Source organism: Stenotrophomonas sp. GW821-FHT02D01 (assembly GCF_059421765.1).
The window spans coordinates 115343-226870 of record NZ_JBWKVP010000005.1; the positions used below are offsets into that span (position 1 = coordinate 115343).

Sequence of the window (111528 nt, forward strand, 5' to 3'; positions counted from 1 at the left end):
CTGGCTGGCGCTTGCGCTGCAGCAGCAGGGCCAGGCCGAGGCCGCGATGGAGGCGTTGCAGCAGGCGCTGCAGCTGGCCCCCGATGATGCGCAGCTGCACCTGCAGCACGCCGGCCTGCTGCTGGCACTGCGCCAGTTCGACGGGGCCGATGAAGCCCTGCTGCGCACCACCGGGCTCGACCCCAACGCCTTCCCCGCCTACCTGATGCAGGCGCACCTGGCCGTGGGCCGCAACGATTTCGACGAGGCCCAGCGGCTGTCGACCCTGGCATCGCGGCTGGAGCCGGACCATCCGGAACTGCTGACCATCGATGGCATGGTCGCGCTGCGCCGTGGCGATGCCGACCGTGCGCTGGCCCTGTTGTCGGCGGCCAGCCAGGCGCTGCCGGACGATACCCGCGTGCTGTACGCGCTGGGCTTTGCCTATCTGGGCAAGGACATGCTGGCGTTTGCCGAGCAGGCGTTCCGTCGCGTGCTGGCGTTGAACCCGAAGATGTCCTCGCTGCACGGCATGGTGGTGCAGCTGGCCTTGCGCCAGGGCAACGTGGAGGCCGCCGCCGAGGCAATGCAGCAGGCGCTGCAGGAGCCGGAGCTGGACGTGCCGCCGATGCGCCGCCTGGCCGGCGAACTGGCACTGCGCAGTGGCCAGCCGCTGCAGGCGCTGGAGCACCTGCTGCCGCTGCTGGAATCGCTGCAGGGTGATCGCCAGGTGCTGCAGCTGCTGCTGATGTCCTGGCAGCGCCTGGGCCGCGAAGATGAAGCCCGCACACGCCTGGATGACGCTCTGGAAAGCAATGACCAGCTGCATGACCTGTGGCTGGCACGACTGGCCGTGGAAGACGTCGGCAGTGCCGGCGCCGTAGCCGTCGTGGAGCGCTGGATGGCAGCGATGCCCGGCCACCTACCGGCGCTGGAAGCGCGCATGCGCCTGCATGACATGGCCGGCGAGCATGAGCAGGGCGAAGCCATCGCCGAGCGCATCACCACCCTGGAACCGGGCCGCGTCAGCGGTGAAAGCCGTCGCGTCGAGGGGCTGCTGCAGCGTGACCCGGCCGCCGCCGTGGAGCGCGTGCAGGCCCTGATCGCACAGGCACCGGAGGGACACCGCGCTGATCTGCGGACCTGGCTGGGCGAGATCCAGGATCGCGCCGGGCAGCCGGAAGAAGCGCTGCGTACGTGGATGGCGCTGCAGACCGACCAGGCTTCGCAGCGGCTGCCATTGCCGCCGCAGGCCAAGGCACCGCCGAGCTGGCCGGAGATGGCCAGCATCGACGAAGCGACGCGCGACAGCGGCTCGGCGCCGATCTTCCTGTGGGGCGCCCCGGGTTCGGGCGTGGAGCGGGTGGCAACCGGCCTGGCCGCTGCCAGCCCGGTGCTGCGCAGTGATCGTTACACCGCCACGCCACCGGACGATGCCTTCCAGAACTACAACACGCTGCAGGACCTGGCGTCGGGCGTGCTGAGCCCGGAACGCCTGGTCGAGCGTTGGCGCGAGCACCTGCCCGCCCGCGGCTTGGAAAGTGACACCGTGATCGACTGGCTGCTGTGGTGGGACAACGCGCTGTTGTGGGCATTGCGCCCGCAGCTGCCGCAGGGCCGCCTGCTGCTGGTGCTGCGCGACCCGCGCGACATGCTGCTGGACTGGATCGCCTACGGCGCCGCCGCACCGCTGGCGATGACCTCGATGGCCGAAGCCAGCCAGTGGCTGGTGCGTTCGCTGACGCAGATCGCCGCGCTGCACGAGGAAGACCTGTATCCGCACGTGCTGCTGCGCATCGACGACATCGGCAACGATGCGCACGCGATGGCCGACCTGCTGGGCCGCGTGTTCGGGCGTCCGATGCCGCCGGCCGCACAGCTGGGCGCACCGCGCCTGCCTGCCGGCCACTGGCGCAGGTATCGCGACGTGATGGGCGCCGCGTTCGCCCAGCTCACCCCGGTCGCGGTGCGGCTGGGTTACCCGGAAGAGTGAGGAGCATCTGATGCAACTGAGCAGTCACAGCCTGGTCAACGGTGCGCCGATCGACCGTGAGTTCGCCGCCGGCGATGCCGCCGGCTTTGCCCCCGACCGCAACCCGCACCTGGCCTGGAGCAGCGTGCCCGATGGCACCCGCTCGTTCCTGCTGGTGTGCGTGGACCCGGACGTGCCAACGGTACCGGAGACGGTCGGCCGCGATGACATGAGCGTGCCGCGCGATCAGCCGCGCTGCGATTTCGTGCACTGGGTGATGGCCGACATTCCGGCCTCGGTGCAGGAGATCGCCGCTGGCAGCTGCAGCGATGGTTTCGTGGTGAAGGGCAAGACCGCGCCGGCCGGCCCGGCCGGCAGCCGCCAGGGCCTGAATGATTTCACCGGCTGGTTCGCCGGCAATCCGGACATGGCCGGTGATTACCTCGGCTACGACGGCCCGTACCCGCCGTTCAACGACGAGCGCGTGCACCGCTACTTCTTCCGCGTGTTTGCGCTGGATGTGGCCACGCTGTCGTTGCCGGAACGCTTCACCGCCGCCGATGCGTACCGTGCAATGCACGGCCACGTACTGGCCGAAGCGGCGCTGCACGGCACCTATACATTGAATCCTGCGCTGGGTTGAGCGCGTCTGCAGGGCCGGGCCAAACCCGACTTTGCCTTCTGTAGCCATGCTCGCCTGCTTTTCGCCCAGTCGAGCATGGCTGGACTCTACAAAGGCCCGATCGAGCTGGCTCGACCCTGCCAGCTGCCCTTCTCATCTGTTTTTCAGTGGCAACGGCGCGAACACCAGCGTGTCGCCACGTGCGGTATACAGGGTCAACGGCCCCGCGCTACCCATGACCAGTGTGGAGGTCCCCAGAATCCTGCGCTTGGCTTCGGTTTCCTGTTCGCCTTTGGCACCGAAGCATCCCTTCAGGTTCTGTTCCATGCTGCCCAACGTGAGCTGGCTGTCTTTCAACGTGTATGGGCCGCTCATGCCGTTGCACAGGTTCAGCATGTTGGCACTGGTGCCGCGGAACAACAGACCGACGGGCGGATCACTGGCGATGAATAGTGCATCCAGGCGCTTGCCGTTGCCGTCGACTGCGTGGGTGAGATGCCACTCGTGTGCCTGCAGGCGTTGCAGATCGCTGGCATCACTGGCTGCCGCGAGGCCGGCAGGCGTTGTGGCCAGCAGGAGCGCGAAAATGCGGGAAAGAATCATGCCTGTCTCCTTGGCGGTTGGGTATGTAGAGTCGAGCCATGCTGGACTGCCTTCTGCCCAGCCGAGCATGACTCGACTTCAAGGTGTCCCATGGAAGAAGGGCGACCTCGCGGCCGCCCTTCTGCATTACTTCTTCTCGATCGCCGACTCGACCACCATGTCCAGCACGTACGCCTGCGACGGCGCATCGGCCGGCGGGTTCTTCACTTCGTAGCGCTTCACACGCACCACGTTGCGCACGCCGTCTTCGTGGGTGTAACCCTCGATGTTGCCGTAGAAGTTCTCGAACTTGCCCGGCTCGCCCTGCTTCAGGCCCTTGTCGTCGAACTTCACTTCGCGCACCTGCAGGCACTGGTAATCCGGGATCAGCGGGTGCGAGCACTTCTCGGTCTTCGCAGCCACTTCCAGGAACACGGTTTCGCCGGCGCCGCCATAGCGGGTTTCAGCGGTCGGTTCCGGGTTGAACACCAGCACGTCGCCCTTGGCGGTGGTCAGGGTCAGCACACCGTTGGCGTCCTGTTCGGCCTTCAGTTCGCCCTGCAGACGGCTGGAGACGGCTTCGTCCAGCGCCATCAGCGCCTTGTCGGTGCAGGCCATCATGGTCGAGGCCATCGCGCTCACGCTCAGCTTGCCATCGGCCAGGGTGTAACCGCCACCCATGCGGTTGCAGGTGTTGCTGACCGACAGGCGGCCATCAACGAAGTCCAGGGTGACCGGCTTGTCTTCGCGGGCGAACAGCGCATCGATGCGCTTGCCATCGGCCGCGGTGGCCTGCTGCAGCAGCCAGTGCTGGCTCTGCAGGCGCTGCGCATCCAGGTGTGCCAGCGCCTTCTGGTCGCCGGCCTTGGCCGCAGCCGGGGCCAGGTCGTCACCACCGGTACCGGCCGGGGCAGGGGTCTGGCTGCAGGCGGCCAGCAGGGCCAGCGGGAGGAGCAGGGTGAGCTTGCGGTTCATGGTGATTCTCCTTGGGGAACCGAGGGGGAAACGGACCGGGACCGGCAACGGGGTTCCCGTGCCCCGGAGCTGTTCAGCTGCCGGATGGCAACCACAGCAGCAATGCAGCGCCCAGGGCGATGCGGTAAATCGCGAAGGCCGTGAAGCGATGCGACTTGATGTAGCCCATCAGCCACTTCACTACGACGAAGCCGGTGATGGCTGCGGCAAGGAAGGCCACGCCAACGTCGGTCCAGTTCTCGCTGCCCAGGTTCCCTTCCTTGGCCAGTTCCAGGAAGGTGTAGGCGCTGGCAGCGAACATGGTGGGAATGCCGACCAGGAACACGAACTCGGCAGCGGCCGCGCGGCGGCTCAGGCCCAGCAGCATGGCCAGGAAGATCGCCGAGGCCGAGCGCGAGGTACCGGGGAACACGCCGGCCAGCACCTGCGCCAGGCCAACACCGATGGCCACCGTCCAGGTCACCTGGTCGCGATCGGGCAGGCGCGCGGTATAAGCCTCCACCAGCAGCATCCAGATGCCGCCGATGATCAGCGCCCAGGCCACCGGGCTGACGGTTTCCGGCAGCGACCAGCCGGCCTTGCGCACCACCAGGCCGACCACGGCGGTTACCAGGAAGGCCGCGCCGAGCTTGAACACGTACTCGCGGTTCTCGCGCTGGCCGAAGCCGGTGGCCAGCTGCAGCAGGCGCTGGCGGAACACCAGCACCACGGCCAGGATCGCACCGGCCTGGATGATGATGTTGAAGAAGTCCGATCGCGCGCCCAGCCAGTGCTGGGCGATCAGCAGGTGGCCGGTGCTGGAGATCGGCAGGAATTCGGTCAAGCCTTCGAGGATGCCCAGCAGCAGGGCGGAGAGCAGGTCGGACATGGACGGTGCGGGCGCGGGCGGCGGAAGAAGCCCGAGAGAATAGACGATCCATGCCGCACCAAACGGGTGCGTGCAGTAATCCGCGCACCCGTTTGGTGCATGTGCTTCTGCACCGCCCTGGGGCAGGCGCTTTGAAATCAACAACTTGTGAAGGCCGAAAAGTTGGCACGGTCGTTGCTGTACCTCAGCAGGCATTCATTCCCATCCGAGGTCGTACCGATGTCAGTGGAAAACGTTGAGAAGCTGATCAAGGACAACCAGATCGAGTTCGTCGATCTGCGTTTCGTCGACATGCGTGGCGTCGAGCAGCACGTCACCTTCCCGGTCAGCATCATCGAGCCGTCGCTGTTCGAAGAAGGCAAGATGTTCGATGGCAGCTCGATCGCCGGCTGGAAGGGCATCAACGAATCGGACATGGTGCTGCTGCCCGATACCGCCAGCGCCTACGTCGACCCGTTCTATGCCGATCCGACCATCGTGATCAGCTGCGACATCCTCGACCCGGCCACCATGCAGCCGTACGGCCGCTGCCCGCGCGGCATCGCCAAGCGCGCCGAAGCCTACCTGAAGTCCTCGGGCATCGCCGAAACCGCGTTCTTCGGCCCGGAGCCGGAATTCTTCATCTTCGATTCGGTCCGTTTCGCCAATGAAATGGGCAACACCTTCTTCAAGGTCGACTCGGAAGAAGCCGCCTGGAACAGCGGCGCCAAGTACGACGGCGCCAACAGCGGCTACCGTCCGGGCGTGAAGGGCGGTTACTTCCCCGTTCCGCCGACCGACACCCTGCACGACCTGCGTGCGGAGATGTGCAAGACCCTGGAACAGGTCGGCATCGAAGTGGAAGTGCAGCACCACGAAGTGGCCACCGCCGGCCAGTGCGAGATCGGCACCAAGTTCAGCACCCTGGTGCAGAAGGCCGACGAACTGCTGCGGATGAAGTACGTCATCAAGAACGTCGCCCACCGCAACGGCAAGACCGTCACCTTCATGCCCAAGCCGATCGTCGGCGACAACGGCAGCGGCATGCACGTGCACCAGTCGCTGTCCAAGGGCGGCACCAACCTGTTCTCCGGTGACGGCTACGGCGGCCTGAGCCAGCTGGCGCTGTGGTACATCGGCGGCATCTTCAAGCATGCCAAGGCGATCAACGCCTTCGCCAACTCGGGCACCAACAGCTACAAGCGCCTGGTGCCGGGCTACGAAGCCCCGGTGATGCTGGCCTATTCGGCGCGCAACCGTTCGGCCTCGTGCCGCATTCCGTGGGTGTCCAACCCGAAGGCGCGCCGCATTGAAATGCGCTTCCCCGATCCGATCCAGTCGGGCTACCTGACCTTCACCGCGCTGATGATGGCCGGCCTGGACGGCATCAAGAACCAGATCGACCCGGGCGCACCGAGCGACAAGGATCTGTACGACCTGCCGCCGGAAGAAGAGAAGCTGATCCCGCAGGTCTGCTCCTCGCTGGACCAGGCGCTGGAAGCGCTGGACAAGGACCGCGAGTTCCTCAAGGCCGGTGGCGTGATGAGCGATGACTTCATCGACGGTTACATCGCGCTGAAGATGCAGGAAGTGACCAAGTTCCGCGCGGCGACCCACCCGCTGGAATACCAGCTGTACTACGCCAGCTGACCGGCTGCGATGGCGGTGGGTACCCCCTCCCACCCGCCGCCATCGCATCCGTCTTTGCGGCTGGGGAGCCGCAGGGCGGGCTCCGGCCCGCCGTGGTAGAGCGGGCCGTTGGTCCGCTGCATTGGAAACGCGGGCCCTTGGCCCGCAGATCCAGGGGCAAGAGAGAGACCGGACACGCGACATGGGCCGCCCTCCCTCCCGCGTCGGCCGTGCAAGGAGAGAGGCACGGCTGTCCCGGCCCGTTTCGTGTCCGGTGCAACAGCCACGGCCATCACCACGATGGCCCGTGGTTGCCTGATGCCATCGCGCGTTCGCGCGCTGGCCCCATCCACCATCGGGACATGCGCATGAAACTGATCTCCGCCATCATCCGACCGTTCAAGCTCGACGAGGTCCGAGAGGCCCTGTCCGATGCCGGCGTGTCGGGCATCACCGTGACCGAAGTGAAAGGCTTCGGCCGCCAGAAGGGCCACACCGAGCTGTATCGCGGTGCCGAGTACGTGGTCGACTTCCTGCCCAAGATCAAGATCGAAACCGTGGTCACCGACGAACGTGCCGATGCGGTGATCGAAGCGATCCAGTCGTCTGCAGGCACCGGCAAGATCGGCGACGGCAAGATCTTCGTGACCGCTGTCGAGCAGGTCATCCGCATCCGCACCGGCGAAATCGGCGCCGACGCGCTGTAAGCCCCCTTCCGGAGACTCCCCCATGAAGATGCGCCTTCTCACCGGGTGGCAAGCCCGGTTCCATCTGGTGTGCCTGCTGATGCTGTTCAGTGCGCTGGCCGCCGGTGTCTGGCCAGGCAGTGCACATGCCCAGGCCCAGGTCACGCCGCTGCAGAGCGAGGCCGTGGCCGTCGAGCCCTTGCAGGACCCGACCGCCGCTGCGCCTGCGGCTGCCGAAGCGGTGGCCGCGCCCGCCTATGACCACGGCGACGTCGCCTGGATGCTCACCTCCACCCTGCTGGTGCTGCTGATGGTGGTACCGGGCCTGGCCCTGTTCTATGGCGGCCTGGTGCGTTCAAAAAACGTGCTGTCGGTGCTCAGCCAGATCCTGGTGGTGTTCTCGCTGGTGCTGCTGTTGTGGGTGGCCTATGGCTACAGCGCAGTGTTCAGCGCCGGCAATCCGTTCTTCGGCTCGTTCACCGAATTCGCCTTCCTCAAGGGCTTCACCCCGGAGTCGGTGGGCAACACGCCGATCAAGGGGCTGCCGGACTACCTGTTCGTCGCCTTCCAGTCGACCTTCGCCGGCATCACCACCGCGCTGATCGTCGGTGCCTTCGCCGAGCGCATCAAGTTCCGCGCAGTGCTGCTGTTCTCGGCGCTGTGGTTCACCCTCAGCTACATCCCGATGGCGCACATCGTCTGGGGTGGTGGTTACCTGGGTGAGATGGGCGCGATCGATTTCGCTGGTGGCACCGTGGTGCACATCAACGCCGGCGTGGCCGGTCTGGTGGCTGCATGGTTCGTCGGCAAGCGGCTGGGCTACGGGCAGACCGCATTGAAGCCGCACAACGTGCCGTTCACCTATATCGGCGCGATGCTGCTGTGGGTCGGCTGGTTCGGCTTCAATGCCGGTTCTGCCGCCGCCGCCGACACCGTCGCCTCGCTGGCCTTCCTCAACACTGTGCTGGCCACCGCTGCTGCGGTGCTGGGCTGGACGCTGGTTGAAGCGATCAGCAAGGGCAAGCCGTCGGCACTGGGCGCGGCCTCGGGTGCGGTGGCAGGCCTGGTCGGCATCACCCCGGCGTGCGGTACCGTCGGCCCGCTCGGCGCGATCGTCATCGGCCTGGTTGCCGGCGTGGTCTGCGTGTGGGGCGTGACCGGCCTCAAGCGCCTGCTGAAGGTGGACGACACCGCCGACGTGTTCGGTGTGCATGGCGTGGGCGGCATCGTCGGTGCGATCCTCACCGGTGTGTTCAGCGCGCAGTCGCTGGGCGGCACCAAGGCCGATCTGGATATCGGCCACCAGGTGTGGGTGCAGGTGGTCAGCGTCGGCCTCACCGTGGTCTGGTCGGCCGTGGTGACCGCAGCCATCCTGCTGCTGGTCAAGGTGGTGGTCGGCCTGCGGGTGACCGAGGAGGCCGAGCGTACCGGCCTGGATGTCACCTCGCATGGTGAATCGGCCTACGAGGCCTGATGCATCTACATGGTGGGTGCCGACCGTTGGTCGGCACTGCACCTGCTCTGGTGGGCGCCAAGCTTGCTCGGCACTGCACCTGCTCTGGTAGTTGCCAAGCTTGCTTGGCACTGCACTTGCTCTGGACTGCTCTGCTCTGGTGGGTGCCGACCGTTGGTCGGCACGGTCGGTGGCCCAGCCACGCATGGCGTGGCTCTACTCCTGCTCTGGTGGGTGCCGACCGTTGGTCGGCACGCTCGGTAGCCCAGCCACGCATGGCGTGGCTCTACTGCATCGTCCGGGCTTATCGCGCACAATCGGGGCATGCACCCGATCCGCACTTCCCTGATGCTCTCGGCCTGCCTGCTGCTGGCCGCCTGTGCCTCCACGCCGCAGGAAACCCGCAACCCGCTTGCCACCTGGGTGCCGTCGCCGAACCGGAACGCGCGCACGCCGGTCATCATCGTCATCCACCACACCGAGCAGAAATCGGTGCAGCAGAGCCTGCACACGCTGCGTACCGCCAACAGCGGCGGGCGGGTCAGTGCGCATTATCTGATCGGCGCCGATGGCCATCGCTACCAGCTGGTGGCCGATGAGCGCCGCGCCTGGCACGCCGGTTCCGGGCGCTGGGGCACCATCACCGATCTGAACTCCGCGTCCATCGGCATCGAGCTGGACAATGACGGTCGTACGCCTTTCAGCCCCGCGCAGATCGAATCGCTGATCGTGCTGCTGCGCGACCTCACTGACCGGCTGAACATCCCGCCGCGGCAGGTGATCGGTCACGCCGACCTGGCACCGACGCGAAAGGAAGATCCCAGCCGCTTCTTCCCGTGGCAACAGTTGGCCGAAGCCGGTTTCGGCGTGTGGCCGCGCGCTGCCGATGGTGCTGCGCCGGAAGGCTTCGATGCATGGGCCGCGCTGGCGCGCTTCGGTTATCCGCTCGACAACCGCGAAGCAGCGGTACAGGCGTTCCACCGCCGTTTCCGTGGCAGCGACACCCTGCCGAAAACACTCGACGCCGAAGACGCGCGCATCCTGCATTCGCTGTTGCTGCAGACCCCGTAGCCGGTAGCGCCGGGCCATGCCCGGCGAGCGCACCGCGCGGGATCCGCTTCTCGCCGGGCATGGCCCGGCGCTACCCAAGGTTGCCGCGCCACCATCGGCCCCACTACATTGCGACGATGATCACTGTTACGTCGCCGCGCGCGCTCCTCACTTTCTTGGCCGTTGCCCTGCTTGCCGGCTGCGCCACCACGGGTACCCGGCCTGAAGCGCCGGCCGCTGCCAAGCCCGCTGCCGCCACCTACGCCAAGGTCGACTGGAAGGCTCTCCCGGCCGTATCCGATACCGACCTGCAGGCCGGCTTCGCCGCTTGGCGCAGCGGCTGCACCCGCCTGAAGAACGATGCGACCTGGGCCAAGCCCTGCGCGACCGCCAGCACCGTGTCCGACAAGGACGCTGCTGCGATCCGCGCATTCCTGCAGCGCGATCTCGATGTCTATTCCCTGCGCGCCGGCGGCCATCGCGCCGACGGCCTGATCACCGGCTACTACGAACCCATCTATCCGGGCAGCCTCACCCGTACCGACACCGCCACCGTGCCGGTGTACGGCACACCCGATGATCTGGTGGTGGTGCAGCTGGACAGCGTCTATCCCGAACTGAAGGGCAAGCGCCTGCGCGGTCGCGTGGAGGGCAAGGTGCTCAAGCCCTACGACGATGCCGGCAGCATCGCCAGCAGGGGGGCCAAGGCGCCGGTGCTGGCCTGGCTGACCGATCCGATGGACCTGCAGCTGCTGCAGATCCAAGGTTCGGGGCGGGTGCGCCTGGCCGATGGCAAGCAGGTGCGGCTGGCCTATGCCGAACAGAACGGCCATCCCTATCGCGCGATCGGCCGCTGGCTGGTGGAGCAGGGCGAGCTGAAGAAGGAAGACGTCACCATGGACGCGATCCGCGCGTGGGCGAAGGCACATCCGGCGCGGGTACCGGAACTGCTGCGCAGCAATCCCAGCTACGTGTTCTTCGTGCGCAGCGCGGACAGCCCGGAAGGTCCGCGCGGTTCGTTGAACGTGCCGCTGACCGCCGGCTACAGCGTGGCGGTGGATCGCACCGTGGTGCCGCTGGGCAGCCTGCTGTGGCTGTCGACCACGCGCCCGGACGGCACGCCGGTGGTACGCCCGGTGGCCGCGCAGGACACCGGTGGCGCCATTGCCGGCGAGGTACGTGCCGATCTGTACTGGGGCAGCGGCGATGCCGCCGGCAAGCTGGCCGGCGACATGAAGCAGCAGGGCAACCTGTGGCTGCTGTGGCCGAAGGGTGTGGCGTTGCCGCAGTAGGTCAGCAGGGGGCAGATCCCCCTCCGCAGGAAAGGGATCTGACCCCCATATGCCTGATAATGGCGCCATTCCGAACTTTCCGGTCGCGCATGCGGCCAGGACCCATGCAATGAAATACGCAAAGAACAACGCAAAATCCAACACGAAGAAGTACTACAAGCACTGGGCCGAATCGGGCTTGGGCAAGGGCAACGTGCTGATGGAAGCCCGTGGCGAGAAGATCGTGCGCCAGGTGGAAATCTACGGGGCCAAGGTCGTGTGGGCCGATGAAACCGGCCAGAGCGATGACCGCTTCGTGCTGGCCGACCAGCCGGTGTCGTTCATGGATTTCGACGAAGACGACGAAATCAGCGCGCGCGAGTTTGAAATCGCCTGGAAGAAGGCCCGGGAAGCCACCGGCTACCCCGTCTAAGGTCGAGGGAGCTGCAGTCATCGGATGGCTGGCGGAATCGAAATGTTATAAAGTTTCATTTCCAACCTCCCGCCCGCCCCCTGATGAAGACTCCCACGCTGGTGGCCGCGCTCGCGGCCGCCCCGTTCGCCCCTGAAGCATTCGCCCAGTCCGCCGACGCCGCGCTCACCCTGGGCAAGGTCGATGTGCACCAGCACAGCGAGGGGCAGCTGAGCGCGCACCAGGTGCTGACCTCGGTGGACGTGCTGGGCGCGGACCAGATCGAAAACCGCAACGTGTCGCACAGCTGGGAACTGCTCGGGCAGATGCCCGGCATCCAGCTGACCGAAACCCGGCAGGGTGCAGAGTCGGGCAAGGTCAGCTTCCGCGCCTTCAACGGCGAGGGCTACCTCAATGCCATCAAGACGCTGATCGACGGTATCCCCAGCAACGTCAACAGTGGCAACCAGCGCTTCATCGACATGCTGTTTCCGCTGGAAATCAGCTACATCGAAGTGGTGCGCGGTACCAACGATCCGCGCTACGGCCTGCACAACATCGGCGGCAACGTGAACTTCGGCACGCGCCAGGGCGGCACCTACACCGACGGGCGACTGGCCTATGGCAGCTACAACACCCGCGATGTGCAGCTGGCGGTGGGCCGCGAAGCCGACGGCTTCGCGCAGAACTACTTCGTCGGTACCCAGGCCAGCGACGGCTACCGCGACCACGACAGCTCGAAGAAATACGCGCTGGGTGGCAAGTGGTTCTTCGGCTCGCTGGAGGAGGGGCTGCGCATCGGCCTGACCGCGCGCGCCTACCATCATCAGGCCGACGAGCCCGGTTTCATGACCGCGGAAGAGCTGCATGCGGGCCGCCGCCGCAGCGACCTGCGCAACGCCAATGACGGCGATGACCGCGACATGCGCCAGTTCGCCGCGCACCTGGACATGAAGCTCAGCGACGCGGTTACTTTCGGCACGCGGCTGTACTACAACCGCTATGAAGACGACCGCCGGGTGACCTTCAGCGATCTGCCCAGCGGTAATCTGCCGCGCCAGCGTCGTGTCTGGGACGAGCGCCAGACGGGCCTGCTCGGTACGCTCACCTGGCAGGCCAGCCCCATGCTTACCGTGGAGGGCGGGCTGAACTACGAGCAGCAGGACAACGGCTACCGTCGCGAGCGCTACGCCTACGCCGAGCCCACCGATTTCAGCCAGGCACCGGCACGCGTGCAGAACAACGACCGCCACAGCTTCGACAACTGGGGCGCTTACGTGCAGGCGATCTACCAGCCAGCCGACGCATGGAAGATCGTGCCGGCCTACCGCGTGGACCGTTTCAGCGGCCACACCCGGCTGATGAACGGCGCCACCGGCCGCCTGCAGGACTACGGCAGCATCGGCCAGCCCAAACTGAGTGTCATCCACAGCCTGGGTGAGCACACCCACGTCTACGCCAACTGGGGCCGTACCTTCCAGGTGCTGACCGGTTCCACCGCGCCGGCCTACCTCACCCCGGGGCAGGCACCGATGCGGCCCTCCACCAACACCGGCATGGAGCTGGGCCTGAAATTCCAGCCCTTCGCCGGCAGCCAGGCCCGGCTGGCGGTATGGCAGCAGGACGCGGAAAACGAAGTGTCCAACATGCCGGCCACCGGCACCACGGTCACGCTGGGCAAGACCCGCCGCCGAGGCGTGGATGCGCAGATCAGCGCGCAGCTGGGTGACGCGTGGACGCTGTGGGCCTCGCACGCCTACCAGGAAGCGAAGATCACCCGCGACGACCGCGCCGCCGGCGTGACCCTGCAGGGACGCGAAGTGGCCGCCACCCCGCGCCACATCAGCAACCTCGGCCTGGACTACCAGGCCAGCGATGCGCTGCAGCTGGGCCTGCAGGCACGCGCGCAGGGCGATTACTACCTGGAAGAGCGCAACGTCACCGGCAAGTTCGGCGGCTTCGCCGTGCTCGACCTCAGCGCCAAGTACCAGATCACCCCGGCCTGGAGCGTGGACCTGCAGCTGAAGAACGTCACCGGCCGCGACTATGCCTACGCGTGGTACGACAGCTTCTTCTGGGACAGCGCCCGGCCGATGTTCTCGCCGGCCCCGGGCCGCGCGCTCTTCGTTGGGCTCAACATGAAGCTGTAACCGGCCACGGTAGTGGTCGAGCTTGCTCGACCTGCAGGGGTCAGATCCCTTTTCGCGAGGAAAGGGCTCTGACCCCACACCCACGTTTTGCACTACATTGGTGCAATGTCCGACCCCGCGCCCCCGCCGTCCCTCGATGCCCTCGGCACGCCGCTGGCCTGGGCCGGGCCCGATGGCCGCATCGCCGGCTGCAACCCGGCCTTCGCGCGCTGGCTGGGCGTCAGCGGCCGGCGCCTGCTCGGTCAACCCTTGGCCGCGCTGGAAGTGCAGGGTGAGGCGCTGGCCCATTTCCTGGCCCGCGACGAGCGCGACAGCCTGCGCCTGAACCGGCTGGCGTTGGCGCTGCCGGGCGAAGCCGCGCGTTTTGCCGAAGGCTGGATGAGCCGCCGCGACGATGGCGGCTGGCTGCTGGAGGCGCATCCGGTCGATGAGTTCCCCGGGCTCGACCCGACCCAGGCCCTGCCCAGCGCGCTCAGCGCAGCGCTGAAGGGCCTGGCGCACGAACTGCGCAATCCGCTGGCCGGGTTGAAGGGCGCCGCACAGCTGCTGGCCCGCCGCGCGGCGCAGCGCGATGCCAGCGAACGCGAGCTGATCGACCTGATCGGCTCGGAGATCGAGCGGCTCAATGGCCTGCTGGAGCAGCTCCTGTCACCGGCACCTGCCGCGCCGCATGCGGCGCTGAACATCCACGCCGCATTGGAGCGCGTGCTGCGCCTGGCCGAGAACGAGGCCGGCTGGGCGGTGCGCCTGCAGCGCGACTACGACCCCAGCATCCCCGAATTCGATGGCGACGCCGATCGCCTCACCCAGGCGGTATGGAACCTGGTGCGCAATGCCATCCAGGCCGGTGCCGGCAACATCACCCTGCGCACCCGCGTTGAACACGGTGTGCGCATCGCCGAGCAGCTGCACACCCTGGCGTTGCGGCTGGAAATCGCCGACGACGGCCGTGGCGTGCCCGAAGAACTGGCCGAACACCTGTTCCTACCCCTGGTCAGCGGTCGCGCCGAAGGCACCGGCCTGGGCCTGGCGCTGGCCCAGCAGGTCGCGCGCGAGCATCGCGGCACGCTGACCTACCGGTCGCGCCCGGGCCATACCGTATTTACCTTGCTGCTGCCGATCGGCAACGGCACCGCCGCCGCCGAGGAGGCCCCGCGCGATGTCTGAGTCTTCCGCGTCCCCGCCGTGCATCTGGGTGGTCGACGATGACCGCGCCGTGCGCTTCGTGCTGTGCACCGCGCTGCGCGAGGCCGGCTACCAGGTGGTCGACTTCGACAGCGCCGCTCCCGCATTGCAGGCACTGGCTGATAGCCCGCCGCCTGCGCTGCTGTTCACCGACGTGCGCATGCCCGGCGACGATGGCCTGGTGCTGCTGGACAAGCTAAAAGCCGCGCTGCCGCAGCTGCCGGTGGTGGTGATGTCGGCCTACACCGACGTCGCCAGTACCGCCGGTGCGTTCCGCGGCGGTGCGCACGAGTTCCTGTCCAAGCCGTTCGATCTGGACGACGCGGTGGCACTGGCCCAGCGCGTGCTGCCTGCCGTGGCGCCGGCGATGGCCGCGCCCACGCCTGCTGCAGAAGGCGCCAGCGACCAGCCGCCGCAACTGGTGGGCGATACGCCACCGATGCGCGCGCTGTTCCGCGCCATCGGCCGCCTCGCGCAGGCGCCGTTGGCGGTGCTGATCATCGGCGAAACCGGCACCGGCAAGGAGCTGGTGGCCAATGCGCTGCACCGCGAGTCACCGCGTGCGCAGCATCCGTTCGTCGCGCTGAACACCGCCGCCATTCCCGCCGAGCTGCTGGAAAGCGAGCTGTTCGGCCACGAGGCCGGTGCGTTCACCGGCGCGCAGCGGCGCCACATCGGTCGCTTCGAGCAGGCCAATGGCGGCACCCTGTTCCTCGATGAAATCGGCGACATGCCGTTGCCGTTGCAGACGCGCCTGCTGCGCGTGCTCGCCCAGGGCGAATTCTTCCGCGTGGGCGGACGCGAACTGATCCGCGTCGATGTGCGCGTGGTCGCCGCCACCCACCAGGATCTGGAAGGGCTGGTCGCGCAGGGAAAATTCCGAGCCGACCTGCTGCACCGCCTGGACGTGGTGCGCCTGCAGCTGCCGCCTCTGCGCGAGCGCCGCGAGGACATCGCGCAACTCGCCACCACCTTCCTGGCCGCTGCCGCGCGCAGGCTCGATACGCCGCCCAAGCGGCTGACCGCCGCCGCCCTGCAGGCGCTGCGCGAGCACGACTGGCCGGGCAACGTCCGCGAACTGGAAAACGTGTGCTGGCGCATGGCCGCACTGGCCGCCGCCGATACCATCGGTGTGGCTGATGTTGATACCGCGCTCAACCGCGCCCGCAGCCGGCGCAGCAGCACGGCCGCCGGTGACCCGGGCCAATGGGAAGCGCTGCTGTCCGAATGGGCACGCCGGCAGCTGGCCGAGGGCACCGAGGGCCTGCACGCGCAGGTGCGCGAACGGGTCGACCACGCGCTGTTGGAGGCCGCCCTGCAGATCACCCACGGTCGTCGTGCCGAAGCCGCCGCGCGCCTGGGCCTCGGCCGCAATACGCTTACCCGCAAGCTGGGCGCCGGTCGCCGCCGCGGCGGCCATTGAACGGTGCCTGCACGCGATCCTCGCACCCGCTTGCCGAACTGTTGATCCTCCATGGACGATGCCGTCCGTAGTGTTACCTGCAAGGAGTCCTCGATGCGTTTGTCCTTCGCCCTTCTGCCGCTGTCCGCTGCCGTGCTCCTGTCTGCCTGTGGCAGCGCACCGAAGAAGACGCCGCAGCCCACACCGCCGCCGGTGGTCACCACGCCCGTGGCCCAGCTCGCCGAAGCCAACTTGGCGCCAGCCTCGGCCAGCATCGTCAGCGGCCGTCTGGTGTTGAAGACCGAAAGCGGTGGCGTGCACTTGACCGGCCTGGTCGGCGGCCTGCAGCCGATGCAGCAGGCCGGCTTCCACATCCACGAGCGCGGCGACTGCAGCGCGGTGGACGCCAGCAGCGCCGGCAACCACTTCAATCCCGCCGGTGTCGCGCACGGTCGTGCCGGCAGCGGCAAGCACCACCTGGGTGACATCGACAACCTGCAGGCCGACGCGCAGGGCCGCGCCAACATCGATGTGCATCTGAAGGGCGTTACCCTGGGCGGAGGCGCCGCCACGGATATCGCCGGGCGTGCACTGGTCGTGCATGCCAGGGCCGACGACTATCGCAGCCAGCCCGCCGGCAATGCCGGCGTCCGCATCGCCTGCGGCGTGATCCGGGTAACCCGCTGATCACACCACCGGCATTTCCCAAGGAGAGTTTCCATGCGTCTGATCCACACTTCGCTGTTCGCGGCCATCGCTGCACTGGGCCTTGCCGCCTGCAACCAGCAGCCGGCAGCACCGGCAGCCGAAGCCCCGGCCACCACCCCGGCCGAAGGTTCGGCAGCGCCGGCCGACCCGGCGACTGCACCGGCTACCGCAGCGGCCCCGGCAGCCGATGCCTCGGCCACTGCCGAACTGGCACCGACCCAGGGCAATGAAACCAAGGGCTCGATCACCTTCAAGCTGGTCGACGGCAAGGTGCACGCATCCGGCCAGATCAGTGGCCTGAAGCCGGGCAGCGAGCACGGCTTCCACATCCACGAGAAGGGTGACTGCAGCGCGCCGGACGGCATGAGCGCCGGTGGCCACTTCAATCCGGGCAAGCAGGACCACGGCAACGTGGCCACTGATCCGCACCACGGTGGCGACATGCCCAACATCAAGGCCGACGACAAGGGCGTAGCCACCATTGATGGTCCGGTGTCGAGCAACGTCAACATCGGCAAGGGTGATGATTTCGACATCATCGGCCGCGGCCTGATCGTCCACGCCGACGCGGACGACTACAAGACCCAGCCGACCGGCAACGCCGGCGCGCGACTGGCGTGCGCGGTGATCAGCAAGGCTCCGTAAGGGCGGTTCTTCTGGAAATGGAAAACGCCGGCAAACGCCGGCGTTTTTCTCTGCCCCCTGTAGAGCCGGGCCAGGCTCGGCTGCGCTTCAGGCGGCCTGAGTCGAGCATGGGCTCGGCTCTACAAAAAGATCAGTCAGCGGGACCTCAGGAGCAGTGCATCGCGTCGCTGCCGCAGTTCAGCGCATTCGGCGGGGCCGCTTTCACACAGGATCGAGATGTCGGTCTGCATGTGGGCCTTACCCGTCGTGGCATCGATCACTTCGCGCTTGAATGTGCGCACCACGGCTGGTCCCGTGTGGTGGGGCGGTACCATCACCAGCCAATGGGTCAGGGTCACCGGCTTCAACCGTCCCTTGGTCGTCTCAATTTCCCGCATGATCGCGCCAACACTGGTGTTGTAAAGCGTCACTCCGGGCTGACTGGGCTGATCCGGCGCAAGATCTACGCCCTTCATGTTCGGCAGCTCTTTGACGAAGCCGGCGACGGTGCCGAACTCCAACAGTGCGTCATTTGCGATCACGACATCATCCGGCTCCGGTTCTGACGCCGCCGGGGCCGGCAGCTGGCTCCGCGGTTGGAAGTTGAACGACTGGGTGAAGCTGATCCAAGGGTGCTTCACGGGCGTGTCCCGCGGGCAGGTCAGACGCCAGTTCCGTGCGGCGGTGAGCAGCGTGTCATCGATGCGCGCATCACCACTGCTCCTGCCGATCTTCACCTCCGTTATTGCCGGATCGCCGGCCATCGGGCGCAACCAGACCTCCACCGAGCCGCGCAGACCGCTGGACCGCAGTGCGCTGGAGAACCTGGGCTCGTTGTCCGCCCAGCTCAGGCGGTCCAGCCGGCAGGCCGGCTCCGGAACAGGCACGACCGGTTGCGCGATGCCGCCCTGGCCCTGGCACAGATACTGCCAGCTGAGGGCCGCCTTCCGGGCTGCATCATCCAGCAGCCGGTTGCGGGAGCCGTTCAGCACACGCGCATCGTGGGCGCGGCCCTGCGCATCCACGCTGACCTGCACCTTGACCGTGTTGCTGAAGCTGACATTGCTGTCGTAGACCTCGGGCTCTGCCACGGCAGCAGCGAAGGCCGGCGCAAGTGTGCAGGTGGGTGTCGCGGCAATCGGTGCTGCCGCCTGCGCCATGATGGGAAGGCCACATATGGTGGTGGCAAGCAGGGTCAACCCTGCCGATTGAATCGTATGCAGCATGCAGTTCGTCGTGGTCCGCGCATGAGCGGTCCATGCACAAGCCCGTAATGATCACACATCGAGCCGCCGAACCGGTCGGCGGCGCGTGGTGCGGCTTGATCAGCGCGCCAGCAGCTCGCGCGCGTCCTGGCCGGCTTCGCAATGCACGAACAGCACCGGCACACCGTGCGCTTCCAGCACCGCGGCCATCTGCCGCTGGCGCATCAGGAACTGCTCGTAGATGCCCTGCAGTCGCTCGCAGTCGCCCTTGCCGTGGTTGTAATGCGCGCACCAGCCGGCCGGGTCGAACAGCGCCATGCGCGCTTCGCCCTGCGTATAGCGCAGCAACGGCTCGGGCGCGTCGCTCAGCCACTCGTCCTGGCCCGGGGCCATGATCGCGGTTTCAATCAGCGGCCACAGTGCGGCCAGGCCTTGGTTGTCGTACTGCATCGACATCATCGCGGCCAGGTCGTTCACGGTGAAATAGCGTGCGTGCTCCACGCGCGCACCGAACGTGTTCTGTGCCATCAGCGCGGTATCGGCATGGGCCATGCCATTGGCCAGCAGCACCTCTTCCAGCGCATCGGCCACGGCTGTCGTGGTTGCCACGTCGGTACCGGTCAGCAGGAACGGCACCACCCGCAGGCCACCGCCTCCCAAGGTAGCGTCGGCTTGGAACGGCAGCGGCACATCACCGCTGGCGTCGGCGCCGAAAGCCAGCACGCGCGGGCCCTGGTTGCTACCGGGCGCGCGCATCTGCAGTTCTTCCAGGCGGCGATGGATCGGCCAGCCCGGGCGAAGCACTTCGGCCGGATCGAAATGGGCGGCGGCGAACACCAGGTCCAGCTCGGCCACCTGTGGCACCAGCTTGGACAGGTCGCGGCCGACGCGTTCGGCCAGTTCACCGGCCTGTTCAGCGCTGAGCACCGCCTGGCGGGGGATTTCGCCGCCGGCCAGTTCCAGGGCCAGCACGCCAAGGGCATTCATCGCAGGGTCGGGTTTGCTCATGGTTCCACGGTTGGCCCATCACAGGGCGGCAGCTACACTTGGCCCCATTATGCCTGCTCTGTCGTGCAGGCCATGTTGCAGACACCCTCATCCATGCCAGGTATCTCCATGCCCAACGCTCGTCCCGTCGCCATCCTCGGTGGCGTCCGCATTCCGTTCTGCCGGCAGAACACCGCGTATTCGGATGTCGGCAACCTCGGCATGTCGGTGCGTACGCTGGGAGCGCTGGTCGAGCGCTTCGGCCTGCACGGCCAGCAGCTGGGCGAAGTGGCGATGGGTGCGGTCATCAAGCACTCCAGCGACTGGAACCTGGGCCGCGAAGCCACGCTGTCCTCGGGCCTGTCGCCGTTGACCCCCGGCATCACCCTGCAGCGCGCCTGCGGCACCTCGCTGGACAGCATCATCACCGTTGCCAACAAGATCGCCCTGGGCCAGATCGAGTCCGGCATCGGCGGTGGTTCGGACACCACGTCCGACGTGCCGATCGTGTACGGAAAGAAGCTGCGCGCGCGCCTGCTGGCTGCCAACCGTGCCAAGAGCACCGGCGACAAGATCCGCGCACTGACCTCCGGCTTCAAGTTCGCCGAACTCAAGCCGGAGTTTCCGGGCGTGGCCGAGCCGCGTACCGGCAAGAGCATGGGCGACCACTGCGAGGACATGGCCAAGGAGTGGAACATCTCGCGCGACTCGCAGGACGAGTGGGCGGTGTCCTCGCACAAGAAGCTGGCTGCAGCCTATGAGCGCGGCTTCTTCAATGACCTGATCGCACCGTTCCGCGGCGTCGAGCGCGACAACATCCTGCGTGCCGACACCTCGCTGGAGAAGCTGGCCACGCTGAAGCCGGCCTTCGACAAGGTATCCGGCCGTGGCACCCTGACCGCAGCCAACTCCACCCCGCTGACCGATGGCGCCGCCGCGGTGCTGCTGGCCAGCGAAGAGTGGGCGCGCGCGCATGGCCACGAGCCGCAGGCCTACCTGCGCGACGCACACGTGTCGGCCGTCGATTTCGTGCACGGCGAAGGCCTGTTGATGGCGCCGACCGTGGCCGTGCCGGAGATGCTCAAGCGCAACGGCCTGACCCTGCAGGACTTCGATATCTACGAGATCCACGAAGCCTTCGCCGCACAGGTGCTGTGCACCCTGCGTGCGTGGGAGAGCGAGGATTACTGCCGCAACCGCCTCGGCCTGGATGCGCCGATGGGCCGCATCGACCCGGACAAGATCAACCTGCTGGGTTCGTCGCTGGCCACCGGTCACCCGTTCGCCGCCACCGGTGCACGCGTGATCGCCACGGCGGCCAAGCAGCTGGCCGAGCGCGGCGGTGGCCGTGCGCTGGTGTCGATCTGCACCGCCGGCGGCATGGGCGTGGTGGCGATCGTCGAACGTTGAACGCCACGGTAGTGCCGGCCGCTGGCCGGCAACGTTGGAATTGAAAACGCCGCCCGATGGGCGGCGTTTTCGTTGATTGCATCCCCTGGTGGGTGCCGAGATTGCATCCTCTGGTGGGTGCCGACCGTTGGTCGGCACACCTTCAGCCAGGGTCACGGCATCCGCGGGTTGCCGAACGCGTCGCGCTCCTCATTGGCGTCGTACACCGGCGGCAGCGGTGCAATCGGCTGCTCCTCGAGGGTCGCATGCAGCGGCGGGTCGACCACCGCTGCCGGTGCACGCACCAGCGCCACGCTGTCTTCGCCACGCTGCAGGCGCAGCGCGTTGGCCAGGCACTGCGCGGCCAGCACGTGTTCGCCACGTTGCGCGAAGGCTTCGCCCAGCGCTTCCCACGCAGGGGCGCCGGCACCCGCGGCGATGGCTTCATGCAGGAACGCATCGGCCGCGTCCCACTGTTGCTGCGCCAGCGCGATGCGGCCCTGGGCCAGGCGCAGGGCGGCCGAGTCGTCGTGCACGTTGCGCCAGCGCTGCAGGTTGGCCTGGCGCGTGGCCAGACGTTCGGCCGGCAGACGGCCATACACGGCCACCAGTTCGTCATCCCAGCGGTGGTCCAGCGCCTGCTCAAGCGCCAGCAGTGCCGGTTCGTCCCAGTCCAGTGCAACCGCACGGGTGGCGTAGGCGGCAACCACGTCCGGTGTCGGTCGCAGCGCCTTCGGCGTGGCTTCCCACTGCGCAGCAAGGGCGTTGACGTCGCCCGCTTCCAGCAGCGCCTGTGCGGCCAGGCGTGCTTCCAGCTCGCTGCTGGCCTCGGCCGGCAGCACCTTGGTCTGGCGCAGCGCGCCCAGCTGGCCGTAAGCCTCGTGCGCGCGGCCAGCACGTGCCAGCGCTTCGGTACGCAGCCACAGACCACGCGGCGGCAGCGGCTGGATCGCCGCCACATCCAATGCGTTGATCGCATCCACCGGCAGATCGTTGGCCAGCAGCTGTTCGGCACGCAGCAGTGCCTGCAAGGTCGCATCGCTTTCGCCCAGGCGCTGCAGCAGCGCCTCGGCAGCGGGTGCATCGGCCCGCACCTGCGCGCTGCGCACGGCATTGGCCAGGGCAACCCCGCTCACTTCCGGATCCTTGGCGGCGCCATCCAGCAGCTTCTCGGCGCGCTGCCACTGGCCATGCTCATAGGCCAGCAGACCATCGATCAGGCGCACCCGGCCCTGCTTGCGGCGGTAGCGGCCCCAGGCACGGAACGGTGCGGCGATCAGGCTCCACAGCAGCCACAGCACCAGCACGCCGATCACCGACAGCAGCGCTACCTTCGGCAGGTTGCTGTGGTAGTCGTAGCCGCCATAGCGCAGGGTCACTTCGCCGTAGCGGTTCAGGTCATCGGTGCCGAGCCATTGCGCGGCAACTACGCCAATGGCCACTGCCAGCAACAGCACGACCAGTGATTGCAGGGGTTTCATACGGGCTTACCTCCGGTCGGTCTGGGTACGCAGTTGTTGCAGGGTGCTGCCAAGCACGGTGTCATCGGCCTGCAATGGCAGCGAGCGCAGGGCATGGAGTTCAGCACGTTGCGCGCGCAGGTCCGGTGAATCCGGCCAGCGCCGCTGCGCCCAGAGATCGATTCTGTTCAGCGCGGCATCGCGGCCGCTGCCATCGCCGCGCTCGATCGCTGCGCGGGCCAGGGTCAGTTCCAGCTGCAGTGCCGTGTCGATGGTGGTGCGCTCGGCCGAGGTCAGCGGGCCGTTCAGACGGCTCGGGGTGATGTCCACGAAGGGCGCCAGCGCAGCCTGCCACCACGGTTTTGCGGCGTTGTCGGCCGGCGTCTGCGCGATCTGCGAAGGCAGGCCCTGCAGGGCCTTGCCCAGCGCGTCCAGGCGTTGCAGTGACAGCACGCGCGGGCCAGCGCCCAACGCATCAAGCGCGTTGCGTTCCTGCACCAGTGCCTGGCGCAGGTTCAGGCCATCGCTGTCGGGCAGATCGGCCAAGGCAGTGGCGGCCAAGGCATACAGCCGGCGTGAGCCCTCCACGTCATCGGCGAAGGCCAGCCGCTGTGCGGCCTGGGTCAGCAGCAGTTCGGCCTCATCGCGCTGCACCGCCTGACGGCCCTGGTTGGCGCTGTCGGCCAGCTTGGCCAGATTCTCTTCCAGCAGGGCACTGCGTTGCGACAGGCCCAGCACTTCGTCGCGCAGCACCCGGTTGGTGGTGGCCGCATCCTGCAAGCGCTGGCTGGCAGCGCGCTGGTCGCGGCGCAGGGCCTCGACCGTAGCCTCCAGCCCCTTCAGCTGCACGGCGGTGGTCTGCGCCTGCGCCAGCTGGTCGCTCTGCTGCTTCTGCCAATAATGGTAGCCGGCATAGCCGCCCGCGCCCAGCACCGCCAGCACGGCAAGCGGCAGCAGCCAGCGCAGGGGGCGATGGGGCGATGGGGCAGGCGGCAGAGTGTCGTTCATCGGGCTTCCTTGTCGGCGGCAATGCCGGAACAGATCCGGCAGGCAGCGTTGTGCACAGCATCACTGTTGCCGACGACACCGGCAAGCCGCTGCCGGGTGCCTGTTCAGGTCGCTGCCGGGCCGGTGAGCGCAGTGTGTGCAGCGGCCATCAACTGAACGCTGGTAGGGCCCTCGCTGCGCACCACCCGGGTCAGCCCCAGGGCCTGCGCCTGCGTGCCCAGCCGGTCGCTGGCCACCAGCGCGATCGCGTTCGCCCGCAGCCGCTGCTGCCAGTGCGCAGGCAGCTGCTGCCAGAAACGCTGCAATGCCTCGCCACTGCTGATGGCCAACAGCCAAGGCGTCGGAGAACGGGCCAAACGCGCCAGCATGCGCCGTGACAAGCGCAGCGGCAGCCGTCGGTAGACATCAGCGCGGGTGATCTGCGCGCCAGCGGCCTGCAACTCAGCGGCAATCAGGCCCCGGCCTCCCGGTGCGGTCACCAGCCCGATCTGCATGCCCCGAACATCACCCAGCACCGGCATCGCCAGCAGTCCCTCGCTGTCCATCCGCTGGGGCGCATGGACGTCGGCGACGCCATGGGCCAGCAGGGCACGCGCGGTGCCTTCACCCACCGTCAGCCACGGGCTGCGCTGCGCCGCCGCCAGCGGCAGCAGGCTGGCCGCCGCCGCGACGGCCGCCGGGCTGGTGAACACCACCCGATCGCTGGTCAGCGCCCGTTGTAATTGCTGCAATGCGGCAATGTCCTGCAGACGTTGCAGCCGCCAGGGCGAAAGCGCGACGGTACGGCCTCCCAGCGCTGCTGCGGCGTGGCGCAGCGCCGCCTGCTGACCCTGCGGGCGCAGTGAGATCAGGGTCCAGCCAGTGGGTATCGTATGGTTGGCCATTCCCGTCATTATGCGGGCCCTTTGTTGTCGTGGTTGCTGCTGATGGCTGTTGATGCCCTGACCTCTTCGCTGGCTGCCCTGCAGGACGTGCTGGACTGCATGCCGGCGGTCCGCGCGATGCAGATCCGCCTGGATGGCTATGCCGACGGCGTGCTGCGCATCACCGCGCCGCTGGTGGCCAACGTCAACGACAAGGGCAACGCGTTCGGCGGCAGCCTGGCCTCGGTGCTGACCCTGTCCGGCTGGGCGCTGGTCAGCCTGCGCCTGCGCTTGGCCGGCCACGACGCCGAGGTCTACGTGGCCGACAGCAACCTGCGCTACCTGGCGCCGGTCTATGAAGACCTGCATGCCCACGCCGAAGCCACCGGAAGCGGTGCCTGGGACACCTTCCTGGCCACGTTCCGCCAGCGCGGCAAGGCCCGCATCAGCATTGTCGCCACCCAGCCCGGCGCCGATGGCAAGGCCGCGGCCGAATTCAGTGGTCGTTTCGTTGCCTTCGCCAAAGGGTAGGATGGCAGGCTGACGCCCTGCGGAACCCACCGATGCGCCGCCTCATCCAGATCCTCCTGTGTTCCCTGCTGCTGCTCAGCGCCGCCGCCGGTGCTGCCGCCGACGACCTCAGCCGCAAGCAGCGCAAGCTGCTGGAAGAGACCCAGATCGCCTACGGCGCCACCATCCGCTGGGGCAGCATGGACGACGCCATCGGCTATCTGGACCCGCAGCTGCGCAAGACCAAACCGCCGACCGAGTTCGAACTCAATCGCTATGCGCAGCTGCGCGTGTCGTCCTACCGCGAGCGCAGCACGGCAGCGCTGGAGGGCGGCCTGGTCGAGCGCCGGGTCGAGATCGGGGTGATCAACCAGAACACCCAAGCCGAGCGCACCGTAGTGGTGACCGAGCGCTGGCGCTGGGATCCGGAAGCCAAGCGCTGGTGGCAGAGTGCAGGCCTGCCGGACCTCTGGCAGGGGCAGTGACGGGTCGCGTCCGGCTTGTGCGACAATCGGCGCCCGCTTAATCGACCCGTGACCTGAGTGAATTACGAAGAGTTGCTGGCCTTCGCAGGCCGAAACCCGATGCTGTCCGCGGCCCTGGTCGGCCTGACCGTGGCCCTCATCGTCACCGAAATCCGCCGCCTGTTCCGGGGCTTCAAGGGCATCAAGCCCGCCGAACTGACCCAGCTGATCAACGCGGGCGGCACGGTGGTGGTTGATCTGTCGCCCAGCGCTGATTTCGAAAAGGGCCACATCGCCGGCAGCCGCAGTGCCCAGGCCAGCGCGTTCGGCCCCGAGCACAAGCTGGTGGCCAACGCCAAGCAGGCCCCGGTGGTACTGGTGTGCCGCAGCGGCAACGCGTCCGAGACCGCCGCCAAGGCGCTGAAGAAGGCCGGCTTCGAGAAGGTCTTCGTGCTCGACGGCGGCATCCCCGCGTGGCAGCAGGCAGAACTGCCGCTGGTCAAGGGCCGCAACTGATAGCAGGCGGTGGCGGATGTGGCCTTGTTTGCGCCCTCCGCCGCCCCCATCGCAGTAATTCGACCATCGTTTTCATTGCATTCACTGGAGTTACTGGAAATGTCCGAAGAGACCACCAACGGCGCTGTCGCGCCGGTCGATGCCGCCACCGGCCCCGCGTTCACCGTCGAGAAGATCTACGTCAAGGACGTTTCCTTCGAGTCGCCGAATGCCCCGTCGATCTTCAACGACCAGGTGCAGCCGGAACTGCAGCTCAACCTGAACCAGCAGGTCCAGCGTCTGGGCGAGAATGCCTTTGAAGTCGTGCTGGCCGTGACCCTGACCTGCCAGGCCGGCGAGCGCACCGCGTACGTGGCCGAAGTGAAGCAGGCTGGCGTGTTCGGCCTGGTCGGCCTGGACCCGCAGTCGATCGACGTGCTGCTCGGCACCCAGTGCCCGAACATCCTGTTCCCGTACGTGCGCCAGCTGGTCAGCGACCTGATCCAGGCCGGCGGCTTCCCGCCGTTCTTCCTGCAGCCGATCAACTTCGAAGGCCTGTACGCAGAAACCCTGCGCCAGCGCCAGGAGCAGGGCGACGCACCGTCGCTGGCTGACTCCGAGCCGGCCGGCAACGCCTGATCCCGGCCGCGACGTCACGGATGAGCACTACCGCTGACAAGATTGCCGTACTCGGCGCCGGTTCCTGGGGAACCGCGCTGGCGACGCTGCTCGCCCGCCACGGTCGCCAGACCGTGCTGTGGGGGCGCGATGCCGCCGTGGTCGAGGCCATCGACCAGCGCCACGAGAATCCGCGTTACCTGCCGGGCATTCCGTTGCCGGAATCGCTGCGCGCCACCACCGACCTCGCGTCGGCGGTGGAAGGTGCCGCCTGGATCCTGGTGGTGACCCCGTCGCATGCATTCGGTGAAACCGTGCGCGCGCTGGCACCGTTGCGTCCGGCCGGTGCCGGTGTGGCCTGGGCCACCAAGGGCTTCGAGCCCGGCTCTGGCCGCTTCCTGCATGAAGTGGCGCGCGAAGTGCTGGGCGAGGACGTGCCGCTGGCCGTTGTCACCGGGCCGTCGTTCGCCAAGGAAGTCACCCTGGGCCTGCCGACCGCGATCACCGTGCACGGCGACGTGCCCGAGTTCGCGCAGACGGTGGCCGAGGCGATGCACGGCCCGGCGTTCCGCGCCTATACCGGCGACGACATGGTCGGTGCCGAGCTGGGCGGTGCGATGAAGAACGTGCTGGCCGTGGCCACCGGCGTGGCCGATGGCATGCAGCTGGGCCTGAACGCCCGTGCCGGCCTGATCACCCGTGGCCTCAACGAGATGCTGCGCCTGGCGGCAGCGATCGGCGCCAAGCCGGAAACGCTGATGGGCCTGGCGGGGCTGGGCGACCTGGTGCTGACCTGCACCGGCGACCTGTCGCGTAATCGCCGCCTGGGCTTGGCCCTGGGCCGCGGGCAGACGCTGCAGGACGCCATCCGCGAAATCGGCCAGGTGGTCGAGTCGGTGCAGACCGCCGACGAAGTGATGCGACAGGCGCGCCGTCATGGCATCGACCTGCCCATCTCCGATCGCGTGCGCGCCGTGCTGCATGGCGAGCAGACTCCGGAAGAAGGATTGCGTGCGCTGTTGGCACGCGAACAGAAGCCGGAATATCCGGACACGCTGTTCAAGTGAATCGAAAGCCCCGGCCCAGTGCCGGGGTTTTTTGTGCGTGCGCGAAACCCATCCACGCATGGCGTGGATCTACTGTGGAACCCGCAGCGCCCATCACCGCGACCGCGGCGGCGTGTTGGTGTTGTCCATGTCCGAAAAAATCATCCATGGCCCACCCGCCACGCGCTTCAACGTCAGCGTGAACTTCCCGGTATCACCCACGTTGCTGCCGTAGGTGTAGGCACCAATGATGTAACCGGTGGATTCCTCTGCGGCATAGGCCAGCGCACGCAGCCGCAACGGGCTGCTTCCCTGGCCGGCATACGCTGCCTCGATCGCCGCGCGCCCACGCACGGGCGGCTGGTTGCTCTGCAGGATGAAACCATCCTCGGCGAACAATCCCGCCAACGCCTTCGCATCACCGGTGCGCCACGCCTGTTCGTAATCGCGCAGCACGCGATCCAGCGCGGCGGGCAGGGGGACGTCGGCAAGACGTGCGGCGGGCGAGGATGCGGTGGGCTCCTGCGCAACAACAGGTCCGGCCAGCAACAGGCCACTGATGAGAATCACGGCAAGTCTTGAATGGCACATACGTCTGCATCCTGGCAGTGATGGAAGGCGTGATTGCCAGAGTATCCACCTTGGCTGGCGGGTAGAATCACGCGGTCGCCGGCTGGGCGAATGGACACAGGACAGGGAATGACGTCTCGAATGATGGGAATGGCAGGGCTGGTCGCGTTGCTGGCCGCGTGCACGCAGGCACCGGCACCGGAAGCAGGCACCGCAGCTGCACCCGCCGCTACTGCTGCGCCGACGGAAGCCCCAGCCGCCACGGCCACGGTGGTCGAGAACGCGCCTTCCGTCGAAGACGGCGTGGACCCGTCGGTGTGGGACAACGAAGGCGAGCCGGAAGGTGAGACCCCCGGCGCCGAACTCACCTGCGCGGACAATCCGCTGGCGACTTATTTCTTCACCCTGGTCGGCGGCAACACCGTGGACGACTGCGGCCGCAAGGACCCGAAGGTGCTGGCCGCGTTCGACGCCCTGATGAAGAACACTGCGGCGGCCGAATCGCCCGACAAGAACGTCCCTTCGCTGCGCGAACGCCTGCTGAGCGGTCCCAGCGGGCCTGGCGAACTGATGGTGCTGCAGGGCGAGCCGTGGTGGCTCTACACCGCCTGCCAGGCGCACCAGTGCTCGACCACCGCGCTGGCGATGCTGTATTCGCCGACGCACTCGAAGATGGTCGGCCGCCTTACCGCCCGCTGCAACGTGTGGTGGCTGGGCGAGCCGAACGCGGAGCAGCGCGCCCTCATCGAGCGCGAGCGGCCGGTGGACGAAGCGATGTTGAAGGAAGAAGGCGATTCCTGCGAATGACCGGCGGTAACGCCGGAAGATTCTCCGGCGTTACGCCTCAGGCCGAATCCGCGCGCTGACCTGCGCGGTCAGCGCCAGGCACGCCATCATCAAACCCTCCATCACCCGATCGCCCACGTATTCGTCGTCCGGACCGTTCTGGCGGACGCGCTCGGCCGCCAGCAGCATTTCCAGCGCTATGCGCAGGCCCGCCAGTGCGCAGTCCGCATCGGCCAGCGCCATGCGGCGGCCGGGCATCTGATGACGCTCCGGCCACGGCTGGCCGTCGGCGGCTGCGCCTTTTCCAATCCGCGTCAGCGTGGCGATGAAAGCTCTGGGATCGATCGCAGATGCTTGTTCTGATGACGCATCGCCAGCTGCGCGATAGGGATGGGGACGGGGGAATTCCGGTGCAGTCATGGCTGGTGCTCCGTGCAGGACAGACGGTAGCCGCCACACAAAGGTGGCGGGCGGAGACGTGGCTCGAAAACCGGGAGATCACGCATAAGTCCGGCAGGCGCAAGGCCTCCACGCTCCGCCCGCCATAGCCGGCAGACGGATTGCCAGCCGGCGCCACGCGGGGTGACGCCGGCCGGCAAGCGTAAACAACGTGTGTGATCTCACGGGTTTTCGATGCCCGGCCATCCTTTTTCGATGGCCCGTCATCTGTACCTCTGTGGCTGCGCAACGCCAATCAGACAAATTGCATTCAACGCTTGATGCAAGACGCTTTCGGCATTCTTGCATGCTGTTAAGCCGCCCCAGACGCCGATGGCGCAAGGGGCCTCAGCGATAGAGGAATATGCGACATGGGTCGTGATTGCCAGCGTAGTGGGCTGACACGTCAACGAGGCAATAACGACAGAACTCCGCGATGCGGCGATACAACGTGGTGCTAGTCGAGCTCTATGAGAAAGCGCGTGGCCATGGCAGATGGCACCACAGACGCCCCGACCCGCTTCAGTTCAACCAGCCCATAGCCTTCCATCATCCGAAGGGTACGAGAAAGGCTTGGAACCTTGCGCCCGCAGTGCTCGGACAGTTCGGTGAGCGACCTGGGTTGAAGTTCGCGCAGCAGTCGCAACAGCCGGCGGTTCTCATCGCTCAATACTGCGGCCAGGGAAGACAGGGTGGAGAAGGCTATCGCCCCCTCCGTAACCTGCGGTGGTGCCGATCTGTCCTTTCGTTCTCCACCGATGACACAACGTCGGAAGGTACTTTGGACTGGCGAACTGCACGTATCGGAATCTGTCATCGGTGCGGGATTGCATTGGGACCGATAGATCATGTCTGGCCGAGCACGCGTTGGATTGAACAAACGGCGCATGGATGGTGCATCTGGAGGTCTGTGTGCAGGTGCTGGACCGGGCGGGCGCAACGGAGAAGAATCCAGAAAGTATCATCGGAGCGTTCCACGAGTGAGTGAGAAAAATGGAGCTGGCTCAAGGGCGTTTGGTGGATACAAGACGGATGCTCTGGAGACTGTAATCAACGTTCTTGGCTCAACGACGCGAGACGTATATGACTATTGCCCTCAACCGAGTTGCAGCAACTAGATTCTTTGTATATGTCGTGGCAGCTCTTGGGTCCGGGTGCGTGGATTCGCCCACTTCATATCGTGTCGATGGTGCGAAGACCGACTTTTGCATTCCTGGCGATCTAGATGCGACGCCTTCCCGGCGGGGTCATCAGGAACCTGTGGCCGGCGGCTTTACGCTGCATGGCTGTTACTCCACCCATGGCGAGGCTTGTATCGGCCCCGATAACTTGATCTCGGTAGCGGTGGTAGCCAAATCGTACTTTCCCGGGAGAAGGTTTGGCGATCTTCCCCAGGGATCCCATCTGCGTACTAGCGCTATTGAAGGCTGGCAAGAAGCGAGGATGCTGGAGAAGGGATTGCTTGCCGTTCCCGACGGTGGCGACAAGAGCCACATTTTCGTATGGCGCTCGAGCGCACGTGGCGCCACACGCCCCAGGGATGACGATGAGCTAATGGCATCCTGCGACACGTTGGGCAGTGTTTCCTGCAGTCGTGTGCTCCATGGGGAGGACTTTGGTGTCACTTATTCCTTCTTCACAGAGAAGGAAATTCCGGGCGACTTCGGTTCATTGGACAAGCAAGTCCTGAATGAGATTGAGCGGATGAGGTGTGGAAAATAGCACCCGGGCGCGGCAGGCGTGCCTGATGTCCGCCTTCCAGTTGGCGCCGACGCCGACGACGGGGCCCATGGCCGTCGAGATCGAAACACTCTTCAACCTTTGGAAGTAGATCCATATCTGCTTCTGCCAAGTGCCGCCTCGGGTCGAAAGCGAGCTGTAAGCACTGCTGGCCGATCTGCCCAGCCCGAAGTGCCCGCTTCCCTCGCATCAACCTTCACAACGGTTCCATGGGATGATGCGGTGCCCACCGGACGACCGACCATGCAGAAGCTGACGGACCCCAATCTGCTGGACGACATCGCCGAGATTGGTCGAATCCAGGCCGTGCCGCGAATCCTGGAGACCGTCGCCCACATCACGGGCTCACGATTCACGGCTATTGCCCGCGTGACCCAGACAACCTGGACCGCGTGCGCCACCTTCGACACCCTGGGGTTCGGGCTGGTTCCCGGTGGCCAACTGGTGCTTGAGACCACCATCTGTGACGAGATCAGGCAGTCGGCGACGTCAGTTGTATTTGCGCATGCAAGCGAGCACCCGATTTACTCCCAGCATCACACGCCACGGATCTACGGACTTGAGAGCTACGCGTCCGTTCCCATCCATCGGCCAGACGGCAGCTTCTTCGGCACGCTCTGCGCGATTGATTCGGCACCGGCCAACTTCGACGCAGCCCACGTCCAACGCTCCATGGAACTGCTGGCCGACCTGGTAGGAAGTTACCTCGACAAGGAAGATCGCCTTGTGCGAGCGGAATCTGCGCTTTCCGACGCGCATCGTGTCGCCGACCTGCGCGACCAGTTCATTGCCGTGCTGGGTCATGACCTGCGCAGTCCGCTGCAGGCCATCAGCATCGCCGCAGATTCGCTGGCATGTGAGGCGGGCACTGAGCGCCAGCAACGGATGCTCGCGCACATCACCTCTGGCGTTGCCAGAATGGACGGACTGATCAACGACGTGCTTGATTTCGCCAGGGGACGTCTGGGCGGCGGCATTCCCATCGCGCTGCAGCTGACAAGCACGCTGGAAGAAGACCTGAAGCGGGTTGTGGAAGAGGTGGAAATCGCCACTGGTCGCCAGGACATCAAGGTCCACATACAGATAGACGACGACGTGGTCTGCGACCCGAGCAGATTGGCACAGCTCCTGGCCAACCTGCTCACCAATGCAGCGGTACACGGAGAGCGCTCGTCCCCGATTACGCTGACCGTCCACTCCGAGCCGGAAATGCTCACGCTCGACGTACACAACGAGGGACACATTCCATCAGCGAGGTTGGACGCGATTTTCAGCCCATTCTCACGTGAAAAGAGTGAGCGTCCGCGGCCGGGTCTCGGCCTCGGCATCTACATTGCGTCGGAGATCGCGCGGTCCCATGGCGGCACGTTGGAGGTGGAGTCCAGTGCTGCCGCCGGCACCTTGTTCACGTTCAAGATGCCCCCGCTGGAGCTTCCGTAGCGGTCTGCCGCGACCACATCCGCAGCCTTCAACCGGGTTTCATTTGCGGGCGTGTCGCGCGTCTTTTTCATCCACGTCCTTCGCAGCCGCGCGACTCTGCGCGAACTCCGGGAACGTATCTTCGATCGAGTCCTTGTCCGGAAGCACGTAGAACACGCCGCCTTTCTCGAACGTGGGATGCACGATCTTCTCGTAGAACCCGGGCGAGACATTGATGCAGCCGTGGGTGACACGGTTGTCGTCCGGTGTGGCCGATGCCAGTCGTTCGCTGCGCTTCTCTTTCGGGGTGCCCGGGGGAAGCGGGTGCATCGACACGGCGGAATCGTAGTCCACCCACAGTACGCGTCCGGCGTCCTCGGACGGGCCATAGGCGCCAATGAAACGACCCGCCGGGGTGGTGCGGTCGTGGCCGGGAATCGCGCTCAGTGCGAGCTTGGCGACGCCGGGTGCCGAGTGATCGCCGATGGCCGAACCAAACAGCGCTGGCGCTGCGCCGCGCAGCTTGCCGTCACCGCCGAAGACCAGGACCTGCGCAGCCGCCTTGTCCATGATCGCGAACGGATAGCCCTGGTTGTCCTTGCTGGCCACGACCCAGCCGGCCAGTTCAATCACCGTATCGGACACTTCCTGGCCCTGCGGAAGTTCATCAGCTGCGGTCGCCGTTTCCGCGGGTGCGTCCTTGGCTTCCTTGGCGTTCCTGGCGCTGGCTGCGCCGGTTCCTGCCAGTGCCAGCGCGATGGCCAGCGTGGCCGATACGGCCCGGCGTGCAGGGAGTGAGTACGTACGAATGGGACGGCTCCTTCGGATGACGACCGAGAGGCTGAAAGACACCAGTGGCCGGTGAAGGCCACTGGTGTCTGGTTCAAGCGTTCATCAAAGTGGGTGGGAGAGCGGTTACCCGCGCGGCTTGCGGCCGGGGACCCTTTCGAGCTGCTGCACGCGGCCTTCGATCTGATCCAGACGCTGGTTGGCCTGCTGTGCAGACTGGTTGGCGGATTCGGCGCTCTGCGCCGCGCCCTGCACCTTCACGTCGAGCTGGTCGAGACGCGAGTTGATCGTTGCAAATTCGTCTTTGTAGGTGGCGCAAGCACCGAGGCTTACGGTAGCAACGATGGCTACGGTGACGGCACGTGCCGCGTTGATTTGCTGCTTGGTCAGGAACATTCCACTCCCTCCTTCGTCTGGGGAGACTGGAATATAGCGGCGTTTGTTCCCGCCGCTGCGAAGTGCTTTCAGCTGCAGTTGGAAGACGTGGATGGCCTGTGAAGGTCGCGCAATCAGCAATCCTTAACAAGCGGGAACAAGCGAGCTCTGCTGCATCGGTTGATGTCCTTGTGCCACTTCAATCTCTCCAATTCATCAGCCTGAAGCCGACTCATGTTGTTCCTCTCAATGGCTGCAGATGAGCGTGGCGCACAACATCGACGCGCGCACCGCGCTCCCGTGCGTGCAGTCCTCCCGTGCGATCAATGACCGAAGCGGCTCGGCAGGTCGGCTTGCATCCAGCGAGCTACTACACGGCGCATCGAGAGTTCCCTGAACAGGAATCTCATTCATGTACCGGTCAGTTCAATATTCAGGGCCGATTTCATCAACAAACGGATAATTCACACCTGTCGAACGCGTCTCCTCCCTCCCCTCCCGAGGGGCGTTCGACGAAACCAAAATAATGAAAGGTGTATCCCGATGATCAAGAATTCGCTGCTTGCCCTGGGTCTGTTGGCCGCGCTGCCGTTCGCCGCATCGGCTGCCGATGGCCTGTCGTACAACTACGTTGAAGGCGGCTACGTGAACACCGATGCCAAGGGCGGCGACGCTGATGGCTGGGGCGTGAAGGGCTCGGTTGCCGTGCACCCGAACTTCCACATCTTCGGTGATTACAGCAAGCAGGAAACCGACACCTTCAAGAATGATGTCGACCAGTGGCGCATCGGTGCCGGCTACAACTACGGCATCGCACCGAACACCGACCTGGTGGCTCGTGTTGCGTACCAGAAGTTCGACATGAAGCACGGCCTGGACTTCAACGGCTACTCCACTGAAGTGGGCGTGCGCACCGCGTTCAACCCGTACCTGGAAGGCTATGCGCTGGCCGGTTACGAGGATTACAGCAAGAAGCACGGCATCAACCCGGACGGCGAGTTCTACGGCCGCGTCGGCGCCACCGCCAAGTTCAACCAGAACTGGGGTCTGAGTGGTGAAGTGAAGCTGGCCAAGGCCGGCGACCGCGAGTGGTTCGTGGGCCCGCGCTTCAGCTGGTAACAAACGCCTGTCGTTAGTGCGTGTAACTGGCGTGTGATCTCTCTCCCACACGCCAGCGAAGCCCGGCCTCGTGCCGGGCTTCTCTTTTTCCGGCATCGCTTTGCCACAATGGGGCATGGGCGATCCCTCCACTCCCGCTGGCACCGGCTCGGCCTACCAGGAACACCTGGCGCCTGCGCCGCTGCGTGGCCAGTTCGGCCAGCTCTGGCAGAGCCAGTTGCCTGCTGACGCCAGTGGCAACATCACCGTGCTGCCCGATGGCTGCGTGGACATTCTCTGGCGTGACGGTGCGCTGTTCGTGGTGGGGCCGGACCGTACCGCCGCACACCCGCAACTGGCCCCCGGGGCACAGGTGCTGGGCGCGCGGTTCCGGCCAGGCCAGGCATCGGCTGCGCTCGGCATCGACTTGTCCGGCATCGTCGGCCAAGCCGTGCCCCTGATCGAATTCAACGCCCGCTGGGCGACTCAGGCTGCGACCTGGATCGGTGACGCCGCGCCCGACCAGCGCCTGCAGCGCCTGGCTGACAGCCTGCAGCGGAACATGCCGGCGGCCGTGCTGGACGAACACACACGCCGCGCGCATTCGCTGTTCGCGCACGCTGCCAGAGGCGATGCCAGCATCGACGCACTCGCCGCACATCTGGCGATGAGCCCGCGCACCCTGCGTCGCTTCAGCCAGACGCAGTTCGGTTACGGAGCAAAGTCGCTGGAGCGGATCCTGCGTCTGCAGCGGTTCCTGCGCTGCAGCCAGACCCAACCCGCGCACGGTCTGGCGATGCTGGCCGTGGAGGCGGGCTATGCCGACCAGGCCCACCTCAGCCGCGAAGCCCGCGAGCTTGCCGGCCTGACGGCAAGCGCGCTGCACCAGCAGTGGGGACGTTGATGGCCGTTTCGTTCAAGACCCGGGCCCGACCCTGACCGATGCTGTGCGCTCCAACCACGGAGCCGCACCATGAGCCACGCAGACACCACCGCTGCCGAACGCCGCATCGACAACATCGAATTCAACGTCGCCGACATCGCCCGCAGCAAGCAGTTCTATGGGCAGGTCTTCGGCTGGTCCTTCACCGACTACGGTCCGGCCTATACCGAGTTCGATGACGGCCGCCTCAAAGGTGGATTTGTCGCCGACGAGGCAGTGACGCCCTCAGGCGGCGCGCTGGTCATCGTGTACTGCGTGGACCTTGCCGACGCGCAGCAGCGCATCCTCGCGGCTGGCGGCGAGATCGTGCAGGCGATGTTTGCCTTTCCCGGCGGCCGTCGCTTCCATTTCCGCGATCTGGACGGCTACGTGCTGGCGGTGTGGAGCGACGCCAGCTGATCCGTCTGCCTCTACAATCCGCCAATGGAAACGCACATCGATGCCTATGTGAGGCAGGCCGACGGCAACTGCATCAAGGTGATGCTGTTCAATGGCCGCTCGCGGGCCTCGCTGCAGGCGCTGGGCTTCACCGCTGGCGAGGGAGACACCCTCACCCTGCCGGTCCCCGACGATGCAGCCAAGGCCGCCGTCTTCATCGGCCTGCGTGATCTCGGCGTTGCCTTCTCGGCGGGCAGGGAGTGGTGTCCGGCCGACGTGTTCGAGCATCTCCGCGATGGCGGTGTGCTGGAGGGACGCTACCTGCGGGTTGCGTGGCGCACGCCGCGGCAGTTCACCGTGACCACGGCGTAGCCACAGCATGGACGTGATCGAGATCGCCGGAGCGAATCTGCTGCGCGATGCTGCGGACGGCTGCCAGCTGCAGGCGTCCGTGGTCTCGCAGGACGGCACGCGGCTGGCCTGCATCCTTCGTGTCGGGCAGCGCTTTCGCGTCGAGCGGTTCCTGCGCGGACACATGCGACCGCAGTGGCACGGAGAGTGGTGGGTGCAGCAGCCGCAGCACTCGATCACCGACAGCGGGCAGCAGGCACAGGTGCTTGCCGATGAGTGGCTGGCGCCCGTCGGCTGACCACCGCGAACTGAGAACCGCTCCGTCGTCGGCAAGGTCGTTCCGCTATGATCGCCCGCACATCGCCGCAGGCGATGTGCCCGCCTCAAGCCAGCAGGAACCATCGTGAACGCCCAGCCCGCACCCATCACCGCCCTCAACCACACGCTCGACAACGAGCCGCAGCAGATCACCGCGCCGCTGACCCATTCGGCCGCGTTCCTGGTGCTGACGGTGAAGGACGATGCGGCGTCGCTGGCGAAAGTGCGCGAGGTGCTGGCCAGCACCGATGACCTGATCAAGAACACCGCCATCCGCGAGATCGAGCGCACCTTCACCTGCAACGTGGCCATCGGCCACCGCGTGTGGGCGCCGCTGGTGGGCAGTACGCCGCCGCGCGAGTTGAAGCCGTTCCAGGAAGTGAAGGGTGCGACCCACACGGCGGTCTCCACGCCGGGCGACCTGCTGTACCACATCCGTGCACGCACGATGGATCTGATCGTGGCCTTCGAGCGCAACCTGATGATGGCCTTCGGCGATGCGGTGGACGCGGTGGATGACGTGGCCGGTTTCCGCTACTTCGACGGCCGCGACCTGCTCGATTTCGTCGACGGCACGGCCAACCCCGAAGGCCTGTCACTGCCGGAGGCGACCATCGTCGGCGACGAGGATCCCGACCATGCCGGTGGCAGCTACGTGGTGGTGCAGAAGTACCTGCACAACCTCGATGCCTGGCGTGCGCAGAAGACCGAGGCGCAGGAGGCGATCATCGGCCGCACCAAGCACGACAACATCGAGCTGGACGACGCACCGGCCGACGCGCAGAAGTCGCACAAGACGCTGTGCACCATCGAGGATGCCGACGGCGAGCACGAGATCCTGCGCGACAACATGCCCTTCGCCAATCCGGGGCGCGGCGAGTACGGCACCTACTTCATCGGCTACACGCGCCGGCTGTGGGTGATCGAGAAGATGCTGGAGCGGATGTTCATCGGCAATCCCGCGCCGCTGCATGACCGCATCCTCGATTTCTCCACCGCGACCACCGGCGTCACCTTCTTTGCGCCCTCGCGCAAGGTGCTGGCCGACCTGGGCGACTGATCACGCCGGGTGGGGCAGCCAGATAGATCCACGCCATGCGTGGATGGATCAACCGGTTGCCCGGAACAGCCACGCATGGCCTGGCTCTACTGCGCCGCCATCTGCCTGTCATCTACGGCGCCGACCATGACGCGTTGGGATGGACGTGGAGACGTGGGTGATGGCTTCCGCAGGCAACAAGCGCACCTCGCGCCGTGGCTGGCGCCCGTTGGCATGGTTGCTGGGCCTGTTGGCGCTGGGGAGCGCCAGCGTGTCCGCACAGGACGCGCCTGCGCATTGGATGGCCTATGCCGCCTCCGTCAGCGGCGAGTTGCAGCAGCGTCTGCAGCAGGAGCAGGATCCGCACGCGCAGCGCCTGCTGACCTGGCTGCAGGAACACCCCGATGCGCCGGCGCCGTTGGTGGTGAGCGTGTGGATCGCCGGCGATGGCGCCATCTCGAAACTGGAATTCGACAGCCTGGGTGATGCACAGGTCGATGCCGATCTGCGTGCGGCGCTGCAGGCCACGCCGTTGCCGGCGGCGCCGCCGAAGGACATGCGCCAGCCGCTGCGATTGGGGCTGACCCTTACCCAGTAGAGCCACGCCATGCGTGGATGCCGGGCATCGGTAGACGCCAACCTTGGTTGGCGCTCACCTGCCGACCAAGGTCGGCATCTACCAAACGCAGCCACGCATGGCGTGACTCTACTGCGCAGGTACTGCCTGCGGCTCGCGCGCGGCGGCGCGCCACGCCCGCAGCCCGAACAATGCCAGGCCCAGGAAGAACACGTACAACGCGGCGGTCACGTGCAGCGATTTGAACAGATAGGCGCCCACGTAGACCACGTCCACCACGATCCACACCCACCAGCACGCCGTGTGCCGGCGGGCCTGCCACCATTGCCCGACCAGGCTCAGTGCGGTCAGCATCGCGTCCAGCCACGGCAACGCTGCATCGGTGAAGGTGTGCATGCCGGCGCCAAGCGCCACGCCGCCACACAGGCCGATGGCCAGGTCGCGCAGCAGCTTGCCGCGCGCCAGCGGCACGATGCGGATGCTGCCTTCATCGGCGGCGTGCTGGCGCCAGTTGATCCAGCCGTAGACCAGGAAACCACCAAAGGCGACCTGCAGCAGCGTGTCCGAGTACAGCTTGGCTTCGGCGAACACCGCGCCGTACAGCGCGACCGACAGCAGGCCGACCGGCCACGCGGCCAGCCGTCGCTTTGCCATCAGCCACACGCCGAGGATGCTGAAGAGCGCGGCAGTCCACTCGAGCGCGACGCCGCTCACAGCGCGAACGTCACCGACAGGCGTGCCTGCCGCGGCGCACCCGGGAACAGGTAGTAGTCACCGCCGCTGCTGCCGGTATCGCGCCAGTAGAAACGGTTGAACAGGTTGTCCACCGACAGGTTCCAGCTGACCGCACGGTCGTGCAGGCGGTGCTGGAAGCGCAGGCCGGCGTCGAACACCGAGTAGTCCGGTGCGCGCACACCGCCGTCGGCGCGGGCCACGTTGGAGGAGGCATAGCGCCAGCCACCGGTCACATCCAGGCCTTCAACGAACGGCAGCGCGTAGGCCAGGTGCACGCTGGCGCGCACCTTGGGCACGTTCACCAGCTGATGGCCTTCATAGGCCGGGGTGCCGGTGTCGCGTGCGCGCGCCTGCAGCACGCTGGCGCTGGCGACGATCTGCAGCGCGTCGGTCAGCTGGCCGTTGGCGGTCAGTTCCAGGCCGGTATGGGTCTGCTGGCCTTCTTCGACGAAGGTGTAGCCGACGTCGCTGCCGTCGGGCCTGGCGTACTGGTAGGGCTGGGAGGTGCGGAACACGGCTGCGCCCAGGGTGAGGGCGTCCACCGGCACGTACTTCACGCCCACTTCCAGCTGCCGCGACTGCATCGACGGCAGGAAGGTATCGGCGTTGGACGTCCAGAACGGTGCTTCCTGGCCCAGCGAAATGCCGCGCACGTAGCTGGCGTAGGCGTTGAGCTGGTCGGTGGCCTTCCACACCAGCGCGGTCTGCGGCAGGAAGCGCGACAGGCGGCTGTGGCGCTGCGGCGTGCCGCGCTTGTCGTAGGCGCGCTCGTCCAGGCGCACGAAGCGGCCGCCGGCCAGCCACTGCCAGTCATCGCCGAAGCTCATCCGGTCCAGCGCGAAGAACGCGGTCTGCCGGCTGTCCAGGCGCCGTGCCGATGCACCCGGCATCTTCGGCGAGGGCTCGAACACCGGCACCTGCACGTCGTGGATGTTGCTGGTGCCGACGTACTCGTTGACGCTCGGGCGCTTGTCGATGGTGCGGCGGAAGTAGTCGGCGCCGATGCTCAGCTGGTGGCCGACGCTGCCGGTCTCGAAACTGCCGCGCAGTTCGGCACGGGCCTGCTGGTTGCGGCGGGTGTCATCCGGGCTGCGGTAGTCGTAGATGTCGTAGTCGCCGTTGGGGGCGAAATAGTTGCCCGGCACGCTGCCGTCTGCGCACCCTGCGGTGTAGTAGCAGCCGTAGGCGAAGGCGACGTTGTCATCGATCACCGAGCGGCTGTGGCCGACCGAGACGCGCGACTGCCACGCATCGTTGAAGTCATAGGTGTGCAGCGCGGTGATGTTGGTGCTGGCAATGTCCACCGGCCGCTGCCACGGCTGGTAGCCGAGCAGGCGTTCGCGGTCGACGCCGCGCGGCAGGTCGCGCGCGCCCAGCAGCTGGAAGCCGGACACCGAGCGCTGCGAGCTGGTCTGGTAGTTGGCATCCACTTCCAGCTTGCCGTGTTCGCCGATCAGCCAGTCGGTGGCCAGCGAATAGAAGTTGCGGCGGCCGTCGGCATGCTCGACGTAGGAATCACTGGCATCCCAGGCGGCGTTCAGACGCACGCCGAAGCGCGGGGTCAGCCAGTGGCCGACATCCACGGCTGCATAGCGCGAGCCTTCCGAATCGGTGCCCAGGGTGACCGTGCGCACTTCCGCCGGGCGCTTGCCCACGTAGTTGATGATGCCGCCGGGCGCCATCACGCCAGCCGCGAGGCCGGCTTCGCCCTTGAGGATCTGCACTTCCTGGATGTTCTCCAGCGCCAGGCGCTGCTCGCCGGCGATGGACATGCCGTTGAAGCGGTAGCCGGTGGCCGCATCCAGCGCGAAGCCGCGGATGGCGATGTTCTGGTAGTAGCCCACCGGCGCATAGGCATCGCCCAGCGAGGCATCATTGCTGGCCAGCTCGGACAGCGAACGCACCTGGCGGCGGTCGAGGTAGTCGCGCTCCAGCACGTTCACCGAGGCGGGGGTGTCCTTCCATGAGCCGCCGCCGAAGGCGTTGACGCGCGAGGTGTCGGCCTTCGGTTTGCCGGCCTGCACGCGCACCGCCGCCAGTTCGGTGGGCGAGGAGGGCGCATCAGCGGCGTCGGTGCCTGCCTCGCTGGCGTACAGCGGCAGGGCGGCGCACAGGGCGAGGGCGAGCAGGGTGGGGCGCAGGCAGCGGTTCATTCGATTCGTCTTCAGACAACAAGGGAGACGAAGCGACGGCGCGCAGGTGCACCGGCCCATGACGGGGGTGTGGCTGCGGCTCAAAGCTCCCTACGCCGGTGCAAACCGGATCAGGTTCCAAGGGACTCTCTCAGCCTGGCAAATCCAGGCACCCCCGCTTCAGGTGACCATTTCACTACAAATGGTACGGATTTGCGAGCTACCGCCCTTCAGCCGGGGTCAGATCCCTTTCCAGCGGAAAGGGATCTGACCCCGGCCGAGCGCATCATCGACGCATGGCGTCGATCTACTGAGTACCCCGGGTGTTTGGTGGCTCGCGGCTCACGCGGCGGCGTGCAGGGCCGCCAGCAGGGCTTGGCCGGGGGCAGTGGCGAACCACGCCGGATGCCCGAGCATGAACGGCTGCCAGGCCACATCGGCGTTCGCGGTCGATCCGGTGACGCCCTCGAAATACTCCACTTCGGACAGAGCGAAGTCGAAATGCACCATCGGCAGCAGGTCGGCCAGCAGGTGCACGCGCGTGGGCGACAGCGGCAGCTCCTGCCGATAGCCGTCCAGCAGGGCCAGGGCGATGTCGATGCGCACAGCATCGGTGCCGCGCTCCAGTTGCAGCCAGGCCACCGCGTTGCGTTCGATCGCCGTGGCCAGGTCGAACAGCGCGCTGGTGGGCGAGGCCAGGCCGAAATCGAGCACCGTGGCAATCGTGCCGTCGTCGTTCCACAGCAGGTTGGAGACGTGCCAGTCGTTGTGCGCCCACAGCCGCGGTTCGTCCTGCAGGCGCGCGGCCAGGCCGTGGTGCCAGGGCAGCACATCGCGGCGCAGCTGTTCTTCCCAGGGAATGCGCGCCAGGTAGCGGGCCAACCCGGGGCGGTTGCCGAGGTCGGCCTTCAGTACGGCGATCGGGTCATCGGCGCGGATCAGGTCGTCGCGTGCCACCAGCAGATGGGTACTGCGCTGCGGTGCGTGGTAGCCGGCTGCCGCGCGGTGCAGCGTGGCCAGCACGCGCCCTGCCTCGTGGGCCTGGGCAATGTCGGTCAGCGGTGACCATGACGGCAGCTCGCGATACAGGTCCTTGCCGGCGCCAACGGCATGCAGTTCGTAGGTCCACTGGCCGTGTTCGAGTGCGGTGCGGCCGTCGTTGCTGGCCAGCACCTGCACCACCGGCATGCCGGCAGTTGCCAGATGCGCGATGAATCGGTGTTCTTCTTCCAGGCTTCCAGCGCTGCGCACACTGCGGTGGTGGCGCTTGATGAAGACCGGACCGCCGGTGCCGTCGATAATGGCCGCGGCCGACAACGGACGCGGGCTGTGCCAGCGCAAGGTGCTGTCCGCGCCCAGCTGCGGAAAGCGGCCACGCAGCCAGATGATCTCCTGCGCGTCGATCGCCGGCCAGTCGGCGGCGACCTCGTCGTTGTTGAGGCCCTGCACGCGATGGGGGGAAGAAGTCATGCCACGGCCGCTGGTGAGTAATGGAACATCCAAGGCTGCGCATTCAACGCCATGGACGCCACAGACGCAAACGGGCGGGTCATCGACCCGCCCGTCAGGGACGCCACGTGCGGCCTGTGGCCGGCGCGCTTACCAGCCGCGATGGCGGCCGCGGTCGTGGTAGTAGCGGTTGTCATGGCGCTCGCGCTGCCAGCGACGGTCATCGCGGCGGTCGTAGCCATAGCCGCGGTTGTAGCCACGGTCATAACGGCGATCGTAGCGACGGTCATAGCGCCCGTCGTAGCGTCGATCATGGCGGTCGGAGGTGGTCAGGTTGCCGATGGCGCCGCCGGCAACCGCGCCGCCGACGGTGGCAGCCGGGTCGCCGTTGGAGATCAGGTGACCCGCCACGCCGCCGACGACGGCACCGACCACGGTGCGCTTGTCCTTCCTCGACATCGCGCTGGCATCACTGACCACGGCCACGCCGGCAAGAAGTGCCAGGGCCATCGCCAGACCACGGAAGCTGAGTGCGGAAGTGCTGAGCATGTTGGGTTCTCCTGTGAGGTGCATGCCACGGTGGGCAGGGAGGGCGCTGGGCGCCCCGGCTGCCGTAGGGACTACGCTGGTGCCCGGACATTGCCGGAACATTGCGCGCGATCCCCGTGCGGCTTGCGCATTCATCTAGCGTCAGGCGGCATGAAGCGAGGCTGAAAGCGCGGCGGCCGCTCAGCTGCCAGAAAGGAAAAGGGCCGCAGTACGCGGCCCTTCCCCTGGTTTCCCCTGCCTGGCCTGGCTCAGTGGCCCATGGCGCGCTGGGCCTGCTTCACCTGCTCCTGCTGGGCGTCCTGCTGCTGCAGGACATTCGGTGCACCGTGCACCGCACCACTGCTGAGTGCCATGCTCTGCTCGCTGGCCGCACGGGTGTCCACCGCCGCGCGGCAGGCAGCCGGGTCACCGGCGGTGCCCTGTACGGCAAACATGCGCTCGCCGTTGGTGCTGGGCACCACCGAATCGATGCGCTGCATGCCGCTGGCCTGCGCTTCCTTGGTCAGTGCAGCGGCGGCGGCCTCCAGTGCATGGCGGTCCTTGAAGGTGCCTGCCGGCAGTCCTTCCATGCCCTTCATGGCCTGGTTGTACATCGGGTTCTGCGGATGGCGCTCGTCATTGAGCAGCGGGCGCTCGCGCGCGTCCTTGATCGCATCCAGCGTCTTCGGGCCGATGATGCCGTCCACTGCCAGACCGTTGTCCTTCTGCAGCTGGCGCACGGCAGCCTCGGTGTTGCGACCGAACTTCCCATCCTCGACCAGCGGCTTGCCGTCGGCACCCACATACCCCAGGTGGCCCAGCTGTTCCTGCGCCCTGCGCACATCCTCGCCGTGCGCACCCTGCTTATGCACTTCGTTGCTGGCCTGCGGCTTTTCCTGCGGGGACGGCTTCGGCTCGGCTGCGCCCTTGGCCTGCGCCTGCTCATGCGCCTGGCTGCGGTTTTCCAGCAGATCGCGTGCCTGGTGCAGCGGATCGGAGGCGAACAGCTTCCAGTTGGGGTGGTCCTTTACCTGCTTGAGGTAATCCTCCACCGGCATGGTATGCACGCCCAGCTTGCCGGTGGACTGGCTGATCAGCAGCTTGTCGGTGTTCGGGTCTCGCACCACCATCACGATGTGGTCGATGCCGTTCCAGTGCTCGTGCTTGGTCTTGGCCGTATCCAGGCCGATCACCATGCCTTCCTTCAGCGCACCCGGCTTGAGGATGTCGTCGCGCTTGAGCAGCACGCCGGAGTCCTTGTAGGCGTCATGCACGATACCGCCGGAGCCGGCGAAGCCCAGCTTGATCTTGTCGGCGTCGGCGAACACCGCATGGCCGGCCTTCTGGTTGATCTCATCCTGGGTCTTGTTGAGCATCGTGCCGACCCAGCCGGAGCAGTCGATGTAGCCTTGCTCGACGTTCTTGCCGGTGACACCCTTGCCACGGTAGTACTGGCTGGATTCGATGTTGATCGCGTACTTGACGTTGTCGTACTTCACGCCGGCGTTGTAGGCCGCATCCAGCGAAATGCCGGGTGCATCGGGCTTGGCGGCAGCAGCCGTGGCGGTAGCGGCGATGGCTGCGGCACCGGCGGCGGCGGCCTGCGCGGCGGGGGTCACGGTCTGCGTCGGTGCGGCCTGCACCGGCGCCGGACGCGCCTGGGCCTCGGTGATCGGCGCGATGTTCTTTTCCGGGATGCTGATCGCGTCGTACTTGCGGTCGTAGTACTGGGCGAAGGTGCTGGCCAGGTCACGATCATTCATCGTGCGCATCTCCGCGCGCGTATGCCCGGTCAGCGCTTCGACGTCACTGCCGATCTGGCCCATGATGCGCGGGCGCATGTTGATCGGATCGCCGTGGCCGTCGCGCACCACGCCGAACGTGCCGGTGGCGATCGCGGTCTGGATCGAACCGTAGCCGGCCGCACCCTGCTGGTGTGCCAGATACAGGTCAAGGCCGCTCGGCTTGTCATCACCGGACAGGTAGGGATGGCCGGTGCGGTCATGGCGCTTTTCCATGTCCGCCAGGTTGCGCTTGAACATCTCCGCTGCCGCTTCGGTGTTGCGGGTCGGGTCGTACTCGTGGCCGGTCAGGCCGTACTGCCTGGCCGACGACGGCAGGAACTGGAACAGGCCCTTGGCATCGGTCTTGTCGTTGTGCGCGCGCTCGTTGAAGCGGCCACCGGTCTCGATGTGGGCAAAGCGCAGGAAGTCCTCGCTGGCGATGCCCTTGCGCTGTGCAACCTGCTCGATGATGTCGAGAACTTCCTTTTTGCTGTAGTCACGTTGTGCCATGACACTTCCTCTGGGGTTGATGGAGCGGCCTTTGCCGCGATACGCCAACCGGACTCATCCGTGAGTCTTCAACATGTCGGTCAACAGGTGCTGCGGGGTGGTGCGTCTTACTTTTCGACGTAGGCCTTGCGGGCGGCGTCGTAGTGGTACTGGCGCGCGTCGGCCGCACCCAGCGCACGGGTCTGGCCCGGGCCGGAAATGGTGGTGCCGGTGGCGGTGACGGTGATGGTGGGCAGGTCGCTGCCGGCGACGGCGCTGAAGGCCAGTGCGCCCCGGTTGCTGACGCACGGCATCACCTGGCCCTCGTCGCAGGCGGCTGAATTGTCTTCGCCGGTGATCACCGTGCCCGCGCTGGCCCAGACCTGGCCGTCTTCGGACTTCTCGTAGTCCGGGTTGAATACCAGCACGGTGTAGCTTTCGATGCTGGTACCGGTAGCGAAGGTGCTGGTCGGCACCGCCAGCACCAGCTTGCCGGCCGGAGTGCGGTATTCCAGCGGCTTGCGCTTGCTGTCGATGTCCGGCGCGGTGCCATAGGCGCCGACGGTACCGATCCACGGTTCGGCGCCCTTGAACACCCAGGGACGATCCGGCTTGTCGCCGGTCAGGGTGAAGGTGGCCTCGGTCAGGGTGACCTGGCTGTCCGGACCGGCTTCGTCTTCGCCGGGCTTGCCGTACTTCTGCGGTGTGTTCCAGGCAAAGCCGGTGTAATAGCGGGTGCCGGCCAGTTCGAAGGCATGGCCGAACCAGAAGGTGGCGACACTGCCATTGGCTACTTCATACGAAACGGCGCCATCGCCGTCGACGTCGTAGATGAAATACAGCACGCTGCCGGCATCGGGGGGCGTGGCGGTGGCCGTGGTGGCGGGTGTGGCGGAGCTCTGCATCGGGGCAACATCCTGTCGTGGCGCGGTGGCGCCCTGTGGTGACGCGGTCGAAGGCGAGGGGGTGCAGGCGCTGGCAAGCAGCGCAACGAGCAGGCCGGCGAACGTCGCACACAGGCGTGGGCGGACACGGGCCAAGCGGGATTCCGGAAGGATCTTCATGCACCTCTCCATGGTTTGCGGGCGTCGGGCAGGAAGGCCAACGCAGAACACGCCCCGCCCTCGATGAGGGGGAACGTCGTGATGAGCCGGTCGATTCCTTCGACCTCGCATAGGAAAACCCATCGGCGCGGATGATGGCACAGATGCGACGGCGATCACAGGGGGGGCAGGGAGGAGCCTCCCGCCAGAGAACTGCGAACGGTGTCTCAGATCCTGCCGTCGCGCAGGTAGTCGAACAGCTCCGCGTCGCCCTTCAGCCCGAGCTTGAGCATGGCGTCACCCTTCTGGCGGCTGATGGTGCTGACGCTCTTGTGCAGCTGCAGCGAGATTTCCTTGACCGTCATGCCGGTGCCGAGCAGCCGCAGCACCTCCACTTCGCGCGGCGACAACGGCTTGCCATCGCCCTCGCGCATGCGCCAGCTGCCGGCTTCCTCCACCCGCTCGCGCAGGCTGCGGCTGATGTAGGACTGGCCGCGATAGACCGCCTGGATCGCCTGCGGCAGTTCATCCATCGACGAACTCTTGTCGACCAGGCCGAGCACGCCGCTGTCGAGCACCATGCGCAGGATCGCCAGGTTGTTGGAGACGCTGAGCATGAGCACCGGCAGGTCGGGATGGCGGCGGCGGATCATGCCGATCATGGCGAAGCCATCGGCCTGCGGGCTGCCAGGCATCGAGTAGTCGGTGACCAGCAGGTCGCAGGGCTGGGTCGTCAGCAGGGTCATCAGCGCCTGGGCGTTGTCGGCCTCGCCAACGACTCGGCCAACGCCGCTGGATTCGATGACGGCGCGGGTACCGATGCGGACCACGGGGTGATCGTCTGCGATGATGATGCGCAAGGTCATGCTCTAGTATGGCCACCGGCACGCCGGACCGCGACCGTCGCGGTCCCTGGCAGGACTTCCAGGAGATCGTTGCAGATGCGCAGCTGGGCGGCTCGTGGACTGATCCTGTTGACGACCCTGCTGGCGCTGCCGGCACTGGCCCAGCCTGCGTCCACGCCGGGGCCGTTGCCGCTCAGCCCCCTGCAGCGCGAGTACCTGGCCGCACATCCTGTTGTCGTTGTTGGACAGTATGACAGTGGCTGGCCTCCTTTTGAGTCGATCCAGGACGGGAAGCAGGTGGGCCTCGGCCCGGACTACCTGACGCTTTCGGCCCGGCAGCTTGGCCTGAAGGTGGAGACGCGCCGTTTTGCGGACTGGCCCTCCGTGCTGGATGCGGCATGTCGCGGCGAAATCGACGTGGTGATGAACATCGCGCTCAGCGCCGAGCGTACCCGTTGCATGGTCTATACCGCCGCCTATGCCGAAGCACCGCTGGCCATGGTTGGACGCCCTCAGGACCTGCGTGCTTCGGAGGCACCTGATCTGGATGGCCTGCGCGTTGTGGTCGAGCAGGACTTCATGACCGGACCGCAGGTGCGTGCGCGGTTCCCAAGGGCACGACAACTTGTCGCAGACAACACGCTGACGGCCTTGCGTATGGTCAGAGACGACAAAGCCGACATTTTCATCGGCAATGCCTACGTCGCGACGGAACTGATCGCCGCCAACGGGTTGAAGGGTGTGGCGTTGCTGCGGCCCAGCGATCTGCCCCCGGAGCAGTTGCATTTCGGTGTGCCCAACAGCAAACAGCCGTTGTCCGAAGCACTGGATTTGGCGCTTGCCGCCGTCAGCGAAGCGCAGCGTGACGCCCTCGCGCAGCGCTGGCTGCCACCGCCGCAGTGGTCGGCGTCGGCGCAGCTGGCATTGAGCCAGGCCGAGAAACGCGTGCTGCAGCAACCCTTGAAGATCGGCTTTGCGCCCAACGCCGCGCCGCTGTCGTTTGCCGACAGGAATGGCAAGCCCAGTGGCCTGACCAACGAATACCTGCAGCGCCTGCTGCAAGCCGGCGCCAATCTGCAGGTCGAAAACAGCCATGACTGGTACGAGGTGCGCGAGAAGGCGCGCCGCGGGGAACTGCAGGCGGTGATCGGCATTCCTGCCGATTCGAACTATCTCGGGCCGGAATGGGTGTTCAGCCAGCCCTTCATCACCGTTCCCAATGTGATTGTCACCCGCACTGACAGTCCGTCGATGCTGGGTTTGTCGGACCTGGACGGCAAGCGCGTGCTGTTGTCCGATCCCGAGCGCATCCGTGGCTACGTGCAGCATCAGGCACCGTCGGTGAAGATCGTTGCCGCGCGCAGCGCCGAGCAGGCCCTGCAACGCTTGGCCGATGGCGAGGCCGATGCCTACGTGGGCAACCTGGCGCTGGTCGACCAGCTGCTGCGCAACCGCTTTCCGGGGCGCCTGCAACTGGCCGCGCCAGCCGGGTTCAACGACCAGCTGGCGCTGGCGGTGGAGCGTCGCCATGCGGCATTGGCCACCACCTTCGACCGCCTGCTGCTGCAGATGGGGCCGCGCCGGCGCGAGGCCCTGCGCGGCGATTGGTTGTCGGTGGAATACCGCGATGGAGTGGACTGGCGCACCCTGCTGCGCTGGGGCCTTCCCCTGCTGCTGGTGCTGACCACTGCTGTGGCAATGCATGGGCTGGGGCACTGGCGGTTGCGCCGCGAAGTGGCTGGCCGTCGCGAGCTGGAGCAGCGCCTGGCCGAGGTGACCGACAACCTGCCTGCCATCGTCTACCAGGCCCGGCGCGAAGCAGACGGCACCCTGAGCTTCCCCTTCATTGCCGGCGATGTGCAGTCGATGTTCGGCATCAGCCGGCAGCAGGCGGAGTCGGACGGGCAGGCGCTGCTGGCATGCATCGATGCCGACGACCGCGAAAAGGTGCTGCGTGCGATGGAGCTGGCGGCGCGCAATTTTGCCCCGCTGTCCTTCGAGTTCCGTATCCATCGCGACGGAAGTGCGCCCTGCTGGGTGCGCAGCCAGGCGCACCCGTATTCAACCGAAGCAGGCGCGGTAACCTGGAGTGGTTACTGGGTGGACGTGAGCCAGGCGCGCGCGCAGGCCGACGCGTTGGCCGCGGCGAAGGTCGAAGCCGAGCAGGCTGCGGCAGCGAAATCGCGCTTCCTGGCCACCATGAGCCATGAAATCCGCACACCGATGAGCGGTGTGCTGGGCATGCTGGAAGTGCTGGCGCATTCGCCGCTGGACGCCGAACAGCAACGCATCCTCGGCGTGATCGAAGACTCAGCGCAGATGCTGCGGCAGATCCTGGACGACATCCTCGACTATTCGCGGATGGAAGCGGGTGCGCTGCGCCTGGAGCCGGTGCCGCTGCCGGTGCGGCCACTGCTGGAGGGGGTGCATCGATTGCTGTTGCCGCAGGCCACGGCGCGGGGCCTGGACCTGCAGCTGGACATCGACGAACAGCTGGCACAGGCCCATGAGGTGGACGGCGTGCGCCTGCGCCAGATCGTGTTCAACCTGCTCAGCAATGCCATCAAGTTCACCGTGAAGGGCTCGGTGCGGCTGCAGCTGGAAGTGTTGGGGCCTACTGCCGAGGATGGCAGCCAGCCGCTGCGCCTGAGCGTCACCGACACCGGCATCGGCATCGCGCCGGAGCAGCTGCCGACCCTGTTTGAACCCTTCACCCAGGCCGGCGCGTACATCCAGCGCGACCATGGGGGCACCGGGCTGGGCCTGAGCATCTGCCGGCGCCTGGTGCAGAAGATGGACGGCGAACTGAAGCTGGAAAGCACGCTGGGCGAAGGAACGCGGGTTGACGTGCTGCTGTCGCTGGTGGAGGCGCGCAGCGAGGATGTGATCGCGCTGCAGGCCGAGCACCAGCAGATCGCCCTGCTGCCCCCTGATCTGCGCCAGGCACGGGTGATGATCATTGAAGACCATCCCACCAACCAGGCGATGATGGCCTGGCGCCTGCAGCAGCTGGGCGTGCCGCATGTGCTGGTCGATGACGGGCAGCAGGCACTGGACCGGCTGGCGGAGGAATCCTTCGATCTGGTCATCACCGACTGCCGCATGCCGGTGCTGGATGGATTTGGTTTCACCCGCCTGCTGCGCGAGCGCGAGGGGCGCAACGGCCAGCCGCGCATGCCGGTGCTGGCGCTGACCGCCAGCGTGCTTGACGATGACGCACGCCGCTGCCGCGAAGCTGGCATGGACGACGTGCTGGCCAAGCCGTTGTCGCTGGCGACGCTGCGGCAGGCACTGCTGCGCTGGTTGCCGCGCGCCGAGGGTGCTGAAGATGACCCGGCCACCGTGGACAGCGATGACGATGAGTCCGATGGCGACGCGGGGCTACCCGACCTGGCGACCCTGCAACGGCGCTTCGGTTCGCGCGAGATCGCCCGGCAGCTGCACGACAGCCTGGTCAAGGCCAGCAACGAGGACATCGCGGCCCTGCAGCGCGCGCTGCACGAAGGCGACCGGGTGACGGCCGCGCTGCACCTGCATCGGCAGGCCGGTGCGCTGGGCGCGGTGGGTGCACGTAGCCTGGCCGATCGCGCCAACGCGCTGGTGGAACGGTTGCAGGCCGCAGGCGATGCGGAGATCGCATCGACGATCGCCGACGCGGGGCAGTTCGTGGCGCATCTGCAGCACCAGCTGCAGCGCCTGGCTCACTGAGCCGCGTGTTCCTGCAGGTAGGCAATCACCAGTGCGCGACGCTCCGGGCTGGGGAACGCGTTGAACATGCGCGTACCGGGCACCAGATGGGTGGGCGACTGCAGGAAGGTGTCCAGGGTCTGCGCACTCCACACGAAGTCGGCGCGGCGCATGCCCTGCGAATATCCGTAGTCGGGCAGGCTGCCCGCACGGCGGCCGATCACCCCATGCAGATTGGGACCGAAACGATGGATGCCGCCCGCCTTGACGGTGTGGCAGCCGGCACACAGTTCGAACGCCTGCTGCATGGCCTGCTGGCGCGCCTGTTCGGGCGTACTGGGCGCAGCCGGCGGGCGCTGGCACGCACTGGCGACCAGGATCGTGGCAACAACGGGAAGCAAGCGATGGGCACGCATGGACGAGCAGGATAGCGGGCGCACGCGCCGTGGGGCTGCGACCGGTAGTCGCAGCCCCATCGCCGGTCACATGCCGGAGTAGTTCGGTCCGCCGCCGCCCTGCGGGGTCACCCAGACGATGTTCTGGGTCGGATCCTTGATGTCGCAGGTCTTGCAGTGCACGCAGTTCTGCGCGTTGATCTGCAGCCGCGCATCGTTGCCGTCGCCGACGAATTCGTACACGCCCGCCGGGCAGTAGCGCGCTTCCGGACCGGCGTACTCGGCCAGGTTCACCTTCACCGGGATGCTCGCATCCTTCAGCGTCAGGTGGCTGGGCTGGTTCTCGTCGTGGTTGGTGCTGCTGAGGAACACCGAGCTGAGGCGGTCGAAGGTCAGCACGCCATCGGGCTTGGGATAGGCAATGCGCGTGTGCTTGGATGCCGGCTCCAGGCAGGCGTGGTCCGGGATGCTGTGGCGCAGGGTCCACGGTGGGTTGCGCACGCCCAGCTTCGGCAGCAGCCACTGCTCGATGCCGGTCATCAGCGTGGCCACGGTCTGGCCCTTCTTGAACCACTGCTTGAAGTTCTTGGACAGCTTCAGTTCGTCGTGCAGCCAGCTGGTTTCAAAGGCGGCCGGGTAGGCGCTGAGCTCATCGTGCTGGCGATCGGCCACCAGCGCGTCGAAGGCGGCATCGGCGCACAGCATGCCGGTCTTGATCGCGGCGTGGCTGCCCTTGATGCGGCTGACGTTGAGGTAGCCGGCTTCGCAGCCGACCAGCGCGCCGCCCGGGAACACGGTCTTGGGCAGCGACATCAGGCCGCCCGCAGTGATCGCACGCGCGCCGTAGCCGATGCGGGTGCCGCCTTCCAGATGCTTGCGGATCGACGGATGGGTCTTGAAGCGCTGGAATTCCTCGAACGGGCTCAGCCAGGGGTTCTTGTAGTCCAGGCCGACCACGTAGCCGATGGCGACCTTGCCGCCGTCGGCGTGGTACAGGAAGGCACCGCCGTAGGTGTCGGTATCCAGCGGCCAGCCGGCGGCGTGCACCACCAGGCCCGGCTCATGCTTGGCCGGGTCGATCTGCCACAGTTCCTTGATGCCGATGCCGTAGGCCTGCGGATCCTTGCCTTCGTCCAGCTTGAAACGGCTGATCAGCTGGCGGCCGAGGTGGCCGCGCGCGCCTTCGGCGAACACCGTGTACTTCGCATGCAGGGCCATGCCGCGCTCGAAGGCCGGACCGATCGTGCCGTCCTTTTCGATGCCCATGTCGCCGGTAGCCACGCCGATCACCGCGCCGTCATCGCCGTACAGCACTTCGGCGGCGGCGAAGCCCGGGAAGATCGCCACTTCCAGCGCCTCGGCCTGCTGCGCCAGCCAGCGGGTGACTTCGCCCAGGCTGATGATGTAGTTGCCTTCGTTGTGGAAGCACTCGGGCAACAGCGCGTGCGGGGTGGTGCGCGCGCCGGTCTCGCTGAGGAACAGGAACTCGTCGCGGGTGACCTTCTGCTTCAGCGGTGCGCCGCGCTCGGCCCAGTCCGGGAACAGTTCGGTCAGCGCGCGCGGGTCCATCACCGCGCCGGACAGCACGTGCGCGCCGGGTTCGGAGCCCTTTTCCAGCACGCATACCGACAGTTCGCGGCCGGCGTCGATCGCACGTTGGCGCAGGCGGATCGCGGTGGCCAGGCCGGCCGGGCCGGCACCGACGACGACCACGTCGAATTCCATGACTTCACGCGGGGGCAGGGCGTTGGCTTCAGCACTCATCGATTGCATGACTCGTGGGTAGTGCCGGCATCGGGGCCACCGGCGGTTGCCTGGGAATCGCGCGTGCAGCCACGGGCGAAACGGTTGTTTGAATGTGTCAGGGTACCGGGACGGGCGTGATCGAGCTAGATCGCCGATGTTCACATCGCAATTGCTGCAATGCAGCGTAATGCGCGTGGTCTGGCAGGTGCCAACCTTGGTTGGCGTGAGCGGAAACACCAGCGCCGACCAAGGTCGGCCTCTACCCGCACACCAACGCCGCCCGGATGGCCGACAATGGCGGCAGTCCCGACTGCGTGTGAGTGCCATGGCTTTGGATCCGTACGACCTGTTCGATGTCCGTTCCCTGCTCAGCGAGGAAGAGCGCGCGGTACAGGAGAGCGTGGCCCGCTTCACCAACGAGCGCGTGCTGCCGATCATCGGTGATGCCTTCGACCAGGCACGGTTCCCGTCGGAACTGGTGCCGGAGATCGCCGCGCTTGGGCTGCTCGGCGCCATGCTGCCGGCCGAGTACGGCGGCGGCGACCTTGGCGCGGTCAGTTACGGGCTGATCTGTCAGGAGCTGGAGCGGGGTGATTCGGGCCTGCGCAGCTTCGTGTCGGTGCAGAGCTCGCTGTGCATGTACCCGATCTTTGCTTACGGCAGCGAAGAACAGCGCCGGCAATGGTTGCCGGCGATGGCCCGCGGTGAATTGATCGGCTGTTTCGGCCTGACCGAGGCACATGGTGGTTCCGACCCGGCCAGCATGAAGACCCGCGCGGTGCGCGATGGCAGCGACTGGCGCATCAACGGCAGCAAGATGTGGATCACCAGCGGACCGGTGGCTGACCTGGCCATCGTCTGGGCACAGACCGAAGACGGCATCCAGGGCTTCGTGCTGGAGAAGGGCATGCCCGGTTTCACCACGCAGGAGATCAAGCACAAGATGAGCCTGCGCGCGTCGCTGACCGGCGCGCTGTTCTTCGACGACGTACGCGTGCCCGACAGCCACCGCCTGCCGAACGTTAAGGGGCTGAAGGGGCCGCTGGGCTGCCTGACCCAGGCGCGTTTCGGCATCAGCTGGGGCCCGATCGGCTCGGCCATCGCCTGCCTGGATGAAGCGCTGGGGTATGCCAAGGAGCGCGTGCTGTTCGGCCGTCCGCTGGCGGCCACGCAGAGCGCGCAGATCAAGCTGGCCGACATGGCCCGGCGCATCACCATGGCGCAGCTGCTGGCGTTGCAGCTCGGCCGACTGAAGGAAGCCGGGCAGGTGCAACCGCAGCAGGTCAGCCTGGCCAAGTGGAACAACTGCCGCATGGCGATCGACATCGCCCGCGAATGCCGCGACCTGCTGGGCGGCGCCGGCATCACCACCGAGCACGTGGCGATCCGCCATGCGCTGAACCTGGAATCGGTGATCACCTATGAAGGCACCGAGACCGTGCACCAGCTGGTGATCGGCCGCGAGCTGACCGGCATCAACGCGTTCTGAGCGGGGTGGGGAACAGCCATCCACGCATGGCGTGGATCTACTGAGCGGCTGTTGGGTCCGCCTTGAAGCGAGCCGAGCACCGCAGGTCCGGCGGGGGCGAAGAGGCGCGGGTGTCTGAGCGCAGCACCGGCTCGCGGATGGCGGCGCGTTTCTTTGGTTACTTTCTTGATGGCGCACATCCATGTGCGCCACCCTACGGGCCGGCTACGCCGTTCCGCGCTGCTCCTGCAGCGCGGTGTGCGAGCAAAGAAAGTGACAAACGCGAACTACGCCCCGCCGGCAAACCCATGCTGGCGCCACGCCTCGTACATCATCACCGCAACGGTGTTGGACAGGTTGAGGCTGCGGTTGTCCGGCTGCATCGGCAGGCGCAGCCGGCGACCATCGGGCAGGGCATCAAGCACGTCCTGCGGCAGGCCACGACTTTCCGGGCCGAACAGAAAGGCATCACCGTCGTCGAACGCCACGCTGTCATAGCGGACGCTGGCACGCGTACTCAGGGCGAACAACCGCTTCGGTGCGATCCGCGCCAGCGCAGTGTCCAGGTCCGGATGCACCTGCAGGCGCGAGTACTCGTGGTAGTCCAGGCCGGCGCGCTTGAGCTGCTTGTCTTCCAGTGCGAAGCCGAGCGGCTCGACCAGGTGCAGCTGCGCGCCGGTGTTGGCGCAGAGCCGGATCACATTGCCCGTGTTGGGCGGGATTTCCGGTTGGAACAGGATCACGTGGAACTGGGGCGCGGCATTCATCGGCGCAGTGTACCTGCGACGGCGGCCGCCTTTACGACGCACGCCCCGCGCGGGGCAGGGCGGACGTCGCTTACGGGCGCAGCAGGACCTGGGCGGTTTCGGCAGCGAAGGCCTGCAGCTGGGCGGCGCTCGGACGCACCTGCAGGGCCGGCAGGTTGACGATCACCTGGTTGGCAACGCTGGTGGCGGCCGCTGCCAGGGTGGCGGCGTAGCGCTGGGCTTCCTGCTCGGCAGCCAGGGCGACACGCTGTTCCAGGCTCGGGCGCACTTCAACCGAGGCCAGGGTGGTGATCGGCAGCGCGGCGGCGACCGGGCTGGCGATGAAGCCGTCGCGCTCGGCCAGCTGGTCGACGCTGGGGCGCACTTCGACAGTGGCCAGGGTCGGGATGCCGCTGGCCTGTTCCCAGGCCTGCTGGACCAGCTGGTCGGCGGCCGGGCGGACCTGCACGGTGGACAGGGTCTTGATGGATTCGGAGGCCTGCACCGACGAAACAACCGCGGTGCCGGCGATCAGGGCGATGGCGATGGCAATGGTCTTGGCGTTCATGACGGGGCCTGTTTAGTGTTTGTGAGCAGTGGTGTGGTAGTAAGGTAGAACACCAGTTCTGGGGATGCAAGCGGAATTTTCGATTTCCTGCTTTTGTTCAGTCTTCAGTCAGCTTTCGTCTGAAGCCCTTCCTGGCGCAGGAAGTACAAAGCAATCCCCGTGCCAACTTTTAGTCGTTGATTCATAAGGGTTTTATGACTCGCCGAAAGTGTCCGCAGGGCGGACACCTGTCCATTCGGGGGGCTGCGGACACTGTCCGGACGTGAATCACCGCCGTTCGTGACCCGGGAACGGCCAATCACGAAGGCCGATGGGCCGATCACCCCCAGTGACTGGTGGCCGATACCGGTGGCCGCACGCCCGCGCTAGGATCGGGATTCACCTATGTGACCAAGGACCCGGATATGTCGCTCACCCTGCGCCCGCGCGCCGCGCTGCTCGCTGTTGCTCTCAGTACTGCTCTCGGCACGCTTGCGCCGACCTACGCGCTGGCGGCCAAGCCGGCCGCGACCAGCAAGGTCGATATCCCGTTCGAGCAGTTCACCCTGCCCAACGGCCTGCGGGTGGTGGTGCATACCGATCGCAAGGCACCGATCGTTGCGGTCAACATCTGGTACCACGTCGGCAGCAAGGACGAGCCCGCCGGCCGTACCGGCTTCGCGCATCTGTTTGAACACCTGATGTTCCAGAGCAGCGAGAACCACGACGGCGAGTACTTCGAACCCTTCAAGCAGGTGGGTGCGACCGGCCAGAACGGCACCACCAATACCGACCGCACCAACTATTTCGAGAACGTGCCGACCACCGCGCTGGACATGGCGCTGTGGATGGAATCGGACCGCATGGGCCATCTGGTTGGCGCGATCGACCAGGCTGCGCTCGACGAACAGCGTGGCGTGGTGCAGAACGAGAAGCGCCAGGGCGAGAACCAGCCCTATGGCCAGGTGTGGGAACAGCTCAACCGCGCGCTGTATCCGGTGGGCCACCCGTACCACCACAGCGTGATCGGCTCGATGAACGATCTCAACGCCGCTTCGCTGGACGACGTCAAGACCTGGTTCCGCACCTGGTACGGCCCGAACAACGCGGTACTGGTGCTGGCCGGTGACATCGACCTGGCCACCGCCAAGGAAAAGGCCGCCAAGTACTTCGGCAGCATCCCGGCCGGCCCGACGATGGCGCAGCCGAAGGTGGACGTTGCCAAGCGCCCGGCCGACACCCGCGAGGTGATGACCGACAAGGTGCCGCAGGCGCGCATCTACCGTGCTTGGAACGTGGCCCAGGTCGGCACCACCGACGTCGACCAGCTGCAGCTGCTCGCCTATGTGCTCGGCGGCGCCAAGTCTTCGCGCCTGAGCCAGCGCCTGCAGCACCAGGACAAGCTGGTCGACAACATCAGCGCCGGCGCCTACGCCTCGCAGCTCGGTTCCAACTTCATGGTGATGGCCACGGTGAAGCAGGGCCAGGATCCGGCCAAGGTCGAAAAGATCATCGATGAGGAAATCGAGCGCCTGCTCAAGGATGGCCCGACCGCCGAAGAACTGGCACGCGCCAAGACCGGCTCGCGCGCGGCGTTCATCCGTGGCATCGAGCGCATCGGCGGCTTCGGTGGCAAGGCCGATGCGCTGGCCGAGTGCACGGTCTACACCGGCGACCCGGGCTGCTTCCGCACCTCGCTGGCCAACATCGACAAGGCCACCGCTGCCGACCTCAAGCGCCTGGGCGCGCAGTGGCTGGACAAGGGCAGCCACACCCTGGTGGTCGAGCCGGGTGAACGCGTGGCGCTGAAGGAAGACCCCTCGCAGGCGCCGAAGCCGTTCAACGTGCCGGCGGTCGACAGCAGGTACAGCACCCTGCCCGAGCAGGTGGACCGCAAGGCCGGCGTGCCGCAGACCCGCGAGTTCCCGCAGCTGAAGTTCCCGGCCCTGCAGCGCGCCACGCTGAAGAACGGCACCCAGGTGGTGCTGGCCGAGCGCCATGAAATTCCGGTGGTGCAGTTCAGCTACCAGTTCCCGGGCGGCTTCACCGCTGACCAGGGCCGCAAGCCGGGCACCGCCAACTTCACCATGAGCCTGATGACCGAGGGCGCCGGCAAGCTGGGGTCGCTGGCCTTCGCCGATGCAGCCGATGCGCTGGGTGCGGACCTTGATGCTTCCGCCGGCCTGGATTCGGTGGATGTGGAACTGTCCGCGCTGAAGGAGAACCTGGTGCCGTCGTTGGCGCTGTATGCCAGCCTGCTGCGCGAGCCGCGCTTCGAGCAGAGCGAGATCGACCGGGTCAAGGCGACCTGGATCGCCGGCATCCAGCAGGAGAAGGTCAACCCGGGTGCGGTAGCGATGCGCGTGCTGCCGCCGCTGCTGTACGGCAAGGGCCACCCGTACGCGATCCCGTTCACCGGCAGCGGTGACGAAGCGGCGATCAGCAGCCTGGGCCGCGAGGACCTGGTCGACTTCCACCGCGACTGGCTGCGTCCGCAGGACGGCACCCTGATCGTGGTTGGCGATACCACCCTGGCCGAGATCGTGCCGCTGCTGGACAAGCAGCTGGGCGACTGGAAGGCCACCGGTGATGCGCCGACGATCAAGGCCACCACCGCCGTGGCGCTGCCGAAGAGCCCGCGCGTGTTCCTGATCGACCAGCCGGGCGCGGTGCAGGCCAACCTGTTCGCCGGCCAGGTCGTGCCGCCGTCCAGCGATGCCAGCTCGACCCGCTTCGACATCGCCAACGGCGTGATCGGTGGTGACTTCACTTCGCGCCTGAACATGAACCTGCGCGAGGACAAGCACTGGTCCTACGGTGCTCGCACCAGCGCCAGCAACACCGTGGGCCAGCGCCCGTGGATGGCGATGGCACCGGTGCAGATCGACAAGACCGGCCCGGCCATGGCGGAAATGCGCAAGGAGATCGCCGAGTTCGCCAACGGCAGCAAGCCGGCGACCGACGCGGAAGTGGCGCGCATCCGCAACATCCAGACGCTGAGCCTGCCCGGCGCCTACGAGACCGCCAGCGCGGTGGCCGCGACCATCGGTACGATCGTGCAGTTCAAGCGCCCGGACGACTACGTGCTGCGCCGCAAGGCCGAGATCGAAGCGATGACCCCGGCACAGGTGCAGCAGGCGGCAGCGGAAATCAAGCCGCAGGCGCTGACCTGGGTGGTGGTGGGCGACCTCAAGCAGACCGAAGCGGCCGTGCGCGCCTTGAACCTGGGCGAAGTGACCGTGATCGATGCCGAAGGCAACCCGGTCAAGAAATAAGGGATGTGCCTGCCCGCTCCGGCGGGCAGGCCTCCGGTGGTAGTGCCGGCCGCTGGCCGGCAACCTCACGATGGGGGCTCACCGGCTATCCCTGATTCAGACGGTTCAGGCACACTCCTGACATTCCCTTCCAGGATCCTGCCCATGCGCGTTCTGCTGCTGTCGTCCCTGTTGCTCACCGTCACCGCCTGCACCTGGGTGCCGATCGAACCGGCCGGCAAGGCGACCCGCGTGCTGCCGGCAGGCCCGGTACCGGCCGGCTGCATCTCCAAGGGCGAAGTAGTGGTGACCGTGAAGAGCAAGGTCGGCTTCTACAACCGCAACCCGCTGCGCGTGCAGGAAGAGCTGGAAACCCTGGCCCGCAACGAGGCCCCGACCACCGGCGCCAACGCCGTGCAGGCCGCTGCGGCCCCTGCCGATGGCAGCCAGCGCTTTGCCGCCTTCCAGTGCCCGCCGCGCTGAATCCTTCACCATACGGCCAAGGCTGAATTCGTAAAGATGCGGTGAAGGCCCGGGGGGTTATAGAATAGCGCCCCCTTTGCCTGAGCCTTGGCGCTAACCTCGATGCTCTTCAAGAATGTCTCGATTGCCGGCCTGGCTCACGTTGATGCGCCGCACACGCTGACGACCAAGGAAATCAACGAACGCCTGCAGCCGACGCTGGATCGCCTTGGTATCCGTACCGACGTCCTCGGCGACATCGCCGGCATCCACGCGCGCCGCCTGTGGGACAACGGTGTCCTGGCGTCCGATGCGGCCACCATGGCTGGCCGCAAGGCGCTGGAAGACGCAGGCATCGATGCGACGCAGGTGGGCCTGTTGATCAACACCTCGGTCAGCCGTGACTACCTGGAGCCGTCCACCGCTTCCATCGTGTCCGGCAACCTCGGTGTCAGCGACGAGTGCATGACCTTCGACGTCGCCAATGCCTGCCTGGCCTTCATCAACGGCATGGACATCGCTGCGCGCATGCTTGAGCGCGGTGAGATCGACTATGCGCTGGTGGTCGATGGCGAGACCGCCAACCTGGTGTACGAAAAGACCCTGGAGCGGATGACCGCGCCGGACGTCACCGCTGACGACTTCCGCAACGAGCTGGCGGCGCTGACCACCGGTTCCGGTGCAGCCGCGATGGTGATGGCCCGTTCGGAGCTGGTGCCCGACGCGCCGCGCTACAAGGGTGGCGTGACCCGCTCGGCCACCGAGTGGAACCAGCTGTGCCTGGGCAACCTGGACCGCATGGTCACCGACACCCGCATGCTGCTGATCGAGGGCATCAAGCTGGCCCAGAAGACCTTCACCGCCGCCAAGATCGCACTGGGCTGGGCCGTGGAAGAGCTGGACCAGTTCGTCATCCACCAGGTCAGCCAGCCGCACACCGCGGCGTTCATCAAGAATTTCGGCATCGACCCGAAGAAGGTCATGACCATCTTCGGCGAGCACGGCAACATCGGTCCGGCCTCGGTGCCGATCGTGCTGAGCAAGCTCAAGCAACTGGGCAAGCTGAAGAAGGGCGACCGCATCGCGCTTCTGGGCATCGGCTCGGGCCTGAACTGCTCGATGGCTGAAGTGGTCTGGTAAAAAAGTCACCGCTGACCTGCTGCGCGCCGTCCGCACCTGCCAGCCAATCGCTCGCGACGGACAGCGATGAGTTTTCCAAGTGTCCAAGGGCCGGTTCTACCGGCCCTTTCTACAGGTGCGATCCGATGTCCCAGCTTCCCGGTTACCCCGCCCACCCGCAGCGTTTCGAGGTCCGCCCCGGCCTGTCGATGAACTATCTCGACGAAGGCCCGCGCGATGGCGAAGTGGTGGTGATGGTGCACGGCAACCCGTCGTGGAGCTATTACTGGCGCACGCTGGTGGCCGGCCTGTCGGACAGGTACCGCTGCATCGTGCCGGACCATATCGGCATGGGCCTGTCGGACAAGCCCGACGACAGCCGCTACGAGTACACGCTGCAGTCGCGGGTGGATGATCTGGATGCGCTGCTGAAGCATCTGGGCATCACCGGCCCGGTGACGCTGGCCGTGCACGACTGGGGCGGCATGATCGGCTTCGGCTGGGCGCTGTCGCACCACGACCAGGTCAAGCGCCTGGTGGTGCTCAACACCGCCGCGTTCCCGATGCCGGCGGCCAAGAAGATGCCGTGGCAGATCGCGCTGGGCCGGCACTGGAAGATCGGCGAGTGGATCATCCGTACCTTCAATGCGTTCTCCTCCGGTGCCTCGTGGCTGGGCGTGGAGCGGAAGATGCCGGCCGATGTGCGCCGCGCCTACGTGTCGCCGTACAACAGCTATGCCAACCGCATCAGCACCATCCGTTTCATGCAGGACATTCCGCTGTCGCCGGCCGACAAGGCGTGGTCACTGCTGGAGCGCGCCGGCAAGGCGCTGCCGTCGTTCGCCGATCGACCGGCCTTCCTCGGCTGGGGCCTGCGTGATTTCGTGTTCGACCACCACTTCCTGAAGGGCTTCCAGGCGGCGTTGCCGAAGGCGCAGGTGCATGCCTTCGAGGATGCCGGCCACTACGTGCTGGAAGACAAGCATGAAGTGCTGGTGCCGGAGATCCGGGCGTTCCTGGACGCGAACCCGATCTGATCGGTTCTCGGGTCGGATCCCGGTAGTGCCGGCCGCTGGCCGGCAAGCGCGCAATGCGCGCCGGGTTCATGAAGTTGCCGGCCAGCGGCCGGCACTACCACTACGCGGCGATCGGCGCCTGTGGCGAGGGGCTGTTGCCGTTGTCGTCCGGGTGGTCGTCGTCGTTGTCCGCGCCGTCGCGCCAGCGCCAGTCGGCCAGGGTCAGCGGATCCAGCCCATAGGCGATGCGGGCCTTGTCGCACTGCGGGCTGGCCTTGCCGTACTCCCACGATGCATCCACCTCGCGGCACACGCTGGGGCGGTTGGGGTGGATCGTGCAGCGCGAATAGACGCCGATCTGCGCGTCCAGCGCGACGCAGCGCACCGGCTTGGAATGGGTGCCGCGCATGCACAGGCGGTGCGGGTCGAGCACCTCGGTGAGCTGGTGCGGCACGCCGCCGGGGGTGACCTCGTCCGATTCCATCCAGTGGAAGGCCACGCGGTACTGGGTGCAGCAGGCGCCGCAGGTCATGCAGGGATGTTGCATGGGCAAACCGCCTCGGGCGGCATCGGGGAAGGGACGAGGATGCGGATTTTCCACGCTGGCGGCCGCCGCGCAAGAAATTCCGTAAGCGGCGACAATGAACGGATGAACCGATCCTGCAACATCGCCGCGCGGCTGCCCGAGCTGGCGCGTGAACGCCCCGACCAGATCGCCATCCGCTGCCCCGGCCGCCGCGGCGCCGGCAACGGCATGGCGGCCTACGACGTGACCCTGGATTACCGCCAGCTGGACGCCCGCAGCGATGCGATGGCGGCCGGCCTGGCCGGTTACGGGATCGGCCGCGGGGTGCGCACGGTGGTGATGGTGCGGCCGTCGCCGGAGTTCTTCCTGTTGATGTTCGCCCTGTTCAAGCTGGGCGCGGTGCCGGTGCTGGTCGATCCGGGCATCGACAAGCGCGCGCTGAAGCAGTGCCTGGACGAGGCACAGCCGCAGGCCTTCATCGGCATCCCGCTGGCCCACGTGGCGCGGCTGGCGCTGCGCTGGGCGCCTTCGGCGACCCGTCTGGTCACGGTCGGCCGCCGCCTGGGCTGGGGCGGTACCACGCTGGCCGCGCTGGAGCGTGCTGGCGCCAACAGTGGCCCGATGCTGGCCGACACCGATGGCGAGGACACGGCGGCGATTCTGTTCACCAGCGGCTCCACCGGCGTGCCCAAGGGCGTGGTCTACCGCCACCGCCACTTCGTCGGCCAGATCGAGCTGCTGGGCAGCGCCTTCGGCATGGAGGCGGGTGGGGTGGACCTGCCGACCTTCCCGCCGTTTGCGCTGTTCGATCCGGCACTGGGCCTGACCTCGGTGATTCCGGACATGGACCCGACCCGGCCGGCCCAGGCCGACCCGGCGCGCCTGCATGACGCCATCCAGCGTTTCGGCGTGACTCAGCTGTTCGGCTCGCCCGCACTGATGCGGGTGCTGGCGCGGCACGGGCGGCCGTTGCCGACGGTGACCCGGGTGACCTCGGCCGGTGCGCCGGTGCCGCCGGACGTGGTCGCCACCATCCGCAGCCTGTTGCCGGCCGATGCCCAGTTCTGGACGCCGTATGGCGCCACCGAGTGCCTGCCGGTGGCGGTGGTCGAGGGGCGCGAGCTGGAGCGTACGCGCGCGGCCACCGAGGGCGGTGCCGGCACCTGCGTCGGCAGCGTGGTCGCACCGAACGAAGTACGCATCATTGCCATCGACGATGCGCCGCTGCCGGACTGGTCGCAGGCGCGCGTACTGGCCGTGGGCGAGATCGGTGAGATCACCGTGGCCGGGCCGACGGCCACCGACAGTTATTTCAACCGTCCGCAGGCGACGGCGGCGGCGAAGATCAGCGAAACCCTGGCCGATGGCAGCGTCCGCATCGTGCATCGCATGGGCGATGTCGGCTACTTCGATGCGCAGGGCCGGCTGTGGTTCTGTGGCCGCAAGACCCATCGCGTGGAAACCGCCCACGGACCGCTGTACACCGAACAGGTCGAGCCGGTGTTCAACACCGTACCCGGCGTGGCACGCACGGCGCTGGTGGGCGTCGGCGCGGCCGGTGCGCAGGTGCCGGTGCTGTGCGTGGAGCTGCAGCGTGGCCAGTCCGACAGCCCTGCTCTGCGCGAGGCGCTGCATGCCACGGCCGCGGCGCGTCTGCCCGAGATGAAGCTGGAACACGTGCTGATGCATCCGGCGTTCCCCGTCGATATCCGTCACAACGCCAAGATCGGCCGCGAGAAGCTCGCCGTCTGGGCACGCGCCGAACTGGAGAAGCGCGCATGAAGATCCTGGTCACCGGTGGTGGTGGTTTCCTTGGCCAGGCGCTGTGCCGTGGCCTGGTCGAACGTGGCCACCAGGTGCTGGCATTCAACCGCAGCCACTACCCGGAACTGCAGGCGCTGGGCGTGGGCCAGATCCGCGGTGACCTGGCCGATCCGCAGGCGGTGCTGCATGCGGTGGCCGGCGTCGATGCGGTGTTCCACAACGGTGCCAAGGCGGGTGCGTGGGGCAGCTATGACAGCTACCACCAGGCCAACGTGGTCGGCACCGACAACGTCATCGCCGCCTGCCGCGCGCATGGCATCGGCAGGCTGGTCTACACCTCCACGCCCAGCGTGACCCACCGCGCCACGCACCCGGTGGAAGGACTGGGTGCGGACGAAGTGCCGTATGGCGAGGATTTCCAGGCGCCCTACGCGGCGACCAAGGCGATTGCCGAACAGCGCGTGCTGGCGGCCAATGACGCGACCCTGGCAACCGTGGCGTTGCGTCCGCGGTTGATCTGGGGCCCGGGCGACCAGCAGCTGGTGCCACGCCTGGCCGATCGTGCACGTGCTGGCCGTTTGCGCCTGGTGGGCGACGGCAACAACAAGGTCGATACCACGTACATCGACAACGCCGCGCTGGCGCATTTCCTCGCCTTCGAGGCGCTGGCACCGGGCGCGGCCTGCGCCGGCAAGGCGTACTTCATTTCCAATGGCGAACCGCTGCCGATGCGCGAGCTGGTCAACAAGCTGCTGCAGGCGGTGGGCGCTCCAACCGTGGACAAGGCGATCAGCTTCAAGACGGCGTATCGGATCGGCGCGATCTGCGAGCGGCTGTGGCCGCTGCTGCGCCTGCGTGGCGAGCCGCCGCTGACGCGCTTCCTGGCCGAGCAGCTGTGCACGCCGCACTGGTACAGCATGGAGCCGGCGCGCCGTGATTTCGGCTACGTGCCGCAGGTCAGCATCGAAGAAGGGCTGCGACGACTGAAGGCCGCATCATGACGGCGGCATCACCGCGCTGAAGCCTTCATTACGCGCAGAGATCGCCATCACCGGTTGCACACCGGCAGATGCGCAGGATGGACACAACGCCACCCACGGCCGACCACCTGCGAGGAGCACCATGCTGCATTACGCCGTCATCTTCTTTGTCATCGCCATCATCGCCGCCGTGCTCGGTTTCTCCGGCATCGCCGGTGCCGCCAGCAACATCGCCTGGATCCTGTTCGTGGTGTTCCTGGTGCTGGCGGTGATCTCGATGTTCCGCAAGCGCACATGACCGCTTGAGCAGTAGTGCCGGCCGCTGGCCGGCAACCTCGATTACCCGGGGTTGCCGACCGGCGGCCGGCACTGCCGAAGCGCGGTCAGCGCACCGCGCTGTGCAATCGGCGATCGGCGTCGTGCCGCTCCATCGCCAGTTCGATCAGGCGCGTGATAAGCGCCGTGTAGCCCACGCCACTAGCGCCCCACAGCTTCGGATACATGCTGATGCGGGTGAAGCCGGGCAGCGTGTTGACCTCGTTGATGACGATCCGACCATCCGCGGTCAGGAACACATCCACGCGCGCCATGCCGGCGCATTCCAGTACCTGGTACGCCTGAAGCGCGATGTCCTGGATACGCGCCTGCGTCGCCGCGTCGATCGCGGCCGGCACCACCACTTCGGCGCCATCTTCGTTGATGTACTTGGTGTCGTAGGCGTAGAACTCGTCGTGCAGCACCACCTCGCCACAGATGCTGGCCTGCGGCCGCTCGTTGCCGAGCACAGCGCATTCGATCTCGCGGCCGACCACGGCCGATTCCACCAGAACCTTGTGGTCGTAGCGCAGCGCAGTCTGCAATGCCTCGGCGAAACCGTCGGCGTCCTTCACCTTGCTCACGCCCACCGATGAGCCCTGGTTGGCCGGCTTCACGAACAGCGGCAGGCCGAGTGCCGCGATCAGGGCATCGACATCGACCGTATCGGCTTCATGGCGGCGGATGCAGACCCACGGCGCCACCTGCAGGCCGGCATCGCGCAGCAGGCGCTTGGTTACATCCTTGTCCATGGCTACCGCCGAACCCAGTACCGGCGAGCCGACGAAGGGCAGGTTGGCCATGCGCAGCAGGCCCTGCAGCGCACCGTCCTCGCCCAGCGGACCGTGCACGATCGGCAGCACCACATCGATCTGCCCCAGCGCGCTGCCCGCATCGGTCGGTTGCAGCTGCGCCTGCTCGGTGCCGGGCAGAACCGCCAGCGCGGTACCGGAAGGATGCAGGGCGATGCGCGCCGGATCCTCGGCATTGAGCAGGAAGGTGTCCGGCTGGCTCAGGTGCCATTGGCCCTGCTTGTCGATGCCGATCAGCACCGGTTCGAAGCGCTCGCGGTCGAGCGCGTCGAGAATGTTCTTCGCCGACTGCAGCGAAACTTCGTGTTCTGAAGACCTGCCACCGAAGATGATGCCAACCCGTGTCCGTGCCATGGAAATGCGATGTCCTGTGCGTTGCGTGGCTCCATAGCATGAACCTTCATCGGCCTTCCGCGTGAGGCACAGATGAACCAGAAATCCATCCACGCATGGCGTGGATCTACCGTGTCGACCAAGGTCGACACCCACCAACAGCGGCAGGAACCTGTCGAAGGCCGGGGTGGGTCCGGTTGCGGGGGCGTGAGCCGCATGGATGCGGCGACCGAGCTTACAGGGACGTACTTGCAGCGGCCCCCGCAACCGGACCCACCCCGCCTCCCCACGGAATGCCCGCTGTTGCTGTTGCTTCGGTTTTTGATGTTGCCGTTGCGTCTGCGGGTGCCGGGCGGCAGCCCGGCCCAAGCCCCCCACCCACGCAGGTAGAATGCGCACATGGCTCTTTCCCTGCTCAAGTCCCTCAAGCCGGTCGCTGGCCGCGCTCTGCAGATCGCCCTGAACCGCGCGCTGGCGCTGGATCCGGATACCCGCCACGCACTGGCCAGCCTCGACGGTCGCCATATCGACCTGACCCTGGACGCGCCGCCGCTGGCAATGCGCATCAGCGTCGACGGCGACCAGTTGCGGGTTGGCCCGGTGGATGCGCAGGAAGCCGACCTGGCCGTGCGCAGCAGCCTGGCCGGCGTGCTGGCACAGCTGCCGCTGCTGGCGCGTGCCCGCCAGGGCGCTGACAACGGCAAGGGGCGCGTGCGCGTGGCCGGCGATGCCGAGCTGGCGCGCCGCCTGCAGCAGCTGGCCAAGGGCTTCGATCCCGACTGGCAGCAGCCGTTCGTCAGCGTGTTCGGCGACGTGCTGGGCGTGCAGGTGGCCAACACCCTGCGCAGCGCCCTGCAGCATGCCCGCCAGGGTGCGATCGACCTCGCCCATAGCGCCGCTGAATTCATCACCGAGGAATCGCGCGACGTGGTACCACGTGCCGAGCTGGATGCCTTCCACGATGACGTGGACGTGCTGCGCGACGATGTCGAGCGCCTCGGCGCACGCGTGCAGCGCCTGCGGGGTGCCGCATGAAGGCGCTGCTGCGGGCCAGCCGCATCGGCCGGGTGATCCTGCGTTACCGCCTCGACGACCTGCTGCAGGGCACCCCGGCCGAGCGCTGGCTGCGTCTGGCCAAGCCGTTCGTGCCGCGCGCATCGGCCGCCATCGCGGCACAGTCGCGGGGTGCACGCCTGCGACTGGCGCTGCAGGACCTGGGGCCGATCTTCGTCAAGTTCGGGCAGATCCTGTCCACCCGTCGCGACCTGGTGCCGCCGGACGTGGCCAATGAGCTGACCCTGCTGCAGGACCGGGTCAAGCCCTTCGACGGCGACGCGGCACGCCGCATCGTCGAGGAAGCGCTGGGCCTGCCGGTCAGCGAAGCTTTCGCCAGTTTCGATACCGAGCCACTGGCCTCGGCGTCGATCGCGCAGGTGCACGCGGCCACCCTGGCCGACGGCCGCCAGGTGGTAGTCAAGGTGCTGCGCCCGGGCATCGAAAAACAGATCGACGCCGACATCGCCCTGCTCAACTCGCTGGCGACGCTGGTCGAGCGCACCCATCCACGCGCCGACAAGATCCGCCCGCGCGAAGTGGTGGCCGAGGTGGAGAACACCCTGGCCGCCGAGCTGGACCTGCAGCGCGAAGGCGCCAATGCCAGCGTGCTGCGCCGTTTCTGGGAGAACTCCGACGACCTGTACGTACCGGAAGTGATCTGGAGCCATACCGCCGAGCGCGCACTGACCCTTGAGCGCGTATGGGGCATTCCTTCCGACGACATCGCCGCGCTGGACAAGGCCGGCATCGACCGCAAGGCACTGGCCGCCAAGGGCGTGCGGGTGTTCTACACCCAGGTGTTCCGCGACAACTTCTTCCATGCCGACGCGCACGCCGGCAACATCTGGGTCGACATCGATCCGATGCGCCGCGACAACCCGCGCTTCATCGCGCTGGACTTCGGCATCATGGGCCAGCTTTCGCAGGAAGATCAGTACTACCTGGCCGAGAATTTCATGGCCATCTTCAACCGCGACTACCGCCGCATCGCCGAACTGCACGTGCAGGCGCGCTGGATGCCCGACAACGTGCGCATCGATGATCTGGAAGCGGCAGTGCGTTCGGTGTGCGAGCCGTACTTCACCCGCCCGCTGTCGCAGATCTCGCTGGCCGAAGTGCTGATGAAGCTGTTCCGCGTGGCCCAGCGCTATCAGTTGACGTTGCAGCCGCAGTTGATCCTGCTGCAGAAGACCCTGCTCAACATCGAAGGCGTCGGCCGCCAGCTCGATCCGCAGATCGACATCTGGGCCGTGGCCAAGCCGGTGCTGGCGAAGATCCTGCGCGAGCGCTACAGCCCGCGCCGCGTGGTGCGCGAGATCGGCAAGCGCCTGCCGGAAATCATGACCCATGCGCCGGACATGCCGCGCCTGGTGCACGCCTGGCTGACCCAGCAGGTGGAAGGTCGCCATGAACTGGCGATGCGCTCGCGCGATCTGGTTGCGCTCGATGCGAGCCTGCAGCGTCTGCAGAAGCGCGCGGTCGGGGCGATCACCGGTGTCGGTCTGCTGGCGATCGCCGCTTTGATGTACGTGCTGCAGCCGCCGGGCTGGTACTGGGGCGACGTGCCGGCGTGGAGCTGGGTGTCCGGTGCGGTTGGCGCATTCGCATTGGCGCGTGCGTGGTGGCGATGACCGCAGCCTGCTGAAGCAGCGACGACGGCGGACCGTCGTCGCCGATGGGCTTACCAGCGGTAGCCCAGGCCCACCTGCGAATGCAGGCTCTGGAAACGATCCAGGCGCGTCTTGTGCCAGGTCTTGCCCAGCCCGACGTCGAGTACCAGGTGCTCTCCCAGCGGCTGGCTGCGGCGCAGGAACACGCGCCGGGCATCGTGCTCACGCAGCAACAGTGGATCGGCCTCGGCGCTGTAGCCGGAGGTGCCGCTGCCCAGCCACAGTTGGGTCGAGCCACGCCCCTGGGCATCTTTCAGCCGTAGCGACATGGTGGTGCCGTACCCGTCGGGGCCGTTGGACTGGCGATGGCGCTCATGCTTGATCGAGGCCATCACCCGCGGAAAGTAGTGCGAAGCACCCACCGACCAGCCGCTCACGTAGCCGCTGCCGTGGTACTCGGCGTACTTGCCGCCCACGCTCAGCACGGTCTGTCCGGCCACCTTCCACAGAATGTCCTGGTTGATCTGGCGGTTGACGAAGACCGGATCGTCGTTGGACGCAATCACCGACGTACGCGTGGCGACGGTGGCTGACCAGTCGTGATGCAACGAACCCTGCACCCGGTTTCCGCTGTAGCGCGAAGTGCCGTAATCGCGCTCGCCGTGGGCCAGGCCCAGGTGCCAGCGGCTGGCGCCGGTGCGACCTGCCACATCCATTGTCTGCACGTCGCGCTTGCCGAAGCCTTCGTTGTAATCGGTGTGGTCCAGCTGCAGGGAAACACGGTCGACACCGGCATGGGCGCTGGCGGCGGCCAGCAGCAGGGCGCACGGCAGTACGCCACGATTGATGAATCGCATGGTGATTACTCCAGGGGTTGGGAATGCAGGTGTTGCAGCAGGCGATAGCGGCCTGCGGGCAGGTTCCGTTCCACGGTGATCCGCGGACCGAACTGGCTGCCCGGTGCGACGATGCGACCGGGCAGGATGATCACGCCGACGCCCAGCGCCGCGCCTTCGCCAATCCATGCGCCGAGCTTGTCGCGCTGGCTGTCGACGATCTGGCCATCGACATGCACGGCGATCGACGCGCCGTCTAGGCGGTGATTGCTGGTGCGTACGAGAGCGCCAAGATACGCGTCGTCGTCGATGCGGCTGTCACCGATGAAGCACTGCGGACCGATCCTGACCCGCTGGCCGACCACGGCGTTCTTGAGTTCGCTGGCAAAGCCGATGCGGGTGCCATCGCCGATACGCAGCGGACCACGCAGCAGCGCATGATTGCCGATCAGACAGTCGCGTCCGATCAACACCGGACCCTGGATGTGGGCGCCGTGGCAGATGCGGCTGCCGACGCCGACACTCACCGCGCCGCGTACCGTGGCTTGTGGCGATATGTCCGCGCATGGATCGAGGTGGGGCTGTAGCAATGCCAGTTCGCTGGCCATTGCTTCCAGTTCACTCCACCACATGCGGATACCTCGTTGGCTTGTCGCGTGCGGGCTCGCGGCCGGTGAACAGCCCCTTCAGTCCGTGGATCAGCCAGACCGCATAGGCCAGCAGCACATACAGCACGGAGAACGCTGCCGCCGGTACCAGCCATGGACGCCGGTGGTGCACGGCACTGACCACACCCAATGCCATCACGATGCCGATCCAGACCAGCGGCACCATCGCCACTACCAGGCCAGCGGGGCCATGCACCGTAGCGGCGCCAAATCCCACCTGCAGCCCAGCGGCGATCCCCACCAGCGCCAGCAGGATCATCGGCAGGATGCTGAAGAGCCCGAAGCGGGTCAGCAGCAACCGCCGATGCAGGCGCATGCATACGGCGTAGCCGACGATCCAGCGCCGCCAGCGTCGCCATTCCTCCACCAACGTGCTGCATTCCTGCGGGTACACCACGCAGCGGATGCTCTGCCGCACCTTGTAGCCCTGGGCCACCAGCGACCAGGACATGTCCAGGTCTTCGACCCGGGTGCGGTCGGAAAAACCTACCTTGCGCAGCACGCTGGTGCGGAACAGCCCGCAGGAGCCGGAGACAATGAACGGCGCTCCGCCGAGCCACTGCTGGAAGCTGCGCTTGATGACGATCATCGGCAGCTTCAGGCTGGCACGCACGTGCGGAAGAAAGCCGGCGCCCTGCAGGCAGGACGATGGCACACCACCCACTGCGTCGGCACCCCGTTCGATTTCCGCCAGCAGGTGGCCCAGGCCGGTACTGCGCGGATCGATGCGGGTGTCAGCATCGGTCAGGAACACCTGGGCGGTGGCCACATGCTGCAGCCCGTGCATCAACGCGCCGCCCTTGCCCGTGTTGGACTGGTGCACGGCGAGCAGTCGCCCCGGCCATTGCAGCTGCAGTGCGTCCAACACCTGCGCGGTGGAATCGGTGGAGCCATCGTTCACGCAGATCACCCGCGCGATGTACGGATTCTGCAGAAGATCGGTGAGCGAACGCTGCAGGCATGGTGCTTCGTTGTAGGCCGGCACGATCGCATCGATGCTGCGCAGCTGCCCGCTGGGCCTGCGCGTTGCGTGGACCAGCAGGCGCACGACGATGAAGGCGCACATCGCCAGGAACAGCAGGGTCTTCATCACAGCACCAGCCGATGGGGCAGGAAGCCCTCGCTGGGGCCGATGCCCACCTGCTGGCCGCGGAACTGGGCATGGCAGCGCAGGTGGCTTTCCTGCATGTAATGGCGATCGCCCTGGCTGGCGTGTTCGCGTAGTGCGCGGATCTTCAGCTCCAACTGCACGCTGATGTCTTCAAACACCTGCGGTGCGAACTGCGGCAGCGTGCTTGGGCTTTCGTAGCACAGGATCTGCGGGACGCTGCGACAGGCGACGATCGAGGCTTCATGGACGGTGCGATGATCCTGGTGATGGTCTTCACCGCACATCGTGTAGACGCGTTGCGGTTGGATGGCTTCGCACGCCTGTTCCAAGGCGCTGATGATGGCGTTGCGGCAGGACGGGAAACAGGTATCCGGGAAATCATGCTGCAGCACCTGCCGGGCGCCGAGTTGCCGCAGCGCGCGATGCGACTCGTCGCTGCGATCAGCGCCATCGTGACAGCCGCGTCCACCCCGGCTGAGTACCAGGGCATGGATGCGGGCGCCGGCGAAAGCGAGCTTGGCCAAGCTGCCGCCACAGCCCAGTTCGATGTCATCAGGGTGGGCGCCGATTGCCAGGATGTCGTGGGCCATGGCCATGTCCTTGCGGGAATCCAGGGGAAATGCGGCAGATGCGTTGAATGCACTGCTGCGGGCGCGGACTATCGCAATGGCCCGATAAAACGGGGCCTAAGAAAATTACGAAAATGTGTCGACGCTCGCCCTAGGCTTTGCTGCGCAACGAGAAGGACAGGTGCAGCGTCCGCCACCGACTGTTGACGGTGGAGTCCATAGGAGGTGGATGACGTCAATGCGCGGATACGGACACGCGCGGTGGAAGCAGCGAGAATGGCGCTGGCGCATCGCCATCCGGCGATTGCCCGTACCGCGGAGATCGAGCCGATGGACCTGGCTGCACTGAAGGATGAACTGGCCCGCTTCGGCACCAGCAACGATGCGCGCGAAACCGAGCGCGACCGCCGCATGCTCAACATCACCGCCGACACCGGTGAACTGCTGTCGGTGCTGGTGCGTTTCGGCAACGCACGGCGCGTGCTGGAGATCGGCACGTCCAATGGCTATTCCACGTTGTGGCTGGCCGAGGCCGCCGCTGCCATCGACGGCCACGTAACCACGCTGGAGTTCGCCGCCGACAAGGTGGCGATGGCCCGCACGAATTTCGCCCGCAGTGGATTGGGCGAGCGCATCAACCTGGTCCACGGTGATGCCGGGCAGTGGCTGACGCAGGCCGAGCAGGGCTGCATCGACCTGCTGTTCCTGGATTCGGATCGCCAGCAGTACGCAGGCTGGTGGCCGCAACTGCGTCGGGTACTGCGCCCCGGCGGCCTGCTGGTGGTCGACAACGCCACCTCGCATGCCGGTGAGATGGCGCCGCTGCGCGCCCTGCTGGCCGCCGACGCGGCGTTCACCACCAGCCTGGTGCCGGTGGGCAATGGCGAACTGCTGGCGCTGCGCAACACCTGAACGGGCGTCACCCTGGTAGCACGGGTCGCTGGCCTGGTGCGGTAGTGCCGGCCGCTGGCCGGCAACCGCAGTCATCGGGCGACCTCGACGTCGACGTTGCCGGCCAGCAGCCGGCACTACCCTATTCAGCGTGTCATCCGGATAATCGCGCGGTGAGCACCGAACCTGACACCCTCGCCGCGGTCGAGATTGAAACCGCGCCCCTGCAGCTGCTGCACCTGGATGAACGGCTGGCAGTGGTCAACAAGCCGGCCGGGCTGATGGTCCATGACAGCAAGCTGGCCCGTGGCGAAGATGATTTCCTCGCCGATCGCCTGCGCGAGCAGCTGGGCCGGCCGATCTTCCTGGTCCACCGCCTGGATCGCGCCACCAGCGGCTGCCTGTTGCTGGCCTTCGACCGTGATACGGCCAGTGCGCTGGGCAAGTCACTGATGGGCGGCGAGGTAAGCAAGGATTACCTGGCCGTCTGCCGTGGCTGGCCGGCCGAGGAGGCCTGGCAGGTCGACCACGACCTGGACGGCGGTCCCGGCAAGCCGGTGAAGAAGCCGGCGGTCACCGACTTCCAGCGCCTGGCTACCGGCGAACTGTCGATACCGGTGGGCGAGTTCACCAGCTCGCGCTATGCGCTGCTGCGCTGCCAGCCGCTGACCGGGCGCTTCCGGCAGATCCGCCGGCATCTGAAGCACCTGTCACATCACCTGATCGGCGATACCAGCCATGGTGATGGCCGGCACAACCGCAACTTCCGCATGCAGGGTGTGCACCGCATGCTGCTGCACGCCGAGCGGTTGCGCTTCCCGCATCCGGATGGCGGCACGGTGGACGTGCGCGCCCCGGTCGACGGTGAATTCCAGAAGGCGCTGGACCTGTTCGGTTGGCAGGTCGTCGACGCCTGAGGGTGGTGCCGGCCGCTGGCCGGCAACTGCGCGATTCCAGAAGTCCAGAGGTTGCCGGCCAGCGGCCGGCACTACCTCACTTCTTTTCCGGCTCGTTGACGATCGCTTCCAGATCCTTCTGCAGATCGGCGAACAGCGGCTGCATGCGCGTCTGGATCGCCACCATCACGTTCTGCATCAGCGCCGGGGTCTTGTCGAGCAGGCTCTGGCCGGCCGGGCTCTCGTAGAACTCGGCCATGGCCAGCACGTCTTCCTTGCTGAAGGTCTTCTTGTACAGGTCCACGTACATCGGCCGCAGCTGCTGCCACGACAGTGCCTGGCGCAGGGTCTGGCTGGTACGGGCCTGGATGCGCTGCAGCTGTTCCTGCTGCTGGGCGTTGAGCTTGCGCTGTGCGGCGACCTGCTGGAACTGCTGCTGCTGCATCGCTTCGATCTGCGGCAGCATGGTGTCGATCATGCTCTGCGCACGCGAGGCCGACAGCAGGCGGTTGATGTCGCCATCGGTGGGGGCTGCGGCCAGCACCGGTGCGCTTGCTGCGGCCAGCACCAGCAGCAGGGCCGCGCGGCGCAACAGGGAGGGAACGAAGCGGATCATGCGGAGCGTCCTGCAGTACACGGGATGGCAAGCATACCCCCGGCAAAGGCGAAGGCGGCGTGTTCGGTGCCTGATCGGCGGCATACGGGGCGTGATGGCAGCCACGGCAACGCGGCTGCCGCTACAATGCGCGGATGGGCAGTGGACCGGTCATCATCAGCGCGCAGCTTGAAATCCCCGACGGCGAGATCGTCGAGCGTTTCGTGCGTGCCAGTGGTGCCGGCGGCCAGAACGTCAACAAGGTCTCCACCGCGGTGGAACTGCGTTTCGACGTGGCCGGCTCGCCCTCGTTGCCCGAGCCGCTGCGCGAGCGCCTGTTGGCGCGGCGCGACCGGCGCATGACCGGCGAAGGCGTGCTGGTCATCGACGCGCAACGTTTCCGCACCCAGGATCGCAATCGCGAGGATGCGCGCGAGCGGCTGGCGGCCTTCATCCAGGCCGGGCTGAGCGTGCCCAAACCACGCAAGGCCACCAAGCCGACCTTCGGGTCGAAACTGCGTCGTCTGGACGCCAAACGCGGGCGCGCGCAGATCAAGCGCGGGCGCTCATCACGTGACTGGGAGTGATTGCTTGAACAACCCGACGCCGTTGCTGCCGGCCATTCCGCCGAACATGCCGCAGGTCAAGCCCAACCGTTTCCTGCGCTGGCTGGCGCGCTGCACGCTGCGCATGGGCGGCTGGAAAGTGACCGGTACGCTGCCGAACGTTCCCAGGCTGGTCTTCATCATCGCTCCGCATTCGTCCAACTGGGACGGGCTGTGGGGCATGGCCGCCAAGATCGCACTGGGCATGAAAGTGAAGGTGCTGGGCAAGGCCTCGCTGTTCTGGTGGCCACTGGGCCCGCTGCTGCACAAGCTGGGCGTGATCCCGCTGGATCGCAGCTCGCCGCAGGGCACTGTCGGCCAGGCCGTGGACCTGCTGCGCAACAACGAGAAGATGTGGTTCGCCATCACCCCCGAGGGCACCCGCAAGGCCGTGAAGGACTGGAAGGCCGGCTTCCTGAAGATTGCGCGGATGGCCGACGTGCCGATCCTGGCCGCGTATTTCCACTACCCGGAAAAGACCATCGGCATCGGCCCGCTGTTCACGCCGACCGGCGATGATGCCGCAGACATGGCGACCATCCGCGAGTTCTACCGGCCCTGGATCGGCAAGACCCGCGGCACGGTCTGAGCCGGCCGCCGCCGGCAGCGTAGACGCCACGTCCGGCACATGCCGGGCGCCCGTGACAGGAGTAGGGTGGACGGCTGCCATCCCGTACCGTCTGCCCAAGGAGCGTTTTACATGTCGCGTACCGTAGTCCTGGCCGCCGCCATCAGCCTGGCGCTGGCGGCCTGTTCCGGCAAGGAGTCCACCCCCGTGTCCGAAGCCCAGAATGCACCGGCCCAGCAGCCGGCCGAAGCCTCCACCAATCCGCTGCTGACCGCCAGCAGCCTGCCGTTCCAGGCACCGCCGTTCGACAAGATCAAGGACAGCGATTACCTGCCGGCCTTCGAAGAAGGCATGCGCCAGCATCTGGCCGACGTGCGCAAGATCGCCGACAGCGCCGAGCCGGCCACCTTCGACAACACCATCGTGGCGATGGAGCGCAGCGGCGAGACCCTGACCCGCGTGTCGCGCATCTTCTTCGGCCTGGTCCAGGCCGACACCAACGATGCCCGCCAGAAGATCCAGGAAGAAGTGGCGCCGAAGCTGGCCGCGCACCAGGACGAGATCAACCTCGATCCGAAGCTGTTCGCGCGCGTGAAGTCGCTGTACGACCAGCGCGAGACGCTGGGCCTGGATCCGGTGCAGAAGCGCCTGGTCGAGCACTACTACGACGGCCTGGTGCGCGCCGGCGCGCAGCTGTCCGACGCCGACAAGGCGAGCCTGCGCAAGCTCAACGTGGAAGAAACCACGCTGTCCACCCAGTTCCACACCCGCCTGGTGGCTGCGACCGCCGCTGCTGCGGTCGTGGTGGACGACAAGGCCAAGCTGGCCGGCCTGGACGAGGGCGCGGTCAACAATGCCGCCGCCGCCGCCAAGGACCGCAAGCTGGATGGCAAGTTCCTGCTGCCGCTGCAGAACACCACCCAGCAGCCGGTGCTCGGTTCGCTGACCGACCGCGACCAGCGCGCCGCCGTGCTGAAGGCTTCGGAAACCCGTGCCGAGCGTGGCGATGCCAACGATACCCGGCAGACCGTGCAGCGCCTGGCCCAGCTGCGTGCGCAGAAGGCCAAGCTGCTCGGCTTCGATACCTTCGCCGACTACCAGCTGGGCGACCAGATGGCCAAGACCCCGGCGGCCGCACTGAAGCTGCTGACCGACACCGTGCCTGCCGCCACCGCCAAGGCGCGTGCCGAAGCCGGTGAGATCCAGAAGGTGATCGACGCCCAGAAGGGTGGTTTCCAGGTGGCCGCCTCGGATTGGGATTTCTACGCCGAGCAGGTGCGCAAGGCCAAGTACGATCTGGACGAGTCGCAGATCAAGCCGTACTTCGAGCTGGACAACGTGCTGCAGAACGGCGTCTTCTACGCCGCCACTCAGCTGTACGGCATCACCTTCAAGCCGCGCACCGACATTCCGACCTACAACCCGGACATGAAGGTGTACGAAGTGTTCGACAAGGACGGCACCTCGCTGGCCCTGTTCTACACCGACTACTTCAAGCGTGACAGCAAGTCCGGTGGCGCCTGGATGGACGTGTTCGTCGAACAGGACGGCCTGACCGGTGCCAAGCCGGTGGTCTACAACGTCTGCAACTTCACCAAGCCGGCCGCTGGCCAGCCTGCGCTGATCAGCTTCGACGACGTCACCACGATGTTCCATGAGTTCGGCCATGCACTGCACGGCATGTTCTCGAACGTGAAGTACCCGTCGATCGCCGGCACCGCCACCTCGCGCGATTTCGTCGAGTTCCCGTCGCAGTTCAACGAGCACTGGGCGCTGGACCCGAAGGTGTTCGCCAACTACGCCAAGCACTACAAGACCGGCGAAGCGATGCCGCAGGAACTGGTCGACAAGATCCTCAAGGCGCGCAGCTTCAACCAGGGCTATGCGACCACCGAGTACCTGTCGGCGGCACTGCTCGACCTGGCCTGGCACACGCAGAAGGCCGATGCCCCGCTGCAGGACGTCGGCGCCTTCGAAGCGAGCGCGCTGAAGAAGTTCAAGGTCGACCTGCCGCAGGTGCCGCCGCGTTACCGCACCACCTACTTCGACCACATCTGGGGTGGCGGTTACTCGGCCGGCTACTACGCCTACTTCTGGGCGGAAGTGCTGGACCATGACGCCTACCAGTGGTTCACCGAACACGGTGGCCTGACCGCCGCCAACGGCCAGGAATTCCGCGACAAGATCCTCTCGCGCGGCAACAGCGTGGAGCTGTCGACCCTGTACCGCGATTTCCGCGGCAAGGACCCGTCGGTGGAGCCGCTGCTGAAGTTCCGCGGCCTGAAGTAAGCGCGGCCTGAAGTACGAAAGAAAAAACGGCGGGGGCAACCCCGCCGTTTTTCGTTGTGTCGCTCATCCACGCATGGCGTGGATCCATGTGTCGACCAAGGTCGACACCCACCAAGAGCAGGCCATCCCATTCCGACAGGTCGCGGAAATCTGTCGAAGGCGGGGCGGGTCCGGTTGCGGGGGCGTGAGCGCCATGGGCCCGAGGCATGCCTCGGGCGGGTTGGGCAGGACGCCCAACCCCGGTCTTGCCGTGTGCGCAGGACAGCGCACACGAGCAAGGCGCGATCGAGCTTACATGGACGTACTTGCAGCGTCCCCCGCAACCGGACCCACCCCGCCATCCCACGCAATGCCAGCCTCTGCTGTTGCTGTTGCTGTTGCTGTTGTTGTTGTTGAGGTTGAGGTTGAGGTTGAGGTTGCCGGCCAGCGGCCGGCACTACCCCCGGGTGCCGGCCGCAGCCCGGCCATCACGTCCCTACATGCACCCGGTTCGCCTGCTCGGCCAACCCCAGGTGATCCAGCGCGATATCCAGCGCCAGTACATAGCTCTGCGCGCCGTACCCGGCGGCGATGCCCAGGCGCTGGCCAACACCGGCCGGCAGGCACGGCTCGGCCACGGCGCCATCGTCATGCACTTCCACGTACGCGTTGTGCAGGTAGGGCAGCAGCCGCTGCAGGCGCAGGCTGTCGGCACATGCGCCCGGATCCAGCAGCGTCACCTCGCCACGGCTGTGGTCGGCCACGCGCAGCGCGTCCAGCAGTTCCTGCTCCGAACCGCAGGCGCGGATCGCCACGCTGGTGCCCGCATCGATCGCACGGTGCACCAGTGATTTCAGTACCGGCGCCGGCAGCGGCGCGGCGGTGCGGATCAACGCGCCCGCCGCTTCCGGGCCACGGATGATGAAGATCGACATGGCTCAGCCCTCCCGTGCCAGGCGACGGCTGACGATGGCCAATGACAGCGGATAACCCGCCTGCTGGCTGCGCTGGTCGACCACCACGGCGGCCGGGCCGTGCTGCAGGCGCAGGCGCGCCTCCAGACCGGGCTGGTGCGGCGACTGCAGTTCGATGTACTCCGCCGGCAGACCGTCCAGCGCCGCCTGCAGCGCACCGCCCTCGGCACACCATTGCGCCTCGTCGGCGACGCCGACATCAAGCAGCACCCAGTCCGCGGTGCGCGCCTGCGGCTGGCACAGACACTGGCGCACATCGGCCAGGCTGGCGCAGTCGGTGCACAGCACCGGATGGCCGGACAACTCGGCCGGCAGCAGCGGACGCGGCACCGACGGCGACGCATGCCGGATCACCAGGAGGGTCATACAACACCTTGCGCAAAGCGCCCTGCGGCGCGGTAGGCACACGATGCGCGTGGGAGCCGTAAAGGTGCGATGCCCAGTGCCCGGCCCGGGCGTAAAACCTTCATAACGTCCGGCCGGAATGCACCCGGTGGCTGCCGACCGTTGATCGGCACGGGCATGGAGACCGGCATGATGCGCGGGAACCTCACGCCTGCCCTTGCGGTCTGATACCCACCCACCACCCGGAGCCTGACATGGATGCTGTAGCCCGTCCGCCGTTCCCAGAGCGCGCGCTCACCTGGCTGAAGAAGGAGGCACTGCCGCTGCTGGTGATGCTGGGCCTGCTCGCTGCCGCCCGCGACACCCTCGCCAACCACTACGTCGTGCCCAGCGGTTCGATGCAGCCGACGCTGCAACCGGGTGACCGGGTGGTGGTGGACATGCGCGCCTACGGCCTGCGCCTGCCGTTCACCAGCCAGGAGCTGCTGGCTACTGGCACGCCGCAGCGGGGTGAGGTGGCGGTGTTCGATTCGCCGGCCGATGGCACCCGCCTGATCAAGCGCGTCGCCGCCGTGGCCGGCGACCACGTGCAGCTGCGCGATGGCCACCTGAGCATCAACGGCCAGCCGCTGCAGATCGCCGACCTGGCCGACACCGAAGCTTTCGGAGAGCGCCGCGCCAGCCTCGATCTGGACAGCGGCGGTGGCCCGGACATCGCGGATCTGCAGGTGCCCGCCGGCAAGGTGCTGGTGCTGGGCGACCATCGTGGCAACAGCTTCGACGGTCGCTTCTTCGGCTTCGTCGATGCGGACAAGATCTATGGCCGCGCAGTGGCGGTGTACTACCGCCGTGGCGACGGCTTCGAGTGGCAGCGGCTGTAAGCTTGTCGATATGCCAGAAGTATCAATCATGACCTATCAAGTTATGGATCGACTGGATGGACGGGCCTAGTCTGGGACCCGTCCCCTCCAATCCGGCCGCCCCCACGGCCCACCGCTCCCATGACTGGCGATACCCCGGCGGCCCTCGCCGACCGTCCCCGTACTGACGACGCTCCCGTCGACACCCGCATCCAGCAGGGAACGCCGGCCTTCCGCCGCACCGCCTTGGCGCTGTTCCTGGCTGGCTTTTCGACCTTCGGCCTGCTGTACACGGTGCAGCCACTGCTGCCCGAGTTCAGTCGCCACTTCGGTGTGTCTGCTGCCGGCAGCGCGATGTCGCTGTCGCTGACCACCGGCACCCTGGCCGTGGCCATGCTGCTGGCGGGCCTGCTGTCCGATGCGGTCGGCCGGCGCCCGCTGATGATCGTTGCGTTGCTGGCCTCGGCCACGCTGTCGCTGTGCACCGCACTGGTCGACGACTGGGCCACCCTGCTGGTGCTGCGCACCCTGCTGGGGCTGGCGTTGAGCGGCGTGCCGGCGGTGGCGATGACCTACCTGGTGGAAGAGATGGACAGCCGCGCGCTGGGCCTGGCGATGGGCCTGTACATCGGCGGCAACGCCATCGGTGGCATGAGCGGGCGCCTGCTGGCCGGCATCATCGCCGACCACTGGGGCTGGCGCTGGGGTATCGGCGTGGTCTCAATCATCGCCATGGCCAGCACCGTGCTGCTGTGGCTGCAGCTGCCGCCGTCGCGCCACTTCCAGGCCAGTCGCAGTGGCCTGCGCCAGCTGCCCGCGCGCTGGCGCACGCTGTTCGCCGATCCCGGCCTGCCGTGGCTGTTCGCCACCTCGTTCGTGCTGATGGGTGTGTTCGTCACCCTCTACAACTACCTCGGCTATCACCTGCTGGCGCCGCCGTACCACCTCAGCCAGACCGTGGTCGGGTTGATCTTCAGCGTGTATCTGGTCGGCACCTTCAGTTCGGCGTGGATGGGGCAGCAGGCCACGCGCCATGGGCGCGGTCGCATCCTGGCGATCTCCTTCGGCCTGATCGCCGCCGGCATCGTGCTGCTGGCGATGCCGTGGCTGCCGGCGATGGCAGTGGGCATCGCGCTGGTGACCTTCGGTTTCTTCGGTGGCCATTCGGTGGCCAGCAGCTGGGTCGGCAGTCGTGCTGGTTCGATGCGTGCGGAAGCGTCGGCGCTGTACCTGTTTGCCTATTACCTGGGCTCGAGCGTGCTGGGCGGCGTGGGTGGTCTGGCCTATGCCGCGTGGGACTGGCTGGGCGTGTGCGCATTCGCCGCGCTGCTGACCCTGATCGGAGGTGGCATCGTGTGGGCGCTGCAGCAGCGCGCGCCGCAGCCGGTGACCGCCTGACTTCCTGCAAAGGGTAGTGCCGGCCGCTGGCCGGCAACCTCGTGACCTGCGCAAGCATCGTGCAGTTGCCGGCCAGCGGCCGGCACTACCGGGCACCGGTCGGGTCAGCTTTCCGCAAACGCCTCGCGCAGCAGCCCGGCGAAATTGCGGATCAACGGTGTCACCCCCTCGCGGCGCCACGCCAACTGCACTTCCGAATGCGCGCCGGCATCGGCCAGCGGCACGAAGCGCGCACCTTCCACCCGGATGTGGTCGCACGACGAAGGCAGGATCGCCGCACCCAGTCCCGCAGCGGCCAGGCTGATCAGCGTTGAAGCCTCACCGGCTTCCTGCACGATGCGCGGGGTGAAACCCGCTGCCGCGCACAGCGCGATCATGTGGTCATGGATGCCCGCCCCGGCGCTGCGGCGGAACGCCACGAACGGTTCCTGCGCCAGATCACGCAACGCCAGCGTGCCGCCTTTCGACAGGCGACGCAGGGCAGGGTGGTCGGCATGCACGATCAACGCCAGTGGATCGACGAACAGGCTGTGCGCCACCAGCTCGGCCGGCAGCGTGCGCTTGCGGATGATCCCCACATCCAGGCTGCCATCGAGCAGCGCATCGATCTGCTGCAGGGTGTTCATCTCGCTCAACTGCAGCCGCACCTGCGGATACTGCTGGCGGTACTGCAGGATCGAACGCGGAATCTGCGGTGACAGCGGCGTGGCCCGGGTCAGGCCGATACGCAGCTCACCCTGCTCGCCACGCTGCGCGCGCTGCACTTCATCCACCGCCGATTCCACCTGCTGCACGATGCTGCGCGCACGTTCCTGCAGCAGTTCCCCTGCAGCGGTCAGCTGCACACGCCGATGGCTGCGCACGAACAGGCGCGCACCGATCAGTTCCTCCAGCTGCCGGATCTGCTGGCTGAGCGGCGGCTGCGACATCCCCAACCGCTCGGCCGCCTGGCCGAAGTGCAGCGTATCGGCAACGGCAAGGAAGTAGCGCAGGTGGCGGAGTTCGATGGACATGGCCTCAGTCTATCCAGCCCGAAGCCGGGAATCGTCATCCACGCATGGCGTGGATCAACCGTGTCGACCAAGGTCGACACCCACCAAGAGCAGCAGCTACCAACAGCAGCAGAAATCTGTCGAAGGCGGGGTGGGTCCAGTTGCGGGGGTGTCCGCGGCATGGATGCCGCGGCCAAGCCCCCAGGGATGGGTTCACGGCGTCCCCCGCAACTGGACCCACCCCGCCATCCACGGAATCCCCGCTGTTGCCTTTGACGTTGCCGTTGCCTCTGCCGTTGCCGTTGATTCGGCAGGTGCAGGGCGCAGCCCTGCCGACAACCCCTCACCGCTCCGAATGCCCGCTCTGGTCGTAATCGCGCGGGCTGAACAGCTCCGGCTGGATCAGCTCGATAAACGCCCGCGCCTGCGCCGACAGCGCCTTGCCGCGTCGCACGATCACCCCGTAACTCCGCTCCGGGAACCAGCGCTTCATCGACCGTGCGGCCAACCGTTCGCGGTCGGCATCGTTCAGGCACAGCGCCGGCACGATGGAAATACCCATGCCCATCGCCACGTACTGCTTGATCACTTCCCAGCCGCCCACCTCCAGCGCAACGGTGTAGGCGATGCGGTGACGCTGGAACACCTGGTCCACCAGCCGGTAGGTGATCTGCCGTTTCGGCGGCAGCACCAGCGGGTAACGGGCGATGTCGGCCAGTTCCAGCTCGCCACCGCTGGCCAGCGGATGGTCATGCGGGGCGATCAGCACCTGTTCGAAACGGTAGGCCGGCGCATAGCTGAGGTCGGCCGGTACATCGGTCATCGAGCCGATCGCCAGGTCGGCGGCATCCTCGCGCAGCAGGTCGGTGCCGTCGGCGCTGATGGCGTTGTGCAGGGTCAGGCGTACGTCGGGGTAATGCTGGCGGAAGCGTTCGACGATCTTCGGCAGCAGGTACAGGATGGTCGAGCTGTTGGCAGCGATGTTCAGCTCGCCCGCGTCCAGCCCGCGCACCTTGTCGCGGAAGCGCGCTTCCAGGCCGTCCAGGCTCTCTACCAGCGGCTGCGCCATTTCATACAGCAGCTGGCCCTCGCGACTGGGCACCAGGCGCCGGCCGCTGCGCTCGAACAGCGGTACCCCCAGCTCACGCTCCAGCGCCTGCAACTGCAGGCTGATGGCCGGTTGGCTGACGAAAAGTGCCTCAGCCGCCCGTGAGACTGAGCCCAGGCGCACCGTCTGGCAGAACGCGCGCAGCGGCTTCAGCCGATCGGATTTGTAGGAAAAACGAGGACTTGGCGGGGGGCGCGTGGTCATGGCGTCACAAGTATTAGCACAAGTTATGTAAAGCATTGCAAAAACTGTTTTGCCAAATACAGGGCTGCGGCCGCACGGTGGAGTCGTTCCCCCACGCTGGAGTTCTGCCATGTCCGCCGTCGCTTCCGCTGTTCCCTCCACCGCCGCCAAGGCCACGCCGGGCATCGCCCTGGCGACCCAGGTGGCGGGCCAGGCCACCGTGCTGCCGGCGCCGTTGCTGGCCCTGCTGGTGTCCCTGCACCGGGCAGTGGAACCCGGCCGGCAGGCGCGGCTGCAGGCCCGTCGCGAGCGCCAGGCGTTCTTCGACCAGGGCGGCCTGCCGGACTTCCGCCAGGACACCACCGCGATCCGCAGCGGTGACTGGACGGTGGCGCCGCTGCCGGCCGCGCTGCAGGACCGTCGCGTCGAGATCACCGGCCCGACCGACCCGAAGATGGTCATCAACGCGCTGAATTCCGGCGCCAAGGTGTTCATGGCTGACTTCGAGGATTCGACCTCGCCGACCTGGCGCAACCTGCTGGCCGGTCAGCAGTCGCTGGCCGCTGCGGTGCGCGGCGACCTGCAGTACACCGCACCCAATGGCAAGCACTACGCGCTGCGCCCTTATGAGGAGCAGGCGGTGCTGATCGTGCGTCCGCGCGGCTGGCACCTGGACGAAAAGCATGTGCGCGTGGATGGCCAGTTCCTCGCCGGCGGCCTGTTCGATGCGGCGGTGTTTGCCTTCCACAATGCGCGCGCGCTGCAGTCCAGGGACCGTGGTCCGTACTTCTACCTGCCGAAGCTGCAGAGCATGGAAGAGGCGGCGCTGTGGGAAACCGCGCTGTCGCACATCGAAGGCATGCTCGGCCTGCCGCACGGCCAGATCAAGGTGACCGTGCTGATAGAAACGCTGCCGGCAGTGTTCGAGATGGATGAGATCCTGCACGCCCTGCGCGATCGCATCGTCGGCCTCAACTGCGGGCGCTGGGATTACATCTTCTCGTACCTGAAGACCTTCCGCCGCCACGCTGACCGCGTGCTGCCCGAGCGTGGCCAGGTGACCATGACCCAGCCGTTCCTGAAGGCGTATTCGGAACTGCTGATCCAGACCTGCCATCGCCGCGGTGCACACGCGATGGGCGGCATGGCCGCGCAGATTCCGATCAACAACGATGCCGCCGCCAACGAGCAGGCGATGGCGCGGGTGCGTGCCGACAAGCTGCGCGAAGTGACTGCTGGCCACGACGGCACGTGGGTCGCCCATCCGGCGCTGATTCCGGTGGCGATGGCAATCTTCGACGAGCACATGCCCACGCCCAACCAGCACCACGTGCTGCGCCAGGATGTGCGCGTGGGTCGCGATGAACTGATCGCGCGGCCGCCGGGCACGATCACCCGCGCTGGCTTCGAAGGCAATGTCGAAGTCTGCGTGCGCTACCTGGCCGCATGGCTGGATGGCAACGGCTGCGTGCCGATCCACCACCTGATGGAGGACGCGGCCACCGCCGAAATCAGCCGCAGCCAGCTGTGGCAGTGGCTGCACACCCCGGGCCAGCAACTGGACGACGGCACCGCGATTGATCTGGCACTGCTCGATACCACGCTGGCGCAGCTGCCCGCGCGCCTTGGCGATACCTCGGCGCTGCCCGGTGGCGGCCGCATCGAAGAAGCCATCACCCTGCTGGCCGAGTTGAGCCGCAGCAACGAACTGACCGACTTCCTGACCCTGCCGGCGTACGCGCGCATCGACTGACCGCTGCATGCCGGTTTTCCCGCCGCTTCCTTCCCCGCTGCATCCGCACGAACCGAACTGGAGATAGACATGAGCACGCTGCCCACTGCCGAACAGATCCAGCACGACTGGGACACCAATCCGCGCTGGGAAGGCATCCAGCGCAACTACAGCGCCGCCGACGTGGTGCGCCTGCGTGGCACCGTCCATATCGAGCATTCGCTGGCCCGGCTGGGCGCGGAAAAGCTGTGGAAGTCGCTGCATGAGCGCGACTTCGTCAACGCGCTCGGCGCGCTGACCGGCAACCAGGCCATGCAGCAGGTGAAGGCCGGGCTGAAGGCGATCTACCTGTCCGGCTGGCAGGTGGCGGCCGATGCCAACCTGGCCGGGCAGATGTACCCGGACCAGTCGTTGTACCCGGCCGATTCGGTGCCGGCGGTGGTCAAGCGCATCAACAACACGCTGCTGCGTGCCGACCAGCTGCACCATGCCGAAGGCAAGGATGACATCGACTTCCTGCAGCCGATCGTGGCCGACGCCGAAGCCGGTTTCGGCGGTGTGCTCAACGCCTTCGAGCTGATGAAGGCGATGATCGAAGCCGGTGCTGCCGGCGTGCACTTCGAAGACCAGCTGGCCTCGGTGAAGAAGTGCGGACACATGGGTGGCAAGGTGCTGGTGCCGACCCGCGAGGCGATCGAGAAGCTCAACGCCGCGCGCCTGGCCGCCGACGTGCTGGGCGTGCCGACCCTGCTGGTGGCGCGTACCGACGCCGAGGCGGCTGATCTGCTGACCAGCGACATCGATGGCAACGACAAGCCATTCGCCACCGGCGAGCGCACCGTGGAGGGCTTCTACAAGACCCGCAACGGCCTGGACCAGGCCATCAGCCGCGGCCTGGCCTACGCACCGTATGCCGACCTGGTGTGGTGCGAGACCGGCAAGCCGGACCTGGAATTCGCGCGGAAGTTCGCCGAGGCAATCCATGCGAAGTTCCCGGGCAAGCTGCTGGCCTACAACTGCTCGCCCAGCTTCAACTGGAAGAAGAACCTGGACGACGCCACAATCGCCAGGTTCCAGAAGGAGCTGGGCAGCTACGGCTACAAGTTCCAGTTCATCACCCTGGCCGGTTTCCACGCGCTGAACTACGGCATGTTCAATCTGGCCCACGGCTATGCGCGCCGGCAGATGAGCGCGTTCGTGGAGCTGCAGGAAGCCGAGTTCGAAGCGGCCGAGCGCGGCTTCACCGCGGTCAAGCACCAGCGCGAGGTCGGCACCGGCTACTTCGATGCGGTGACCCAGGCGATCCAGCAGGGGCAGTCCTCGACCACCGCGCTGACCGGTTCGACCGAGGAAGAGCAGTTCCATGGCGAGCGCAGCGAACGGGCTGCGTGATCCGGTCATGCCGGCCGCTGGCCGGCAACCTTCTGTGTTCCCGCAGTCCTTGATGCTGTCGGCCAGCAGCCGGCACGACCAGGGCTCGGACTGATCAGGGTGGCCAGGGAAGGGCCAGACGACGCCGTCAGATCGGGGGATCTGCCGGCGTTGTTGTATCTGCGGCTGCTGCGACAATCGGCGTCGCGGTCACCGCAAGTTATTGATATTGCTTGTCTTCTCCCCGCGCTCAACAGGTATGAACAGGCAACTCTGTGGCATGCAGGGCGGGGCACCGCGTCTTCACAAAAATGAGAAGCGGCGCACAGTTTGATTCACTGATATGCTCCGCGGCTCACCAGGGGACGCTGGCGGCGGGTGCAGGGAATGACCGGCAGGGGTGCGGCCGAGAACATCGACACGACAACCGGTATCGCCAAGGTGGCGATGGCCGAGATCGTGCATGCGCTGCTTTCCGACGAAGAGGTCGCCCTGTTTGCCCGGTTTGCCCAGCCCTGCCGGCTGCAGGCGGGCCAGTGGCTGTTCCACCGCGGTCATCGCGGCGAGTGCATGTACATCATCCTGGAAGGCCTGATCGAGCTGGATTTCGGCGAGGACCTGGTGCTCAAGACACTCGGCCGGCATGAGTTCTTCGGTGAGCTCGGCCTGTTGATGGGCGACCATCCGCGCAGCGCCAGCGCGCGGGTGATGGCCGACTGCCACGTGCTGGAGCTGGGACCGGCTGATTTCCATCGCCTGGTCGAGTCCGACCCGGGGCTGGTGGCCTACTTCCTGCGGCGCACGATCCTGCGTGTGCTGACCAACGAGCAGGCCCTGATCAGCCAGCTGCGGCGGCGCAACCATGACCTGGAAGCCGCGCTGGACAACCTGTACATCACCACCCACCAGCTGACGCACACGCGTGAGCTGGTGCGCACCGACGAACTGACCGGCCTGCACAACCGCCGTGGCCTGGCCCTGTTCCTGCAGGAATGCCGCACGCAGGAAGAGGGGCCGCCGCAGGCGCTGCTGCTGATCGATTGCGACCGTTTCAAGCAGATCAACGACCGCCACGGCCACCAGGCCGGCGACCGGGTGCTGCAGAGCATGGGCAACATCCTGCGCTCGATGGCCGGCGAACATGACCTGGCCTGCCGCCTGGGCGGCGACGAGTTCTGCCTGATCCTGCGCCGGGCCAATGTCGAGATCGTGCAGCACGCGGCTGAATTCATCCTCAGCGCGGTGCACGGCCTGCTCGAGCGCAGCCATGGTACCCCGCACGTCAGCCTGGCCAGCATCGGTGCCAGCCTGCTGGCCCCTGACGCGGACTGGAGCGAGTGGTACGCTCGCGCCGATCGTGCGCTGTACCAAGCCAAGCGCGCAGGCGGCAACTGCCTGCGGTGGGCCAATGGCCCGGATGGACACTGAGCGGAGATCCTGGCGATGAATGGCGACAACGGAACGTCGGCCCCGCATAACGCCCAGCTGCGGGCGCTGCTGTTCACCGACCTGTGTGATTCGCTGCAACTGGTGGAGCGTATCGGCGATGTCGCCGCAGCCGAATTCTTCCAGCAGCATGACCGCCTGGTGCTGGGGCTGCAGCAGCACTGGAACGGCCAGCTGATCGACCGGTCCGATGGATTGTTCGTTCTTTTCGAGCGTCCCATCGATGGCATCGGTTTCGCCATTTCCTACCAGAACGCGGTCGACGCGATGGGCCACGAGCGCGGCATCGTGCTGCGTGCGCGCGCCGGCCTGCACGTGGGCGATGTGCTGTTGTGGGACAACAGTGCCGAGGCCGTTGCCCACGGCGCAAAGCCGGTGGAGGTCGAGGGTCTGGCCAAGCCGATGGCCGCGCGTTTGATGCAGCTGGCGTGGCCTGGGCAGGTGCTGCTGTCCTCAGCGGCCGAACAGATGGCGCGGCGGGCCGGCAGCGAGCTGCCCTGGACTGCGGACGAACTGCGTTGGAAGGACCATGGGCTCTGGCGGTTCAAGGGCATCGGCGAACGCCAGCAGGTGTTCGAAGTAGGCATCCGTGGCCGCGCGCCGCTGCGCCGACCGCGTTCGGGGGACAAGGCCTGGCGTGATCTGCCGCTGTGGCGTCGCCCCGCCGCGTTGTTCACCGAGGCGACACTGGCGGTGGTGCTGGCCGTGGTGATGTGGACGCTGCTGCGGCCGGCGCCGGCGATCGCGTTCGCCGAGCGCGACTGGGTGATCCTGGCGGCGGTCAGCAACAGCACGGCCTACCCGCAGCTGGATTCCAGCCTGGAACAGGCGCTCTACATCAGCCTGGGCCAGTCGCGCTTCGTCAACATCCTCAGTGAACTGAAGGTGCGTGACACCCTGCAGCTGATGCAGCGCCCGGCCAATGCGCGGCTGGATCGCGCACTGGCGATCGAGGTTGCGCTGCGCGATGGCGCGCGTGCGGTGCTGATGCCCACCGTGCTTGAGCTCAACGGCAAGGTACGGGTGGGCGTGGAGGTCGTGGACCCACGTACTGGGCAGACGGTGTACACGCATTTCGCCGATGGCAATGGCCTGGATTCGATCCTGGCCTCCACCGACACCGTGGTGAAGGCGCTGCGCAGCGACCTGGGTGAGGCGCTGCACGATGTCAGCCGCGAGCAGAAACCCCTGCCCACAGTGGCTACCGCCAATCTCGATGCATTGCATGCATACGCCAAAGGCAGCGATGCGCTGGCGCAGGAGCGTTTCGATGAAGCGCTGCTGTTCTTCCAGCAGGCGACCCGCCTGGATCCCCAGTTCACCTTTGCCTACATCGGGCAGATGCGGCTGCAGTACGCCATGGGCAACGTGTCGGCGGCCGGCGAACTGTACCGCCAGGCGGTGTCGGGGCGGACGCGGTTGAGTGCGCGCGACCAGCTGTATCTGGACGCCTGGGGTGCGGACTTCAGTGGCGCTCCCCCGCAGCGCAGTGCGGAAAAGTGGCGGATGCTGACCCAGCTGTATCCAGATGATCCGGCCGGCTGGATGAATCACGCCATGGCCCTGTTTGCCTATGGCGACTATGACGGCGCGCTTGCCGACATGATGCCGCTGCTGGAACGCCATCAGACACACCGTGCGCTGGTGCTGTCCTTTGTTGGCCGCACCCAGCTTGCGCGTGGCGAGGTCAAGGCCGCCGTCGCTGCGTTCAAGGAAGCAGGCGCGCTGCCGAACTGGCACGGCGACATGCTGGAGGCGGTCGCGCTGCTGCTGGATGGCGAGGCACAGAAGGCGCACGAGCGCAGTGAAGCCATCACCTCGCGCGGGCTCGGCGCGCGGATGGAGTACAGCGGCCTGCTCGCCCTGCAGGGTCGGGCCAACGATGCGGCCGCTGAGATGACCCAGGCCGTAGCGCAGTGTGGCGAAGTGCCGGAGCTGTGCGACATCCTGGCCCTGCAGTCGCTGGCGTGGACTGCACAGGCCGGCGGCAGCGGGTCCCGGCTGCAGTACGCACGGTTGCTGGACCGCACCCTGGCGGCGGTCGATGAGGGTGTCGGCGCTGCGCCGCGTCATCGCGCTTTCATTGCGCTGTCGGTGGCCTACCACCTGCAGCGCGCCGGGCTGGACGCCGAGCTGCGCTCGCGCCGGCCGGCACTGCAGGCGTTGGTTGAACGCAGTACCGACCCCCGGCTGCAGGAACTGTGGTTGCTGCTTCGCGCGCGCGGCGAGCTGGATGCCGGGAATGCGGAGGCCGCTTCGGCACTGCTGAAGCCACTGGCCAACGGCACGCTGTACCAGTGGCATGTGCTGCAGCTGGATATCGATCGCGCCCTCGGCCGCGATCAGGCGGTGCAGCGCCGGGAACGCTGGTTGCGCCAGCGCACCGGCCTGGCCTTCGCCGAAGACGCCGGTGCTCTGGTCCTGCTGCCATTGAATGTGGCCGATGCGCGCCGGCTGGCCGATGCGGCCAGCGCGCAGCAGGCAGGAATACCCTGAGGGCGGATCAGTCCTGCAGCCCCTTCAGGCCGCTTTCGAACATGAAGGGCACCTTGAACGGTCCGGTCACGGCCAAGCGCTCGCTCAACAGCGTCGCCGCCCGGGCAAATTCTTCCTTGCCGCCCAGCGAGTCCAGCGGCGTGTTGCACGCACCAACGCTGTCAGCATCTGCGCCCAGCGCAATCAGTGCCTTGGCCGGGTCGGCAGCGAAGGCGCTGCGGAAGGCATCGTCGCTGGACAGCTGCTTGAGCAGGGTCTGGACCACTTCGGGGGAGAGAGGAGAACGGGACATGGTTCACTACCGGCAGGGAGGGGAAAAAAACAGTATCGGCTGCGCGCAGGGGGAATTGATGGTGAGTATCCGGCACCACGCTATGATCGCCGGCCTACCTTGCTCCCGGATGCGCATCGAATGAACTTCCGTCGCTGCAGGACGATGATCGTCGAACCGCTGGAGCGGGCGCATTTCGACCTGGATGCGCTGCTTGCCGGCGGCAGTGGCGTGGGCTTCGAACGATCCCTGCAGGTGCGGGCAGCGCATCTGCCGACGCCGCGCACGGTTGATGCGGTCAGCTGCCTGTGGCTGCTCCAGTGCAGCGCGGAGCAGTGGCAGCCGCTACCGGCAGAGCCGAAGGCACGGCAACGCGTGCTGGCGCTGCTGGAGCAGGGGCTGCTGGTCAGCGACGATCCGGTGCATGCCGAGGCAGCAGCAGTCGAACAGCAGGTACGTGACAGCCAGTGGTGGCCGCTGTCGGCGTTGCACTACCAGCACTCGCGCTGGGACGGTGTGGACAGTGTCGGCGACATGGAACGCAGCCAGTTGATGACCGCGCAGGACCTGGTGCGCAGCTTCGGCCCGCCGCCCGCCGAAGCACCGGTCCGCCGGCCCGGCGCACGGTCCTTGCCACGCTGTGACGAGGACCCGATGCAGGCGCAGCTGCAGGCACGTGCAACTTGCCGCAACTTCGACGCTGCACGCGCCATGCCGTTGCCGATGCTGGCCCGGCTGCTGCAGCAGGTGCTGATGGCACAGGCGCAGGTGGAAACCGAACCCGGTGTGCGCTTCCTGAAGAAGAACATTCCGTCTGCCGGCAGTCTGCATCCAGTGGAAGCGTATGTGGTGGCGCGCAATGTGGAGGGATTGCCTTCGGGCCTCTACCACTACCATGCCACCGCACACGAACTGGGCCCCATGCCAGTGCAGCCCGGCGACCTGGACAGCTTCTGCCAGCGCCTGCTGGCCGGGCAGCATTGGTTCGCCAACGCACCGGTGCAGCTGATACTGGCGTGCCGCTTCGAGCGCATGTTCTGGAAGTATCGCGGCCACGCCAAGGCCTACCGCGCGATCACCCTGGATGCCGGCCATGTATCGCAAGCGATCTACAGCGCGGCAACCGCGCAGGGGTTGGGCGCATTCGTCACCGCAGCGATCAACGAGGCCGAGGCCGAGCGGGCACTGGGCCTGCTGCCGATGGCCGAAGGCGTACTGGCGGTCTGTGGCTTTGGCTGGCGTGCAGCCGAGCGGGTGACGGCCGAACTTGATCCGCTTGGCCAGGTGTGGCCGGCCGCGCGTTGATCGACAACGCGCGGCCCACCCCCCATCACGCTGCTTCGAAATCCACCAGCACCGCGCCGTCGCCCACCTGGTCGCCGGCCTTGGCCCGATAGCCCTTCACCGTGCCATCGGCCGGTGCCTGCAGGGTGTGCTCCATCTTCATCGCTTCCAGCACCACCAGCGGCGTGCCGCGCTTGACCTGCGTGCCCGCCGCCACCAGCGTTGCGACGATCCTGCCGGGCATCGGTGCCAGCAGGCTGCCGGCATCGGCGCTGGACTGCTCGGATTCGCCCACCGGGTCGTGCAGGGTGAAGCGGTGCTGGCCATCGCTGGCGAACAGGTACAGCTGATCGCCGTCGCGCTGCAGCTGCAGCCGCCAGCGACGCTCGTCCATCTGCACCGACAGGGTCTGGCCATCGGCATGGCCGACGACCTGTTTCGGCGCGGCGTCACCGCACTGCACGCGCCAGCCATCGGCGGTGGTCCACACCTTCAGCGTGTGTGCCCGCTCTCCCTGCTGCAGCGGCACTAAGCGCGCGGCAGGCACGCCCAGCCGCCAGCCATCTTGTGCCTGCCACGGTGAATGCGGGTCGCGTGCATCGGCGGCAGCGGCAGGTGTGCTTGCTACGGCGGCGATCGCTGCCAGTTCCCACAGCGCCTGCTCACCGTCACCGGTGACCGCCAGTGCGGCCTGCTCGCGCTCGATCAGCGCGGTATCCAGCTTGGCGTTGGCGAACGAATCGGTCTGCACCAGGCGCCGCAGGAAACCGGCATTGGTGGTTACGCCCACCACCTGGCAGTCGGCCAGGGCCTGGCTCATGCGCCGCAGCGCGGCGTCGCGGTCCACGTCCCAGACGATCAGTTTGGCGATCATCGGGTCGTAGTACGGGGTGATGCTGTCGCCTTCTTCCACACCGGTGTCCACCCGCACGTTGGCCGACGGGGTCGGCAGGCGCAGGCGGCGCAGGGTGCCGGTGGAGGGCAGGAAGCCACGATCGGCATCTTCGGCGTACAAGCGCGCTTCGAGGGCATGGCCGTGGATGGCCAGTTCGTCCTGGCGCTTGGGCAGCGGCTGGCCAGCGGCCACGCGCAGCTGCCACTCCACCAGGTCGGTGCCGGTGATGAACTCGGTGACCGGGTGTTCGACCTGCAGGCGGGTGTTCATTTCCATGAAGTAGAAATCGCCGTCCGGGCCGGCGATGAACTCCACCGTGCCGGCACCGACGTAGCCCACAGCGCGCGCGGCATCGACGGCGGCCTTGCCCATCGCGGCGCGGCGGTCGGCGCTCATGCCCGGGGCCGGCGCTTCTTCCAGCACCTTCTGGTGGCGGCGCTGCACCGAGCAGTCGCGCTCGAACAGATACACCGCCTCGCCCTGGCCACCGCCGAATACCTGGATTTCGATATGGCGCGGGCGCTCGACATACTTCTCGACCAGCACGTGGTCGTTGCCGAACGCCGAGGCCGCCTCGCGCTGGCAGCTGGCCAGCGCATCGAGGAAGTCCTCGCTGCGCTCGACCTTGCGCATGCCCTTGCCGCCGCCGCCGGCGCTGGCCTTGATCAGCACCGGATAGCCGATGCCGTCGGCCTGGGTACGCAGGAATTCCGGCGCCTGCTGGTCGCCGTGGTAGCCCGGCGTCAACGGCACGCCGGCCTTGGCCATCAGTGCCTTGGCTGCACTCTTGTCGCCCATCGCGCGGATCGCACTGGCCGGCGGACCGATGAAGGCGATGCCGGCCGCCACGCAGGCGTCGGCGAAGTCGGCGTTCTCGGACAGGAAGCCGTAGCCGGGATGGATGGCCTGCGCGCCGCTGCGGCGTGCGGCGTCGAGGATGGCATCGCTGCGCAGGTAGCTCTCGCGCGCGGCCGCCGGGCCGATGTGGATGGCTTCGTCGGCCAGCCGCACGTGGCGCGCATTGCGGTCGGCATCGGAATACACCGCCACGGTGGCGATGCCGAGGCGGCGGCAGGTGGCGATGACGCGGCAGGCGATCTCGCCGCGGTTGGCGATCAGGACTTTGCTGAACATGGCAACAGACTCGGTCATGGCACAGGTCACATGCGGAACACGCCGAAGCGCGTCTGCTGCGGGGGAGCGTTGAGGCTGGCCGAAAGGGCCAGGGCCAGTACCCGACGGGTATCGACCGGATCGATCACGCCGTCGTCCCACAGGCGCGCACTGGCGTAGTACGGGTGGCCCTGCTGCTCGAACTGGTCGCGGATCGGTGCCTTGAACGCATCCTCTTCCTCGCCTGGCCACTGCCCGCCCTTGGCTTCGATGCCATCACGCTTGACCGTGGCCAGCACGCTGGCGGCCTGTTCGCCGCCCATCACGCCGATGCGTGCGTTCGGCCACATCCACAGGAAGTTGGGCGAGTACGCGCGGCCGCACATGCCGTAGTTGCCGGCACCGAACGAACCACCGATCACCACGGTGAACTTGGGTACCTTGGCGCAGGCCACCGCCATGACCAGCTTGGCCCCGTCCTTGGCGATGCCACCCTGTTCGTACTTGCGGCCGACCATGAAGCCGGTGATGTTCTGCAGGAACACCAGCGGAATGTTGCGCTGGGTGCACAGCTCGATGAAGTGCGCGCCCTTCAGCGCGGACTCGGAGAACAGGATGCCGTTGTTGGCGATGATGCCGATCGGATAGCCGTGCAGATGGGCGAAGCCGGTGACCAGCGTTGCGCCATAGCGCGGCTTGAACTCGTCAAAGCGCGAGCCGTCGACCAGTCGCGCGATCACTTCGCGCACGTCGTAGGGCTTGCGCGTATCGGCCGGGATCACCCCGTACAGTTCGTGCGCCGGCAGCAGCGGTTCTTCCACCGGCTGCAGTGCCATCGCGGCTTCGGGCTTGCGCCAGTTGAGCTGGGCGATGATCGCGCGCACCCGTGCCAACGCCTGCAGGTCGTTGTCGGCCATGTGGTCGGCCACGCCGGAAATGCGCGTGTGCACGTCGGCACCGCCCAGTTCTTCGGCCGTCACCACTTCACCGGTGGCCGCCTTCACCAGCGGCGGGCCACCGAGGAAGATGGTGCCCTGCTCGCGCACGATCACCGTCTCGTCGCTCATCGCCGGCACATAGGCACCACCGGCGGTGCAGCTGCCCATCACGCAGGCGATCTGCGGGATGCCCTGCGCGGAGAGATTGGCCTGGTTGTAGAAGATGCGGCCGAAATGGTCGCGGTCCGGGAACACCTCGTCCTGCAGCGGCAGGAAAGCACCACCGGAATCGACCAGGTAGATGCACGGCAGGTGGTTCTGCTCGGCGATCTCCTGCGCGCGCAGGTGTTTCTTAACTGTCACCGGGTAATAGGTGCCGCCCTTGACCGTGGCATCGTTGGCCACGATCACGCACTCCACGCCGCTCACCCGGCCAATGCCTGCGACCACGCCGGCGGCGGGCACGGCATCGTCATACATGCCGTGTGCGGCCAGCGGTGCGATCTCCAGGAATGCGCTGCCCGGGTCGAGCAGCGCGTCGATGCGGTCACGCACCAGCAGCTTGCCGCGTGCGGTGTGCTTGGCGCGCGCCGCCTCGCTGCCGCCCAGGGCGGTGCGGGCGAGGGTGGCGTGCAGGTCGTCGACCACGGCCTGCATCGCCGCGCGGTTGCTTTCAAACGTTTCGCTGCCCGGTTGCAGCTGGCTGCCTAGGATGCTCATGGGGTGCCTTACAGGGTGCGCTGGAACAGTTCGCGGCCGATCAGCATGCGGCGGATCTCCGAGGTGCCGGCGCCGATTTCATACAGCTTGGCGTCGCGCCACAAGCGGCCGGTCGGATATTCATTGATGTAGCCGTTGCCGCCAAGGATCTGGATCGCCTGGCCGGTCAGCCACGTTGCCTTCTCGGCGGCGTACAGGATCGCGCCGGCCGCATCCTGGCGGGTGGTACGGCCCTGGTCGCAGGCGCGCGCCACGGCATACACATAGGCGCGGCAGGCACCAAGGCCCACGTACATGTCGGCGATCTTGGCCTGGATCAGCTGGAAGCTGCCGATCGGCTCACCGAACTGGTGGCGTTCGTGCACGTACGGCATGACCACGTCCATGGCTGCAGCCATCAGGCCCAGCGGGCCGCCGGACAGCACCACGCGCTCGTAGTCCAGGCCGGACATCAGCACGCGCACCCCGCCGCCGACCGCCCCCAGCACGTTTTCTTCGGGAATCTCGCAATCCTGGAACACCAGTTCGCAGGTGGGCGAGGAGCGCATGCCCAGCTTGTCCAGCTTCTGCGCGGTGGAGAAGCCCTTCATGCCCTTCTCGACCAGGAACGCGGTGATGCCCTTGGCGCCGGCTTCGACATCGGTCTTGGCGTACACCACCAGCACGTCGGCGTCGGGGCCGTTGGTGATCCACATCTTGTTGCCGTTGAGCACGTAGCGGTCGCCGCGCTTGTCCGCGCGCAGCTTCATCGACACCACGTCCGAACCCGCCCCCGGTTCGCTCATCGCCAGCGCGCCGACCTTGGCGCCGCTGCACAGGTCCGGCAGGAAGCGCTGCTTCTGCGCTTCGGTGCCGTTCTTGCGCAGCTGGTTCACGCACAGGTTCGAGTGCGCGCCGTAGGACAGGGCGATGCCGCCGGAGGCGCGGGAGATTTCTTCCATCGCCACCACGTGGGCCAGGTAGCCCATGCCGGTGCCGCCGTATTCTTCTTCCACGGTCAGGCCCAGCAGGCCCTGTTCGCCCAACTTGGGCCATAGTGCCAACGGGAACTGGTTGGTTGCATCGGCCTCGGCCGCGAGCGGCGCGATCTCGGCAGCGGCAAAATGGGCCACGCTCTGGCGCAGCAGGTCGATATCTTCGCCGAGGTCGAAGTTCAGGGATGGCACGTGCATTGCGATGGCTCCACGAGGGAAGGTGGGGAATGGACGCACCCGGAAGGGGAAGCGGGCGGCTGTTCACAGCAGCGGCCCGCGCGGGCGATTGGACCCCAGCGTAGCGGGGTTCGGGTAAGAAGTGAATACAAATTCAAAAATTGAAACCAGACTCAGAACATGGCCTACAAACGCTCAGCATTGATGGAAGAACGCCTGGCCGGGGCCCGTGAACGGATCCTGCTGGCCACCCGCGAACTGGTCGCCACCGGCGGCTGGCGCAACGCGCCGGTAACCGCCGTGGCCACCCAGGCCGGGGTCTCCACCGGCCTGATCTACCGCCACTTCCCGTCCAAGGCCGAGCTGTTCGTGGAAGTGCTCAACGCTGCCGTGGCCCATGAGGTGGCGATCATGGAGCGCATCGCCAGTGCGCCGCAGCCGGCCAGCGTGCGCCTGCGCCAGGCCATCACCGCCTTCGTGCGCCGTGCTCTGGCCGGCCCGGGCTTGGCCCATGCCTTCATCGTCGAACCGGTGGACCCGGACGTGGAAGCCGAGCGCATGCGCGGCCGCCGTGCCTTCGGTGACGTGTTCCTGCGCCTGGTGGAAGAGGGCGTGGCGGCCGGTGAACTGCCGGCGCAGGACGCGCATGCTGCCGCCGCCTGCCTGGTGGGTGCCTTCACCGAAGCGATGGTGGGCCCGACAGCACCCAGCCGCGAAGCGCACCGCGACGAGGACGCACTGGTCGAGGCCATCTGCAGTTTCTGCCTGCGGGCTGTTGGCGCAGGGTGATGCCGCTGTTGCGCGTTCGTCGGGGTGCCGCCGCATGCTGCGCCGCACCAGCCCTGACGCCTGTTGTCGTGCGCGGCGTGCGTTCTATACTCGGCCCATCACGCAGTCGCTCAGCCGTGGTCCAACGACTATCAGCCAGGGGTAACGAAGAGTGCGGAATTACGATCTGGAGTTCCTGAAACGCTTCTCCATGGTGATCGCGCTGTTGATGGCCATCACCCTCGGTCTGATCCTCCTGGCCGCGTTCATCCACACCCGGATTCCGCCCGAGGTGTCGCCCACCGCCGCCAAACGCACCGAACAGCGCATTTCGCCTACCGGTGCGGTGTACGCCGGCAGCACCGGCGCGGCCGCGCAGGCTGCTGCGCATGCCGCCGCGCTGGCCAAGGCCGCCTCGCAGGTGGCCTACGGGGGTACCAAGGACGGCAAGGTGATCTTCGACAACCTGTGCACCGCCTGCCATACCACCGGCGTGGGCATGGCGCCGACGCTGGACCACTCGCACTGGGACAAGCGCCTGGCGCAGGGCAAGGACACCCTCTACAAGCACGCCATCGAGGGCTACACCGGCCCCGACGGCGGCATCATGCCGCCCAAGGGCGGCAACCCGGCGCTCACCGAGGAGCAGATCCACGCCACCGTGGACTGGATGCTGGGCAATCTGAAGTAGTGCCGGCCGCCGCGGCCGCTGGTGGTGCCGGCCGCTGGCCGGCAGCCTCATGATCTTTGGTAGTGCCGGCCGCTGGCCGGCAGCCATGCATCGCGCAGAGGTCATGAGGTTGCCGGCCAGCGGCCGGCACTACCCGGCTTTGCCCACCAAGGCCGGAACCCCGCTGCGCAGGCGGGGTTTCGCATTTCAGGGTTAGTCTGTGCGCCTCTTCCGTGGAGTCGTCTGTCGATGCGTCGCCGTTCCCTCGCCCTTGCCCTGTCCCTGCTGATGCCGGCATCCGCTTTCGCCCAGGCCCAGCCGCAGGCTGCGCCGACCTCGGCGCCTGCGCCACGCAGCCCGGCCACCGTCACCCTGGCCGCCGCGCCGGCCGACTGGCGTGCACTGGATGGGCAGCACGTGCGCATCGCCGCGCCGCTCACCCTGGCCGGCACTGATGGCCTGGAACGCTTCGGCCAGCTCACCGTCGCCTTCGATGGCCGCCTGTGGCAGCCGACCGAAGTGGCCGCGCCCGGCAGCGCTGGTATCGAACAGGTGATGGCCGACAACCAGCGCCGCCGCCTGCTGCTGGACGATGGCAGCAATGTGCGTGATCCGGCCAGCGTCGCCTACCTGCCGGGCAATCCGGTGCTGCGTACCGGCATGCAGCTGCGCAACGTGGAAGGCACCGTGCGCGTGGACGCGCAGGGCCGGCCCAGCCTGCAGGTGGATGGTGTACTGAAGCTGCCTGACCTGCAGCGCCCGGCCGTGCCGACCGTGCCCGGCAGCCTGCATATCGCCGCGTTCAACCTGGAGAATTTCTTCAATGGTGACGGCAAGGGCGGTGGGTTCCCGACCCTGCGCGGCGCGCGCACGCTGGACGAGCACAAGGCGCAGGTCGGCAAGCTGGTCGCCACCGTCAACGCGCTGGGCGCCGACATCGCCGCGCTGATGGAACTGGAGAACGACGGTTATGGCCCGCAGTCGGCCATCGCCGAACTGGTGGATGCGCTCAATGCCAGCCTCGCCGCAGACAAACAGTGGGCGTTCGTCGATGCCGGCCAAGGCCCCGGCAGCAATCCGATCCGCGTCGGCATCATCTACCGCAAGAGCGAATTCAAGCCGCTCGGCACGCCGCTGACCAAGCTCGACGGTCCCTTCGTCGAACACAGCCGTGCGCCGCTGGCACAGGCCTTCCAGGGCAAGGGCGCACCGTTCATGGTGGTCGCCAACCACTTCAAGTCCAAGGGCTGCCGTGATGCCAGCGGCGCCGACGCCGACCGCAATGACGGGCAGGGCTGCTGGAACGCCACCCGCGTGGAATCGGCCAGGCAACTCAACACCTGGGTGCAGGCCGAAGCCGCGCGCCTGAAGGTGAAGGACGTGGTGCTGATGGGCGACTTCAACGCCTACGCGATGGAAGATCCGATCCGCACCCTGCACGACCTGGGCTGGCAGGATGCCTTCAAGGTGGCCAAGGTCGAACAGCCCTACAGCTACGTCTACAACGGCTACACCGGCCGCCTCGATCACGCGCTGCTCAGCCCGACCATGGCCAAGCGCCTCGCCGGCGCCGCCGAGTGGCACAGCAATGCCGACGAGCAGGACGCCAGCGGCTACCAGGGCCGCAACGTGCAGGGCCCGTGGCGCAGCTCCGACCACGACCCGCTGCTGCTGGGCTTCGACAAGTAAGCCCTCGCCGGGGTCGGATCCCATTCCCACGGAATGGGCTCTGACCCCGGTCATCACTTACCCCCAGGCGATCAACCCGATCGCCAGCACCGCCAGCGCCAGGCCGGCCCGGTTCCAGCGCGTAGTCGCCTCGCCGAAGGCGAACACACCCACCAGCGCACCCAGCACCACCACGCCGATGTTCATGCCGGCGAACACGGTGGCCGGGCTGTCCGGCATCGACTGGTGCGCATGCACATAGAAAAGAATGTTGCCGCCATTGAGCAGGCCCAGCAGTGCACCCGCACCCAGGTTGCGCCAGGCCAGGCGGCTGCGCCCACTGAAATGCCGCCACAACTGCAGCGCCAGCATCAGTACGAAGGCCACGCTGAAACTGGCCAGCACCGCGGCCATCGACGGCGTGCCCGACAGCGCCACCTGCTTCAGCAGCACATCCACCACCGCAAAGCCGGCCCACACGCCCAGCAACCAGCCCCAGCCGCCGGCTGAAGCGGCCACTGCGGGACCGCGCGAGCGCAGGCTGATGGCCACCATCGCCAGCAGGCCCAGGCCCAGCCCGACCAGCTTCCACGGCGTTGCGGTCTGCCCGAAGAACAGGAACGCCGCCGCCAGCGACAGCAGCAGCGACAAGCGCTGCGCCACGTCACTGCGGACGATGCCGGCCACCGCCACCGCGCGGCCCAGCACCAGGAAGATCGAGGGCAGCACCACCGCCAGTGCCAGCAGCGAAGCCCACGGCGCATGCGGGGCGCGCAAGGCGTCCAGCGGCGGCTGCAACACCACTGCTGTCATCGTCGCGGCGACCAGATAGTTCCAGGTCACCATCTGTGCAACATCCAGCTGGCGACGGCCAGCCAGCTTCAACAACACCGAAACCAGCACACTGCAGATCACGGCCAGGGACAGGTAGAACATGGGGCGGGCACAGGGCTGGGGCGGGGGACGTTATCATGGTGCCATGCACAAGCCCTCGTTCCCTGTCGCCGCTGGCGAAACCGCATGCCTGGTGCTGGATGGCCCGGTTGGTCCGCTGGAAGTGGTCGTCGACCTGCCCAAGGCCGATGTGCCGATGCAGCCGATCGTGGCCGTCATCTGCCATCCGCTGTCCACCGAAGGCGGCACCCTGCACAACAAGGTGGTCACCATGACCGCCACTACCCTGCGCGAGCTGGGTATCGCCACGGTGCGCTTCAACTTCCGCAGCGTCGGCGGTTCTGCCGGTGAATTCGACCATGGCGTGGGCGAGCAGGAGGATTTGAAGGCTGTTACCGCCTGGGTCCGCCAGCAGCGTCCCGACGACCGACTGTGGCTGGCCGGCTTCAGCTTCGGTGCGTTCGTTTCACTGAAGGCCGCCGCCGAGCTGCAGCCCGAAGCGCTGATCTCGATCGCGCCGCCGGCGGGCCGGTGGGACTTCGGCGGCATTGCGCCGCCGGCCCGCTGGCTGGTGATCCAGGGCGAGCAGGATGAAATTGTCGACCCGCAGGCCGTCTACCAGTGGCTGGACACCCTCGATGCGCCGCATGAGCTGGTGCGCATGCCGGACACCAGTCACTTCTTCCACCGCAAGTTGATCGACCTGCGCGGCGCGCTCACCCACGGCGTCAAGCATTGGCTGGGCACGGCGGCATGAGCGAGGTGGAACTGACCCCGACGCAGCGCTACGCGGCCGGGGTGGAACGCGGCGATTGGCAGAACGACCCGGCCCAGCATGCGGCGCTGGCCGAGCTGGACCGGATCCACCTGGCCCTGGTGGACAGCGCCGAGGACGGCTGGCTGGACCGACTGTCCTCGTTCTGGAAGAAACCCGAGCCGGTCAAGGGCCTGTACTTCTGGGGCGGCGTCGGCCGCGGCAAGACCTTCCTGGTCGACCTGTTCTACGACGGCCTGCCGATCAAGCAGAAGTACCGCACCCACTTCCATCGCTTCATGCGCAGCGTGCACGAGCGCCTGCGCGAGCACCAGGGCCAGAGCGATCCGCTGGCGAAGATCGCCCAGGAATGGCGCAGCAACCTGCGCGTGCTGGTGCTGGACGAATTCTTCGTCACCGACATCGGCGATGCCATGTTGCTGGCGCGCCTGCTGGAGCGGATGTTCGCCGAGGGCGTGACCCTGGTCACCACCTCCAACACGGCGGTGGAAAACCTGTACCTCAACGGCCTGCAGCGCGAGAGCTTCATGCCGGCCATCGGCCTGCTGCAGCGCTACTGCGTGGAGCTGTACGCCGAGGGCACCGAGGACTACCGCATGCGCGCGCTGACCCGTTCGCCGGTGTACCGCGCGCCGCTGGCCGCCGACAGTGACACCTGGCTGGCCACGCGCTGGGGCGAGTTGAGCGGTGGCCAACCGGCCAAGGCGGGCAACATCGAGATCGAGAGCCGCAAGATCCCGGTGCGTGCGCGTGGCAAGAGCATTGCCTGGTTCGACTTCGCCGCGCTGTGTGAAGGCCCGCGTGGGCCGTCGGATTACATCGAGATCGCGCACGAGTTCAACACCGTGCTGCTGGGCGGCATTCCGGCCTTCGATCGCCTGAACGAGGATGCCGCGCGCCGCTTCGTCAACCTGATCGACGAGCTGTACGACCGCCACGTCAATCTGGTCTGCACCGCCAGTACTTCACCGGTCGAGCTGTACACCGGTACCCGCCTGCAGGGCGCGTTCGAGCGCACGGCCTCGCGCCTGATCGAAATGCAGAGCGCCGAGTACCTGGGTACCCCGCACCGGGCGTGAGGGATAGTGCCGGCCGCTGGCCGGCATCCGCCTGATGCTTCCGCAGGTCATGGGCTGCCGGCCAGCGGCCGGCACTACCTGATGCTGCCCCGTCCACCGGCTGCCCACTGTCTGCCCACCACCTATCCACAGACTTGTCCCTCGCCTGCGTGGTCCTGTCATGTGAAGCTGTCATCGTTCCGCTGGTGGGGCGCTGATTGCCACCGCGATGACGTGTTTCGGGCTTGACTGCGCAGCCCGTTCCAGCAGGTCCAAAGCGTCCAAACCGGACGCCGCTGGCACGATCCTTGCGGCGCAAGGGATTGCCGAATTTCACTACATTTGGCGTTGACGGGCCCCACTACCCCCACTATCTTGTGGCTGTCGGTTGTGGGGACCCCAAGCCGCCGGGTCCATGGAATGGATCGCCGGACCCTCCGGTGATACGCCCTCCATGCCCGCAGCGGCACCGGTCAGCACTGCCAGCGGCAGCCACAGGCGCAGGGTCTCAATTCCTGCGACACCGGTCTGCCACCCTGGGCTGTCATGTCCCGGGCCGCGTCACCCGATGCTCCGAGCCACCATCCATCACGCCAAGAGGACACACGCCGTGACCACCGAGACCAGCGCCACCATCGAGAAGGAAAGCGAATTCCTGTTGACGTCGCCGCCGACGTCCAACGCGATGAGTGTGACCAAGCGCAATGGCACGACCGAGCTGGTGGATCTGAACAAGATCGTCCGCGCGGTGCAGCGTTCCTCCGAGGGCCTGCACGCCGTCGATCCGATGCGTGTGGCCACCCGCACCATTTCCGGCCTGTACAACGGCGCCACCACCCAGGAGCTGGACGAACTGTCCATCCGCACCGCGGCGCTGCTGATCGGCGAAGAACCCGAATACGGCCGCCTGGCCGCGCGCCTGCTGGCCAACTTCATCGCCAAGGAAGTGTCCAACCAGGAAATCCACGCGTTCTCGCAGTCGGTGGGTCGTGGCCACGAAGTGGGCCTGATCAACGACCGCCTGCTGAACTTCGTGCAGACCAACGCACGCAAGCTCAACGATGCCATCGACATCTCGCTGGACCTGAACTTCGATTACTTCGGCCTGCGTACCCTGTACGACCGCTACCTGCTGCGCCACCCGCACACCCGCAAGGTGATCGAGACCCCGCAGCAGTTCTTCCTGCGCATCGCCAGCGCGCTCAGCGAGGATGTGCCGGAAACCCTGGCGCTGTACAAGCGCATGGGCAACCTGGACTACCTGCCGTCCAGCCCGACCCTGTTCAACTCCGGCACCACCCACGAGCAGCTGTCCTCGTGCTTCCTGCTGGACTCGCCGCAGGATTCGCTGGAATCGATCTACTCCAAGTACGGCGACATTGCCCAGCTGTCCAAGTTCTCCGGCGGCATCGGCGTCAGCTACACCCGCGTGCGTTCGCGTGGCTCGCTGATCAAGTCGACCAACGGCCACTCCAACGGCATCGTGCCGTGGCTGAAGACCATGGATTCGTCGGTGGCTGCGGTGAACCAGGGCGGCAAGCGCAAGGGCGCGGCCTGTGTGTACCTGGAAACCTGGCACGCCGACATCGAGGATTTCCTCGAGCTGCGTGACAACACCGGCGACGAATCGCGCCGTGCGCACAACCTGAACCTGGCCAACTGGATCCCGGACCTGTTCATGAAGCGTGTCGAGTCGGACCAGGAATGGTCGCTGTTCGATCCGCGCGTGGTGCCCGAGTTCACCGACCTGTTCGGCGAAGCCTTCGAGGCCGCCTACCTGCAGGCCGAAGCACAGGGCAAGGCCAACCGCACCATCTCCGCACGCAAGCTGTACTCGCGGATGATGCGCACCCTGGCCGAGACCGGCAACGGCTGGATGACCTTCAAGGACAAGTGCAACCGCGCCAGCAACCAGACCCTGCGCGCCGGCAACGTGATCCATCTGTCCAACCTGTGCACCGAAATCCTGGAAGTCACCTCGGCTGAAGAAACCGCGGTGTGCAATCTGGGTTCGATCAACCTGGGCAACCACTTCGACGGCAACGGCGAGTTCGATTTCGACAAGCTGGCCGACACCGTGCGCCTGGCCGTGCGCCAGCTGGACCGCGTGATCGACCTGAACTTCTACCCGATCGAATCGGCACGCCGCGGCAACCTGCGCTGGCGTCCGGTCGGCCTGGGCTGCATGGGCCTGCAGGACGTGTTCTTCCGCAAGCGCCTGCCGTTCGATGGCGCCGAAGCCCGCGCGCTGTCGAAGAAGATTGCCGAGACCATCTACTTCCACGCGCTGGAAACCTCGGTCGAACTGGCCCAGGAACGCGGCAAGCACCCGTCCTTCGCCGACACCCGTGCGGCCAGCGGCGAGCTTCAGTTCGATGCGTGGAACGTGGTGCCGGAAGATGCCGCGCGCTGGGATGCCCTGCGTGAGCGCATCAAGGAACACGGCCTGCGCAACTCGCTGATGATCGCGATCGCCCCGACCGCCACCATCGCCTCCATCGCCGGTTGCTACGAGTGCGTGGAACCGCAGGTGTCCAACCTGTTCAAGCGCGAGACGCTGTCCGGTGACTTCCTGCAGGTGAACCGTTACCTGGTGAACGAGCTGAAGAAGCTGGGCCACTGGACCCCGGAAATGCGCGATGCGATCAAGCTGGCCGACGGCTCGATCCAGGCCATCACCCAGATTCCGGAAACGCTGCGCCACGTCTACCGCACTGCATGGGAACTGCCGATGCGTTCGCTGATCGACATGGCCGCCGACCGTGGCGCCTTCATCGACCAGTCCGCCTCGCTCAACCTGTTCATGGAAAGCCCGAGCATCGGCGCGATGTCCTCCATGTACATGTACGCCTGGAAGCAGGGCATCAAGACCACCTACTACCTGCGTTCGCGTCCGGCCACCAAGATCGCCAAGACCACCGTCAGCCACACGGCCAGCGTTGCGCCGGAAAAGGTGTTCAGCCCGGAGGAGGCCATCGCCTGCTCGCTGGAGAACCCGGAAGCCTGCGAAGCCTGCCAGTAACACCGCGCGGTGGATTAACGCGCGGTGGGTGCCGACCGTTGGTCGGCACTGCTGCTCGACTACGGAAATACCAAGGTAGCGCCGGGCCATGCCCGGCGTTTTGACCCGAGAAGACAAGGAAACACCCATGGCCGACAAGCCCAAGCAGATGCTGCTCGATCCCGGTTTTGAACTGACCCTGCGCCCGATGCGCTACCCGCAGTTCTATGACATGTACCGGAATGCGATCAAGAACACCTGGACGGTGGAAGAGATCAACTTCCAGATCGACATCAGCGACCTGCACAGCAAGATGTCGCCGGGCGAGCGCCACCTGATCCACCGCCTGGTCGCCTTCTTCGCCACCGGCGATTCGATCGTGTCCAACAACCTGGTGCTGAACCTGTACCAGCACTTGAACGCGCCCGAAGCGCGCATGTACCTGTCGCGCCAGCTGTATGAAGAAGCGCTGCACGTGCAGTTCTACCTGACCCTGTTGGACAACTACCTGCCGGATCCGGACGAGCGCGTCAAAGCCTTTGCCGCGGTGGAGAACATCGACTCGATCAAGAAGAAGGCCGATTTCTGCTTCAAGTGGATCGATTCGATCCAGGACCTGAAGCGCATCGAGACCCGCGAAGAGCGTCGTCAGTTCCTGCTCAACCAGATCTGCTTCGCGGCGTGCATCGAAGGCCTGTTCTTCTTCGCCGCCTTCGCCTACGTGTACTACTTCCGTTCGCGCGGCCTGCTCAACGGCCTGGCTTCGGGCACCAACTGGGTGTTCCGCGACGAAAGCGCGCACATGGAATTTGCCTTCGAGTGCGTGGACGTGATCCGCGAGGAAGAGCCGGACCTGTTCGACGACAAGATGAAGCAGGATGTCTACGACATGCTGGCCGAGGCCATCGAGTGCGAAGTGCAATTCGCCGAGGACGTGCTGTCCGGTGGCGTGGCAGGCATCTCCACCCGTGACATGCGCCAGTACCTGCAGCACTGCGCCGACAACCATTTCCATCGCCTGGGCATGGAGCGCAAGTACAACGTGCGCAACCCGCTGAGTTTCATGGAACTGCAGGACGTGCAGGAACTGACCAACTTCTTCGAACGCCGCGCCTCGGCCTACCAGGTGGGCGTGAAGGGCGAAGTCGCCTTCGACATGAACTTCTGATTGGACAAATAGGGCGCGTTTATCGCGCCCTATTGTTTTTGCTTCGGCCAAAAAAAACGTCTCGCCGAGGCGAGACGTTTTTTAAAACTACAACGAAAGGAGGACAAGCAACCAACAAGCTTCCAGCAATAGACGCTTCGCTTGGTTCCTGCAGATTCGTGTCTTGGCGGACGCGCAATTGTAGGTCCAAGTGAAATCACTGGTAAAGCCCATTTTTCTTAACGGGCATCCAGATGTGAAGCGGCCATTGACATGGAAGCCACCTTACAAGTGGTTGAACCGTTCCACATCCGCTTCTAGCTCTCACGTGCGTCAAGCGCTGCGAGCTAGTCAAACCTTTGCTTTCGAGGACGTACTCCACAATGAGCGCCATCCTGAAATCCGTTGAGTCATTCCCGCGACTCTCTGTTCGAAGTCTCGCTAGCTTTACGCGGCTTCGAGGTGTCGAGCAGCAGAAGCTGCTTCACGGCCAGAAATTCCCTCGTCAGGCACCTCAGGTTTTCATGCAGCCCTACTACGGTCCGCCGCTTAAGGGCATCAAGTCGTTCTTGGAGATCGGTATTACCGCGTTGGTCGACGCACGTGCCGAGTTTCAGCGAATGAAGCAGGCGTCAAGGCGGCTCCACTGCAACAGGGTCCTTGAGTCTTTTGTAAGGTCTGATCACGCTCATCGCGGACTAGTTCCAGTTTCCATTCCCCGCTATTACGCCAGCATGCGTAGCCTTGAGCTCCGCCTCTCGCCAGACTTGGTTGCGATGGATGGTGATACTCGGAAGTTCATCTACTTCAATTGCAAGGAAGCGGAAGCAGACTTGGCGGCCGTTCGATTGACCCTCGAATTCGCTCATTGGCTGTTGAGCGAAAATGGGCTGCAGATTGAGCCTGAGCAGATCGAGTACATCGACCTTTTCACTAATGTTCTCCACACCGGTCGCAAAGTGCGAAAGGGCACCATGCGCGAGCTTGAGGAACACGCCAAGCTGATCGAGCTGATTTGGCCTGGCCTAGAGCCCTGACAGCCGTTGTCGTGAGCCCCGACTTCGGTCGGGGCTCTTCGTTTTGCGACTGGATTGCTGTCCTCAGGCTACTCGCAAAGACCAAGGGTTGGTTCACGCGAATTGACGCAATCTGCACGTTCAGACGATGGCGACGAGCTATGTCGTCGTTCGCCTCAGGCTAAGAGTTTGTCGCAATAGCCTCTGGTATCACACGGAATCTGCTGCACATCATGCCGCGCTGCTGGATTACCAGCAGCCGGGACTGCAATCCCGGAGAAGAACCGTTGTTAGGCTCGCCAACCGCCGCCGGCATTGCCCGGTGGCGGTTGGTGGACCGTCGCACGCCTATGGCGGGCGATGCGTTGGAGGGCGAGAGCCCACCGGTTTTTCAGCGGTTTTCCGGGATTGCAGCCACGCATCGTCCGCCACCCTCAACGGTGGCCTGATCAGTAATGGAGGAACCACCATGAGCACCGATCCGACGACCGCGCATGAACTCAGCCACCTGCTGCTGCGCCTGCGCTGCCTGATGCAAGGCATCGAAGGCACCGCGTTGATGCTGTGCGATCACCATCTGGCCCAGGCCAATGGCAGCCAGTCTGCGCTGCAGGGCAAGCAACTGGCCGACGCCACACACGCCATGCTGTGCCTGGCCATCAATGGACGCCGCTGCGCAGAATCGATGGAGCGGCTGGTGGCTGGTCCCACCCGCCATTGAAGGTAGCGCCGGGCTGCGCTTTTGTAGCTTCGAGCCATACTCGACTGCCGTTCGCGAAAAGCAGTCGAGCATGGCTCGACGCTACCGCTACCGCCGCCCATCCACCGCCATGCGCACGGCCAGACCGGCCAGCACCGTGCCCATGAACCACCGTTGCACCGCCTGCCAGGTGGGGCGGGCGGCCAGGAAGCCGGCGATGCTGCCGGCCATTATCGCGATCACCGCGTTCACGCTCACGCTGACCAGCAGCTGGGTGGAGCCCAGCACCAGCGACTGCATCAGCACGCTGCCCTGGCTGTCCGGGTGCAGGAACTGCGGCAGCAGGGACAGGTACATCACCGCGACCTTGGGGTTCAGCACATTGGTCAGGAAACCCATCGCGAACAGCTTGCGTGGGCCGTCCACCGGCAGGTCACGCACCGCGAACGGCGAGCGGCCGCCGGGCTTCAGCGCCTGCCATGCCAGGTACAGCAGGTACAGCGCGCCGCCGATGCGCAGCGCGTCGTAGGCAAGCGGCACGGTCATCAGCAGCGCGGTGATGCCCAGCGCCGCGCACAGCATGTAGAACACGAAGCCCAGCGCCACCCCGCCCAGCGAGATCAGCCCGGCCATGCGGCCCTGGCAGATCGAGCGCGAGATCACGTAGATCATGTTCGGCCCGGGCGTCAGCACCATGGCCAGTGAGACAAGGGCGAAGGCCAGCAGGTCGGACGTGGCGGGCATGGTGGGTTCACGCAGTGGGGGTGCCGAAGTGTAGCGCCGCCTGCACATCACCTGCCTTAAAATCTGTCTCACCCCACACCCGAACCGCCCCCATGACCCCCATCCCCGAGACCGTGCCGCCGACCGAAGTGCGCATGGCCGAAATCGTCTTTCCCAACCACACCAACCACATGGGCACCCTGTTCGGTGGCCAGGCACTGGCATGGATGGACAAGGCCGCCTTCCTCGCCGCCGCCCGCTACTCGCGCCGCACCGTGGTGACCGCGCGCAGCGACCAGGTCGATTTCAAGCTGCCGATCCGCATCGGCCAGATGGTGGAGACGATCGGCCGCATCGTCGAGGTTGGCCGCAGCTCGATGAAGGTCGAGGTGGAGCTGATCGCCGAGGACCTGCACAGCGGCGAGCGCAAGCTGTGCACCCGCGGCCACTTCGTGATGATCGCCCTGGGCGACGATGGCCACCCGGTGACCGTGCCGCAGCTGCCCGGCGCGCCGGCGGCCTGAGCCGATGCTTGCGGGGGCGCCGGTGCGCCCCCATCTGGCTGTCATGACCCCGCCGCTGACCGACTTCATCGACCGCGCCCAGCGCCTGTTCGTGCTGACCGGGGCCGGCTGCAGCACCGCCTCGGGCATCCCCGATTACCGCGATGCCGATGGCCAGTGGAAGCGCACGCCGCCGGTGACCTACCAGGCCTTCATGGGCGAGGCCGCCACCCGCCAGCGCTACTGGGCGCGCAGCCTGCTGGGCTGGCCGCGCTTCGGCCAGGCCCGGCCGAACGGCACCCACCAGGCGCTGGCCGCACTGGAGGACAGTGGCAAGCTGCAGGTGCTGCTGACCCAGAACGTGGATGGCCTGCACCAGCGCGCGGGCAGCCAGAACGTGATCGACCTGCATGGCCGCCTGGACCTGGTGCGCTGCATGGGCTGCGAACGCCGCAGCGAGCGTGAGGCGTTGCAGCAGCGCCTGCTGCAGGCCAACACCGGCTGGGAATTGCTGCAGGCCGGTATCGCGCCCGACGGCGACGCCGATCTGGAAACCGACTTCTCCGCGTTTGCGGTGCCCGACTGCCCGCACTGCGGTGGCCTGCTGAAGCCGGACGTGGTGTTCTTCGGCGAAAACGTGCCGCGTGAACGTGTGGCTGCGGTGCATGAGCACCTGCAGCAGGCGGATGCAGTACTGGTGGTGGGTTCCTCGCTGATGGTCTATTCCGGCTTCCGCTTCGTGCAGGCCGCGGCCAAGGCGGGCCTGCCGGTGGCCGCGCTGAACCGTGGCCGCACCCGTGCCGACGACCTGCTGCAGTTCAAGGACGAGCGCGACTGCGCCGAGGCGCTGGCCGGCTGGGTGCGCTGACCCAGCGTCTGCGCCTTCCCACGAAACAGCGATCCACCCACACGGTTGATCTATCGGCCGCACAGCGGTGCAATACGCACCCCCTTTGGTACACCCCCCCACTGCCGTGAGCCAGCTGTTTTCGCCGATCTCCTTCGGCCCCCTGACCTTGTCCAACCGCATCGTCGTCGCGCCGATGTGCCAGTACTCCGCCGAAGAC

Annotated in this window: 105 protein-coding genes and 1 riboswitch (2 of these 106 only partly in view); of the genes, 64 read left to right on the forward strand and 41 right to left on the reverse strand. The window is 66.6% G+C overall.

Annotation, left to right across the window (positions count from 1 at the left end; all coding sequences use genetic code 11):
- Both AC07UW_RS12080 and AC07UW_RS12085 read left to right on the forward strand, forming a co-directional pair.
- Window positions 1-1972: the 3' portion of a tetratricopeptide repeat protein gene (locus AC07UW_RS12080; protein WP_154878994.1), read on the forward strand. Its footprint begins 107 nt before the window's first position; 1972 of the gene's 2079 nt are visible here — the last part of the coding sequence; its start codon lies off the left edge, out of view; it ends in the stop codon at window positions 1970-1972.
- Between the two features lie 10 nt (window positions 1973-1982).
- Window positions 1983-2594 (forward strand): YbhB/YbcL family Raf kinase inhibitor-like protein, encoded by a 612-nt coding sequence (locus AC07UW_RS12085; RefSeq protein WP_223497425.1) that lies wholly within the window; start codon window positions 1983-1985, stop codon window positions 2592-2594.
- A 132-nt stretch (window positions 2595-2726) separates the two neighbouring features.
- On the opposite strand, the gene AC07UW_RS12090 is transcribed toward AC07UW_RS12085, so the two are convergent.
- The 3 genes from AC07UW_RS12090 to AC07UW_RS12100 all read right to left on the reverse strand — a co-directional run bounded on the left by AC07UW_RS12090 (window position 2727) and on the right by AC07UW_RS12100 (window position 4998).
- The gene (locus AC07UW_RS12090; protein ID WP_132826311.1) at window positions 2727-3245 is read right to left on the reverse strand and encodes an META domain-containing protein; all 519 of its coding nucleotides are present in this window, start codon (window positions 3243-3245) and stop codon (window positions 2727-2729) included.
- Window positions 3246-3302: 57 nt separating this feature from the next.
- The gene (locus tag AC07UW_RS12095; RefSeq protein WP_025875974.1) at window positions 3303-4130 is read right to left on the reverse strand and encodes an META and DUF4377 domain-containing protein; all 828 of its coding nucleotides are present in this window, start codon (window positions 4128-4130) and stop codon (window positions 3303-3305) included.
- 73 nt (window positions 4131-4203) lie between these two features.
- Window positions 4204-4998 carry an undecaprenyl-diphosphate phosphatase gene (locus AC07UW_RS12100; RefSeq protein WP_033832703.1) on the reverse strand — a complete coding sequence of 265 codons (795 nt, stop codon included), beginning with the start codon at window positions 4996-4998 and terminating at the stop codon, window positions 4204-4206.
- Between the two features lie 219 nt (window positions 4999-5217).
- Here AC07UW_RS12100 and glnA point away from each other — a divergent pair, with 219 nt between their 5' ends.
- The 11 genes from glnA to AC07UW_RS12155 all read left to right on the forward strand — a co-directional run bounded on the left by glnA (window position 5218) and on the right by AC07UW_RS12155 (window position 17568).
- Entirely contained in the window at window positions 5218-6627 is a 1410-nt protein-coding gene (gene glnA / locus AC07UW_RS12105) for a type I glutamate--ammonia ligase (RefSeq protein WP_059063220.1), read from the forward strand.
- A gap of 347 nt (window positions 6628-6974) precedes the next feature.
- Window positions 6975-7313, forward strand: a complete 339-nt coding sequence (locus AC07UW_RS12110) for a P-II family nitrogen regulator (protein ID WP_004134334.1) — start codon at window positions 6975-6977, stop codon at window positions 7311-7313.
- Window positions 7314-7335: 22 nt separating this feature from the next.
- The gene (locus AC07UW_RS12115) at window positions 7336-8766 is read left to right on the forward strand and encodes an ammonium transporter (protein WP_495212136.1); all 1431 of its coding nucleotides are present in this window, start codon (window positions 7336-7338) and stop codon (window positions 8764-8766) included.
- A gap of 303 nt (window positions 8767-9069) precedes the next feature.
- Window positions 9070-9816, forward strand: coding sequence for an N-acetylmuramoyl-L-alanine amidase (locus AC07UW_RS12120; RefSeq protein ID WP_495212137.1), 747 nt, complete (start codon window positions 9070-9072; stop codon window positions 9814-9816).
- Between the two features lie 116 nt (window positions 9817-9932).
- Window positions 9933-11087: a murein transglycosylase A gene (mltA, locus tag AC07UW_RS12125; RefSeq protein WP_495212138.1), complete on the forward strand. Its 1155-nt coding sequence runs from the start codon at window positions 9933-9935 to the stop codon at window positions 11085-11087.
- 109 nt (window positions 11088-11196) lie between these two features.
- The gene (locus AC07UW_RS12130; protein WP_033832709.1) at window positions 11197-11499 is read left to right on the forward strand and encodes a hypothetical protein; all 303 of its coding nucleotides are present in this window, start codon (window positions 11197-11199) and stop codon (window positions 11497-11499) included.
- An 83-nt stretch (window positions 11500-11582) separates the two neighbouring features.
- Entirely contained in the window at window positions 11583-13628 is a 2046-nt protein-coding gene (locus tag AC07UW_RS12135; protein WP_495212139.1) for a TonB-dependent receptor, read from the forward strand.
- 105 nt (window positions 13629-13733) lie between these two features.
- Entirely contained in the window at window positions 13734-14795 is a 1062-nt protein-coding gene (locus tag AC07UW_RS12140) for a two-component system sensor histidine kinase NtrB (protein ID WP_033832857.1), read from the forward strand.
- Window positions 14788-16236, forward strand: a complete 1449-nt coding sequence (gene ntrC / locus AC07UW_RS12145; protein WP_223497434.1) for a nitrogen regulation protein NR(I) — start codon at window positions 14788-14790, stop codon at window positions 16234-16236. The genes AC07UW_RS12140 and ntrC overlap by 8 nt, the downstream gene beginning before the upstream one ends.
- Before the next feature lie 93 nt (window positions 16237-16329).
- The gene (locus AC07UW_RS12150; RefSeq protein WP_223497435.1) at window positions 16330-16902 is read left to right on the forward strand and encodes a superoxide dismutase family protein; all 573 of its coding nucleotides are present in this window, start codon (window positions 16330-16332) and stop codon (window positions 16900-16902) included.
- Between the two features lie 33 nt (window positions 16903-16935).
- Entirely contained in the window at window positions 16936-17568 is a 633-nt protein-coding gene (locus AC07UW_RS12155) for a superoxide dismutase family protein (RefSeq protein WP_105163227.1), read from the forward strand.
- 134 nt (window positions 17569-17702) lie between these two features.
- Here AC07UW_RS12155 and AC07UW_RS12160 read toward each other — a convergent pair whose 3' ends face one another.
- Window positions 17703-18773: a TonB family protein gene (locus tag AC07UW_RS12160; protein ID WP_495212140.1), complete on the reverse strand. Its 1071-nt coding sequence runs from the start codon at window positions 18771-18773 to the stop codon at window positions 17703-17705.
- 99 nt (window positions 18774-18872) lie between these two features.
- A complete protein-coding gene (locus AC07UW_RS12165; RefSeq protein WP_495212141.1) occupies window positions 18873-19760 on the reverse strand; it encodes a hypothetical protein in 888 nt (295 codons plus the stop codon).
- 93 nt (window positions 19761-19853) lie between these two features.
- Between AC07UW_RS12165 and AC07UW_RS12170 the strand changes: the two genes are divergently transcribed.
- The gene (locus tag AC07UW_RS12170) at window positions 19854-21149 is read left to right on the forward strand and encodes an acetyl-CoA C-acetyltransferase (RefSeq protein WP_088100805.1); all 1296 of its coding nucleotides are present in this window, start codon (window positions 19854-19856) and stop codon (window positions 21147-21149) included.
- Between the two features lie 152 nt (window positions 21150-21301).
- Here the strand turns inward: AC07UW_RS12170 and AC07UW_RS12175 are convergent, their stop codons facing one another.
- The 3 genes from AC07UW_RS12175 to AC07UW_RS12185 form a co-directional block, all read right to left on the reverse strand.
- A complete protein-coding gene (locus AC07UW_RS12175; protein ID WP_336023216.1) occupies window positions 21302-22609 on the reverse strand; it encodes a heme biosynthesis HemY N-terminal domain-containing protein in 1308 nt (435 codons plus the stop codon).
- Between the two features lie 6 nt (window positions 22610-22615).
- Complete coding sequence (locus AC07UW_RS12180) at window positions 22616-23596, reverse strand: uroporphyrinogen-III C-methyltransferase (RefSeq protein WP_248148424.1); 981 nt, start codon at window positions 23594-23596, stop codon at window positions 22616-22618.
- Window positions 23597-23700: 104 nt separating this feature from the next.
- Window positions 23701-24489, reverse strand: a complete 789-nt coding sequence (locus AC07UW_RS12185) for a uroporphyrinogen-III synthase (protein WP_495212142.1) — start codon at window positions 24487-24489, stop codon at window positions 23701-23703.
- 33 nt (window positions 24490-24522) lie between these two features.
- On the opposite strand from AC07UW_RS12185, the gene AC07UW_RS12190 reads away from it, so the two are divergent.
- From AC07UW_RS12190 to AC07UW_RS12210, 5 genes are all read left to right on the forward strand, one after another.
- Window positions 24523-24990 carry a YiiD C-terminal domain-containing protein gene (locus AC07UW_RS12190; protein WP_089242022.1) on the forward strand — a complete coding sequence of 156 codons (468 nt, stop codon included), beginning with the start codon at window positions 24523-24525 and terminating at the stop codon, window positions 24988-24990.
- A 32-nt stretch (window positions 24991-25022) separates the two neighbouring features.
- A complete protein-coding gene (locus AC07UW_RS12195; protein ID WP_312107391.1) occupies window positions 25023-25454 on the forward strand; it encodes a hypothetical protein in 432 nt (143 codons plus the stop codon).
- A 57-nt stretch (window positions 25455-25511) separates the two neighbouring features.
- On the forward strand, window positions 25512-25949 hold the full coding sequence (locus AC07UW_RS12200) for a rhodanese-like domain-containing protein (protein ID WP_025875933.1): 438 nt from the start codon (window positions 25512-25514) through the stop codon (window positions 25947-25949).
- Window positions 25950-26048: 99 nt separating this feature from the next.
- Window positions 26049-26567, forward strand: a complete 519-nt coding sequence (secB, locus tag AC07UW_RS12205) for a protein-export chaperone SecB (protein ID WP_025875931.1) — start codon at window positions 26049-26051, stop codon at window positions 26565-26567.
- Window positions 26568-26587: 20 nt separating this feature from the next.
- Entirely contained in the window at window positions 26588-27613 is a 1026-nt protein-coding gene (locus AC07UW_RS12210) for an NAD(P)H-dependent glycerol-3-phosphate dehydrogenase (RefSeq protein ID WP_025875929.1), read from the forward strand.
- 93 nt (window positions 27614-27706) lie between these two features.
- On the opposite strand, the gene AC07UW_RS12215 is transcribed toward AC07UW_RS12210, so the two are convergent.
- Window positions 27707-28162 carry a YybH family protein gene (locus AC07UW_RS12215; RefSeq protein WP_394122303.1) on the reverse strand — a complete coding sequence of 152 codons (456 nt, stop codon included), beginning with the start codon at window positions 28160-28162 and terminating at the stop codon, window positions 27707-27709.
- 129 nt (window positions 28163-28291) lie between these two features.
- On the opposite strand from AC07UW_RS12215, the gene AC07UW_RS12220 reads away from it, so the two are divergent.
- Complete coding sequence (locus AC07UW_RS12220) at window positions 28292-28969, forward strand: hypothetical protein (protein ID WP_099786285.1); 678 nt, start codon at window positions 28292-28294, stop codon at window positions 28967-28969.
- Between the two features lie 30 nt (window positions 28970-28999).
- Here AC07UW_RS12220 and AC07UW_RS12225 read toward each other — a convergent pair whose 3' ends face one another.
- Both AC07UW_RS12225 and AC07UW_RS12230 read right to left on the reverse strand, forming a co-directional pair.
- Window positions 29000-29368 carry a hypothetical protein gene (locus AC07UW_RS12225; protein ID WP_495212143.1) on the reverse strand — a complete coding sequence of 123 codons (369 nt, stop codon included), beginning with the start codon at window positions 29366-29368 and terminating at the stop codon, window positions 29000-29002.
- A 475-nt stretch (window positions 29369-29843) separates the two neighbouring features.
- Window positions 29844-30056 (reverse strand): HVO_A0114 family putative DNA-binding protein, encoded by a 213-nt coding sequence (locus tag AC07UW_RS12230; RefSeq protein WP_199776064.1) that lies wholly within the window; start codon window positions 30054-30056, stop codon window positions 29844-29846.
- Window positions 30057-30469: 413 nt separating this feature from the next.
- Here AC07UW_RS12230 and AC07UW_RS12235 point away from each other — a divergent pair, with 413 nt between their 5' ends.
- Window positions 30470-31108 carry a hypothetical protein gene (locus tag AC07UW_RS12235; RefSeq protein WP_495212144.1) on the forward strand — a complete coding sequence of 213 codons (639 nt, stop codon included), beginning with the start codon at window positions 30470-30472 and terminating at the stop codon, window positions 31106-31108.
- 261 nt (window positions 31109-31369) lie between these two features.
- The gene (locus AC07UW_RS12240; RefSeq protein WP_495212145.1) at window positions 31370-32566 is read left to right on the forward strand and encodes a GAF domain-containing sensor histidine kinase; all 1197 of its coding nucleotides are present in this window, start codon (window positions 31370-31372) and stop codon (window positions 32564-32566) included.
- 39 nt (window positions 32567-32605) lie between these two features.
- On the opposite strand, the gene AC07UW_RS12245 is transcribed toward AC07UW_RS12240, so the two are convergent.
- Both AC07UW_RS12245 and AC07UW_RS12250 read right to left on the reverse strand, forming a co-directional pair.
- Complete coding sequence (locus AC07UW_RS12245) at window positions 32606-33304, reverse strand: hypothetical protein (RefSeq protein WP_313250562.1); 699 nt, start codon at window positions 33302-33304, stop codon at window positions 32606-32608.
- A 156-nt stretch (window positions 33305-33460) separates the two neighbouring features.
- Window positions 33461-33730 (reverse strand): hypothetical protein, encoded by a 270-nt coding sequence (locus AC07UW_RS12250; protein ID WP_025875897.1) that lies wholly within the window; start codon window positions 33728-33730, stop codon window positions 33461-33463.
- A gap of 525 nt (window positions 33731-34255) precedes the next feature.
- Here AC07UW_RS12250 and AC07UW_RS12255 point away from each other — a divergent pair.
- The 7 genes from AC07UW_RS12255 (at window position 34256) to AC07UW_RS12285 (ending at window position 38434) form a co-directional block, all read left to right on the forward strand.
- On the forward strand, window positions 34256-34828 hold the full coding sequence (locus tag AC07UW_RS12255) for an OmpO family porin (protein WP_025875896.1): 573 nt from the start codon (window positions 34256-34258) through the stop codon (window positions 34826-34828).
- Window positions 34829-34943: 115 nt separating this feature from the next.
- Window positions 34944-35711 carry a DUF6597 domain-containing transcriptional factor gene (locus tag AC07UW_RS12260; protein WP_495212146.1) on the forward strand — a complete coding sequence of 256 codons (768 nt, stop codon included), beginning with the start codon at window positions 34944-34946 and terminating at the stop codon, window positions 35709-35711.
- A gap of 69 nt (window positions 35712-35780) precedes the next feature.
- Entirely contained in the window at window positions 35781-36149 is a 369-nt protein-coding gene (locus tag AC07UW_RS12265) for a VOC family protein (protein WP_336023252.1), read from the forward strand.
- Between the two features lie 24 nt (window positions 36150-36173).
- Window positions 36174-36500 (forward strand): hypothetical protein, encoded by a 327-nt coding sequence (locus AC07UW_RS12270; protein WP_336023254.1) that lies wholly within the window; start codon window positions 36174-36176, stop codon window positions 36498-36500.
- A 7-nt stretch (window positions 36501-36507) separates the two neighbouring features.
- On the forward strand, window positions 36508-36777 hold the full coding sequence (locus tag AC07UW_RS12275; RefSeq protein ID WP_313250540.1) for a hypothetical protein: 270 nt from the start codon (window positions 36508-36510) through the stop codon (window positions 36775-36777).
- Between the two features lie 105 nt (window positions 36778-36882).
- A complete protein-coding gene (locus AC07UW_RS12280; RefSeq protein ID WP_059063175.1) occupies window positions 36883-37857 on the forward strand; it encodes a Dyp-type peroxidase in 975 nt (324 codons plus the stop codon).
- A gap of 160 nt (window positions 37858-38017) precedes the next feature.
- Complete coding sequence (locus tag AC07UW_RS12285) at window positions 38018-38434, forward strand: TonB C-terminal domain-containing protein (protein WP_495212147.1); 417 nt, start codon at window positions 38018-38020, stop codon at window positions 38432-38434.
- Window positions 38435-38542: 108 nt separating this feature from the next.
- Here AC07UW_RS12285 and pnuC read toward each other — a convergent pair whose 3' ends face one another.
- The 7 genes from pnuC to AC07UW_RS12320 all read right to left on the reverse strand — a co-directional run bounded on the left by pnuC (window position 38543) and on the right by AC07UW_RS12320 (window position 47439).
- Window positions 38543-39127 (reverse strand): nicotinamide riboside transporter PnuC, encoded by a 585-nt coding sequence (gene pnuC, locus AC07UW_RS12290; RefSeq protein ID WP_025875884.1) that lies wholly within the window; start codon window positions 39125-39127, stop codon window positions 38543-38545.
- Window positions 39124-41301 (reverse strand): TonB-dependent siderophore receptor, encoded by a 2178-nt coding sequence (locus AC07UW_RS12295; RefSeq protein WP_495212148.1) that lies wholly within the window; start codon window positions 41299-41301, stop codon window positions 39124-39126. The genes pnuC and AC07UW_RS12295 overlap by 4 nt, the downstream gene beginning before the upstream one ends.
- A gap of 70 nt (window positions 41302-41371) precedes the next feature.
- A riboswitch (TPP riboswitch) is annotated at window positions 41372-41467 on the reverse strand.
- 155 nt (window positions 41468-41622) lie between these two features.
- Window positions 41623-42750 (reverse strand): phosphotransferase enzyme family protein, encoded by a 1128-nt coding sequence (locus AC07UW_RS12300; RefSeq protein WP_223497457.1) that lies wholly within the window; start codon window positions 42748-42750, stop codon window positions 41623-41625.
- A gap of 129 nt (window positions 42751-42879) precedes the next feature.
- Window positions 42880-43278, reverse strand: a complete 399-nt coding sequence (locus AC07UW_RS12305) for a glycine zipper 2TM domain-containing protein (protein WP_025875877.1) — start codon at window positions 43276-43278, stop codon at window positions 42880-42882.
- A 248-nt stretch (window positions 43279-43526) separates the two neighbouring features.
- On the reverse strand, window positions 43527-45551 hold the full coding sequence (locus tag AC07UW_RS12310) for a peptidoglycan-binding protein (protein WP_223497458.1): 2025 nt from the start codon (window positions 45549-45551) through the stop codon (window positions 43527-43529).
- 107 nt (window positions 45552-45658) lie between these two features.
- On the reverse strand, window positions 45659-46594 hold the full coding sequence (locus AC07UW_RS12315) for a hypothetical protein (RefSeq protein ID WP_032978087.1): 936 nt from the start codon (window positions 46592-46594) through the stop codon (window positions 45659-45661).
- Between the two features lie 206 nt (window positions 46595-46800).
- Window positions 46801-47439 (reverse strand): response regulator, encoded by a 639-nt coding sequence (locus tag AC07UW_RS12320; protein WP_025875871.1) that lies wholly within the window; start codon window positions 47437-47439, stop codon window positions 46801-46803.
- A 75-nt stretch (window positions 47440-47514) separates the two neighbouring features.
- Here AC07UW_RS12320 and AC07UW_RS12325 point away from each other — a divergent pair, with 75 nt between their 5' ends.
- A complete protein-coding gene (locus tag AC07UW_RS12325; protein WP_223497459.1) occupies window positions 47515-51126 on the forward strand; it encodes an ATP-binding protein in 3612 nt (1203 codons plus the stop codon).
- Here AC07UW_RS12325 and AC07UW_RS12330 read toward each other — a convergent pair.
- Window positions 51120-51521 carry a c-type cytochrome gene (locus AC07UW_RS12330; RefSeq protein WP_223497460.1) on the reverse strand — a complete coding sequence of 134 codons (402 nt, stop codon included), beginning with the start codon at window positions 51519-51521 and terminating at the stop codon, window positions 51120-51122. The two genes, AC07UW_RS12325 and AC07UW_RS12330, sit on opposite strands and share 7 nt — an antisense overlap.
- A 66-nt stretch (window positions 51522-51587) precedes the next feature.
- Window positions 51588-53264: an electron transfer flavoprotein-ubiquinone oxidoreductase gene (locus tag AC07UW_RS12335; RefSeq protein ID WP_025875865.1), complete on the reverse strand. Its 1677-nt coding sequence runs from the start codon at window positions 53262-53264 to the stop codon at window positions 51588-51590.
- Window positions 53265-53571: 307 nt separating this feature from the next.
- On the opposite strand from AC07UW_RS12335, the gene AC07UW_RS12340 reads away from it, so the two are divergent.
- Window positions 53572-54735: an acyl-CoA dehydrogenase family protein gene (locus AC07UW_RS12340; protein ID WP_223497461.1), complete on the forward strand. Its 1164-nt coding sequence runs from the start codon at window positions 53572-53574 to the stop codon at window positions 54733-54735.
- Between the two features lie 266 nt (window positions 54736-55001).
- On the opposite strand, the gene AC07UW_RS12345 is transcribed toward AC07UW_RS12340, so the two are convergent.
- Entirely contained in the window at window positions 55002-55481 is a 480-nt protein-coding gene (locus AC07UW_RS12345) for a tRNA (cytidine(34)-2'-O)-methyltransferase (RefSeq protein WP_080150319.1), read from the reverse strand.
- A 70-nt stretch (window positions 55482-55551) separates the two neighbouring features.
- On the reverse strand, window positions 55552-56028 hold the full coding sequence (locus AC07UW_RS12350; protein ID WP_025875859.1) for an XAC0231 family protein: 477 nt from the start codon (window positions 56026-56028) through the stop codon (window positions 55552-55554).
- 404 nt (window positions 56029-56432) lie between these two features.
- On the opposite strand from AC07UW_RS12350, the gene AC07UW_RS12355 reads away from it, so the two are divergent.
- From AC07UW_RS12355 to AC07UW_RS12370, 4 genes are all read left to right on the forward strand, one after another.
- Window positions 56433-59282: a M16 family metallopeptidase gene (locus tag AC07UW_RS12355; protein ID WP_059063196.1), complete on the forward strand. Its 2850-nt coding sequence runs from the start codon at window positions 56433-56435 to the stop codon at window positions 59280-59282.
- A gap of 144 nt (window positions 59283-59426) precedes the next feature.
- Window positions 59427-59744: a DUF4156 domain-containing protein gene (locus tag AC07UW_RS12360; RefSeq protein ID WP_025875855.1), complete on the forward strand. Its 318-nt coding sequence runs from the start codon at window positions 59427-59429 to the stop codon at window positions 59742-59744.
- 102 nt (window positions 59745-59846) lie between these two features.
- Window positions 59847-60863: a 3-oxoacyl-ACP synthase III gene (locus AC07UW_RS12365; protein ID WP_025875853.1), complete on the forward strand. Its 1017-nt coding sequence runs from the start codon at window positions 59847-59849 to the stop codon at window positions 60861-60863.
- A 125-nt stretch (window positions 60864-60988) separates the two neighbouring features.
- Window positions 60989-61879 carry an alpha/beta fold hydrolase gene (locus AC07UW_RS12370; RefSeq protein ID WP_033832736.1) on the forward strand — a complete coding sequence of 297 codons (891 nt, stop codon included), beginning with the start codon at window positions 60989-60991 and terminating at the stop codon, window positions 61877-61879.
- A gap of 100 nt (window positions 61880-61979) precedes the next feature.
- On the opposite strand, the gene AC07UW_RS12375 is transcribed toward AC07UW_RS12370, so the two are convergent.
- The gene (locus AC07UW_RS12375; protein WP_025875849.1) at window positions 61980-62405 is read right to left on the reverse strand and encodes a YkgJ family cysteine cluster protein; all 426 of its coding nucleotides are present in this window, start codon (window positions 62403-62405) and stop codon (window positions 61980-61982) included.
- A gap of 102 nt (window positions 62406-62507) precedes the next feature.
- Here AC07UW_RS12375 and oleC point away from each other — a divergent pair, with 102 nt between their 5' ends.
- The 3 genes from oleC (at window position 62508) to AC07UW_RS12390 (ending at window position 65426) form a co-directional block, all read left to right on the forward strand.
- On the forward strand, window positions 62508-64166 hold the full coding sequence (gene oleC / locus AC07UW_RS12380; RefSeq protein WP_080150330.1) for an olefin beta-lactone synthetase: 1659 nt from the start codon (window positions 62508-62510) through the stop codon (window positions 64164-64166).
- On the forward strand, window positions 64163-65149 hold the full coding sequence (gene oleD / locus AC07UW_RS12385) for a 2-alkyl-3-oxoalkanoate reductase (protein WP_105163252.1): 987 nt from the start codon (window positions 64163-64165) through the stop codon (window positions 65147-65149). The genes oleC and oleD overlap by 4 nt, the downstream gene beginning before the upstream one ends.
- Before the next feature lie 121 nt (window positions 65150-65270).
- Window positions 65271-65426 carry a DUF1328 domain-containing protein gene (locus AC07UW_RS12390; RefSeq protein WP_025875842.1) on the forward strand — a complete coding sequence of 52 codons (156 nt, stop codon included), beginning with the start codon at window positions 65271-65273 and terminating at the stop codon, window positions 65424-65426.
- Window positions 65427-65511: 85 nt separating this feature from the next.
- Here AC07UW_RS12390 and ddlA read toward each other — a convergent pair whose 3' ends face one another.
- A complete protein-coding gene (gene ddlA / locus AC07UW_RS12395; RefSeq protein ID WP_059063203.1) occupies window positions 65512-66609 on the reverse strand; it encodes a D-alanine--D-alanine ligase in 1098 nt (365 codons plus the stop codon).
- A 378-nt stretch (window positions 66610-66987) separates the two neighbouring features.
- On the opposite strand from ddlA, the gene AC07UW_RS12400 reads away from it, so the two are divergent.
- A complete protein-coding gene (locus tag AC07UW_RS12400) occupies window positions 66988-67623 on the forward strand; it encodes a ubiquinone biosynthesis accessory factor UbiJ (protein ID WP_025875838.1) in 636 nt (211 codons plus the stop codon).
- On the forward strand, window positions 67620-69275 hold the full coding sequence (gene ubiB, locus AC07UW_RS12405; RefSeq protein ID WP_223497466.1) for a ubiquinone biosynthesis regulatory protein kinase UbiB: 1656 nt from the start codon (window positions 67620-67622) through the stop codon (window positions 69273-69275). The genes AC07UW_RS12400 and ubiB overlap by 4 nt, the downstream gene beginning before the upstream one ends.
- Before the next feature lie 50 nt (window positions 69276-69325).
- Here the strand turns inward: ubiB and AC07UW_RS12410 are convergent, their stop codons facing one another.
- Genes AC07UW_RS12410 through AC07UW_RS12425 form a run of 4 tightly spaced genes read right to left on the reverse strand, consistent with a single transcriptional unit; the run spans window position 69326 to window position 72459 of the window.
- Entirely contained in the window at window positions 69326-70111 is a 786-nt protein-coding gene (locus AC07UW_RS12410) for a YaiO family outer membrane beta-barrel protein (RefSeq protein ID WP_223497467.1), read from the reverse strand.
- 5 nt (window positions 70112-70116) lie between these two features.
- Window positions 70117-70698, reverse strand: coding sequence for an LbetaH domain-containing protein (locus AC07UW_RS12415; RefSeq protein WP_223497468.1), 582 nt, complete (start codon window positions 70696-70698; stop codon window positions 70117-70119).
- A 10-nt stretch (window positions 70699-70708) separates the two neighbouring features.
- Window positions 70709-71848 (reverse strand): glycosyltransferase family 2 protein, encoded by a 1140-nt coding sequence (locus AC07UW_RS12420; RefSeq protein WP_223487170.1) that lies wholly within the window; start codon window positions 71846-71848, stop codon window positions 70709-70711.
- Window positions 71848-72459: a PIG-L deacetylase family protein gene (locus tag AC07UW_RS12425; RefSeq protein ID WP_089242010.1), complete on the reverse strand. Its 612-nt coding sequence runs from the start codon at window positions 72457-72459 to the stop codon at window positions 71848-71850. Before AC07UW_RS12425 ends, AC07UW_RS12420 begins: the two co-directional genes overlap by 1 nt.
- Window positions 72460-72768: 309 nt before the next feature.
- Here AC07UW_RS12425 and AC07UW_RS12430 point away from each other — a divergent pair, with 309 nt between their 5' ends.
- The gene (locus AC07UW_RS12430) at window positions 72769-73350 is read left to right on the forward strand and encodes an O-methyltransferase (protein ID WP_223497544.1); all 582 of its coding nucleotides are present in this window, start codon (window positions 72769-72771) and stop codon (window positions 73348-73350) included.
- A gap of 152 nt (window positions 73351-73502) precedes the next feature.
- Complete coding sequence (locus tag AC07UW_RS12435; protein WP_495212149.1) at window positions 73503-74246, forward strand: pseudouridine synthase; 744 nt, start codon at window positions 73503-73505, stop codon at window positions 74244-74246.
- A 76-nt stretch (window positions 74247-74322) separates the two neighbouring features.
- Here the strand turns inward: AC07UW_RS12435 and AC07UW_RS12440 are convergent, their stop codons facing one another.
- Window positions 74323-74841 carry a DUF2059 domain-containing protein gene (locus AC07UW_RS12440; protein WP_312108682.1) on the reverse strand — a complete coding sequence of 173 codons (519 nt, stop codon included), beginning with the start codon at window positions 74839-74841 and terminating at the stop codon, window positions 74323-74325.
- A 134-nt stretch (window positions 74842-74975) separates the two neighbouring features.
- Here AC07UW_RS12440 and arfB point away from each other — a divergent pair, with 134 nt between their 5' ends.
- The 3 genes from arfB (at window position 74976) to dcp (ending at window position 78282) form a co-directional block, all read left to right on the forward strand.
- The gene (gene arfB / locus AC07UW_RS12445) at window positions 74976-75407 is read left to right on the forward strand and encodes an alternative ribosome rescue aminoacyl-tRNA hydrolase ArfB (RefSeq protein ID WP_025875829.1); all 432 of its coding nucleotides are present in this window, start codon (window positions 74976-74978) and stop codon (window positions 75405-75407) included.
- A 4-nt stretch (window positions 75408-75411) separates the two neighbouring features.
- Complete coding sequence (locus tag AC07UW_RS12450) at window positions 75412-76014, forward strand: lysophospholipid acyltransferase family protein (protein WP_025875827.1); 603 nt, start codon at window positions 75412-75414, stop codon at window positions 76012-76014.
- Window positions 76015-76125: 111 nt separating this feature from the next.
- A complete protein-coding gene (dcp, locus tag AC07UW_RS12455) occupies window positions 76126-78282 on the forward strand; it encodes a peptidyl-dipeptidase Dcp (protein ID WP_025875824.1) in 2157 nt (718 codons plus the stop codon).
- 467 nt (window positions 78283-78749) lie between these two features.
- Here dcp and AC07UW_RS12460 read toward each other — a convergent pair whose 3' ends face one another.
- On the reverse strand, window positions 78750-79196 hold the full coding sequence (locus tag AC07UW_RS12460) for a hypothetical protein (RefSeq protein ID WP_025875822.1): 447 nt from the start codon (window positions 79194-79196) through the stop codon (window positions 78750-78752).
- A 3-nt stretch (window positions 79197-79199) separates the two neighbouring features.
- On the reverse strand, window positions 79200-79601 hold the full coding sequence (locus tag AC07UW_RS12465; RefSeq protein WP_032978120.1) for a hypothetical protein: 402 nt from the start codon (window positions 79599-79601) through the stop codon (window positions 79200-79202).
- 233 nt (window positions 79602-79834) lie between these two features.
- Here AC07UW_RS12465 and lepB point away from each other — a divergent pair, with 233 nt between their 5' ends.
- Together lepB and AC07UW_RS12475 are read left to right on the forward strand one after the other, a co-directional pair.
- On the forward strand, window positions 79835-80461 hold the full coding sequence (gene lepB, locus AC07UW_RS12470; protein ID WP_025875818.1) for a signal peptidase I: 627 nt from the start codon (window positions 79835-79837) through the stop codon (window positions 80459-80461).
- Between the two features lie 120 nt (window positions 80462-80581).
- The gene (locus AC07UW_RS12475) at window positions 80582-81838 is read left to right on the forward strand and encodes an MFS transporter (protein ID WP_080150334.1); all 1257 of its coding nucleotides are present in this window, start codon (window positions 80582-80584) and stop codon (window positions 81836-81838) included.
- Window positions 81839-81942: 104 nt separating this feature from the next.
- Here AC07UW_RS12475 and AC07UW_RS12480 read toward each other — a convergent pair whose 3' ends face one another.
- On the reverse strand, window positions 81943-82851 hold the full coding sequence (locus AC07UW_RS12480; protein ID WP_033832746.1) for a LysR family transcriptional regulator: 909 nt from the start codon (window positions 82849-82851) through the stop codon (window positions 81943-81945).
- Between the two features lie 322 nt (window positions 82852-83173).
- Entirely contained in the window at window positions 83174-84142 is a 969-nt protein-coding gene (locus tag AC07UW_RS12485; RefSeq protein WP_495212150.1) for a LysR family transcriptional regulator, read from the reverse strand.
- Window positions 84143-84251: 109 nt separating this feature from the next.
- Between AC07UW_RS12485 and aceB the strand changes: the two genes are divergently transcribed.
- The 4 genes from aceB to AC07UW_RS12505 all read left to right on the forward strand — a co-directional run bounded on the left by aceB (window position 84252) and on the right by AC07UW_RS12505 (window position 91166).
- Window positions 84252-85874: a malate synthase A gene (aceB, locus tag AC07UW_RS12490; protein WP_394196915.1), complete on the forward strand. Its 1623-nt coding sequence runs from the start codon at window positions 84252-84254 to the stop codon at window positions 85872-85874.
- Between the two features lie 69 nt (window positions 85875-85943).
- On the forward strand, window positions 85944-87245 hold the full coding sequence (gene aceA / locus AC07UW_RS12495; RefSeq protein WP_025875808.1) for an isocitrate lyase: 1302 nt from the start codon (window positions 85944-85946) through the stop codon (window positions 87243-87245).
- Between the two features lie 366 nt (window positions 87246-87611).
- Complete coding sequence (locus AC07UW_RS12500) at window positions 87612-88652, forward strand: GGDEF domain-containing protein (RefSeq protein ID WP_025875806.1); 1041 nt, start codon at window positions 87612-87614, stop codon at window positions 88650-88652.
- Window positions 88653-88667: 15 nt separating this feature from the next.
- The gene (locus tag AC07UW_RS12505) at window positions 88668-91166 is read left to right on the forward strand and encodes a putative peptide modification system cyclase (RefSeq protein ID WP_105163258.1); all 2499 of its coding nucleotides are present in this window, start codon (window positions 88668-88670) and stop codon (window positions 91164-91166) included.
- 7 nt (window positions 91167-91173) lie between these two features.
- Here the strand turns inward: AC07UW_RS12505 and AC07UW_RS12510 are convergent, their stop codons facing one another.
- A complete protein-coding gene (locus tag AC07UW_RS12510) occupies window positions 91174-91458 on the reverse strand; it encodes an NHLP-related RiPP peptide (protein WP_080150340.1) in 285 nt (94 codons plus the stop codon).
- Between the two features lie 120 nt (window positions 91459-91578).
- On the opposite strand from AC07UW_RS12510, the gene AC07UW_RS12515 reads away from it, so the two are divergent.
- Window positions 91579-92742, forward strand: coding sequence for a putative peptide maturation dehydrogenase (locus AC07UW_RS12515; RefSeq protein ID WP_223497473.1), 1164 nt, complete (start codon window positions 91579-91581; stop codon window positions 92740-92742).
- Between the two features lie 25 nt (window positions 92743-92767).
- Here AC07UW_RS12515 and AC07UW_RS12520 read toward each other — a convergent pair whose 3' ends face one another.
- From AC07UW_RS12520 to AC07UW_RS12530, 3 genes are read right to left on the reverse strand one after another with little or no spacing between them, the layout of a single operon-like run.
- On the reverse strand, window positions 92768-94750 hold the full coding sequence (locus tag AC07UW_RS12520; protein ID WP_223497474.1) for an acetyl-CoA carboxylase biotin carboxylase subunit: 1983 nt from the start codon (window positions 94748-94750) through the stop codon (window positions 92768-92770).
- A 26-nt stretch (window positions 94751-94776) separates the two neighbouring features.
- Window positions 94777-96387, reverse strand: a complete 1611-nt coding sequence (locus AC07UW_RS12525; RefSeq protein WP_032978141.1) for a carboxyl transferase domain-containing protein — start codon at window positions 96385-96387, stop codon at window positions 94777-94779.
- Window positions 96388-96395: 8 nt separating this feature from the next.
- Window positions 96396-97559 (reverse strand): isovaleryl-CoA dehydrogenase, encoded by a 1164-nt coding sequence (locus AC07UW_RS12530; RefSeq protein ID WP_025875795.1) that lies wholly within the window; start codon window positions 97557-97559, stop codon window positions 96396-96398.
- Between the two features lie 159 nt (window positions 97560-97718).
- On the opposite strand from AC07UW_RS12530, the gene AC07UW_RS12535 reads away from it, so the two are divergent.
- The 3 genes from AC07UW_RS12535 (at window position 97719) to AC07UW_RS12545 (ending at window position 100665) form a co-directional block, all read left to right on the forward strand.
- Entirely contained in the window at window positions 97719-98327 is a 609-nt protein-coding gene (locus AC07UW_RS12535) for a TetR/AcrR family transcriptional regulator (protein ID WP_025875794.1), read from the forward strand.
- Window positions 98328-98478: 151 nt separating this feature from the next.
- Window positions 98479-98997 carry a c-type cytochrome gene (locus AC07UW_RS12540; protein WP_088100772.1) on the forward strand — a complete coding sequence of 173 codons (519 nt, stop codon included), beginning with the start codon at window positions 98479-98481 and terminating at the stop codon, window positions 98995-98997.
- A 228-nt stretch (window positions 98998-99225) separates the two neighbouring features.
- The gene (locus tag AC07UW_RS12545) at window positions 99226-100665 is read left to right on the forward strand and encodes an ExeM/NucH family extracellular endonuclease (RefSeq protein WP_495212151.1); all 1440 of its coding nucleotides are present in this window, start codon (window positions 99226-99228) and stop codon (window positions 100663-100665) included.
- Window positions 100666-100722: 57 nt separating this feature from the next.
- Here the strand turns inward: AC07UW_RS12545 and AC07UW_RS12550 are convergent, their stop codons facing one another.
- Window positions 100723-101580 (reverse strand): EamA family transporter, encoded by an 858-nt coding sequence (locus tag AC07UW_RS12550; RefSeq protein ID WP_223497477.1) that lies wholly within the window; start codon window positions 101578-101580, stop codon window positions 100723-100725.
- 43 nt (window positions 101581-101623) lie between these two features.
- Between AC07UW_RS12550 and AC07UW_RS12555 the strand changes: the two genes are divergently transcribed.
- The 6 genes from AC07UW_RS12555 to AC07UW_RS12580 all read left to right on the forward strand — a co-directional run bounded on the left by AC07UW_RS12555 (window position 101624) and on the right by AC07UW_RS12580 (window position 109256).
- Complete coding sequence (locus AC07UW_RS12555; protein ID WP_093820789.1) at window positions 101624-102295, forward strand: alpha/beta hydrolase; 672 nt, start codon at window positions 101624-101626, stop codon at window positions 102293-102295.
- Window positions 102292-103392 (forward strand): cell division protein ZapE, encoded by a 1101-nt coding sequence (gene zapE, locus AC07UW_RS12560; RefSeq protein WP_025875783.1) that lies wholly within the window; start codon window positions 102292-102294, stop codon window positions 103390-103392. Before AC07UW_RS12555 ends, zapE begins: the two co-directional genes overlap by 4 nt.
- A gap of 589 nt (window positions 103393-103981) precedes the next feature.
- Window positions 103982-106393: a ribonucleoside-diphosphate reductase subunit alpha gene (locus AC07UW_RS12565; RefSeq protein ID WP_033832762.1), complete on the forward strand. Its 2412-nt coding sequence runs from the start codon at window positions 103982-103984 to the stop codon at window positions 106391-106393.
- 127 nt (window positions 106394-106520) lie between these two features.
- On the forward strand, window positions 106521-107540 hold the full coding sequence (locus tag AC07UW_RS12570) for a ribonucleotide-diphosphate reductase subunit beta (RefSeq protein ID WP_025875781.1): 1020 nt from the start codon (window positions 106521-106523) through the stop codon (window positions 107538-107540).
- 362 nt (window positions 107541-107902) lie between these two features.
- Window positions 107903-108556 carry a hypothetical protein gene (locus AC07UW_RS12575; protein WP_218788392.1) on the forward strand — a complete coding sequence of 218 codons (654 nt, stop codon included), beginning with the start codon at window positions 107903-107905 and terminating at the stop codon, window positions 108554-108556.
- A gap of 448 nt (window positions 108557-109004) precedes the next feature.
- Complete coding sequence (locus AC07UW_RS12580) at window positions 109005-109256, forward strand: hypothetical protein (protein WP_218788394.1); 252 nt, start codon at window positions 109005-109007, stop codon at window positions 109254-109256.
- A gap of 87 nt (window positions 109257-109343) precedes the next feature.
- On the opposite strand, the gene AC07UW_RS12585 is transcribed toward AC07UW_RS12580, so the two are convergent.
- Entirely contained in the window at window positions 109344-109979 is a 636-nt protein-coding gene (locus tag AC07UW_RS12585) for a LysE family translocator (protein WP_313249626.1), read from the reverse strand.
- 92 nt (window positions 109980-110071) lie between these two features.
- On the opposite strand from AC07UW_RS12585, the gene AC07UW_RS12590 reads away from it, so the two are divergent.
- The 3 genes from AC07UW_RS12590 to AC07UW_RS12600 form a co-directional block, all read left to right on the forward strand.
- Complete coding sequence (locus AC07UW_RS12590) at window positions 110072-110482, forward strand: acyl-CoA thioesterase (RefSeq protein ID WP_025875773.1); 411 nt, start codon at window positions 110072-110074, stop codon at window positions 110480-110482.
- Between the two features lie 43 nt (window positions 110483-110525).
- The gene (locus AC07UW_RS12595) at window positions 110526-111329 is read left to right on the forward strand and encodes an NAD-dependent protein deacetylase (protein WP_495212152.1); all 804 of its coding nucleotides are present in this window, start codon (window positions 110526-110528) and stop codon (window positions 111327-111329) included.
- 106 nt (window positions 111330-111435) lie between these two features.
- Window positions 111436-111528 carry the 5' portion of an NADH:flavin oxidoreductase/NADH oxidase gene (locus AC07UW_RS12600; RefSeq protein ID WP_105163262.1) on the forward strand. The gene runs 1011 nt beyond the window's last position, so 93 of the gene's 1104 nt are visible here — the first part of the coding sequence; it begins with the start codon at window positions 111436-111438; its stop codon lies beyond the right edge, outside the window.

What these genes read in the sequence shown, in the direction of transcription:
- AC07UW_RS12085 (WP_223497425.1), top strand. Translation starts at nt 1,983, where the DNA reads ATGCAACTGAGCAGTCACAGCCTGGTCAACGGTGCGCCGATCGACCGT.
- AC07UW_RS12090 (WP_132826311.1), bottom strand. Translation starts at nt 3,245, where the DNA reads ATGCTCGGCTGGGCAGAAGGCAGTCCAGCATGGCTCGACTCTACATAC.
- AC07UW_RS12095 (WP_025875974.1), bottom strand. Translation starts at nt 4,130, where the DNA reads ATGAACCGCAAGCTCACCCTGCTCCTCCCGCTGGCCCTGCTGGCCGCC.
- AC07UW_RS12100 (WP_033832703.1), bottom strand. Translation starts at nt 4,998, where the DNA reads ATGTCCGACCTGCTCTCCGCCCTGCTGCTGGGCATCCTCGAAGGCTTG.
- glnA (WP_059063220.1), top strand. Translation starts at nt 5,218, where the DNA reads ATGTCAGTGGAAAACGTTGAGAAGCTGATCAAGGACAACCAGATCGAG.
- AC07UW_RS12110 (WP_004134334.1), top strand. Translation starts at nt 6,975, where the DNA reads ATGAAACTGATCTCCGCCATCATCCGACCGTTCAAGCTCGACGAGGTC.
- AC07UW_RS12115 (WP_495212136.1), top strand. Translation starts at nt 7,336, where the DNA reads ATGAAGATGCGCCTTCTCACCGGGTGGCAAGCCCGGTTCCATCTGGTG.
- AC07UW_RS12120 (WP_495212137.1), top strand. Translation starts at nt 9,070, where the DNA reads ATGCACCCGATCCGCACTTCCCTGATGCTCTCGGCCTGCCTGCTGCTG.
- mltA (WP_495212138.1), top strand. Translation starts at nt 9,933, where the DNA reads ATGATCACTGTTACGTCGCCGCGCGCGCTCCTCACTTTCTTGGCCGTT.
- AC07UW_RS12130 (WP_033832709.1), top strand. Translation starts at nt 11,197, where the DNA reads ATGAAATACGCAAAGAACAACGCAAAATCCAACACGAAGAAGTACTAC.
- AC07UW_RS12135 (WP_495212139.1), top strand. Translation starts at nt 11,583, where the DNA reads ATGAAGACTCCCACGCTGGTGGCCGCGCTCGCGGCCGCCCCGTTCGCC.
- AC07UW_RS12140 (WP_033832857.1), top strand. Translation starts at nt 13,734, where the DNA reads ATGTCCGACCCCGCGCCCCCGCCGTCCCTCGATGCCCTCGGCACGCCG.
- ntrC (WP_223497434.1), top strand. Translation starts at nt 14,788, where the DNA reads ATGTCTGAGTCTTCCGCGTCCCCGCCGTGCATCTGGGTGGTCGACGAT.
- AC07UW_RS12150 (WP_223497435.1), top strand. Translation starts at nt 16,330, where the DNA reads ATGCGTTTGTCCTTCGCCCTTCTGCCGCTGTCCGCTGCCGTGCTCCTG.
- AC07UW_RS12155 (WP_105163227.1), top strand. Translation starts at nt 16,936, where the DNA reads ATGCGTCTGATCCACACTTCGCTGTTCGCGGCCATCGCTGCACTGGGC.
- AC07UW_RS12160 (WP_495212140.1), bottom strand. Translation starts at nt 18,773, where the DNA reads ATGCTGCATACGATTCAATCGGCAGGGTTGACCCTGCTTGCCACCACC.
- AC07UW_RS12165 (WP_495212141.1), bottom strand. Translation starts at nt 19,760, where the DNA reads ATGAGCAAACCCGACCCTGCGATGAATGCCCTTGGCGTGCTGGCCCTG.
- AC07UW_RS12170 (WP_088100805.1), top strand. Translation starts at nt 19,854, where the DNA reads ATGCCAGGTATCTCCATGCCCAACGCTCGTCCCGTCGCCATCCTCGGT.
- AC07UW_RS12175 (WP_336023216.1), bottom strand. Translation starts at nt 22,609, where the DNA reads ATGAAACCCCTGCAATCACTGGTCGTGCTGTTGCTGGCAGTGGCCATT.
- AC07UW_RS12180 (WP_248148424.1), bottom strand. Translation starts at nt 23,596, where the DNA reads ATGAACGACACTCTGCCGCCTGCCCCATCGCCCCATCGCCCCCTGCGC.
- AC07UW_RS12185 (WP_495212142.1), bottom strand. Translation starts at nt 24,489, where the DNA reads ATGACGGGAATGGCCAACCATACGATACCCACTGGCTGGACCCTGATC.
- AC07UW_RS12190 (WP_089242022.1), top strand. Translation starts at nt 24,523, where the DNA reads ATGGCTGTTGATGCCCTGACCTCTTCGCTGGCTGCCCTGCAGGACGTG.
- AC07UW_RS12195 (WP_312107391.1), top strand. Translation starts at nt 25,023, where the DNA reads ATGCGCCGCCTCATCCAGATCCTCCTGTGTTCCCTGCTGCTGCTCAGC.
- secB (WP_025875931.1), top strand. Translation starts at nt 26,049, where the DNA reads ATGTCCGAAGAGACCACCAACGGCGCTGTCGCGCCGGTCGATGCCGCC.
- AC07UW_RS12210 (WP_025875929.1), top strand. Translation starts at nt 26,588, where the DNA reads ATGAGCACTACCGCTGACAAGATTGCCGTACTCGGCGCCGGTTCCTGG.
- AC07UW_RS12220 (WP_099786285.1), top strand. Translation starts at nt 28,292, where the DNA reads ATGACGTCTCGAATGATGGGAATGGCAGGGCTGGTCGCGTTGCTGGCC.
- AC07UW_RS12225 (WP_495212143.1), bottom strand. Translation starts at nt 29,368, where the DNA reads ATGACTGCACCGGAATTCCCCCGTCCCCATCCCTATCGCGCAGCTGGC.
- AC07UW_RS12235 (WP_495212144.1), top strand. Translation starts at nt 30,470, where the DNA reads ATGACTATTGCCCTCAACCGAGTTGCAGCAACTAGATTCTTTGTATAT.
- AC07UW_RS12240 (WP_495212145.1), top strand. Translation starts at nt 31,370, where the DNA reads ATGCAGAAGCTGACGGACCCCAATCTGCTGGACGACATCGCCGAGATT.
- AC07UW_RS12250 (WP_025875897.1), bottom strand. Translation starts at nt 33,730, where the DNA reads ATGTTCCTGACCAAGCAGCAAATCAACGCGGCACGTGCCGTCACCGTA.
- AC07UW_RS12260 (WP_495212146.1), top strand. Translation starts at nt 34,944, where the DNA reads ATGGGCGATCCCTCCACTCCCGCTGGCACCGGCTCGGCCTACCAGGAA.
- AC07UW_RS12265 (WP_336023252.1), top strand. Translation starts at nt 35,781, where the DNA reads ATGAGCCACGCAGACACCACCGCTGCCGAACGCCGCATCGACAACATC.
- AC07UW_RS12270 (WP_336023254.1), top strand. Translation starts at nt 36,174, where the DNA reads ATGGAAACGCACATCGATGCCTATGTGAGGCAGGCCGACGGCAACTGC.
- AC07UW_RS12275 (WP_313250540.1), top strand. Translation starts at nt 36,508, where the DNA reads ATGGACGTGATCGAGATCGCCGGAGCGAATCTGCTGCGCGATGCTGCG.
- AC07UW_RS12285 (WP_495212147.1), top strand. Translation starts at nt 38,018, where the DNA reads ATGGCTTCCGCAGGCAACAAGCGCACCTCGCGCCGTGGCTGGCGCCCG.
- AC07UW_RS12295 (WP_495212148.1), bottom strand. Translation starts at nt 41,301, where the DNA reads ATGAACCGCTGCCTGCGCCCCACCCTGCTCGCCCTCGCCCTGTGCGCC.
- AC07UW_RS12300 (WP_223497457.1), bottom strand. Translation starts at nt 42,750, where the DNA reads ATGACTTCTTCCCCCCATCGCGTGCAGGGCCTCAACAACGACGAGGTC.
- AC07UW_RS12305 (WP_025875877.1), bottom strand. Translation starts at nt 43,278, where the DNA reads ATGCTCAGCACTTCCGCACTCAGCTTCCGTGGTCTGGCGATGGCCCTG.
- AC07UW_RS12310 (WP_223497458.1), bottom strand. Translation starts at nt 45,551, where the DNA reads ATGGCACAACGTGACTACAGCAAAAAGGAAGTTCTCGACATCATCGAG.
- AC07UW_RS12315 (WP_032978087.1), bottom strand. Translation starts at nt 46,594, where the DNA reads ATGAAGATCCTTCCGGAATCCCGCTTGGCCCGTGTCCGCCCACGCCTG.
- AC07UW_RS12320 (WP_025875871.1), bottom strand. Translation starts at nt 47,439, where the DNA reads ATGACCTTGCGCATCATCATCGCAGACGATCACCCCGTGGTCCGCATC.
- AC07UW_RS12325 (WP_223497459.1), top strand. Translation starts at nt 47,515, where the DNA reads ATGCGCAGCTGGGCGGCTCGTGGACTGATCCTGTTGACGACCCTGCTG.
- AC07UW_RS12330 (WP_223497460.1), bottom strand. Translation starts at nt 51,521, where the DNA reads ATGCGTGCCCATCGCTTGCTTCCCGTTGTTGCCACGATCCTGGTCGCC.
- AC07UW_RS12335 (WP_025875865.1), bottom strand. Translation starts at nt 53,264, where the DNA reads ATGAGTGCTGAAGCCAACGCCCTGCCCCCGCGTGAAGTCATGGAATTC.
- AC07UW_RS12340 (WP_223497461.1), top strand. Translation starts at nt 53,572, where the DNA reads ATGGCTTTGGATCCGTACGACCTGTTCGATGTCCGTTCCCTGCTCAGC.
- AC07UW_RS12345 (WP_080150319.1), bottom strand. Translation starts at nt 55,481, where the DNA reads ATGAATGCCGCGCCCCAGTTCCACGTGATCCTGTTCCAACCGGAAATC.
- AC07UW_RS12350 (WP_025875859.1), bottom strand. Translation starts at nt 56,028, where the DNA reads ATGAACGCCAAGACCATTGCCATCGCCATCGCCCTGATCGCCGGCACC.
- AC07UW_RS12355 (WP_059063196.1), top strand. Translation starts at nt 56,433, where the DNA reads ATGTCGCTCACCCTGCGCCCGCGCGCCGCGCTGCTCGCTGTTGCTCTC.
- AC07UW_RS12360 (WP_025875855.1), top strand. Translation starts at nt 59,427, where the DNA reads ATGCGCGTTCTGCTGCTGTCGTCCCTGTTGCTCACCGTCACCGCCTGC.
- AC07UW_RS12365 (WP_025875853.1), top strand. Translation starts at nt 59,847, where the DNA reads ATGCTCTTCAAGAATGTCTCGATTGCCGGCCTGGCTCACGTTGATGCG.
- AC07UW_RS12370 (WP_033832736.1), top strand. Translation starts at nt 60,989, where the DNA reads ATGTCCCAGCTTCCCGGTTACCCCGCCCACCCGCAGCGTTTCGAGGTC.
- AC07UW_RS12375 (WP_025875849.1), bottom strand. Translation starts at nt 62,405, where the DNA reads ATGCAACATCCCTGCATGACCTGCGGCGCCTGCTGCACCCAGTACCGC.
- oleC (WP_080150330.1), top strand. Translation starts at nt 62,508, where the DNA reads ATGAACCGATCCTGCAACATCGCCGCGCGGCTGCCCGAGCTGGCGCGT.
- oleD (WP_105163252.1), top strand. Translation starts at nt 64,163, where the DNA reads ATGAAGATCCTGGTCACCGGTGGTGGTGGTTTCCTTGGCCAGGCGCTG.
- AC07UW_RS12390 (WP_025875842.1), top strand. Translation starts at nt 65,271, where the DNA reads ATGCTGCATTACGCCGTCATCTTCTTTGTCATCGCCATCATCGCCGCC.
- ddlA (WP_059063203.1), bottom strand. Translation starts at nt 66,609, where the DNA reads ATGGCACGGACACGGGTTGGCATCATCTTCGGTGGCAGGTCTTCAGAA.
- AC07UW_RS12400 (WP_025875838.1), top strand. Translation starts at nt 66,988, where the DNA reads ATGGCTCTTTCCCTGCTCAAGTCCCTCAAGCCGGTCGCTGGCCGCGCT.
- ubiB (WP_223497466.1), top strand. Translation starts at nt 67,620, where the DNA reads ATGAAGGCGCTGCTGCGGGCCAGCCGCATCGGCCGGGTGATCCTGCGT.
- AC07UW_RS12410 (WP_223497467.1), bottom strand. Translation starts at nt 70,111, where the DNA reads ATGCGATTCATCAATCGTGGCGTACTGCCGTGCGCCCTGCTGCTGGCC.
- AC07UW_RS12415 (WP_223497468.1), bottom strand. Translation starts at nt 70,698, where the DNA reads ATGGCCAGCGAACTGGCATTGCTACAGCCCCACCTCGATCCATGCGCG.
- AC07UW_RS12420 (WP_223487170.1), bottom strand. Translation starts at nt 71,848, where the DNA reads ATGAAGACCCTGCTGTTCCTGGCGATGTGCGCCTTCATCGTCGTGCGC.
- AC07UW_RS12425 (WP_089242010.1), bottom strand. Translation starts at nt 72,459, where the DNA reads ATGGCCCACGACATCCTGGCAATCGGCGCCCACCCTGATGACATCGAA.
- AC07UW_RS12430 (WP_223497544.1), top strand. Translation starts at nt 72,769, where the DNA reads ATGGACCTGGCTGCACTGAAGGATGAACTGGCCCGCTTCGGCACCAGC.
- AC07UW_RS12440 (WP_312108682.1), bottom strand. Translation starts at nt 74,841, where the DNA reads ATGATCCGCTTCGTTCCCTCCCTGTTGCGCCGCGCGGCCCTGCTGCTG.
- arfB (WP_025875829.1), top strand. Translation starts at nt 74,976, where the DNA reads ATGGGCAGTGGACCGGTCATCATCAGCGCGCAGCTTGAAATCCCCGAC.
- dcp (WP_025875824.1), top strand. Translation starts at nt 76,126, where the DNA reads ATGTCGCGTACCGTAGTCCTGGCCGCCGCCATCAGCCTGGCGCTGGCG.
- AC07UW_RS12460 (WP_025875822.1), bottom strand. Translation starts at nt 79,196, where the DNA reads ATGTCGATCTTCATCATCCGTGGCCCGGAAGCGGCGGGCGCGTTGATC.
- AC07UW_RS12465 (WP_032978120.1), bottom strand. Translation starts at nt 79,601, where the DNA reads ATGACCCTCCTGGTGATCCGGCATGCGTCGCCGTCGGTGCCGCGTCCG.
- lepB (WP_025875818.1), top strand. Translation starts at nt 79,835, where the DNA reads ATGGATGCTGTAGCCCGTCCGCCGTTCCCAGAGCGCGCGCTCACCTGG.
- AC07UW_RS12475 (WP_080150334.1), top strand. Translation starts at nt 80,582, where the DNA reads ATGACTGGCGATACCCCGGCGGCCCTCGCCGACCGTCCCCGTACTGAC.
- AC07UW_RS12480 (WP_033832746.1), bottom strand. Translation starts at nt 82,851, where the DNA reads ATGTCCATCGAACTCCGCCACCTGCGCTACTTCCTTGCCGTTGCCGAT.
- AC07UW_RS12485 (WP_495212150.1), bottom strand. Translation starts at nt 84,142, where the DNA reads ATGACCACGCGCCCCCCGCCAAGTCCTCGTTTTTCCTACAAATCCGAT.
- aceB (WP_394196915.1), top strand. Translation starts at nt 84,252, where the DNA reads ATGTCCGCCGTCGCTTCCGCTGTTCCCTCCACCGCCGCCAAGGCCACG.
- aceA (WP_025875808.1), top strand. Translation starts at nt 85,944, where the DNA reads ATGAGCACGCTGCCCACTGCCGAACAGATCCAGCACGACTGGGACACC.
- AC07UW_RS12500 (WP_025875806.1), top strand. Translation starts at nt 87,612, where the DNA reads ATGACCGGCAGGGGTGCGGCCGAGAACATCGACACGACAACCGGTATC.
- AC07UW_RS12505 (WP_105163258.1), top strand. Translation starts at nt 88,668, where the DNA reads ATGAATGGCGACAACGGAACGTCGGCCCCGCATAACGCCCAGCTGCGG.
- AC07UW_RS12510 (WP_080150340.1), bottom strand. Translation starts at nt 91,458, where the DNA reads ATGTCCCGTTCTCCTCTCTCCCCCGAAGTGGTCCAGACCCTGCTCAAG.
- AC07UW_RS12515 (WP_223497473.1), top strand. Translation starts at nt 91,579, where the DNA reads ATGAACTTCCGTCGCTGCAGGACGATGATCGTCGAACCGCTGGAGCGG.
- AC07UW_RS12520 (WP_223497474.1), bottom strand. Translation starts at nt 94,750, where the DNA reads ATGTTCAGCAAAGTCCTGATCGCCAACCGCGGCGAGATCGCCTGCCGC.
- AC07UW_RS12525 (WP_032978141.1), bottom strand. Translation starts at nt 96,387, where the DNA reads ATGAGCATCCTAGGCAGCCAGCTGCAACCGGGCAGCGAAACGTTTGAA.
- AC07UW_RS12530 (WP_025875795.1), bottom strand. Translation starts at nt 97,559, where the DNA reads ATGCACGTGCCATCCCTGAACTTCGACCTCGGCGAAGATATCGACCTG.
- AC07UW_RS12535 (WP_025875794.1), top strand. Translation starts at nt 97,719, where the DNA reads ATGGCCTACAAACGCTCAGCATTGATGGAAGAACGCCTGGCCGGGGCC.
- AC07UW_RS12545 (WP_495212151.1), top strand. Translation starts at nt 99,226, where the DNA reads ATGCGTCGCCGTTCCCTCGCCCTTGCCCTGTCCCTGCTGATGCCGGCA.
- AC07UW_RS12550 (WP_223497477.1), bottom strand. Translation starts at nt 101,580, where the DNA reads ATGTTCTACCTGTCCCTGGCCGTGATCTGCAGTGTGCTGGTTTCGGTG.
- AC07UW_RS12555 (WP_093820789.1), top strand. Translation starts at nt 101,624, where the DNA reads ATGCACAAGCCCTCGTTCCCTGTCGCCGCTGGCGAAACCGCATGCCTG.
- zapE (WP_025875783.1), top strand. Translation starts at nt 102,292, where the DNA reads ATGAGCGAGGTGGAACTGACCCCGACGCAGCGCTACGCGGCCGGGGTG.
- AC07UW_RS12570 (WP_025875781.1), top strand. Translation starts at nt 106,521, where the DNA reads ATGGCCGACAAGCCCAAGCAGATGCTGCTCGATCCCGGTTTTGAACTG.
- AC07UW_RS12575 (WP_218788392.1), top strand. Translation starts at nt 107,903, where the DNA reads ATGAGCGCCATCCTGAAATCCGTTGAGTCATTCCCGCGACTCTCTGTT.
- AC07UW_RS12580 (WP_218788394.1), top strand. Translation starts at nt 109,005, where the DNA reads ATGAGCACCGATCCGACGACCGCGCATGAACTCAGCCACCTGCTGCTG.
- AC07UW_RS12585 (WP_313249626.1), bottom strand. Translation starts at nt 109,979, where the DNA reads ATGCCCGCCACGTCCGACCTGCTGGCCTTCGCCCTTGTCTCACTGGCC.
- AC07UW_RS12590 (WP_025875773.1), top strand. Translation starts at nt 110,072, where the DNA reads ATGACCCCCATCCCCGAGACCGTGCCGCCGACCGAAGTGCGCATGGCC.
- AC07UW_RS12595 (WP_495212152.1), top strand. Translation starts at nt 110,526, where the DNA reads ATGACCCCGCCGCTGACCGACTTCATCGACCGCGCCCAGCGCCTGTTC.